At 73.0% G+C, this 110992-nt stretch carries 102 protein-coding genes, 5 tRNA genes and 5 pseudogenes; 58 read left to right on the forward strand and 54 right to left on the reverse strand.

Annotated elements, in window-relative coordinates:
* Positions 1-241: 241 nt before the first annotated feature.
* The 9 genes from AB0D10_RS19535 to AB0D10_RS19575 all read right to left on the reverse strand — a co-directional run bounded on the left by AB0D10_RS19535 (position 242) and on the right by AB0D10_RS19575 (position 11500).
* The gene (locus tag AB0D10_RS19535; RefSeq protein ID WP_360257746.1) at positions 242-430 is read right to left on the reverse strand and encodes a DUF6126 family protein; all 189 of its coding nucleotides are present in this window, start codon (positions 428-430) and stop codon (positions 242-244) included.
* Positions 431-462: 32 nt separating this feature from the next.
* Complete coding sequence (locus tag AB0D10_RS19540) at positions 463-1098, reverse strand: XRE family transcriptional regulator (RefSeq protein WP_360257748.1); 636 nt, start codon at positions 1096-1098, stop codon at positions 463-465.
* Positions 1099-1220: 122 nt separating this feature from the next.
* On the reverse strand, positions 1221-2954 hold the full coding sequence (locus tag AB0D10_RS19545) for a pyruvate dehydrogenase (RefSeq protein ID WP_360257750.1): 1734 nt from the start codon (positions 2952-2954) through the stop codon (positions 1221-1223).
* A 203-nt stretch (positions 2955-3157) separates the two neighbouring features.
* Positions 3158-5563, reverse strand: coding sequence for a glycosyl hydrolase family 65 protein (locus AB0D10_RS19550; RefSeq protein WP_360257752.1), 2406 nt, complete (start codon positions 5561-5563; stop codon positions 3158-3160).
* A 150-nt stretch (positions 5564-5713) separates the two neighbouring features.
* Positions 5714-6460, reverse strand: a complete 747-nt coding sequence (locus tag AB0D10_RS19555; RefSeq protein ID WP_360257754.1) for a beta-phosphoglucomutase family hydrolase — start codon at positions 6458-6460, stop codon at positions 5714-5716.
* Between the two features lie 97 nt (positions 6461-6557).
* A complete protein-coding gene (locus AB0D10_RS19560) occupies positions 6558-7358 on the reverse strand; it encodes a VOC family protein (RefSeq protein WP_360257756.1) in 801 nt (266 codons plus the stop codon).
* 264 nt (positions 7359-7622) lie between these two features.
* A complete protein-coding gene (locus AB0D10_RS19565) occupies positions 7623-8180 on the reverse strand; it encodes an SRPBCC domain-containing protein (RefSeq protein ID WP_360257758.1) in 558 nt (185 codons plus the stop codon).
* 170 nt (positions 8181-8350) lie between these two features.
* Positions 8351-10108, reverse strand: coding sequence for an LCP family protein (locus tag AB0D10_RS19570; protein ID WP_360257761.1), 1758 nt, complete (start codon positions 10106-10108; stop codon positions 8351-8353).
* A gap of 405 nt (positions 10109-10513) precedes the next feature.
* Positions 10514-11500: a helix-turn-helix transcriptional regulator gene (locus AB0D10_RS19575; protein WP_360257764.1), complete on the reverse strand. Its 987-nt coding sequence runs from the start codon at positions 11498-11500 to the stop codon at positions 10514-10516.
* A gap of 366 nt (positions 11501-11866) precedes the next feature.
* Between AB0D10_RS19575 and AB0D10_RS19580 the strand changes: the two genes are divergently transcribed.
* From AB0D10_RS19580 to AB0D10_RS19590, 3 genes are all read left to right on the forward strand, one after another.
* The gene (locus tag AB0D10_RS19580; protein ID WP_360257766.1) at positions 11867-12094 is read left to right on the forward strand and encodes a hypothetical protein; all 228 of its coding nucleotides are present in this window, start codon (positions 11867-11869) and stop codon (positions 12092-12094) included.
* Between the two features lie 319 nt (positions 12095-12413).
* The gene (locus AB0D10_RS19585; RefSeq protein ID WP_360257769.1) at positions 12414-13283 is read left to right on the forward strand and encodes a hypothetical protein; all 870 of its coding nucleotides are present in this window, start codon (positions 12414-12416) and stop codon (positions 13281-13283) included.
* Entirely contained in the window at positions 13217-13945 is a 729-nt protein-coding gene (locus tag AB0D10_RS19590) for a VOC family protein (RefSeq protein ID WP_360257771.1), read from the forward strand. Before AB0D10_RS19585 ends, AB0D10_RS19590 begins: the two co-directional genes overlap by 67 nt.
* Positions 13946-14121: 176 nt before the next feature.
* Here AB0D10_RS19590 and AB0D10_RS19595 read toward each other — a convergent pair whose 3' ends face one another.
* Complete coding sequence (locus AB0D10_RS19595) at positions 14122-16617, reverse strand: AAA family ATPase (protein WP_360257774.1); 2496 nt, start codon at positions 16615-16617, stop codon at positions 14122-14124.
* 238 nt (positions 16618-16855) lie between these two features.
* Between AB0D10_RS19595 and AB0D10_RS19600 the strand changes: the two genes are divergently transcribed.
* Genes AB0D10_RS19600 through AB0D10_RS19630 form a run of 7 tightly spaced genes read left to right on the forward strand, consistent with a single transcriptional unit; the run spans position 16856 to position 27517 of the window.
* Positions 16856-19132 carry a TOMM precursor leader peptide-binding protein gene (locus AB0D10_RS19600; protein WP_360257776.1) on the forward strand — a complete coding sequence of 759 codons (2277 nt, stop codon included), beginning with the start codon at positions 16856-16858 and terminating at the stop codon, positions 19130-19132.
* A gap of 21 nt (positions 19133-19153) precedes the next feature.
* Positions 19154-20698: a SagB family peptide dehydrogenase gene (locus tag AB0D10_RS19605; RefSeq protein WP_360257779.1), complete on the forward strand. Its 1545-nt coding sequence runs from the start codon at positions 19154-19156 to the stop codon at positions 20696-20698.
* Positions 20695-21507: an HlyD family efflux transporter periplasmic adaptor subunit gene (locus AB0D10_RS19610; protein ID WP_360257781.1), complete on the forward strand. Its 813-nt coding sequence runs from the start codon at positions 20695-20697 to the stop codon at positions 21505-21507. Before AB0D10_RS19605 ends, AB0D10_RS19610 begins: the two co-directional genes overlap by 4 nt.
* Positions 21508-21518: 11 nt before the next feature.
* Positions 21519-23804 carry an NHLP family bacteriocin export ABC transporter peptidase/permease/ATPase subunit gene (locus AB0D10_RS19615; RefSeq protein WP_360257783.1) on the forward strand — a complete coding sequence of 762 codons (2286 nt, stop codon included), beginning with the start codon at positions 21519-21521 and terminating at the stop codon, positions 23802-23804.
* On the forward strand, positions 23801-26773 hold the full coding sequence (locus AB0D10_RS19620) for an NHLP bacteriocin export ABC transporter permease/ATPase subunit (protein WP_360257785.1): 2973 nt from the start codon (positions 23801-23803) through the stop codon (positions 26771-26773). Before AB0D10_RS19615 ends, AB0D10_RS19620 begins: the two co-directional genes overlap by 4 nt.
* Before the next feature lie 34 nt (positions 26774-26807).
* Positions 26808-27158, forward strand: a complete 351-nt coding sequence (locus AB0D10_RS19625) for a YciI family protein (protein WP_360257787.1) — start codon at positions 26808-26810, stop codon at positions 27156-27158.
* A 5-nt stretch (positions 27159-27163) separates the two neighbouring features.
* Positions 27164-27517, forward strand: coding sequence for a YciI family protein (locus AB0D10_RS19630; RefSeq protein ID WP_360257789.1), 354 nt, complete (start codon positions 27164-27166; stop codon positions 27515-27517).
* 42 nt (positions 27518-27559) lie between these two features.
* On the opposite strand, the gene AB0D10_RS19635 is transcribed toward AB0D10_RS19630, so the two are convergent.
* Complete coding sequence (locus AB0D10_RS19635; protein WP_360257792.1) at positions 27560-27760, reverse strand: DUF397 domain-containing protein; 201 nt, start codon at positions 27758-27760, stop codon at positions 27560-27562.
* Positions 27753-28691 (reverse strand): helix-turn-helix transcriptional regulator, encoded by a 939-nt coding sequence (locus AB0D10_RS19640; protein ID WP_360257794.1) that lies wholly within the window; start codon positions 28689-28691, stop codon positions 27753-27755. The genes AB0D10_RS19635 and AB0D10_RS19640 overlap by 8 nt, the downstream gene beginning before the upstream one ends.
* Positions 28692-28914: 223 nt before the next feature.
* Between AB0D10_RS19640 and AB0D10_RS19645 the strand changes: the two genes are divergently transcribed.
* The 10 genes from AB0D10_RS19645 (at position 28915) to AB0D10_RS19690 (ending at position 35170) form a co-directional block, all read left to right on the forward strand.
* The gene (locus AB0D10_RS19645; protein WP_360257797.1) at positions 28915-29277 is read left to right on the forward strand and encodes an ATP-binding protein; all 363 of its coding nucleotides are present in this window, start codon (positions 28915-28917) and stop codon (positions 29275-29277) included.
* Entirely contained in the window at positions 29274-29525 is a 252-nt protein-coding gene (locus tag AB0D10_RS19650; RefSeq protein ID WP_360257800.1) for a hypothetical protein, read from the forward strand. Before AB0D10_RS19645 ends, AB0D10_RS19650 begins: the two co-directional genes overlap by 4 nt.
* A 187-nt stretch (positions 29526-29712) precedes the next feature.
* Positions 29713-29946, forward strand: a complete 234-nt coding sequence (locus tag AB0D10_RS19655; protein ID WP_360257802.1) for a hypothetical protein — start codon at positions 29713-29715, stop codon at positions 29944-29946.
* Positions 29927-30451: a DUF6879 family protein gene (locus tag AB0D10_RS19660; protein ID WP_360257804.1), complete on the forward strand. Its 525-nt coding sequence runs from the start codon at positions 29927-29929 to the stop codon at positions 30449-30451. The genes AB0D10_RS19655 and AB0D10_RS19660 overlap by 20 nt, the downstream gene beginning before the upstream one ends.
* A gap of 30 nt (positions 30452-30481) precedes the next feature.
* A complete protein-coding gene (locus AB0D10_RS19665) occupies positions 30482-31330 on the forward strand; it encodes a helix-turn-helix transcriptional regulator (protein WP_360257806.1) in 849 nt (282 codons plus the stop codon).
* Between the two features lie 399 nt (positions 31331-31729).
* Positions 31730-32149: a hypothetical protein gene (locus AB0D10_RS19670; RefSeq protein WP_360257808.1), complete on the forward strand. Its 420-nt coding sequence runs from the start codon at positions 31730-31732 to the stop codon at positions 32147-32149.
* 89 nt (positions 32150-32238) lie between these two features.
* Positions 32239-32802, forward strand: coding sequence for a hypothetical protein (locus tag AB0D10_RS19675; protein WP_360257810.1), 564 nt, complete (start codon positions 32239-32241; stop codon positions 32800-32802).
* On the forward strand, positions 32766-33611 hold the full coding sequence (locus AB0D10_RS19680; protein ID WP_360257813.1) for a hypothetical protein: 846 nt from the start codon (positions 32766-32768) through the stop codon (positions 33609-33611). The genes AB0D10_RS19675 and AB0D10_RS19680 overlap by 37 nt, the downstream gene beginning before the upstream one ends.
* The gene (locus tag AB0D10_RS19685) at positions 33608-34162 is read left to right on the forward strand and encodes a GNAT family N-acetyltransferase (protein WP_360257815.1); all 555 of its coding nucleotides are present in this window, start codon (positions 33608-33610) and stop codon (positions 34160-34162) included. Before AB0D10_RS19680 ends, AB0D10_RS19685 begins: the two co-directional genes overlap by 4 nt.
* A 288-nt stretch (positions 34163-34450) precedes the next feature.
* On the forward strand, positions 34451-35170 hold the full coding sequence (locus AB0D10_RS19690; RefSeq protein ID WP_360257818.1) for a G1 family glutamic endopeptidase: 720 nt from the start codon (positions 34451-34453) through the stop codon (positions 35168-35170).
* A 98-nt stretch (positions 35171-35268) separates the two neighbouring features.
* Here the strand turns inward: AB0D10_RS19690 and AB0D10_RS19695 are convergent, their stop codons facing one another.
* From AB0D10_RS19695 to AB0D10_RS19735, 9 genes are all read right to left on the reverse strand, one after another.
* Positions 35269-35910, reverse strand: coding sequence for a hypothetical protein (locus AB0D10_RS19695; RefSeq protein ID WP_360257820.1), 642 nt, complete (start codon positions 35908-35910; stop codon positions 35269-35271).
* Positions 35907-36494, reverse strand: coding sequence for an RNA polymerase sigma factor (locus tag AB0D10_RS19700; RefSeq protein ID WP_360257823.1), 588 nt, complete (start codon positions 36492-36494; stop codon positions 35907-35909). Before AB0D10_RS19700 ends, AB0D10_RS19695 begins: the two co-directional genes overlap by 4 nt.
* Before the next feature lie 279 nt (positions 36495-36773).
* Positions 36774-37547: an alpha/beta hydrolase gene (locus AB0D10_RS19705; RefSeq protein ID WP_360257825.1), complete on the reverse strand. Its 774-nt coding sequence runs from the start codon at positions 37545-37547 to the stop codon at positions 36774-36776.
* Positions 37540-38529, reverse strand: a complete 990-nt coding sequence (locus AB0D10_RS19710) for a Rieske 2Fe-2S domain-containing protein (protein WP_360257827.1) — start codon at positions 38527-38529, stop codon at positions 37540-37542. Before AB0D10_RS19710 ends, AB0D10_RS19705 begins: the two co-directional genes overlap by 8 nt.
* An 11-nt stretch (positions 38530-38540) precedes the next feature.
* Positions 38541-39770: an NAD(P)/FAD-dependent oxidoreductase gene (locus AB0D10_RS19715; protein WP_360257829.1), complete on the reverse strand. Its 1230-nt coding sequence runs from the start codon at positions 39768-39770 to the stop codon at positions 38541-38543.
* Positions 39767-40960: a cytochrome P450 gene (locus AB0D10_RS19720; RefSeq protein ID WP_360257831.1), complete on the reverse strand. Its 1194-nt coding sequence runs from the start codon at positions 40958-40960 to the stop codon at positions 39767-39769. Before AB0D10_RS19720 ends, AB0D10_RS19715 begins: the two co-directional genes overlap by 4 nt.
* A 19-nt stretch (positions 40961-40979) precedes the next feature.
* The gene (locus AB0D10_RS19725; protein WP_360257833.1) at positions 40980-41858 is read right to left on the reverse strand and encodes an ABC transporter permease; all 879 of its coding nucleotides are present in this window, start codon (positions 41856-41858) and stop codon (positions 40980-40982) included.
* Complete coding sequence (locus AB0D10_RS19730; protein WP_360257835.1) at positions 41855-42850, reverse strand: ABC transporter ATP-binding protein; 996 nt, start codon at positions 42848-42850, stop codon at positions 41855-41857. Before AB0D10_RS19730 ends, AB0D10_RS19725 begins: the two co-directional genes overlap by 4 nt.
* A gap of 93 nt (positions 42851-42943) precedes the next feature.
* A complete protein-coding gene (locus AB0D10_RS19735) occupies positions 42944-43312 on the reverse strand; it encodes a hypothetical protein (RefSeq protein WP_350526397.1) in 369 nt (122 codons plus the stop codon).
* Positions 43313-43677: 365 nt separating this feature from the next.
* Between AB0D10_RS19735 and AB0D10_RS19740 the strand changes: the two genes are divergently transcribed.
* The 3 genes from AB0D10_RS19740 (at position 43678) to AB0D10_RS19750 (ending at position 46123) form a co-directional block, all read left to right on the forward strand.
* Complete coding sequence (locus AB0D10_RS19740) at positions 43678-44961, forward strand: cytochrome P450 (protein ID WP_360257837.1); 1284 nt, start codon at positions 43678-43680, stop codon at positions 44959-44961.
* Positions 44958-45863, forward strand: coding sequence for a class I SAM-dependent methyltransferase (locus AB0D10_RS19745; RefSeq protein ID WP_360257839.1), 906 nt, complete (start codon positions 44958-44960; stop codon positions 45861-45863). The genes AB0D10_RS19740 and AB0D10_RS19745 overlap by 4 nt, the downstream gene beginning before the upstream one ends.
* Positions 45864-45937: 74 nt before the next feature.
* Complete coding sequence (locus tag AB0D10_RS19750; protein WP_030245889.1) at positions 45938-46123, forward strand: hypothetical protein; 186 nt, start codon at positions 45938-45940, stop codon at positions 46121-46123.
* 197 nt (positions 46124-46320) lie between these two features.
* Here the strand turns inward: AB0D10_RS19750 and AB0D10_RS19755 are convergent, their stop codons facing one another.
* Complete coding sequence (locus AB0D10_RS19755) at positions 46321-48327, reverse strand: carbamoyltransferase C-terminal domain-containing protein (protein ID WP_360257841.1); 2007 nt, start codon at positions 48325-48327, stop codon at positions 46321-46323.
* A 390-nt stretch (positions 48328-48717) separates the two neighbouring features.
* Between AB0D10_RS19755 and AB0D10_RS19760 the strand changes: the two genes are divergently transcribed.
* Entirely contained in the window at positions 48718-49293 is a 576-nt protein-coding gene (locus AB0D10_RS19760; RefSeq protein WP_360257843.1) for a TetR/AcrR family transcriptional regulator, read from the forward strand.
* A gap of 174 nt (positions 49294-49467) precedes the next feature.
* Positions 49468-50967, forward strand: coding sequence for an MFS transporter (locus tag AB0D10_RS19765; protein ID WP_360257846.1), 1500 nt, complete (start codon positions 49468-49470; stop codon positions 50965-50967).
* Positions 50968-51008: 41 nt separating this feature from the next.
* On the opposite strand, the gene AB0D10_RS19770 is transcribed toward AB0D10_RS19765, so the two are convergent.
* Positions 51009-52829 carry an ATP-binding protein gene (locus tag AB0D10_RS19770; RefSeq protein WP_360257848.1) on the reverse strand — a complete coding sequence of 607 codons (1821 nt, stop codon included), beginning with the start codon at positions 52827-52829 and terminating at the stop codon, positions 51009-51011.
* Between the two features lie 210 nt (positions 52830-53039).
* On the opposite strand from AB0D10_RS19770, the gene AB0D10_RS19775 reads away from it, so the two are divergent.
* A complete protein-coding gene (locus AB0D10_RS19775) occupies positions 53040-53279 on the forward strand; it encodes a hypothetical protein (protein ID WP_360257850.1) in 240 nt (79 codons plus the stop codon).
* A 99-nt stretch (positions 53280-53378) separates the two neighbouring features.
* On the opposite strand, the gene AB0D10_RS19780 is transcribed toward AB0D10_RS19775, so the two are convergent.
* Positions 53379-53451, reverse strand: a tRNA-Lys gene (locus AB0D10_RS19780).
* A gap of 47 nt (positions 53452-53498) precedes the next feature.
* Complete coding sequence (locus AB0D10_RS19785; RefSeq protein ID WP_360257852.1) at positions 53499-54254, reverse strand: nucleotidyltransferase domain-containing protein; 756 nt, start codon at positions 54252-54254, stop codon at positions 53499-53501.
* A 127-nt stretch (positions 54255-54381) separates the two neighbouring features.
* Between AB0D10_RS19785 and AB0D10_RS19790 the strand changes: the two genes are divergently transcribed.
* From AB0D10_RS19790 to AB0D10_RS19800, 3 genes are all read left to right on the forward strand, one after another.
* Positions 54382-55650 (forward strand): crosslink repair DNA glycosylase YcaQ family protein, encoded by a 1269-nt coding sequence (locus tag AB0D10_RS19790; protein ID WP_360257854.1) that lies wholly within the window; start codon positions 54382-54384, stop codon positions 55648-55650.
* Between the two features lie 10 nt (positions 55651-55660).
* Positions 55661-56422: an SDR family oxidoreductase gene (locus AB0D10_RS19795; protein ID WP_360257856.1), complete on the forward strand. Its 762-nt coding sequence runs from the start codon at positions 55661-55663 to the stop codon at positions 56420-56422.
* Between the two features lie 111 nt (positions 56423-56533).
* Complete coding sequence (locus tag AB0D10_RS19800; RefSeq protein ID WP_360257858.1) at positions 56534-57229, forward strand: tyrosine-protein phosphatase; 696 nt, start codon at positions 56534-56536, stop codon at positions 57227-57229.
* Positions 57230-57295: 66 nt separating this feature from the next.
* Here the strand turns inward: AB0D10_RS19800 and AB0D10_RS19805 are convergent, their stop codons facing one another.
* Both AB0D10_RS19805 and AB0D10_RS19810 read right to left on the reverse strand, forming a co-directional pair.
* The gene (locus AB0D10_RS19805) at positions 57296-57745 is read right to left on the reverse strand and encodes an RICIN domain-containing protein (RefSeq protein ID WP_360257861.1); all 450 of its coding nucleotides are present in this window, start codon (positions 57743-57745) and stop codon (positions 57296-57298) included.
* Positions 57738-58922 (reverse strand): low temperature requirement protein A, encoded by a 1185-nt coding sequence (locus AB0D10_RS19810; RefSeq protein ID WP_360257863.1) that lies wholly within the window; start codon positions 58920-58922, stop codon positions 57738-57740. Before AB0D10_RS19810 ends, AB0D10_RS19805 begins: the two co-directional genes overlap by 8 nt.
* Positions 58923-58998: 76 nt before the next feature.
* Here AB0D10_RS19810 and AB0D10_RS19815 point away from each other — a divergent pair, with 76 nt between their 5' ends.
* Both AB0D10_RS19815 and AB0D10_RS19820 read left to right on the forward strand, forming a co-directional pair.
* Entirely contained in the window at positions 58999-60093 is a 1095-nt protein-coding gene (locus tag AB0D10_RS19815) for a hypothetical protein (protein WP_360257866.1), read from the forward strand.
* 92 nt (positions 60094-60185) lie between these two features.
* A complete protein-coding gene (locus tag AB0D10_RS19820; protein ID WP_360257868.1) occupies positions 60186-60533 on the forward strand; it encodes a hypothetical protein in 348 nt (115 codons plus the stop codon).
* 91 nt (positions 60534-60624) lie between these two features.
* Here AB0D10_RS19820 and AB0D10_RS19825 read toward each other — a convergent pair whose 3' ends face one another.
* The 6 genes from AB0D10_RS19825 to crcB (AB0D10_RS19850) all read right to left on the reverse strand — a co-directional run bounded on the left by AB0D10_RS19825 (position 60625) and on the right by crcB (AB0D10_RS19850) (position 66225).
* Entirely contained in the window at positions 60625-61458 is an 834-nt protein-coding gene (locus AB0D10_RS19825) for a TIGR02452 family protein (protein WP_360257870.1), read from the reverse strand.
* A gap of 186 nt (positions 61459-61644) precedes the next feature.
* Positions 61645-63921: a DEAD/DEAH box helicase gene (locus tag AB0D10_RS19830; protein ID WP_360257872.1), complete on the reverse strand. Its 2277-nt coding sequence runs from the start codon at positions 63919-63921 to the stop codon at positions 61645-61647.
* 195 nt (positions 63922-64116) lie between these two features.
* Entirely contained in the window at positions 64117-64770 is a 654-nt protein-coding gene (locus AB0D10_RS19835; RefSeq protein ID WP_360257874.1) for a hypothetical protein, read from the reverse strand.
* Between the two features lie 200 nt (positions 64771-64970).
* A complete protein-coding gene (gene crcB, locus AB0D10_RS19840; RefSeq protein ID WP_360257876.1) occupies positions 64971-65345 on the reverse strand; it encodes a fluoride efflux transporter CrcB in 375 nt (124 codons plus the stop codon).
* Positions 65342-65716, reverse strand: a complete 375-nt coding sequence (locus AB0D10_RS19845; RefSeq protein WP_360257879.1) for a DUF190 domain-containing protein — start codon at positions 65714-65716, stop codon at positions 65342-65344. Before AB0D10_RS19845 ends, crcB (AB0D10_RS19840) begins: the two co-directional genes overlap by 4 nt.
* Positions 65713-66225, reverse strand: a complete 513-nt coding sequence (gene crcB, locus AB0D10_RS19850; RefSeq protein WP_360257881.1) for a fluoride efflux transporter CrcB — start codon at positions 66223-66225, stop codon at positions 65713-65715. Before crcB (AB0D10_RS19850) ends, AB0D10_RS19845 begins: the two co-directional genes overlap by 4 nt.
* Before the next feature lie 70 nt (positions 66226-66295).
* Between crcB (AB0D10_RS19850) and AB0D10_RS19855 the strand changes: the two genes are divergently transcribed.
* The 8 genes from AB0D10_RS19855 to AB0D10_RS19890 all read left to right on the forward strand — a co-directional run bounded on the left by AB0D10_RS19855 (position 66296) and on the right by AB0D10_RS19890 (position 69452).
* The gene (locus AB0D10_RS19855; protein ID WP_360257883.1) at positions 66296-66637 is read left to right on the forward strand and encodes a metallopeptidase family protein; all 342 of its coding nucleotides are present in this window, start codon (positions 66296-66298) and stop codon (positions 66635-66637) included.
* Between the two features lie 134 nt (positions 66638-66771).
* Positions 66772-66844, forward strand: a tRNA-Glu gene (locus tag AB0D10_RS19860).
* A 71-nt stretch (positions 66845-66915) separates the two neighbouring features.
* A tRNA-Asp gene (locus AB0D10_RS19865) sits at positions 66916-66989 on the forward strand.
* Between the two features lie 27 nt (positions 66990-67016).
* Positions 67017-67090: transfer RNA gene (locus tag AB0D10_RS19870), tRNA-Phe, on the forward strand.
* A 219-nt stretch (positions 67091-67309) separates the two neighbouring features.
* Positions 67310-67855, forward strand: coding sequence for a Uma2 family endonuclease (locus AB0D10_RS19875; protein ID WP_360257886.1), 546 nt, complete (start codon positions 67310-67312; stop codon positions 67853-67855).
* Positions 67856-68210: 355 nt separating this feature from the next.
* Positions 68211-68627 carry a prevent-host-death protein gene (locus tag AB0D10_RS19880; RefSeq protein ID WP_360257888.1) on the forward strand — a complete coding sequence of 139 codons (417 nt, stop codon included), beginning with the start codon at positions 68211-68213 and terminating at the stop codon, positions 68625-68627.
* Positions 68624-69049, forward strand: coding sequence for a cytotoxic translational repressor of toxin-antitoxin stability system (locus AB0D10_RS19885; RefSeq protein ID WP_360257890.1), 426 nt, complete (start codon positions 68624-68626; stop codon positions 69047-69049). The genes AB0D10_RS19880 and AB0D10_RS19885 overlap by 4 nt, the downstream gene beginning before the upstream one ends.
* A 70-nt stretch (positions 69050-69119) precedes the next feature.
* On the forward strand, positions 69120-69452 hold the full coding sequence (locus AB0D10_RS19890; protein ID WP_360257892.1) for a hypothetical protein: 333 nt from the start codon (positions 69120-69122) through the stop codon (positions 69450-69452).
* A gap of 408 nt (positions 69453-69860) precedes the next feature.
* Here AB0D10_RS19890 and AB0D10_RS19895 read toward each other — a convergent pair whose 3' ends face one another.
* A complete protein-coding gene (locus tag AB0D10_RS19895) occupies positions 69861-70064 on the reverse strand; it encodes a cold-shock protein (RefSeq protein WP_350636871.1) in 204 nt (67 codons plus the stop codon).
* Between the two features lie 373 nt (positions 70065-70437).
* On the opposite strand from AB0D10_RS19895, the gene AB0D10_RS19900 reads away from it, so the two are divergent.
* Both AB0D10_RS19900 and AB0D10_RS19905 read left to right on the forward strand, forming a co-directional pair.
* Positions 70438-70662: a hypothetical protein gene (locus AB0D10_RS19900; protein WP_360257895.1), complete on the forward strand. Its 225-nt coding sequence runs from the start codon at positions 70438-70440 to the stop codon at positions 70660-70662.
* Between the two features lie 179 nt (positions 70663-70841).
* The gene (locus AB0D10_RS19905; RefSeq protein WP_360257897.1) at positions 70842-71327 is read left to right on the forward strand and encodes a DUF3995 domain-containing protein; all 486 of its coding nucleotides are present in this window, start codon (positions 70842-70844) and stop codon (positions 71325-71327) included.
* Here AB0D10_RS19905 and AB0D10_RS19910 read toward each other — a convergent pair.
* Together AB0D10_RS19910 and AB0D10_RS19915 are read right to left on the reverse strand one after the other, a co-directional pair.
* On the reverse strand, positions 71281-72396 hold the full coding sequence (locus AB0D10_RS19910; RefSeq protein ID WP_360257899.1) for an alpha/beta fold hydrolase: 1116 nt from the start codon (positions 72394-72396) through the stop codon (positions 71281-71283). The genes AB0D10_RS19905 and AB0D10_RS19910 overlap by 47 nt on opposite strands.
* Positions 72397-72547: 151 nt before the next feature.
* A complete protein-coding gene (locus AB0D10_RS19915) occupies positions 72548-73468 on the reverse strand; it encodes a zinc-binding dehydrogenase (RefSeq protein ID WP_360257901.1) in 921 nt (306 codons plus the stop codon).
* A 182-nt stretch (positions 73469-73650) separates the two neighbouring features.
* Here AB0D10_RS19915 and AB0D10_RS19920 point away from each other — a divergent pair, with 182 nt between their 5' ends.
* Positions 73651-74610: a LysR family transcriptional regulator gene (locus AB0D10_RS19920; protein WP_360257903.1), complete on the forward strand. Its 960-nt coding sequence runs from the start codon at positions 73651-73653 to the stop codon at positions 74608-74610.
* A 172-nt stretch (positions 74611-74782) separates the two neighbouring features.
* Here AB0D10_RS19920 and AB0D10_RS19925 read toward each other — a convergent pair whose 3' ends face one another.
* Both AB0D10_RS19925 and AB0D10_RS19930 read right to left on the reverse strand, forming a co-directional pair.
* Complete coding sequence (locus AB0D10_RS19925) at positions 74783-75712, reverse strand: hypothetical protein (RefSeq protein ID WP_360257905.1); 930 nt, start codon at positions 75710-75712, stop codon at positions 74783-74785.
* The gene (locus tag AB0D10_RS19930; RefSeq protein WP_360257908.1) at positions 75709-76227 is read right to left on the reverse strand and encodes a SigE family RNA polymerase sigma factor; all 519 of its coding nucleotides are present in this window, start codon (positions 76225-76227) and stop codon (positions 75709-75711) included. The genes AB0D10_RS19925 and AB0D10_RS19930 overlap by 4 nt, the downstream gene beginning before the upstream one ends.
* 141 nt (positions 76228-76368) lie before the next feature.
* Here AB0D10_RS19930 and hrpA point away from each other — a divergent pair, with 141 nt between their 5' ends.
* The gene (gene hrpA / locus AB0D10_RS19935; protein WP_360257911.1) at positions 76369-80352 is read left to right on the forward strand and encodes an ATP-dependent RNA helicase HrpA; all 3984 of its coding nucleotides are present in this window, start codon (positions 76369-76371) and stop codon (positions 80350-80352) included.
* A gap of 188 nt (positions 80353-80540) precedes the next feature.
* Positions 80541-80614 (forward strand) — tRNA-Asp (locus tag AB0D10_RS19940).
* 358 nt (positions 80615-80972) lie between these two features.
* On the opposite strand, the gene bldC is transcribed toward AB0D10_RS19940, so the two are convergent.
* On the reverse strand, positions 80973-81179 hold the full coding sequence (gene bldC / locus AB0D10_RS19945) for a developmental transcriptional regulator BldC (protein ID WP_014137253.1): 207 nt from the start codon (positions 81177-81179) through the stop codon (positions 80973-80975).
* A gap of 487 nt (positions 81180-81666) precedes the next feature.
* On the reverse strand, positions 81667-82584 hold the full coding sequence (locus AB0D10_RS19950) for a hypothetical protein (protein WP_360257913.1): 918 nt from the start codon (positions 82582-82584) through the stop codon (positions 81667-81669).
* A 249-nt stretch (positions 82585-82833) separates the two neighbouring features.
* On the opposite strand from AB0D10_RS19950, the gene AB0D10_RS19955 reads away from it, so the two are divergent.
* Positions 82834-83949, forward strand: a complete 1116-nt coding sequence (locus AB0D10_RS19955; RefSeq protein WP_360257974.1) for a Glu/Leu/Phe/Val dehydrogenase dimerization domain-containing protein — start codon at positions 82834-82836, stop codon at positions 83947-83949.
* 385 nt (positions 83950-84334) lie between these two features.
* Positions 84335-84592, forward strand: coding sequence for a DUF3073 domain-containing protein (locus AB0D10_RS19960; RefSeq protein ID WP_360257915.1), 258 nt, complete (start codon positions 84335-84337; stop codon positions 84590-84592).
* A 189-nt stretch (positions 84593-84781) separates the two neighbouring features.
* Here AB0D10_RS19960 and purM read toward each other — a convergent pair whose 3' ends face one another.
* The 3 genes from purM to AB0D10_RS19975 form a co-directional block, all read right to left on the reverse strand.
* A complete protein-coding gene (gene purM, locus AB0D10_RS19965) occupies positions 84782-85867 on the reverse strand; it encodes a phosphoribosylformylglycinamidine cyclo-ligase (RefSeq protein WP_360257917.1) in 1086 nt (361 codons plus the stop codon).
* Between the two features lie 111 nt (positions 85868-85978).
* Complete coding sequence (gene purF, locus AB0D10_RS19970; RefSeq protein WP_360257920.1) at positions 85979-87562, reverse strand: amidophosphoribosyltransferase; 1584 nt, start codon at positions 87560-87562, stop codon at positions 85979-85981.
* A 242-nt stretch (positions 87563-87804) separates the two neighbouring features.
* Positions 87805-88650 carry a diacylglycerol kinase family protein gene (locus tag AB0D10_RS19975; protein ID WP_360257922.1) on the reverse strand — a complete coding sequence of 282 codons (846 nt, stop codon included), beginning with the start codon at positions 88648-88650 and terminating at the stop codon, positions 87805-87807.
* A 126-nt stretch (positions 88651-88776) separates the two neighbouring features.
* Here AB0D10_RS19975 and AB0D10_RS19980 point away from each other — a divergent pair, with 126 nt between their 5' ends.
* Both AB0D10_RS19980 and AB0D10_RS19985 read left to right on the forward strand, forming a co-directional pair.
* Positions 88777-90060, forward strand: a complete 1284-nt coding sequence (locus AB0D10_RS19980; protein ID WP_360257925.1) for an adenylosuccinate synthase — start codon at positions 88777-88779, stop codon at positions 90058-90060.
* 139 nt (positions 90061-90199) lie between these two features.
* Positions 90200-90802 (forward strand): GNAT family protein, encoded by a 603-nt coding sequence (locus AB0D10_RS19985; protein ID WP_360257927.1) that lies wholly within the window; start codon positions 90200-90202, stop codon positions 90800-90802.
* Between the two features lie 7 nt (positions 90803-90809).
* Here the strand turns inward: AB0D10_RS19985 and AB0D10_RS19990 are convergent, their stop codons facing one another.
* Entirely contained in the window at positions 90810-92999 is a 2190-nt protein-coding gene (locus AB0D10_RS19990; RefSeq protein WP_360257930.1) for a protein kinase, read from the reverse strand.
* 612 nt (positions 93000-93611) lie between these two features.
* On the opposite strand from AB0D10_RS19990, the gene AB0D10_RS19995 reads away from it, so the two are divergent.
* The 4 genes and pseudogenes from AB0D10_RS19995 to AB0D10_RS20010 all read left to right on the forward strand — a co-directional run.
* Complete coding sequence (locus AB0D10_RS19995; RefSeq protein WP_360257933.1) at positions 93612-94460, forward strand: helix-turn-helix transcriptional regulator; 849 nt, start codon at positions 93612-93614, stop codon at positions 94458-94460.
* Entirely contained in the window at positions 94457-94657 is a 201-nt protein-coding gene (locus AB0D10_RS20000) for a DUF397 domain-containing protein (RefSeq protein ID WP_360257935.1), read from the forward strand. Before AB0D10_RS19995 ends, AB0D10_RS20000 begins: the two co-directional genes overlap by 4 nt.
* A 115-nt stretch (positions 94658-94772) precedes the next feature.
* On the forward strand, positions 94773-96506 hold the full coding sequence (gene metG / locus AB0D10_RS20005) for a methionine--tRNA ligase (RefSeq protein WP_360257937.1): 1734 nt from the start codon (positions 94773-94775) through the stop codon (positions 96504-96506).
* A gap of 124 nt (positions 96507-96630) precedes the next feature.
* Positions 96631-96786: pseudogene (locus tag AB0D10_RS20010) on the forward strand (DNA-binding response regulator); the annotation flags it as partial.
* 4 nt (positions 96787-96790) lie between these two features.
* Here the strand turns inward: AB0D10_RS20010 and cutA are convergent.
* The 4 genes and pseudogenes from cutA to AB0D10_RS20030 form a co-directional block, all read right to left on the reverse strand.
* Complete coding sequence (gene cutA, locus AB0D10_RS20015; RefSeq protein WP_360257940.1) at positions 96791-97120, reverse strand: divalent-cation tolerance protein CutA; 330 nt, start codon at positions 97118-97120, stop codon at positions 96791-96793.
* A 52-nt stretch (positions 97121-97172) separates the two neighbouring features.
* A complete protein-coding gene (locus tag AB0D10_RS20020) occupies positions 97173-98123 on the reverse strand; it encodes a class I SAM-dependent methyltransferase (protein WP_360257942.1) in 951 nt (316 codons plus the stop codon).
* A gap of 73 nt (positions 98124-98196) precedes the next feature.
* Positions 98197-98625 (reverse strand): annotated as a pseudogene (locus tag AB0D10_RS20025) (FAD-dependent oxidoreductase); the annotation flags it as partial.
* A gap of 96 nt (positions 98626-98721) precedes the next feature.
* Positions 98722-99696 (reverse strand): hypothetical protein, encoded by a 975-nt coding sequence (locus tag AB0D10_RS20030; RefSeq protein WP_360257944.1) that lies wholly within the window; start codon positions 99694-99696, stop codon positions 98722-98724.
* A 105-nt stretch (positions 99697-99801) separates the two neighbouring features.
* On the opposite strand from AB0D10_RS20030, the pseudogene AB0D10_RS20035 reads away from it, so the two are divergent.
* Positions 99802-100200 (forward strand): annotated as a pseudogene (locus AB0D10_RS20035) (aldo/keto reductase); the annotation flags it as partial.
* An 83-nt stretch (positions 100201-100283) separates the two neighbouring features.
* On the opposite strand, the gene AB0D10_RS20040 reads toward AB0D10_RS20035, so the two are convergent.
* Entirely contained in the window at positions 100284-100853 is a 570-nt protein-coding gene (locus tag AB0D10_RS20040; protein WP_360257946.1) for a GNAT family N-acetyltransferase, read from the reverse strand.
* A gap of 23 nt (positions 100854-100876) precedes the next feature.
* Positions 100877-101395: pseudogene (locus tag AB0D10_RS20045) on the reverse strand (NAD(P)-dependent oxidoreductase); the annotation flags it as partial.
* On the opposite strand from AB0D10_RS20045, the gene AB0D10_RS20050 reads away from it, so the two are divergent.
* A complete protein-coding gene (locus AB0D10_RS20050) occupies positions 101391-101702 on the forward strand; it encodes a helix-turn-helix domain-containing protein (RefSeq protein WP_360257949.1) in 312 nt (103 codons plus the stop codon). The pseudogene AB0D10_RS20045 and the gene AB0D10_RS20050 sit on opposite strands and share 5 nt — an antisense overlap.
* 29 nt (positions 101703-101731) lie before the next feature.
* On the opposite strand, the gene AB0D10_RS20055 is transcribed toward AB0D10_RS20050, so the two are convergent.
* Together AB0D10_RS20055 and AB0D10_RS20060 are read right to left on the reverse strand one after the other, a co-directional pair.
* Entirely contained in the window at positions 101732-102154 is a 423-nt protein-coding gene (locus AB0D10_RS20055) for a DUF350 domain-containing protein (protein WP_360257952.1), read from the reverse strand.
* Positions 102155-102291: 137 nt separating this feature from the next.
* Positions 102292-102780: an LURP-one-related family protein gene (locus tag AB0D10_RS20060; RefSeq protein WP_360257955.1), complete on the reverse strand. Its 489-nt coding sequence runs from the start codon at positions 102778-102780 to the stop codon at positions 102292-102294.
* Positions 102781-102909: 129 nt separating this feature from the next.
* On the opposite strand from AB0D10_RS20060, the pseudogene AB0D10_RS20065 reads away from it, so the two are divergent.
* Positions 102910-103401: pseudogene (locus AB0D10_RS20065) on the forward strand (GNAT family N-acetyltransferase); the annotation flags it as partial.
* A 315-nt stretch (positions 103402-103716) separates the two neighbouring features.
* Entirely contained in the window at positions 103717-105540 is a 1824-nt protein-coding gene (locus tag AB0D10_RS20070) for an NHL domain-containing thioredoxin family protein (protein WP_360257958.1), read from the forward strand.
* A 68-nt stretch (positions 105541-105608) separates the two neighbouring features.
* Here AB0D10_RS20070 and AB0D10_RS20075 read toward each other — a convergent pair whose 3' ends face one another.
* On the reverse strand, positions 105609-106916 hold the full coding sequence (locus tag AB0D10_RS20075; RefSeq protein ID WP_360257960.1) for a M18 family aminopeptidase: 1308 nt from the start codon (positions 106914-106916) through the stop codon (positions 105609-105611).
* Between the two features lie 263 nt (positions 106917-107179).
* Complete coding sequence (locus AB0D10_RS20080; RefSeq protein WP_360257963.1) at positions 107180-109009, reverse strand: acyl-CoA dehydrogenase; 1830 nt, start codon at positions 109007-109009, stop codon at positions 107180-107182.
* Between the two features lie 282 nt (positions 109010-109291).
* Between AB0D10_RS20080 and AB0D10_RS20085 the strand changes: the two genes are divergently transcribed.
* A complete protein-coding gene (locus AB0D10_RS20085) occupies positions 109292-109726 on the forward strand; it encodes an SseB family protein (RefSeq protein ID WP_189913561.1) in 435 nt (144 codons plus the stop codon).
* A 201-nt stretch (positions 109727-109927) separates the two neighbouring features.
* Positions 109928-110887, forward strand: coding sequence for a pirin family protein (locus tag AB0D10_RS20090; RefSeq protein ID WP_360257965.1), 960 nt, complete (start codon positions 109928-109930; stop codon positions 110885-110887).
* Positions 110888-110992 lie beyond the last annotated feature (105 nt).

A 110992-nucleotide genomic window follows, 5' to 3' on the forward strand; every position in this document is an offset into this window, starting at 1 on the left:
GGACGGCGCAGACTGCTGCGAACTGCTGCGCAGGGCTTGAGGGGCGCAGAGGAGAGGGAGCGACGCGAGCCCACCGTGAACCGCTGCGCAACGCTTGACGCCCGGGTCGGAGAGGACCCACCGCGAACCGCCGCGCGGGGGCTGGGCGGGCACCGGCGGGACGGGCACGCGGAGCACGGGTGGCCGGGAAGGGTTCCGCCCGCCTCCTTCGGGGGTGGAGGCGGGCGGAAGGCGGGGCCGGCTACTTGTTGCGGCTGCCGAGTTCGAACAGCAGCATGATGAAGCCGGCGAAGGCGTGGATGCCGGCGGTGTAGATGACCAGCCGGAGGTAGACCCGCTTGTTGGCCCACTTGCCGGCGTCCATGGTCTTCGGGCCGGTGGCGGTGTCGGCGGCACCGGCCGGGCTGACGGTGGTGGCGGGGTCGGCCATGGGGATCTCCTCCAGGGTGTTCTGACGGCAGATCAGTGGGTGGCGGCGGGGCCGCCGCCGAGGCAGAGTTCGCCGCCGGGGCTCTGCAGCAGGGTGTGGACGAAGAGCAGTTCGACGCCGGTGTCGGATTCGGCGGCGATGCAGTGCGGGGTGAGCGAGTCGTAGTGGGCGGAGTCGCCCACGCCGAGGCGGTGGACCTGGTCGCCGAGGGTGAGCCGGAGTTCGCCGCGCAGGATGTACAGCCACTCCTCGCCCGGGTGGACCCGGACGACCGCGTCCTGCACGCCCGGCGGGACGTGCACCCGCAGGGCCTGCATGGCGCGCCCGGGGGCGCCGGCCCGTCGGTAGCCCCAGCCTCCGGCCCGGCCGGGCTCGATGGCGCCGCCGCGGACCACCGGGTCCGGTTCGGCCGCGGTCTCGCCGAGCAGGCCGGACACCGAGGTGCCGTACGCGCGGGCGAGGCCGAGCAGGACGGGCAGCGAGGGCTGCCGCCTGCCGGTCTCCAGCCGGGACAGATACGCTGGGGAGAGTCCGACCCGTCCGGCGGCGACCTCCAGGGTGAGGCGGCTGCTGAGCCGGTGCTCGCGGAGGCGGGCGGCGAGGCCGACGACCTCCTGGTCGTCGAGCCGGTCGCCTGCGGCGGGGGCGCCGGTGGAGCTGCTGGTCATGTGTCCAGTGGACACCCGGCGTGCCGCAGTGGCAAGAAATTTGCCTCAGAGGCAAAGGGGTGGGCTGGACCCCGGCGGCCCGGTCGCGCGCCCCACGGCCGCGGCGGTCACGACCACGGGTCTCACGGCCGCGGGATGTTGCGCAGGTTGCTCCGCGCCAGGTCGATCATGCGGCCGACGCCACCCGAGAGCACGGTCCGCCCGGCCGCCAGCGCGAAGCCCTTCAGCTGGGCGGCGGTGATGTGCGGCGGGATGGACAGCGCGTTGGGGTCGGTGACCACGTCCACCAGGGCGGGACCCGGACGTTCCAGGGCCTCGGTGAGCACCTCCCGTACCCGCGCCGGTTCGGTGACCCGCTTGGCCGGGATCCCCATGGCCCGGGCGATCCCCGCGTAGTCCACGTCCCCGTTGTCGGTCTCCGCCTCCGGGTAGCCGGAGACCAGCATCTCCAGCTTGATCATGCCGAGTGCGCCGTTGTTGAAGACGACGGTCTTCACCGGCAGCCGGTGCTTGGCGACCGTGAGCAGTTCCCCGAGGAGCATGGCGATGCCACCGTCGCCGGCCATCGCGATCACCTGGCGTCCGGGGTTGGCGAGCTGGGCGCCGATGGCGTGCGGGAGGGCGTTGGCCATCGAGCCGTGGAGGAAGGAGCCGATCACCCGGCGGTGGCCGTTGGGCTGCAGGTAGCGGGCGGCCCAGACGTTGTTCATGCCGGTGTCGACGGTGAACACCGCGTCCTGGGCGGCGACGTCGTCGAGGACGGCGGCGACGTACTCGGGGTGGATCGGCAGGTGCTTCTCGATGTCGCGGGTGTAGACGCCGACGACGTCCTCCAGGGCGCGGCAGTGCTTGCGCAGCATGCCGTCGAGGAAGGCCCGGTCGCGTTTGGCGTCCAGCAGCGGCAGGACGGCCCGCAGGGTGGCGGCGACGTCGCCGTGGACGGCCAGGTCGAGCGCGGTGCGGCGGCCGAGCCGGGTGGCGTCGTGGTCGACCTGGACGGTGTGCAGCTGCGGCAGGAACGAGTCGTACGGGAAGTCGGTGCCGAGCAGCAGCACCAGGTCGGCGGAGTGCAGCGCCTCGTGGCACGCGCCGTAGCCGAGCAGGCCGCTCATCCCCACGTCGTACGGGTTGTCGTACTGGATCCACTCCTTGCCGCGCAGGGAGTGGCCGACCGGCGCGTTCAGGGCCTGCGCCGCCTCCATCACCTCGGCGTGCGCACCGCGCACCCCTGCGCCGCAGAACAGCACGACCTTGCGAGCCGCGTTGAGCAGCCGGGCCAGTTCCTGCACCTGGGACCACGGCGGTGCGGCGACGGCCTGTTCGGTGAGGAAGTGGCTGGTGCCGGTGGGCCCGGCGGCGGGCAGCGCGGCGACGTCCCCGGGGAAGGCGAGCACCGAGACGCCGTGCGAGCCGAGGGCGTGCTGGACGGCGATCCGCAGCAGCCGGGGCAGCTGAGCGGGGGTGGAGAGCATCTCGCACCAGTTGCTGCAGTCGGTGAACACCCGCTCGGGGTGGGTCTCCTGGAAGAAGCCGGTGCCGATCTGGCCGGACGGGATGTGCGAGGCCAGGGCGAGGACGGGCAGGCCGCTGCGCTGGGCGTCGTAGAGGCCCTGCACGAGGTGGGTGTTGCCGGGGCCGCAGGAGCCGGCGCAGACGGCGAGCCGGCCGGTGAGTTCGGCCTCGGCGGCGGCCGCGAAGGCGCCGGCCTCCTCGTTGCGCACGTGCACCCAGCCGATGCCCTCGGCCCGGCGGATCGCGTCGACGACGGGGTTGAGGCTGTCGCCGACGACACCGTAGACCCGTTCGACCCCGGCCTGCCGGAGCACCTCCACCATCTGTTCGGCCACGCTCGCCACGGGTGCCCTCCTCCGGTCGCCACGGGACACCTGCACCCTCCGACGAGGGCGGGGAGCGGCGCAGCCGGGGTGGGCCGGACGGGTGAGGGCACGGGTGGGATGTGGGCACGGGTGGGGTGTGCGGGTGGGCCGGACGGGTGAGGGCACGGCGCCGGTACGGGTGCGGGCCCGCGCCACGGCCGGCGCGGGCCCGCACCCGGCCACTACTCCGCCGCGAGGTGGTCCTGCTGGCCCAGCTTGCCCGCGGCCAGGCCCGCCTGCGCGTGGCGGCGGGCGGGTTCGCGGCCCGGGGGTTGGCCGAAGCGCTCCTGGGCGGGCGGGGCGGTGGTGGGCAGCGTGACCGGCGCACCGGCCTTGACCTGGACCGCCTCGCCGTCGTGCCGCAGGTGGATGACCTCGCCGCGGCGCAGCGTGTACGTCGTCGAATCGTGGGTGATCCGGACACCGAGCAGGTGGCCGCGCACCAGCAGCGAGAAGCTCAGCCCCATCAGGCCGGACGGCAGCCGGGGGCGGAAGGACAGCGTCTCGCTCTGGTCGCGCAGCCCGCCGAAACCGGCCACCAGGGCGATGCAGGCCCCGGCCAGCGACGCCATGTGCAGGCCGTCGCGGGTGTTGCCGCCGAGGTCGTGCAGGTCCATCAGGGCGGCTTCGGCGGTGTAGTCGTACGCGAGGTCGAGCTGGCCGACCTCGGCGGCGATGACCGCCTGGGTGCAGGCGGAGAGCGAGGAGTCACGGACGGTCAGCCGCTCGTAGTAGGCGAAGTTGCGGGCCTTCTGTTCGTCGGTGAAGGCGTCGCCGCGGACCTGCATGGCGAGCACCAGGTCGGCCTGCTTGACCACCTGCTTGCGGTACAGGTCGAAGTAGGGGAAGTGCAGCAGCAGCGGGTACTTCTCGGGCGAGGTGTTCTCGAAGTCCCAGACCTGGTGGTCGGTGAAGCCGTCGGCCTGCGGGTGGACGCCGAGGTCCTCGTCGTACGGGATGAACATCGCGGCGGCCGCGTCCCGCCAGGCGGCGGTCTCCTCGGTGTCGACGCCGAGGGCGGCGGCCTCGGCCGGGTGGCGGACGGCGGCCTCGGCGGCGGCCCGCAGGTTCGACTGCGCCATCAGATTGGTGAAGACGTTGTTGTCGGCGATCGCGCTGTACTCGTCGGGCCCGGTGACGCCCTCGATCCGGAAGTTCCCGGCGACGTCGTGGTGGCCGAGCGAACGCCACATCCGGGCGGTCTCCACGAGGAGTTCGAGGCCGTACTCGCGCTCGAACTCGTCGTCCGCGGTGGCCCGGACGTAGCGGGCGACCGCGGCGGCGATGTCGGCGCCGATGTGGAAGGCCGCCGTCCCGGCCGGCCAGTACCCGGAGCACTCCTCGCCGCGGATCGTCCGCCACGGGAACACCGCGCCGGACAGGCCGAGTTGGGCCGCCCGCTCACGGGCCAGCGGGAGCGTGGTGTGCCGCCAGCGCAGGGCCTGGTTGACGGCGCCGGGCAAGCAGTAGGTGAGCACCGGCAGGACGAAGGTCTCGGTGTCCCAGAAGCTGTGCCCGTCGTAGCCGGGGCCGGTCAGCCCCTTGGCGGGGATGGCCCGCTCCTCGCTGCGGGCGCCGGCCTGCAGGACGTGGAAGACGGCGAACCGGACGGCCTGCTGGAGTTCGACGTCGCCCTCCACCTCGATGTCGCTGGTCGCCCAGAACTCCCGCAGGAACTGAGCCTGTTCGGCGACCAGCCCGGCCCAGCCGGTGTACCGGGCGGCGGTCAGCGCGGCCTCCACCTGGTCCCGGACCGCGGGCAGCGAGCGGGTGCCGGACCAGCCGTAGGCCATGAACTTGGTCAGCCGCAGCCGCTCTCCGGGCTCCAGCACGGTGGTGACACTGATCCGGCAGTGGTCCGCCTCCGCCTCGGCGACGGTGTCGGATTTCTCCGGACCCTCGATGATGTGGTCCATGCCGGCCGCGACCCGGATGCCGCTGTACCGGGTGCGGTGCACCAGGACGGCCTTGGTGCCGCCAGCGTGGTGCACCTCCGGCTGCAGCGGCGCCTCCAGGACGGCCGCGGCGCGCGGGTCGCCCTCGGGACCGCCCGGCAGCTGCTCGTTGGCGACCAGCTCGGACTGCAGCACGATCCGCACCGGACCGTCCACCGCCTCGACGATGTACTCGACGGCGGCGACGGCGCGCTGGGTGAGCGAGACCAGCCGGGAGGAACGCACCCGGATGGTCCGCCCGGCCGGGGACGTCCATTCGGCCTCCCGGTGCAGCAGACCCTCACGGAAGTCCAACCAGCGCTTGTGGCTGACGAGTTCGCCGTAGCGCAGGTCGAAGGGCTCGTCATCCACCAACAGTCGGATGATCTTGCCGTTGGTCACGTTGATGACGCTCTGGCTGGACTCCGGGTAGCCGTAGCCGCCCTCGCCGTACGGCAGCGGGCGCAGCTCGAAGACGCCGTTCAGGTAGGTGCCGGGCAGGCCGTGCGGCTCGCCCTCGTCCAGGTTGGCACGCAGCCCGATGTGCCCGTTGGAGAGCGCGAAGACGGACTCGGCGCGGGCCAGCGCGGCCAGGTCCAGGCCCTGCTCGGTGATCTGCCAGGGGTCGATCGTGAAGTTGTCCGACGGACTCATGCGCCCACCTCGCACCGCTCGGCAGGGGCATTCGCCCACACGCACCCCACGACGACTCCCTCGCTGCGCTCGCTCATGCGCCCACCTCGCACCGCTCGGCAGGGGCATTCGCCCACACGCACCCCACGACGACTCCCTCGCTGCGCTCGCTCATGTCTGCTCTCCCAGGAGCTCGGAAAGGTCGTCGACGACCACGGTGGCGCCGTCGCGGTGCAGTTCGGCGGCCTGGCCGGTGCGGTTGACCCCGACCACCGCGCCGAAGCCCCCGGCCCTGCCGGAGGCGACGCCGGCGAGCGCGTCCTCGAAGACGGCAGCGTGCGCGGGTTCGACGCCGAGTGTGCGGGCGGCGTACAGGTAGGTGTCGGGGGCGGGCTTGCCGGGCAGGCCCTCGGCCTTGGCGACGTTGCCGTCCACGATCACGTCGAACAGGTCCTCGATGCCCGCCGCCCGTAGCACGTCGCGGCAGTTGGCGCTGGAGGAGACCACCGCGCTGGGCAGTCCGGCGGCGCGCAGCCGGTGCACGTAGGCGACCGAGCCCTCGTAGGGCTGGACGCCCTGCTCGCGGATCATCCGCAGCACGATGTCGTTCTTGGCCCGGCTGACTCCTTGGACGGTACGGGAGTTGGGCGGGTCGTCGGGGGTGCCCTCGGGCAGTTCGACGGCCCGGCTGCGCAGGAACGCCCGGGTGCCGTCGAGGCGCGGGCGGCCGTCCACGTAGGTGTCGTAGTCGATGACGGCGTCGAAGGGGACGAACGGCCCGCCGGTGCGGGCGGCTTCGGCGCGCAGGAAGGCGTCGAAGGTGTCCTTCCAGGCCGCTGCGTGCACCTTCGCGGTCTGAGTGAGCACCCCGTCGAGGTCGAAGAGGAAAGCGCGGATGTCGTCCGGTAGCCCCAGCATGGGTGCAGTCTTACCCGGGAACGGGGGGGAAGCCGCCCATTCCCGGCGGCGCGTCGCGGGAGGGGCGGCTTCCGGTTTTCCGGCCGTGCCGGGGCCGCTACGGGGAGTCGGGCATCTGGGCGTCGGGGGCCTGGATGACCGCGAAGACGGCGCCCTGCGGGTCCCGGACCACGGCCATCCGGCCGGCCTGCATGTCGAACGGCGGCTGGACCACCGAGCCGCCCGCCTTGACCAGGGCGTCGACCGTGGAGTCGGTGTCGTCCACCGAGAAGTAGCTCATCCAGTGCGAGGGGGTGCCCGGCGCCAGGTATCCGGGGATGGCCTGCATGCCGCCCACCGTGCGGTCGGCGACGTTGAACGAGAAGTAGCCGTCCATGCCCTGGATGGTGGCCGGGCGCAGCCCGAGCGCCGGCTGGTAGAAGCGGCCGGCCGCGTCGGTGTCGGCGGTGTTGAGTTCGTTCCAGACCAGCGCGCCGGGTTCGTTGACGACGCCCGCGCCGATGAAGTCCATGGCCTGCCAGACGCCGAACACCGCCCCGGTGGGGTCGGCGGCGACCAGCATCCGGCCGATCGTGCCGACGTCCATCGGCTCGTAGAGGATGGTGCCGCCGGCCGCGGTGATCGCGCGGTTGCTCTCGTCGGCGTCGTCCGACGCGAGGTAGGTGGTCCAGGCGACGGGCGGCGCCGGCTGGCCCTCGGGCACGACCTGTCCCATGATCCCGGCGACCGGCCGGTCGTTGAGCGTGCACACGGCGTAGCCGCCGAACTCGGCCGAGCCGACCTCGCCCTGCCAGCCGAAGAGGTCGCGGTAGAAGTCCAGCGCGGCCTGCTGGTCGCTCGCCATCAGGTCGATCCAGCAGGGGGTGCCGGGCTGGTACGGATCGGTGACTACGGGCATTGCGGGGCCTCCCGGAGGCGGTGATGACCGGCGGTCGTGGGGGCGGGGCCGGGCGCGGTGGGAACGGGCGGTCCGGCCGTCGGGGGCGGGCGGGGTCCGGCCCGGCCGGTGCGACGGCGGTACACCGCCACCTTCGGCCCGCCGGCGCGATCCCGCCACCGGACGGCGCCGGCGGGTGCCCGGGGCGGGCCGCCTTCGCGGGCGGCTCCACGGGGCGGGTGCACGAGCCGGAAGCGGCTGCACGAAGCGGCTGCGCGGGGCGGCCTACGGGGCGTCGTGGCGCAGGGCGGTGACGAAGTACGGCTGGACCTTGCCGCTCTGCGCGTAGTCCTTGAGCCGGACCAGCAGTTCGGCCCAGGTGCCGGCCACCGCCGGGATGCCCTCCTCGCTGCCCGGCTGCCAGCCGCCGTGCCGGAACAGCAGCCGGGTGTGGTCGGACGCGCCCGACTGTTCGGCCTGTCCCGGCCGCTCGGACACATCGGGCTGCTCGGCCTGTCCGGGCCGGGCGGAGGCGCCGGGCCGGGCGGAGGCGCCGGGCCGGGCGGAGGCGCCGGGCCGGGCGGCGAGGTCCCAGCTGATCCAGGTGCCGGCCCAGTGCGGCGGGAAGGCCCCGGCGTTGGTCCACACCACCCGGTCCTGGTCGGCCCGCTCCACGCGCAGCCGGAACGGCTCGGGGATGTCGGGGAAGTCGAACAGCAGGACGTCGGCCTCCCGGTCCACGGCGGTGGTCCACCAGGCGGTCAGCCCGTCGTGCGTGGTGAGCGCGGCGAGGACGACGGCCCGGGGCGCGGCGATGTCGAACTGCAGGGCGATCTCGGGCATGGGGTCCGCCTTTCGCTGCCGTGCCGGTCCCCTCCCGGAGCCGCGCGGGCCCCGTGGCCGGTGGGCGGGGGCCGCGCACCGGCCACGGACCCACCATGGCACGACCCCCGGGCCCACGCGCCCGGAGGGGCGCCGGCCCGGGGGTCGTCCCCGCTGTCCGGTGGGTGCGGTCAGCCGCCGCTGCCGTACGTGGTGTTGGCGCAGATGTCGTCGTCCGCCGAGCGGGCGTCGTTGGTGACGGTGGTGGGCAGCGGCTGCGGGGGCGTCTGGACGCCCGGGGTGGCGCCGGCCGTCCCGGAGGGCGTGCCGAGGCCGGTGGCCGCCGCGAAGTCCTGGCCGACGATCACCGAGATGCCCCGCGAGCTGCCGGAGGCGAGCTCGGCTCCGGGGAACAGCGCGGCGATCTTCTCGGCGTTCGCCTTCTGCCCGGAGCCGTACTCGATCGTGGTGGCCTTGTACTTGGTGCTCGCCGCCTGGCCGGCCGTGGTGGCGCCGAACTTGGCGGCCTTGAGCTGCTCGGTGCCCTTGCCGGCGAGGCCGTTGACGGTGGTCCCGTTGTAGACCGCCACCTTGATCGCGGCGTTGGAGGCGTCCCCGGCCGGGGCGGCCGGGGTGGTGGGCGCGGGCTGCTGCGGGGCGGGGCTGGTGCCGCTGCCACCGCCGTCCGGCTGCTGGCCGGTGGCGTTCTGGCCGTCGATGGTCTGGTCGGCCTTGAGGGTCTCCCAGAGCTTGTTGGCGTCCGGCTGGATCAGGTCGATGTTGGAGTCCTGGGTGCGGTAACGCCAGGGCGCCGTCACGAACTTGAGGTCGTGCATGTCGATGTTCTTCAGCGACAGGCCGAAGGAGAGCAGCTTGTCGGCGGAGTCGAGGCCCGGGTCGACGGTCAGCGACTTGGTGGCGGCGTCGGCGAGCGGCAGGAGGGTGGTGGGGCTCAGCCCCTCCTTCTTGATCTTGCTGATGAGGGAACTCATGAAGGCCTGCTGGCGCTTCATCCGGCCGATGTCGGAGCCGTCGCCGATGCCGTGGCGCAGGCGCACGTAGTCGAGGGCCTTCTGGCCGTCCACGGTCTGCTTGCCCTGCGGGAGGACGACCGCGCCCTTCTTCTTCAGGTTGGGGTTGATGTCCCCCTCGTAGACCGGCTGCGGGAGGCAGATGTCCACGCCGTTGACGGCCTTGGTCATCGCGGCGAAGCCGTTGAAGTCGACCACCATGGTGTGGTCGACCCGGATGCCGGTCACCTTCTCCACGGTGTTCTGGGTGCAGGCCGGGTTCCCGTCGTCGCTGCCGCCGGTCGAGAAGGCCGCGTTGAACAGGTCGGTGTTGCCGCCCTTGGTCCACTTGCCGTTGGGCAGCTTGCAGGACGGCAGCTGGACCATCGTGTTGCGCGGGATCGAGATGCCCACGGCGTGCTTGTGGTCGGCGTAGACGTGCAGCAGGATCGTGGTGTCCGAGCGGGCGCCGCCGTCCTCGCCGCCGCCGAGGTCGGCGTTGTTCTTGCCGCGGCTGTCGGACCCGATCAGCAGGATGTTGACCGGCTTGTTGCCGTCGGCGTCGGCCTTGGCCTCGGGCGGGCGGTCCGCGGCTATCGCGTCGGCGTCGAAGGACTTGATGTTGGCGTTCAGCTTGAAGTAGATCGCGCCGCCCGCGCCGGCGATCAGCACCAGCACGCCCGCCGCCGACCAGGCGACGATCTTCTTCACGTTCTTCTTCGGTTTGGCGTTCTTGCGCGCCGCCGCCCGGCCGCCGGGCCCGGAGTCCGCCTTGTCGCCGCCGCGGCCGCCCTTGCCCTGGGCAGCGGCACGGCGGGCCTCGGCCCGTCCGCCGGAGCGCGGGGACGGCACGGCGCCGCCGCTCCCGGTGCCCTCGGTCGTGAGCGCACCGGACTCGTCCTCGCTCCGAGCCGGGCCCTCGCCCCACTGACCTGACATGCGCGTACCTTTCACCGACGGAAGCGACGCCCCGGACGATCTGGCGCACCGCACACAGAGAGACGGCCCCAACCGTTCCCAGGTTGCACATACGACCGTCGGCACAACCGACGATCGTGGCTTCCGATCATATTTAGGCCCGACACGGTCACGGACCTCCGGTGGGCAGGCAAACCCGTCGGCACCCGGGCATCCACCAGGCAGAACACCCGAAACCACCCTATTCCGGCGTGACTTACGCCACTCCGACGGTCCACCCGGAGCGGTGCGGGGCCGCACGCCTTGGGCGGGCCGGAGGCGGAGCCGGACGGACGGCCCGCGGAGCCGGGCGGACGGCGGGCCCGGGAGCCCACGGACGGCAGGCCCGGGAGCCGGAGCAACGCCCGGACCCGGCCGGCGGCAGCCTCAGAGCCAGCCGCGGCGGCCGGCCAGCAGACCGGCCTCGAAGCGGCTGCGGGCGCCCAGGCGGTCCATGAGGTCGGCCATCATCCGGCGCACCGTGCGCAGGGAGAGGCCGAGGTGCTTGCCCGCCGCCTCGTCGGTGTAGCCCTGGCCGAGCAGGCGGAGCAACTCCTGCTCCTGGCGGGTCAGCCCCTGCTCGTCGCGCTCGCGCGGGGCGCCGAAGGGGGTCGCGTCGGCCCAGGTCTGCTCGAACAGGGAGAGCAGGGCGGTGATCACTCCGGGCGAGGAGATCTGCACCGCGCCCTTGCGGGTGTTGGCCGGGTCGATCGGGACGAGGGCGACCCGCCGGTCGATGACCATCATCCGCAGCGGCAGCGCGGGCACCGTCCGCACCGCGCAGCCCAGCCCGGTCAGCCACTCGGCGTGCCGCACGGTGGCCCGGTCCTTGCGGACGCTGTCCAGGTAGACCGTCCGCATCGCCACACCGCGGGCGAGCAGTTCCTCGTTGCCCGGGCGGCTGGCCTGGAGCGAGGCCGCGGACTGGGCTCCCCCGGGGTTGAAGGTGAGCAGTTCGGCGGAGACCGAGCGGACCAGCTCGTCCAGCCGGGCCTGCACCGTGGCCAGCCCGATCAGCCGCTCCAGCTGGCTGTCCTCGCGGGCCGACTCGTCCCGGTACTCGGCGAGCAGGTTGGTGATCGCGGCCTGGCGCCGCTCGAACTCCTCCTGGGCGCGCTGCTGGACGGACTCGTAGTGGCGCAGCAGGGCGGGCAGTCCGACCCTGGGGTCGACCGGCCGCAGGCCGCCCGGGAGCTCGTCCGGGAGTTCCTCGGAGGGCCGGAGCAGCCGCAGGTCGGCGAGCTGGTCGAGCGCGCCGCGGACCTTCGCCTCGGTCAGGCCGAGCTTTCCCGCGAGGCCCTTGGCATCGAGGTGATGATCCGTCAGCATTAACCTGTAGACCGCCTGTGCGGCGTCGTCGATCCCGTCCAACATCGGCGCACCACCCCCGCAGTCCGTCCCTCGACCGGCAACTTCGACCGGACGAGTTGCCGCCTGATCATGCCAGGGCGGGCGGACCGGGACAACCGTCCGGAGCCTCCCGTTCCACCCCCCGCTTCGACCGGAAGCGGAAAGGTAATGGAATGGCAATGGCACCATCGTGCCATACCGATCTTCCTGCCGCCCCGAACGCCTTCCGGTCCCCCTCCGCGTGCAGCAGACTTTCGGTTGTCGGGGAGCGGCGAGCTCCCCGGCCGGGCCCGCCGATGACCGCGGACCGCCCTCACCGGCGGTCGACCGCCGCGGCTGCGGAATTGCCCGGCACCCGCTTCCGAAACAGCGCTCGTCCTGGGGGATTCCATGCTTTCCTGCCGTAAGTACGCCTGTACCGCCGCCGCCGCGATCGTCCTGGTCTGCGGCGCCCTGGCCGGGGCCGCGCAGGCCGCGACCGGCCACCCGTCGACCTCCGGCCCGGCCCCCCGCGCCACGGTGTCGACCACGCCGGGCGACCCCACCGACCCGGTGGTCGCCACCCCGAAGCCCAAGGACCCGGGCATCAACAACCCGGGTGACTGGCGCTGGGAGTGACCGGCGACGCCATCGGCACCGACCGGACATGACGCCCGCCCACCGGATCCGGACCGCCGGGCAGCCCGGCCGGACGGTGGCGGGCCGCCGGCGCGGACACCCGGGTGCCGGACCGGGCGGGGGCCCGGCACCCACCGCGCCACCGCCCGCCCGGGACGTTCGCCGCACCGCCGACGGGCCCCGCCCGGCCTCCGCGCGCCCCGCCGGGCGGCCACGGCCGGACGAACTCCGGGCCCGGTCGGGCGAACTCCGGACGCCCTCACAAATTGAATGTGCAACGAACCCGTCAGGAGCGACAGTGCCGGTTATCGAGCCGATTGTGCTGAACTTCTTCGGCATCGAGGTCGGACTCGTCCGGGCCGACCGCGACGAGATCTCGTTCCATTTCGGTCCGCACCTCACAGGAATGTCCCAGGATCCCGACCAGCTCCGGGTGGAATTCTCCGGATCTGCCGGAAAGGGCGCCCCGGACGATTTCCTGGTCCGCCGCAGCGACGGCACACCGCTGCTGCGCCGCGCCTTCCGGGGCTGGGGCAACGTGCCGCCTGCCGTACCGCCGTTCGCCGCCTTGCAGGACCGGTTCTGTCTGGCCCCTGCCGTGGTGCTGGCCAAGGGCGGCGCCACCGTCGCGCTGCTCGGCGGTCCGTACTCGGAGCAGGCGAACGTGGGCGCCGCGCTGGCGCAGCGCTCCTGGGAGTTCGTCTCCGGCCGGCTCCTGGTGCTGGACCGCCGCACCGGGCACGTGCTGCCCTACCTCGCCCCGCTGGAGGCGCGCGGGCCCGCCGCGGCCTGGCTGCGCGGCGCCGGGCTGCCGGAGGGGATGTGGCGTACGGTCGCCTCGCCGATCGGCGGAGAGGTGCTGCTGGTCCGCCCGGAGTGCCTCGGCCCGGTCGTCCCCGTCCGGGCCCGGCTGGCGCCGCCCGCACTGGTCCGGCTGTGTCGCAGTGCCGATGAGGAAGTCCGGCTGGCACCATGGGAGTTCACGACCCAGACCTGGCCGGCCGGATCAGCCGGCCTGCTCGCCGGGGCGCCGACCCACTGCCTGCACCTGCCCGGTGTGGGCGGGGCGGAGGAAGCGGCGGGCCTGATCGACCACGCAATGACCAAGGAGAAGGACGAGTCGTGCCTCGACGTACCCGCTATGCCATCGGTGCACCGTGCTGGGCTGACTGCATCACTCCCGATCTGAACGGCAGCCGGGACTTCTACTCGACGCTGTTCGGCTGGGAGTTCGTCGCCGAGTCACCGGACTACCAACTGGCCCTGCTCGGCGGGGAGATCATCGGGGGCTTCGGCGCCGCACCGGCCGGGCTGCCGCCGAGGGCGGTGTGGAACATCTACCTGGCGACCAAGGACGCGGACCACAGCTGCGCGCAGGTCGGCCGGCACGGCGGCCGGGTGGTGATGCCGCCGGTGCCGGTCGGGGCGAACGGACGGCTCTTCCTCGCCGTCGACCCCTCGGGCGTCACGGTCGGTTTCTGGGAGGGCAGCCGTGCCGAGGGCGTGGTGCTCTCCGACGAGCCCGGCGCGATCTCCGGCCACGAGCTGCGGGTGCCGCTCGCCGCCACCGCCGAGTCCTTCTACGGGGCGCTCTTCGGCTACCGGCTCACCGCGGACGGCGAGTTCGAGCTCGACGGGACCGGACAGGCCCGGGTGGTGGAGAGCGACCAGGGCCGCCCGCAGTGGCTGCCCCACCTCGGCGCCCTCGACCCGACGGACACCGTGCGCCGGGCCGTGGAGCTGGGCGCGCGCCTGGTCCGCCCGGGCCGCGAGGAGCCTGCGGTGCTGCGGGACCCGTGGGGCGCCGAGTTCGGCGTCGTCGCGGCGCCCGCGGGCGGCGGCGGAGCCTGACGGCAGGGCCCGACCGGGGGGATCGGGTCCTGCCGTCACGGCGTCACGGCGTCACGGCATCACAGCGTCCTGCCGTCACGGGTCCTGGCATCACCGTGTCCTGCCGGTCGGCGTCACGGCGCCCTGGCGTCACCACGTCCCGGCGGGGCCGCGCCCGTGCGCCCGGCGCCCCGCCGTCACAGCGCCTTGACGGCCGAGGCCAGTTCGGGCCGCCCCTTGATGGCCAGCTTGCGGTAGATCCGGCCCAGGTGGGTGTCGACCGTGCGCTTGCTGAGGCAGAGCCGCTCGGCGACCTCCAGGTTGCTCAGCCCCTGCAGCACCAGTTCGGTGACCCGGCGCTCGCTGGGGGTCAGCCGGACCGGTCCGGCGTCGCGGGTGCCGATGGCCGGGCCGCGGTCCTCGGCCGGGCGGGGGCGGGCGTCGCCGCCCGGGAGCGGGTCGGCGGCGATGGTGCGGGCGGCGGCCGGCTCGCCGAGCGCCTGGTAGGTCTGCGCGGCGTGCGAACGCCACGGCACGCAGGCCGGGTTGGCGATGCCGCGGGCGGCCAGTTGGTGGCCGCACTCCAGGAAGAGCCGCAGTGCCTGCTGGTGGTCGCCGTGGTGGGCGGCGAGCAGGCCGCGGGCCTCCAGCACCGCCGCGCGCAGCAGCGGGTGCGCCTCGGCCGGCAGGTCGACCGCGGCGAGGTCCGTGCCGTCCACCGGCAGGCCCCGGCGCAGCCGGGCCCGGACTGCCAGTGCCCGGGCGGCGCCGGCGAGTTCGTCCGCCCGGACCCGGGCGGCCAGGTCGGCGGCGTGTTCGGCGTCGGCGAGGGCGGCGTCCAGCCGACCCTGGCGGTGGGCGATGTCGGAGCGGGCGAGCAGGGCGAGGGCCAGTTCGCCGCGGTGGTTCCAGCGCTGGGCGGAGCGGACCGCCCGGCCGGCCCAGGCGGCGGCCTCGTCGAGCCGTCCGGTCCAGGCGTAGGCCATCGCCGCGCCGAGCACCTCGACGCCGGCCTCGGCGGGGGAGACCCCGCGCACGCTGCGGGCCGCGAGCCGGACGGCGGTCCGGGGCTGGCCGGCGGCGGCGGCCAGCGCGGCGAGGGCGCCGAGCAGGTCGGGGGCGGCGGTCGCGGAGCCGTCGGCGCGCAGCGCGGCGACGGCTTGCCGCAGGGCGGTGCGCCGGCCGGCCAGCAGGGCCTGGGCGGCGAGCGGCAGCAGGAGGTCCGCGGGCGGCCCGGCGGTGGCGGCGAGGGCGTGGGCGGCTTCGGTGAAGGGGACCGCCGCGGCGCCGGAGGAGCCGAGCGCCAGCACGGGGCCGGCGAACGGCCGCAGCAGCCGGGCCCGTTCGACCGGGTCGGCGACGGCGGCCAGGCCGGTGGCGCAGCGGGCGGCGGCGGCGACGTCCCGGTGGAGTTCGACGGTACCGAGCTGTCCGGTCAGCGAGCGGACCGCGTCCGGGTCGGTGGTGTCGGCGAGCGCGCGCTGCAGGTAGCGGGCGGCGTCGTCCCAGTGGCCGTCGGCGGCGGCTTCCCGGGCGGCGGTCCGGAGCACCGGGACGGCCCAGTCGAGGCCGGTGGTGCCGCAGGACATCAGGTGTTCGGCGATGCGGCCGGCCGGGGCGCCGAGCCGGTCCAGCAGGGCTGCGGCCCGTTCGTGCAGGGCGACCAGGATCCGCGGGTCGGTGCGGGCCAGCACGGCGGTGCGGACCAGCTCGTGCCGGAAGGTCTCCGGCGGCCCGGGTTCGATCAGGTCGGTGCGGCGCAGCGCTTCGCGGGCCTCGTCGGCGAGCAGGTCGCCCTGACCGGCGAGCAGGGCGGCGGTGGCGAGGTCGGCGTCGGCGCCGAGGACGGCGAGGCCGGTGAGCAGGTCGGCGGCCCGGGGGTGGCTCTGCCGCAGCCAGCTGAGCGTGGTGTCGGCGAGGGTGCCGGCGCCGATCCGGCGCACGGTGTCGAGGTCGGGCGAGCCGGGTGAGACCCGGGCGGCGACGAGCCGGGCGGTCAGTTCCTCCAGCACCAGCGGGTTGCCCCGGGAGAGGTTGTGGCAGACGGCGGCGAGCTCGGGGTCGACCGGGGCGTCGAACTCCTCGGCGACCCGTTCGGCCACGCAGCTGTCGCAGAGCGGTACGGGGGTGACGGTCCGGGCGTGGCCGAGCGCGCCGAGTTCGGCGGCCAGCGGGTCGGCGGCCTCGTCGGCGGTGGTGGCGAGCAGGGCGACCGGCAGGCCGTCGAGCCGGCGGGCCAGGTAGGAGAACCACTGCCGGGACTCCTCGTCGGCGAGGTGGAGGTCGTCCACGGCCATCACGACGGGGGTTCGGGAGGTCAGCGAACGGGCTGCGTGGAAAAGGCTGTTGAGCACCCGTTCGCGCCCGTTGCCGGGGCTTTCCGGACCTTCCGGTATCGCTTCGGCGAGAAATTCCCCGGCGGGGAATTCCGCGCCTTGCGCGCCATTGCTTGACATGCGCATGATGGGATCGAAGAGCTGGCGCACCACCCCGTACGGAAAGTCCCGCTCGTTGTCGTGACATCGGGCCCGGAGCACCACCGCCTCACCCGGCATCCGGGCCAGCGCGGCCCGCAGCAGCGCACTCTTGCCGATCCCCCGCGGGCCCCTGACCAGCACCACTGCGGGCCGGCCCGCACCCGCCCCGGCCACCGCCCGGGCCAGTCCGGCCAGCTCCTGTTCACGGTGCAGCAAAACTCCAGTCGGCAACGCAACCCCCCGTAAGCACCCTCGCGGACACACCAGTATCGCCACCCCCACCGGACTGTCAACGCTCGGGACGAATACGTACGGCCCTACGTACCGGCGCCGCGGAATACGCAATTCCACACGATGCGTATATCCGCCGGCCCGCCGAATATGCAGTATGTACAGCTGTTTTGACGGCGTGTTCAATATTCACAACGGACTTGTGGACACAGGGGGATGACTTATGGAGCGACCGCGGCTCAAGGCCCATTTCCTCACCGAGACGGTGGGCGAAAAGGTCTTCCTGCTCGGAGAGGGTCAGGACTACCTCGTCCCGGGGGCCGCTGCGGTGCGCCTCCTGCCCTACCTGGACGGACGGCGCACCGTCGCCGAGATCCTCCAGGAGCTGGGCGGCACCGTGCCGCTCGGCCAGGCGCTGACCGCGCTGCGCCGCTACGAGGCGGCCGGCCACCTCGCCGAGGGCCGGCCCGACCTGCCCGACCACGTGCTCGCGTACTGGGACGCCCAGGGCGTCGACCCGGCCGTCGCGCTGGAGGCCGGACGGGCCACCGAACTGCTGGTGCTGGCCCTCGGCTCCGCCGACGCCGCGCCCCTGGTGGACGCGCTCACCGCGACCGGCCTGCGGGCCCGCCCGGTGACCGAGGACCAGGCCGTCGCCGGCGGCGCCGACACCCTGGTGATCGCGCTGACCGACGACTACCTCGACCGTGCGTTGGAGCGGCTGAACACCGCCCGCCTCGCCGACGGCCGCCCCTGGCTGCTCGCCAAGCCCACCGGCACCGCCCCCTGGCTCGGCCCGCTGCTGCGCCCCGGCGAGACCGGCTGCTGGACGTGTCTCGCGCAGCGCATCAGCGGCAACCGCCAGGTCGAGCGCTACCTCGCCGGCAAGCGCGGCGGGACCGTACCGTTCCACCCGCTGCGCGCCGCCATCCCGGCCGGACCGGCGATGGCCGCCCAGCTGCTGGCCACCGAGACCGCCCGCATCCTCGCCGACGAGTGCTGCTCGGCGCTGTCCGGGACGATGGTCAGCCTCGACCTCAACACCCTGCAGACCACCGAGCACAGCCTGGTCCGCCAGCCGCAGTGCCCGAGCTGCGGCGACCCGGCACTGCTCACCGAGCGCAGCCCCAAGGTCGTCCTGCAGCCCAGCCCCGCCCGGCACACCACCGACGGCGGCTACCGGGTCCAGGCCCCGCAGTTCACCTACGACCGGCTGAAGCACCACATCAGCCCGCACCTGGGCGCGATCACCCGGCTCGGCGCGCACGAGGACACCGGCAACGGCATCACCTTCAGCTTCACCGCCGGCCACAACTTCGCCATGGTCAACGACAACATGGACCTGCTGCGCCGCAACATGCGCGGCCAGAGCGGCGGCAAGGGCCGGTCCGAGATCCAGGCGAAGGTCAGCGCGGTCTGCGAGGCCATCGAGCGCTACTCGGCGGTCTGGCGCGGCGAGGAGCCCGTGGTGCGCGCCGCCTACCGCGACCTCGACCCGGCCGTCGCCGTCCACATGGACGCCCTGCTGCAGTTCTCCGACGAGCAGTTCGCCGGCCGCGCCGCATGGAACGCCGACCCCAACCACCGGCTGCACCTGGTGCCCGACCCGTTCCCGACCGACGTCGAACTGGACTGGACGCGCGCCTGGTCGCTCACCCACGACGCCGAACGGCTCGTCCCCTCCGGCTACGCCTGGTACGGCCACCCCGACCTGCAGCAGCACTTCTACTGCGTCGGCGACTCCAACGGCTGCGCCAGCGGCAACACCCTGGAGGAGGCGATCCTCCAGGGCTTCTGCGAGGTCGTCGAGCGCGACGCCGTCGCCCTGTGGTGGTACAACCGGCTCGCCCAGCCCGAGTTCGACCTCGACTCGCTGAACGACCCGTACGTCGACACCATGCGTGCCTTCTACGCCTCGGTCGACCGCGAGCTGTGGGTCCTGGACATCACCTCCGACCTCGGCGTGCCGGTGTTCGCCGCGATCTCGCGGCGCAAGCACGCGGTCGAGGACATCATGGTCGGCTTCGGCGCCCACCCGGACCCGCGGATCGCCGCGATCCGCGCGCTCACCGAGGTCAACCAGTTCCTCCCGTTCGTCGACCGCCGGGACGAGGAGGGCAACACCCTCTACCGCACCGACGACCTGGAGACCCTGGAGTGGTGCCGGACCGCGACCGTCGCCGGCGAGCCCTGGCTGCTGCCCGACCGCGACACCCCCGCCAGCACCCTCGCCGACTTCGCCCCGCTCGTCGGTGACGACCTGGCCGGGCACGTCCGGGACTGCGTGGAACGCGCCGCCAAGGCCGGCGTCGAGGTCATCGTGCTCGACCAGAGCCGCCCCGACCTCGACCTCAGCGTGGTCAAGGTGATCGCCCCCGGCATGCGCCACTTCTGGCGCCGCCTCGCCCCCGGCCGGCTGTACGACGTCCCGGTGCGCCAGGGCCGGCTCGCCGCGCCGCACACCGAGGAGCAGCTCAACCCGAAGAACGTCTTCTTCTAGGAACGGCCGGGTGCTGACACCATGACCACCGCACTGACCACCGCCGCGACCACCGCCGTGCCCACCGCGCCGGACGGGATCCACCTGCCCGCGACCGCCCGTACGGTCCGCCGACTGCGGCTGCGCCCCGACGGCACGCTCGCGCCGCTCGGCCCCCGAGCCGTCCGGCTCACCGCGCCCGTCGGCGCGCTGAACCTGAACGACCTCGCGCCCGGCGCCCTGGAGGCCGTGGCCGCACTGGCCGCCGGCGAGCAGACCGAGGAGGAACTGGCCGCCCTGGTCGCGGCCCGGGACGGCGACGCCGGACTGCTGCGCTGGCAGCTCACCCGCCGCCGGCTCGGCACCACCGGGCTGCTGGAGCACTCCGTCCACCTGGTCACCGACACCGCCGACGAGCCGCTGGCCCGGCTGCGGCCGGTCGGCCGGGGCGCCGCCGAACCGGGACCGACGCCCGACCCGACCGGGCAGGTGAAGCTGTCCCGCTTCGCCTCCGCCTCGGCCGAGGACGGCGCCCTGCTGGTCCGCGCCCCGGGCAGCCCGCTGGCCGTCCAGCTGACCTCCCGGGCGGCCGGGCTGCTGGCCGCGCTGGCCGGCTGGACCAGCCCCGCCGCGCTCGCCCAGCTGCCCGGCGGTCTGCCGCTGGACGCCGTCCGGCAGACCCTGCGGCTGTTCGCCGCGGCCGGCCTGCTGGCGTACGGCTCCCCCGGCGCCGAGCCGGAGGCCGAGGAGCAGCGCCTCGCCCAGTGGCAGGCCGCCGACCTCGCGTTCCACTCCCGCACCCGCCGGCCGACCACCGTCGCCGGGTACGGCGGCACCTACCGGTTCGGCGACCGGTTCGCCCCCGAGCCGGCCTCGCCCGCGCCGTTCCCCGGCGAGAAGGTCGCTCTGCCCGTCCCCGACCTGGGCGAACTCGCCCGCGCGGACCGGCCGTTCACCGAGGTGCTGGAGCAGCGCCGCTCGGTGCGCGACCACGACGACCAGGACCCGATCACCGTCGAACGGCTCGGCGAACTGCTCTGGCGCTCCGTGCGCCGGCGGCAGACCTTCACCGGCGGCGACGGCCAGGAGCTGGCCGACCGGCCGTACCCGAGCGGCGGCGCGGTCCACGAGCTGGAGGTGTACCCGCTGGTCACCTCCTGCGCCGGGCTCAAGCCGGGCCTGTGGCACTACGCGACCGACCGGCACGAGCTGGAACTGGTCAGCGAGCCCAACCCGGCCACCGCCCAACTCGTCTCCGGCGCCCGCGAGTCGAGCCTGATGAAGGCCGACCCGCAGGTGGTGCTGCTGGTCACCGCGCGCTTCGGCCGGGTGATGTGGAAGTACGAGACGGTCGCCTACCCGCTGATCCTCAAGCACGTCGGCGCGCTCTACCAGACCCTCTACCTGGTCGGCACCGCGATGGACCTCGCGGTCTGCGGCCTCGGCGGCGGCGACGCCGCCGACTTCGCCGCGGCCAGCGGCATCGACTACTTCACCGAGGGCACCGTCGGTGAACTCGTGATCGGCAGCCGGCCCCCGACCCTGCGCCAGGACGTCGGCGTCCCGCGGAGAGAAGCCAGACGATGAAGTTCCGTTTCAAGGCGCTGCAGCGGATGCGCGAGCCGGACGAGCTGGACTCGCCCACCCTGCTCGCCGCGCCCCGGGGCTGGATCGCCCTGTTCGTCGTGATGATCACCATGGCCGCGGCACTGCTGTGGACCTTCGCCGGGACCATCCCGATCACCGTAGACGCCCCCGGCCTGCTCACCCGCCCGCACGGCACCGCGATGATCCAGAGCCCGTTCGGCGGGATGGTCCGCACCGTCCTGGCCCAGCCCTCCGACCAGGTGCGGCAGGGGCAGTCGGTGGTCCGCGTCGAGGACACCGAGGGCCACAGCCGGGAGATCACCAGCCCGTTCGGCGGGCGGGTGGTCGGCCTGTCCGTCACCGACGGACAGGTGGTCTCGCCCGGCTCCCCGGTCGCCTCGGTCGAACGCGCCGACGGCCCGCAGGACCGCATGGTCGCGATGGTCTTCGTGCCCGCGACCCGCACCGTCGGACTGGAGCCCGGCGACCAGGTGGACCTCAACGTCTCCACCACCCCGGCCGGCGCCTTCGGCCTGCTGCGCGGCACCGTCAGCTCGGTCAGCCCGTACGCGCTGACCCGGGAGGCGGTCTCCGGCCTGGTCGGCGGGGACCTCGCCGCCCAGCGCTACCTGGGCAAGGACGCGCCCCGACTGGTGGTGATCGACCTGACCGCCGACCCGGACACGCCGACCGGCTACGCCTGGACCTCGCAGAGCGGCCCGCCGAACCCGCTGGGCACCCAGGTCGCCGTCACCGCGACCATCAACGTGGGCAAGCAGACCCCGTTCAACCTGATCCTCGGCCGCTGAGGGGGGCTCCGATGACAGCCACGATCCCGGAGACCACCCGGACCACCGACCCGGCACCCGGACCGGGCGGGAAGGCCGGGAAGAAGAACCGCCGCGGCCGCCCCACCCGGGCGGCCGCGCCGCGGCGCTGGCGGCACGCCGTACCGACCGTCCTGCAGATGGAGTCGGTCGAGTGCGGCGCCGCCAGCCTCGCCATGATCCTCGCCCACCACGGCCGCTGGGTGCCGCTGGAGGACCTGCGCGGCGTCTGCGGCGTCTCCCGCGACGGCGCCCGCGCCTCCACCCTGCTCAACGCCGCCCGGACGTACGGGCTCACGGCGCGCGGCTACCAGACCGAGGCCGAGAAGCTCCGCGACCTCGACGGCCCGGTGATCATCTTCTGGGCCTTCCAGCACTTCATGGTCGTCGAGGGCGTCCGCACCCGGTACGGACGCACCGTCGTCGCGGTCAACGACCCGGCCAGCGGCCCGCGCCTGATGGAGTGGGACGAGTTCGACTCCGGCTTCACCGGGATCGTGCTCTCCTTCGAGAAGGGCCCCGGCTTCGAACCCGGCGGCGACCGCGGCGGCATCACCCGCGCCCTGCTGGAACGCCGGCTGCCCACCGGACGCGCCATGCCGCTCGTGCTGCTCGCCAGCCTGCTGCTGGTGCTCCCCGGCATCGCGATCCCCGCCTACACCCGGGTGTTCATCGACCGGGTCCTCACCGGCAGCGGGAGCGGCTACCTCCTCCCCCTGCTGGCCGCCATGACCGCCACCGCCGTGGTCGTCTTCGTGCTGACCTCCGTCCAACGGCACTACCTGCTGCGGATCGAGATCCGGATGGGGATGGTCAGCTCCGCCCGGTTCTTCCGGCACCTGCTGCGGCTGCCCGTCGACTTCTTCCTGCAGCGCCGCCCCGCCGAGGTCGCCAAACGGGTGTCCGGCAACGACGTGGTCGCCGAGATCCTCTCCCGCGACCTCGCGCTCACCGTCATCAACCTCGGCCTGGTGCTGTTCTACGCGGCCGTGCTGATCCGCTACGACATCCTGCTCGGCGTGGTCGGCGTCGGCATGGCCCTGCTCAACATCGTCGTGCTGCAGGCCGTCGCCCGCTCCCGCACCGACGCCGTCGCCGCCCTGCGCACCGACCGCGGCAACCTCACCGCGACCACCTTCACCACCCTCTCGCTGATCGAGACGGTCAAGGCCACCGGCGCCGAACCCGACGCGTTCAGCCGCTGGGCCGGCTTCCTCGCCAAGGTCGTCACCGCCAAGCAGAAACTGGGCATCCCGAGCGCCGTGCTCACCGTGGTGCCGCCGATGCTGGCTGCCCTCAACAGCGGACTGATCCTGCTGGTCGGCGGGCAGCGGGTGGTGGACGGCGCGATGAGCGTCGGCATCCTGGTCTCCTTCCAGACCCTGCTCGCCGCGCTCAGCCGCCCCGTCACCCAGCTCACCAACCTCGGCGGGCGCCTGCAGGACGTCACCGCCGACATCAAGCGGCTGTACGACGTCGAGCGCTACCCCGTCGCGGCCGCCTTCGCCACGCCGGAACCGGAGGCCGGGCCCAAACTGGACGGCACCCTGGAGTTCGAGCACGTCCGCTTCGGCTACAGCCCGCTGTCCGACCCGATCATCAAGGACCTCAGCCTCACCGTGGTCCCCGGCCGCCGGATCGCCGTGGTCGGCGGCTCCGGCAGCGGCAAGTCCACCCTCGGCCGGCTGCTGACCGGCCTCTACACCCCGTGGTCGGGCCGGATCCTGCTCGACGGGCGGCCCCGCGAGGAACTGTCCCGCACCGTCCTGGCCTCCTCCCTGGCCTACGTCGACCAGGACATCTCGCTGTTCGAGGGCACCGTCCGGGACAACCTCACGCTGTGGAACGACGACGTCCCCGACGAGGCGGTCACCGCCGCCCTGCACGACGCCGCCGTCTTCGACACCGTGATGACCAGGCCCGGCGGCATCCACAGCGCCGTCCTGGAGGGCGGGCGCAACTTCAGCGGCGGCCAGCGCCAACGCCTCGAACTGGCCCGTGCGCTGGCCACCGAGCCGACCCTGCTGGTGCTGGACGAGGCCACCAGCGCGCTCGACCCGGAGACCGAGCGGGTGATCATGGACAACCTGCGCCGCCGCGGCTGCGCCTGCCTGATCATCGCGCACCGGCTCTCCACCGTCCGCGACGCCGACGAGATCATCGTGCTCCAGGAGGGCGAGATCGTCGAACGAGGCACCCACGACGAGCTGTTGACACTCGGCGGGCACTACAGCGCGCTCATCGAGTCCGCGCGCCGCGAGGAGGAGGACCAACTGTGAGTGTTGCCCTGGAGGCCTTCTCCCCCTTCTTCACCGACGCCGCCGAGCCGGTCGAACCGCTCGCCGACCGCTACCTCGTCCTGGACGACCCCGGGCGGATGCTGCTGGTCCACTCGGGCGCCGTCGACCTGTTCGCCGTCAGCCTCGACTCCGGTGCCCCGCAGGGACGTTGGCACTTCCTCTGCCGGATCGAGGCGGGCACCCTGGTGCCCGGCGCGGCCACCGGACCGGGGCGCGGCATCGGCATCGTCGCCCGCCCCGTGCTCGGCGCCGAACTCTCCTACCTCGCCACCACCTGGGTCGAAGGGCTCTCCGCCCGCGGCCGCGAGTGCGGCACCGCCGCCGGCGCCGCCGTCCGTGCCCTGCCCGAAGGCGAACAGCAGCAGGCCGCCGACCAGTTCCTGGCCGGCCTCGCCCGCGGCCTGACCGCCCTGGCCGGGGCCCTGCGCGACACCCTGCCGCCGCGCGAGTTCACCCCGCTCGACCCGGCCGGGCCGACCGCCCTCAAGCGAGGCCAGGCACTGCGCTCGGTCGACGGCCTGCAGTGGGTCCGGGTCGAGGAGGGCACCGTCGAAGCACCCGGCGGCGCCGCGGGCGAACTCGCCGAGGGCACCGAACTCTGCCTCACCGAGAGGGACTGGCTGGTCGCCACCGGCGCCGCCACCGTCCGGGCCCGCTCCCCGCGCCAACTGCTCGACGAGGGCGGCCTCTGGGAACGCCTCGCCACCCACTGCGGCCGGCTGCTGGACACCGTCGACCGCCGCATCGGCACCCGCCGCGACAGCGAGACCGAACTGATCGCCGCCCGCCGCGAACGCGACGCCGGCACCCTCGCCGAATCCGCCCGCGGCTTCGAGACCATCCTGCGCGACACCGCCTCCCGGCTGCGGATCGGCGACGCCACCGGCGACGACCCCACCCTGGCCGCCGCCCGGCTCGTCGCCTCCCACGAGGGCTACACCGTCACCGCCCCCGTCTCCGGCAACGGGCACGACCGCCGGCTCGACCGGCTGCAGGCCATCGCCATGGCCTCCGGCGTCCGCACCCGCTCCGTCCGCCTCGACGGCCGGTGGTGGCGCCACGACCTCGGCGCGATGATCGGCTACCGCAAGGCCGGCGCCCCCGTCGCCCTGCTGCCGCTAGGCGACGGCTCCGGCGGCGGCTACGTCCTCGCCGAGGGCGGCAAGGTCACCCCGCTCACCCCGAAGCTCGCCGCCGAACTGCAGAACAAGGCCACCGTGCTGTATCGGCCGCTGCCCGCGGCCGTCCGCACCGTCGGCGGCCTGCTCCGGTTCGGCCTGCGCAACAACCGGCGCGACCTGTGGATGTTCACCGGCATGGCCGCGCTGGTCGCCCTGATCGGCCTGCTCGTCCCCGTGATGACCGGCGAGGTCCTCGGCACCTTCGTGGCGCACGCCCAGCGCAACCTGATCACCGAGGGCGCCCTGGTCGTGATCGGCTCCGCGATGGCCGTCGCCGCACTGTCCATCGTGCAGAACATCGCCGTGCTGCGGATCGAGAGCCGCTCCACCGCCGCCATGCAGGTCGGCGTCTGGACCAGACTGCTGTCCCTGCCCGCGCCGTTCTTCGCCAACTACTCCACCGGCGAACTCGGCACCACCGTGCTCGGCGTCAGCGCCGCCCAGGAGACCCTGTCCGGGATGATGACCACGGCGACCCTCGGGCTGCTGACCGGTCTGGCCAACCTGGTGCTCGTCTTCTTCTACGACCTGCGGCTGGCCGGCCTCGCCACCGCCCTCGTCCTGATCGGCGCCGGCTTCGCCCTCGTCGCCGGGCGGGTGGAGGTCCGCTGGCAGCGCCGGCTCTACGCGCACGAGCAGACCATGTCCGCCCGGGTCTTCCAACTGCTCACCGCCATACCCAAGTTGCGGGTCACCGCGGCCGAGGACCGGGTCTTCGGGGTGTGGGCCGCCGAGTTCGGCAAGGGCCGCGGCCTCGCCGCCTCCTCCCGCCGGGTCCAGAACGCGGTCACCACCTTCAACGCCGGCTTCCCGCTGGTCTGCTCCGTCATCGTCTTCGGGGTGATCGCCGGCCCGCTCGGCGGCAGCGTGCCGATCCCGGTCTTCCTCTCCTTCTTCACCGCCTTCAACCTGCTGATCGCCTCCAGCCTGCAGTTCACCTCCGCCGCGGTCACCGCCATGGGTGTGGTGCCGATGCTGGAACGGCTGCGGCCGATCCTGGAGGAGAAGCCCGAGGTCGACGACAGCAAGGCCGACCCGGGCGACCTCTCCGGACGGCTCGGCCTCAGCCACGTCACCTTCCGCTACGGCCAGGACGGCCCGCCCGCCCTCCAGGACGTCACCCTGACCATCGAACCCGGCGAGTTCGTCGCCGTCGTCGGCCCGTCCGGCAGCGGCAAGTCCACGGTGCTGAGGCTGCTGCTCGGCTTCGAACGGCCCGAGGCCGGCACCGTCCTCTACGACGGCCAGGACCTGGGCGAGCTGGAGGTCTCCGCGGTACGCCGGCAGTGCGGCGTCGTCCTTCAGCACGGCGCGCTGCTGGCCGGCGACATCAAGGCCAACATCGTCGGCTCCACCAACCACACCCTCGACGACGCCTGGGCGGCCGCCGAGATGGCCGGCATCGACAAGGACATCGCGGCCCTGCCGATGGGCATGAACACCGTGCTCTCCGAAGGCACCAGCACCCTCAGCGGCGGCCAGCGGCAACGGCTCATGATCGCCCGCGCCCTGGTCTCCCGGCCCCGCATCGTCTTCTTCGACGAGGCGACGAGTGCGCTCGACAACCCGACCCAGCGACTGGTCACCGAATCCACCCGTCGGCTCAACGCCACCCGCGTCGTCATCGCCCACCGGCTGTCGACGGTCGCCGAAGCCGACCGGATCATCGTGATGGACCAGGGCCGGGTGGTGCAGCAGGGGCGGTACGAGGAACTGCTCGCCGACCGGGACGGGCTGTTCGCCCGGCTCGCCAGCCGCCAGATGTAGTCCGTCCGTTGTTCGTGGGTTCCGGGGAGGGGACATGGAGTACGCGCTGCTGGTCTTCGGACAGGAGACGGACTGGGACCGGATGACGCCCGGGGAACGCGAGGCCCGCTTCACCGCCAACCGCGCCTTCGGACGCGAACTGGCCGAGGCCGGCGTACGGATCGCCTACGGCGCGCGGCTGGCCCGGCCGGCCGCCGCCGAGGGCGAGGCCCGGGCGGAAGACGGCGTCCTGGAGGTCGGCGGCCTCTGGGTGATCGACGTGCCCTCCGAACAGGAGGCGCTCGGCTGGGCGGCGAAACTGCCGGTCAGCGAATCGGGCCGGGTGGAGGTCCGTCGCTGCGACGGGCCACCGCGGACCAACCGGCCGGTGCGAACGGAGAACTGAGGATCATGGAATACACCCTGCTCATTCACGGCGACGAGCGGGTCTGGAACGGGCTGACCGAGGCGGAGGAGGCCGCACTCGACGCCGCGCACGCGAGATTCGGCCGGACGCTCGCCGAGGCGGGGATCGCCGTCCGCTACGGCGGCGGGCTGCACCGCAGCAGCAGCGCCCGGCTGGTGGTGCCGGGGGGCCCCACTGGGGCGCCGGTCTCCGACGGGCCGTACCGGGAAGGGCACGAACACCTGGGCGGGCTCTGGGTCATCGACGTCGCCGATGAGGCGGAGGCGGTGGCCTGGGCCCGCCGCATGCCCTCGGCACCGGGCGACCTCGTCGAGGTCCGCCCGGTCCGGGTGACCTGAGGATTTCGCCCCGTCGAGCACCCGCTCGACGGGGCGAAGTGCTCAGGCGCCGCCGATGAAGTGGTCGAACTCGCCGGCCTTCGCGCCCCGGAGGAAGGCGGCGAACTTGGCGGGCGAGGTGCGGACGATGACGTCGCCCTCGTCGGACTCGCGGAGTTCGATCAGCCCGTCGGAGGTACGGACCTCAACACATGCGTTGCTTGATCCGGAGTAGCTGGACTTCTGCCATTCGGGGCTACTCATGACTGCCCTCTATCTCCTTCTTGATCGATCGGATGAAGTGTCGCGAGTCATCTTCGGAGAGGGCTACGGATGACATCCGATCGAGGATCTCGCGGTAACTTTCCAGGTCAGATGGCACATCGAAGAGTGGACAACCGAAGCTGATGTCGATCTGCACAGTGTCCAGCTCGGGCACCGGGCCAGCAATATAGACGAAGTTCTCGCTGGGACCGGGCAGCGATTCGATCTTAAACGGCACGACTCGGACCGAGATGCCGGGGCTCTCGGAATGGTCGACGAGGGCGCCAAGTTGCTCGGCGAGCGCCGCCGGTCCGCTGAACTGCATGCGGAGCGCGGCTTCATGGATGAACGCCGTGTAAGGCGTGGCGCCATCCCGGACGACCTGCTGCCTCCGCAGGCGGAAGCCCAAGCGGAGATCGACATCGGCCTGCGGCAGTGGCGGGATGGCGCGCGCGAACACCGAAGCGGCGTAGGCCGGAGTCTGAAGCAACCCCGGCAGGAAGGTGATCGAGTAGGTGGAGATGCGCCGGGCATGGGCTTCGATCGCCGCCACATCGAGCAGGTCGGTGTTCAGGTTCGGGCTGTACTCCTCCCACCAGCCGGTCTCTCGCTCCCGGGTCATGTCAGCGAGCGCATCAATCAGCGGCTTGTTGCCGCACCCGCAGGCCGCCGCGATCTCACGCAGACGCGCCTCGGCCACAGCCGACTTCCCGTTCTCCATCTGACTCACCAGGGCAGCAGTCACCCCGAGCAGACGGGCGAGGTGGCTGCCGCCGAAGCCTGCTTGCTCTCTCATCCTCCGCAGTTCGGCCCCGAGGCGTCGCTGACGAAGGGTGGGGATTCGAAGGGCCATGGCGTCCTCTCTGCCGGTACAGAGGCCAGTGTGCCGCGCCGGGCGCTGGCGGATCCATCCGGGCTCGGCGGCGCGCATCCCTCGCTCGGAGGAACCCTCCCGCGTTCGAATTTAATTTAAGAGTCGATGCGCTATCGTCATCCTTGGCTCGATCCGACGGATCGTCAGCAATGCCTGCATCCCGGGCAGTAGGCGCCTGCTGCCCCGGCACCGAAGAGCAACCAGCCCTACTCCGGCCTGGCCTGGCTCACGGCGACGCCCGTCGTCTCCTCTCCCACACCACAGCCTCACGGAGGTTCCCGTGTGCACCCGTAACACCCCCTCGCTCACGCTCAGCCGGCAGGCCCTGCGGGACGTCCTGACCCGCAACGGCTGGCACCCCGAGACCATCTTCAACGCCGAACTCGCCCTGATGGAGCTCCTCGTGAACGCCTGGCGCCACGGCGACACCACGGCCCCCGTCGTCTGGTTCTCCCTCCTCGGCCACACGCTCCGCGTCACTGTCTCCGACGAGTCCGACGCCGTCCCCCAGCAGCGGACCTCGGCCGAGTTCGCCGAGACCGGCCGCGGCCTCCAGCTGGTGGAGGGCCTGACCCACCGCTGGGGCATCGACCCCCAGAAGCGCGGCAAGAGCGTCTGGTACGAGCTGGACTCCGCCGCGTGACCCGCCAACCCGTCGCCCCGGACGACCCGCGGATGCTCGACTACAGCGGGCCGCAGATCACGGCCCTCCTGGGCGAACTGCACCGACGCGGAATGCCGTACGGGCTCCTCTGGGGCTCCGCCTCGCCGGGCGAGTCCACCCTCGACGGGCGCATCCTCGTCGACTTCGGCAACGCCCCGGTCAGCACCATGCTCAACCTCCTCCACCTGCTCCGCGACCTGGACCGCAACGAGGCGTGGGCCCCGTAGAACGAGCAGCACTGAGACACGCGGAGGCCCTCGCCCACCCATGGCGAGGGCCTCGCGGGCACGCCCGACGGAGTGCAGGGAAGTGACGCCCGTGCCGCCCGTGCGCCGATGCGCCGTTGACGGCGTCAGCGGGCCGAGTTCAAGGTCGTCACAACTGAGCGCAACAGACGCATCAGCGGAGGTGGTCATGGAGCTACGATTCCTCGGCAAGGACCCGGAGTCGGGCGATCACGGATGCCCGTCCGTGTGGCTCGACGAGGAGCGCGGGGAGCTGGTGATCCAAGGCTGGAAGGCAGATCTGGCAACGGAGGCCGAGTGCCGGAAGGCCGGCCCCATCCCGGAGCACGAGGCCGTGGTCCGGATCCCCAAACGCATGATCCCGCTTCTCAGGGAGGCCCTTCGTGGCGCAGACGCTCTCTAGCTTCGCCGATCTGATCCGATCCGCGCAGCACTCCGCGGTGCACCTGGAGATGCGGGACTGGTACGCGGTCGAGAACGAGACCGACGGGTTCACCGCATGGCGTCAGGGCAAGAGGCTGGACCCCGAGAACCGGGACTCATGGTGGCGGCCGTGGCTGGACCTGGTGCAGGAAGTCACCCGCAAGGGCGTCGCGATTCGTCGCGCTAGGGTCGTCTCTGAACCGGTGAGCGAGTACATTCGCTTCGAGCATTCCGGGACCTTCACCAATATCGCGGCGGGTGAGGAGATTCGGTGGCTTCCCAGGCGTGGTGCGTCGGGAATCGCGCTCCCCGGGAACGACTGCTGGATCTTCGACGGTCGTGTCGTCCAGTTCAACGTCTTCGACGGCGACGGCCGGTGGGTCCACACTGATCAGACCGACGAGCCGGCGGTGGTGGCGCTTTGCGTCTCGGCCTTCGAGGCCGTGTGGGACGCCGGGGTCCCGCACCAGAAGTTCACCCTCTAGCGCCTACACCGGAAGCCGATCGGCCGGTTCATGCCCACCTCTCCGCTGTCCAGTGCGAAGGCCGCACGCGCAGAGATCGCCGCACGCCTGGACGCGATGAAGAGGGACGCGGGGCTCACCGGGGATGAACTGGCCGTCCGGTGCGGGTGGCACAAGTCGAAGTCATCGCGGATCGCGCGCGGTCTGACCGCGCCTTCGGATGCGGACATCCGTGCCTGGTGCGCCGTCTGCGGATCCGAGGACCAGGCCTCGGACCTCATCTCGGCTTCACGTTCCGCCGACTCGATGTACGTGCAGTGGCGGCAGATCCACCGCGACGGCATGCGACGGATCCACGAGAAGACCCTCCCGTTGTACCAACGAACACGGAACTTCCGGGTCTACGCATCCAACGTCGTGCCGGGAATGCTGCAGACAGCCGGGTACGCAACAGGGCTCCTTCGGTCGATCACCGACTTCCATGGGACGCCTGATGATGTCGACCAGGCCGTTCGAGCCAGGACCGGACGATCGGCCGTGATCCAGAACGCCGGCCAGCGGTTCGCGATCCTGGTCGAGGAAACGGTCCTGTACTACCGAGTGGCGGACGACGCGGCCATGGCCGGCCAGCTGGAACGCCTGTTGTCGGTCATGGCTCAGCCGAACGTCTCCTTCGGGATCATCCCGCGGGGCGTGCTCCGTACAGTGTGGCCGCTCGAAGCGTTCTACGCCTTCGACGACGAGCTGGTCGCGGTGGAGACCCTGACGGCCGAGATCAACATCTCCTCTCCCAGCGAGATCAGCACCTATCACCGGGCCTTCGTCGAACTGGCGAAGCTCGCCGTCCGAGGCGTGACGGCACGGACCTGCATCGCCAAGGCCATCGACTCGCTCGGGTGAACCGGTGCAACCGGGTGCAACTTCATCGACCGCACGGCCCTCGGCTCCCTACCGTCCTGCTGACGACATCTCATCAGGTGTGGGGAGCTGATCTCATGGCCGCCGGCGAATGCCCGGGATGTGCGTTCTTCGTCGATGCGAAGGCGCGCTACCCGGCCGACGAGTACCCCACCATCGGCCGGATGCTCGTCCGAACTCACGCACAGCACTTGGCTCACGGGGAGTGCCTGGCGCCCTCTCGCCCGGTCCTCACGCCGGAGGAGCACACCGGTGCCCCACTGGCCTCCGAGAAGCGGTAGCCGCAAGCCGACTTGCCGGGCCTCCTCCCGCCGGACCCGCACCCCTGCACTGCTGCTCGTCCGCTTCCGGGCGAGCAGGCCAACCCGATTGGAGAGTCCCATGAGCACCACCACCATCAGGCCCCGCACCGAGTTGGACGAGCTGGGCAAGTTCTTCACCATCGCCGCGCGTCGGAACGACGCTGGCCAGGCCGCGCCGGAGATGTTCTCCGGCGCCATCGACGCGGCGTGGCACACGCTCGTCGACGACCCGGCCGCGCACGAGACGTTCGCCGTCCAGCACGCCGGCCGCAGGCTGGCGCACGTCGAGAGCTCGGGCATCGGCTTCGTCTCCTGGGTGAGCGCGTACGAGGAGGCGTACGGTCCCCTGCCCGCGATCTGGTTCACGGACGCCGACGGCGCGGTCAACACCAAGGCCCTGGCCCGGTACCGCGAGACGGGCGAGGTCTGGGCCGAGTGGAACTGCTCGCCCGCGCCCGGCGACGGCGACGATCTGACCGCCACGGCAGCCCACCGGTGATCACCGCACCATCCGGCGGAGCGTCCCGGCCGACCGCCGGGGCGCTCCGCCTCATCGAGGCCCGGACCGACAATCCGACCACCGTGAACGTGAGCAACTACGTGGCCGCCATGCAACGGCACTGCCCGTTCCTCCAGCCGTCCACCGCGCGCGGTATGACCAGGTGGTCCGTCTACGAGATCGCGCCCGGCACGCACCGGTACGCCATCGAAGCGGAGCTGTTCCACGCGGGTGTGCAGGCCGCCGAGTGGATCCGGCCCCTGATGGCCCGGCCTTACGGTGCGCTTGCGTGCGAGAACGTGGTGCTGGTCGGGCAGTGCCCCGACGCCGGCCACCGCGAACTGATGGACTGGCCGCACTGGGCCTTGAAGCACCTCTTCGGTCCGGTCGGCGTGATGTTCGGCAAGTTCGCGAAGGGGGTTTCTGAAGTCAGCCGATCCGGGCACACCGTCCCGTCGGCACCCTTCTCGTTCCTCCCGGTGCGTGCGGCCGTCCGCCCCCTCGATCCGAAGTTCCTGACGGGCACACCCGACCTCGCGGCGGCAGTGGCCGGTGCCGTGGACGATGGCCGCGCCGTCTTCGAACACATCCCCTGCGAATGGAAGGCAGTACGCGAGTGGGCGAGTTCACTTCCGAGGCCGTCGAAGCGCTGAAGGCAGCGGAGGCCGTCTGCGGACCGGTCGCACTGGAGCAGATCAGCGACCGGCGGGGCTCGGCCGTCTGGAAGGCGACCGGGCCCCGGGGCATCGCGAGCATCAAACTCGGTACCGGGGAGGCCGCTGAGGTCACCGCTCGCGAGGCCTCCGTACTGGATCAGCTCCCCGGCTACACCGTGACCGCCGGCCGGTTCGACAACGGTGTCTGGCTCGTCACCCCGTGGCTGGTCGGGCCGTCGACGTGGCAGGTCTTCCGCCCCCTACGCAGGGGCGAAGGAGGGCGGGACGAGGCCCTGACCGCTGCGGTCGGGCTGTGCCGCGCCGTGGACGGCCTCCACGGCGCAGGGTGGGTGCACGGCGACCTCCAGCCCCAGCACGGCGTCCACGGCGGGGCCGGCACGGTCCGCCTCCTCGACTTCGCCTGGTCCCGGCAGGTCGGCACCACTCCGTGGACCGCGTTCCACGGCACGATGATCCACCTCACCGCCCCGGAGTTGGCGGCCCGCATCATCGCCGGCCCCCAGCCCGTCGACACGACACAGGCCTCCGACGTCTACGCCCTCGCCGGCGCCCTGTGGACCTGCGTCACGGGCAACTGGCCGCTTGACTACGAGGCCGCCGGACTCGGCCGGGGCACACCGGTGGAGGCGATTCGGGAAGCCATCGCCACCAGATCCCTCCGCCTGTCCAGCACGATGCCCTGGCCCGCTCTTCAGACCCACCTGCGGGACGCCCTGCTGTCCGAGCCCCCCGACCGGCCGACCGCTGCCGAACTGGCCGCCCTCGTGGAAGCGGTGAACGAGTGATCGAACTGCGAGAGCTGACCACTGCCGACACCGCAGCCCTCCAGCGGATCTACAGCCCGACATCGACCCGGTTCCTCGGACGGGGGCCGATGGACACTGCCGAAGCCCGCCGCGTCACGCACGACGCGGCGGCCTCGCCCACCCGGTCCCCGCGTACGGACTTCACCCTCGGCCTCGATCTCGACGGCGACCTGCTCGGGATCACACGGCTCCACCTGGACCGCCCCGCCGCCGCACTCAGTTACATCCTGCGCGCGGACGCCTGGGGGAAGGGCCACGCGACCGAGGCGGTTCGCAGGACTCTCGCCCTGGGCTTCGACCGCCTCGGGCTGCCCGAGATCCACGCCAGGCACCACCCGGACAACCCGGCCTCCGGCCGCGTCCTCCTCAAGGCAGGATTCGTCCCGACCGGCGAGCACGCCGGGTTCGTCACCTACGCCGTCCAGCCGGCCCGGACTGCCCACGGCTACAAGCCGTCCTGCCGGCGCTTCCCGAACGATCGCGGTGTGGTACCTCCCGATCGCCATGAAGTGGTGCTCGGAACCGCGTAACCCACGAACGGTCCGTACCAGAGCACACAGGCCCCTGCCTCTGGGCCCGCTTCCTGCGCGCAGGGAGCGGGCCCTACCCATGCGCGCCGTGGTGGAGGGCGCTACGGGCGGGGCAGCGAACGTCAAGTCCGTTACCCACCATGGTAATTCCTTCTTCAACCTTCGCGTCGCTCCCCTTGCTCGGCTCATGACAGGTCGGCAATCCTGCTCGTGCCACGCCACCACGGCCACCCCCACGGATCGAACCGGCGTGAGAGCCGCCTGCCCGTCCCCCACGAAGGAGCAAGCATGCGCAGTGTCCTCATACGCGTCGCCACCCTCGCGGCAGCTGCCGCCACCGTCGCCGCACCGGCCGTACCGACCACGGCGGCGGCCGCACAGGCGCTGTCGTTCCGCCCGCTGAGCTACAACACCAACGGCTACAACTGGGGCGGTTACGCCGCCCAGGGCAGCGGCTTCACCTCGGTCTCGGCGACCTGGACCGAGCCGCGCGCGACCTGCAACTCCACCAACGACCTGTACGCCCCCTGGGTCGGCATCGACGGGTACGGTTCCTCCACCGTCGAGCAGACCGGGGTGGCGACCGACTGCTCCTCGGGCAGCCCGGTCAACCAGGCCTGGTACGAGATGTACCCGGCGAACCCGGTCTACCTGAGCACCGGCTCGTACCCGGTGTCGGCCGGCGACTCCATCAGCGCCTCAGTGACCTATACCGGGAACAGCAAGTACACCCTCAAGCTGACCGACTCCACCCGCGGCTGGACGTACACCACCACCAAGACGTTGTCCGCACAGCGGACCAGCGCCGAGGTCATCATCGAGTCGCCGACCGGGTCCTACCCCAACTTCGGCACCCTGAGCTTCACTTCGGCCACGGTCAACGGCAAGTCGCTCGGCTCCTACGGCCCGGTCGCCCTCGACCCCAGCGCGAACGGCACCTACGAGGCCCGCACCAGCGGCCTGGGTTCCGGCGGCACCAGCTTCACCGACACCTACCTGCACCAGTAGCCGCACCGTACGCCGAAGCGGCCCGCTCCCCGGCACCGGGGAGCGGGCCGCCGGCGTTCGACCCCGACCCCGCCCGTGACGGACCGGGCCCGGGCGGTTCAGCCCACGCCGATTCCGCTCTGGGAGAGGGGGAAGCAGCCGGGGGTCTCCTTGGTCAGCGAGATGTCCACGTTCCCGACGGTGCCCGGGTGGAGCGCGCCCTCGGGCGCCGTGTTGACCAGCAGCAGCTTCTCGCCGGGCGGGATCGCGGCGGGGTGCAGGATCGTGATCCGGCCGTTCTTGGGGTCCATCGACGTCACCGACTCCAGTCGGCTGCCGTCGGTGGTGACGCGGGTGTGGCAGTCGGCCGATGCCGTCATGACCAGTGCGGGCACACCCACCGAGCGCAGGGCCTCCTGGAGCCCGGACCAGTCGGCGCCGATCAGCTGGAAGGAGACGGTGCCGTCCGTGTTGGGGGCCACCGTGTAGGAGGCGGTGGTGAGCCGCACCGCCGTCGAACCGCCGTCGGCCGCCTGGGAGGCCGTGACACCGGGTTGCGAGGCGGGGGCCCCACCGGTGGCGCCGCCGTGCGGCACCAGGACGACCGCGGTGACGGCGGCGGCCAGCCCGAGGCCGGTCGTCACCAGCTTGCGGGTGTGGCGCGGCCGGACCCGGACCGGGGCGCCCGCGGCGGGAAGGTCGGCGGCACGGGCGGCGAGTTCGGCGCCGAGCTGCTGCTGGAAGTGCAGGGGCGTGTTCACGAGGCGGCCTCCAGGAGGGCGTTCACGGACGTACTGGCGGTGCCGGCCTGCGGGACGGCCTTCTGCAGTGCCTTGCGGGCCCGGTGCAGCCGCACCCGGGCGGTGGCCGCGCTGATGCCCAGGACCTTGGCGGCCTCGCGGACGGCGAGCCCGTCGACGGCCACCAGGTCCAGCACCGCGCGCAGCGGCTCGGACAGGGCGGCGTGCCTGCCCGCCAGCCCGCGGGCCTCGCGGGCTGCGTCGATGCGTCCTTCGATCGCGGACACGTCCTGGTCGTCCAGCATCCGCTGGCCGGCGATCCTGGCCACCGCGTCGAGCTCGCGGACGCTGCCGCGGAAGTGGGCGGCCAGGACGTTGCGGGAGATGCCGTACAGCCAGGCGACGGGCGCGCCGCGGCGGGCGTCGTAGCGGTCGGCCTGCTCCAGTGCCGTCAGGAAGATGTCGGCCGTCAGATCGGCGGCCAGGTGCACGCTGTCGGTGCGGCGGGTGACGAAACCGAGCACGGTGTCGAACTGCTGCTGGTAGAACACGGCGAACGCCGCCGGGTCTCGCGAGGGTGGTGCTATCGGGTGCTCCGCTGACACGGATGACTCCTTGGGACGACGAGCACTTCCTTACGTCTCTACTTGGCTCGCACGATCCGAAGCGTTACACGCGCGTCTCCGCTGCGTGGCCGCGCCTCGGCGCCGACGGCCGGAGCGCGGCCCGTCCGCCCCACGACCGCCCGGGGGGACCGGCCCGGCGGGTCCGCCGGCGGGAACGACGACGGCGCCCTCGCCCTGGAGGCGGGGGCGCCGGTGGCGCCGGGGGCGTGCTGCTGTCCGCGGGTGGCCGCACCCCTGCCAGGGAGGGCGTGGCGCCTGTCAGGCCAGGTGGGCGGCGAGCAGCGGGGCGCACTCCTCCGGGCGTTCGAGGAGGGGGAGGTGGCCGGTCTCCCGCAGGGTCTCCAGGCGGCAGTCGGGGACGGTGTCGCGGAGCAGTTCGGCGTTGCGGGTGAAGGCGGGCATGTCCTCGTCGCCGAGCAGGACCAGCGTCCGGGCGGTGATGCGGCGCAGGTCGTCCGAGGTGTGCCGGTGGGCGGTGAGGGCGTCCATGGCGCGGTTGCCGAGTTCGGCCCAGGTGTGGCGCGCGACCACGGACCTGAGCGAGGCACGCAGGGCGGGGTGGCGTTCGGTGCCGGTGAAGATGTCGGGCGGGGACTGCATCCAGAGGTCAGCCAGCTGCTCGCCGGGGCCGGCGAAGCGGTGGAGCATCTGCAACTGCCGGTAGCGGACCCGCGCGGAGTCCTCGTTGGGAGTGCCGGCGAGGGTGGGGGCGGCGAGGACGAGACGGTCGAGCAACGACGGCTCCTGGACGGCGAGTTGCAGCGCCGACATGGAACCGAAGGAGAGTGCGACGGCCCGCCGGGCACCGGTCTCCTTCGCGACCTCGGCCAGTTGCCGGGCCAGGGACGGGAGGGTCAGTCCCGGGGGGATCGGGGCGGAGCCGCCGTGGCCGGGCAGGTCGACGCCGATGTGGGTCCAGCCGGGGAGGCGGTCCCACAGGGGCTGCCAGGTGGTGGAGTCCATGGTGTAGCCGTGGAGCCAGAGCACGGCCGGGCCTTCGCCCTGGCGGTGCAGGTGAAGGGCCTCAGGCACGCTCGCCTCCGGTGAAGTCGGCGCAGAACCGCCGGAAGGCGAGCACCGGCTCGTCGCGGGCGTCGTAGCGCGGCGTCACGGCGTGGTCGAGGTGCTCCCAGACCACCTTGTCCTCGGCGAGCGCCTTCTCGCTGCCGCCGAGCAGAGCCGGCAGCGCGGCCCGCTGGTTCTCCCGGACGCCGATGGCGACCCGGGCGATGCAGCCGCCGTCCTCCGTCGGCACGGAGCCGGTGACGATCACCTGCCGCTCCGCCTCCGGGCCGAACTCGGTGACGACGACGTTGGGGCTGAACGCCTGGGCGTGGAACCGCGGTTTGAAGTCCCAGCGGACCCGGCCGGTGCGGACGGCCTCCCAGCGGATCTCCTCCAGCGTGCGGGCGTCCTGCCAGGGGGAGGTCTGCATCAGGAACTCGCCCTCGATGACGAGTTCGCCGTGTTCGCCGTCGCGCGCGGTCATGCCGCGGGTGCCGGGGACGCCGTGCACGGCCTTGAAGTGGTCGGGGTCGAAGGCGTTCTCGACGACGTACTCGGACGGTACGGCGACGGGCAGGCTGACGGCGGCGACCAGCGGGTAGTCGCCTTCCCAGCCCTTCACCGCCTGCTCGAAGCCGCGGTCGCCTTCAAGGTCGCCGTCGCGGTCTCCGTCGCGGTCTCCGCCGCAGTTGCCGTCGGGGTCGTCGGAGAGCCGGACGAACAGCGCGTCGCCCCATTCCAGTACCCGGTGTTCGGCGACCGACCAGTGCTTGGAGGGGTCGCCGAGGCCGATCCGCTTGCCGTGGAAGGGGCAGACCAGGCAGTCGCCCTCGCGCCGGGCGCCGTAGCCGAGGTGGGCGCCGCGGTGCGGGCAGGAGGCGTCCAGGACGCGGATCCGATCGCCCTCGCGGACGGCGATCAGGCGGCGCGGGCCGACGGCCAACGGGGTGATCTCGTCGGTCAGTTCGGAGTGGAAGGCCAGCAGGTACCAGCCGTGGTGCACGGTCATCGGTCTCACGTTCATCGAGTTGCCAGGGCCTTGAGGACGTGTTCGGCGGCGCGCTCCCCGCTGGCCAGGGCGCCCTGCACCCAGGGCAGCCGCTCGCCGGTCACGGTCGCCTCGCCGGCGAAGAAGAGCGTGTCGTCCACCGGGCGGGCCCACTGCCGGGCGGCGTCCTCCAGCCCGGCCCGGGGTGCGGTGAACGCCCCTGCGGCGTACGGGTCCCGGCCCCAGTCGGCGACGGCGAGGTCCACCACGGCGGCATCGGACGTCCAGGGCAGTGCGGCGGCCAGCAGGGCGGCCAGGGCCGTGGGGTCGGCGGCGGCCGCGCGCAGGTGGGCGGCGGCGTCGGCCTTGGCGACGACCAGCGCCTCGGGGCGGCCGGCGGTGCAGCGGACGAAGCCGGTGCGGCCGTCCACGTCGAAGACGATCGTCGTGTCGGGGGCGGGCCGGTCCAGGGTCACCACGGCGCAGCAGCCGTCCCCGGCGGGGAGGCGGGCTGCGGCGGCGAGCTTGGCCGCGGGCAGTCCGGCGATCGCACCGGCGGCGAGGACGGCGGGCGGGACGGTGAGCACCAGGGCGCGCGCGGTGGCCGTCCCGGCGTCGGTCCGTACGGTGACTCGGCCGGGCTGGTGCGCCAGCTCCCGGACGGGTTCGCCGAGCCGCACCGCGAGCCCCGAGGCCAGTCGCTCGGGCAGCCGGGCGAAGCCGCCGGCGATGGCGAACTCGCCCTCGCCGACGTCGTCCCGGCGGTGTGCCTCGGCGACGCCGGCGGCGCTGAGTCCGTCCGGGTCGGCGGCCCAGTTCTGCCGGAACCACTCGGTGGCGGCCGCGGCTTCGGGGCCGGTGCTGCCCTGGGCGCGCAGCCAGGTGCCGACGGACAGGCCGGTGACGCCGGGTGCGCGCTGCAGCATGGCTTCCAGCTGCCAGGGGGCGCGTCGGCCGAAGCCGAGCGCGCCCATCTCCCGGTTGGTGCCGTCCTCGACGATGCGGGCGGTGACGCGGCGCGGTACGGCGGTGGTGCGCCCGGGGCCGACCAGCTCGTGCACGGGGTTGTGCTCCCCGTGCACGACCTGGGCGCCGAGTTCCAGCGGCGGGCCGCCGTCGGCGGGGTGGAAGGTGCGGATCCGGCCACCGAGCCGGTCCCGGGCCTCGTAGACGACGACGGTGAGGCCTTCCCGGTGCAGCAGCCGGGCGCAGTTCAGGCCGGACGCGCCGGCGCCGACCACGATGACGTCGTACGCGCTCACCGTCCACCTCCGAGGTCGACCGGGAACGCCCGCAGGCGGCGCGGCACCAGGCACTGGTCCCAGTCCGGGGCGCCGGCCGGGCCGCGCAGGTCCGGGAAGCGGCGGAGCAGGCGCGGCAGCAGCAGGGCGGCGGTCTGCTTGACCAGCGGGGCGGCGAGGCAGAAGTGCGGGCCGCCGCCGAAGCCCAGGTGGGGGTTGGGGCTGCGGTCGAGGCGCAGTTCGTCCGGGTCGGCGAAGACGTCGGGGTCGCGGTTGGCGGCGGTGAGCACGGCGAGCACCCGGGCGCCCGGCGGGAGCACGCCGCCGTCCAGTTCGACCCGGTCGGTGGTGACCCGGGCGGTGAACGGGATCGGTGCTTCCAGGCGCAGCAGTTCGTCGACCGCGAGGCGGGCGAGGTCCTCGTCGGCCCCCGCGAGCCGGGTGACCGCGGCGCGGTCGGGCAGCAGCAGGTGCAGGGCGTTGCCGATGAATTCGGCGAGGGGCTGCCAGCCGCCGATGACGGCCAGGTTGAGGATGCCGAGCATCTCGGCGCGGCTGAGCCGGTCGTCGGCGGCCAGCGCGGTCAGCGGCACCTCGGCGCCGGTGGCGGTGATCCGGGCGGTGTGCCCGTCGAGGTAGTGGGTGAGCGCTCCGGCGGCGCTGCGGCCGAGGGCGGCGCGGGCGGGCGGCACCATCGGGTCGAGGTTGACGGAGGCGGCCCGGGCGAGCGCCTCGAAGCGCTTCAGTTCGCCTGCGGGCAGGCCGAAGAGGTGGGCGTAGACGGCGGTGGCGAGCGGGCGGCCGATCTCGGCGACGGCGTCCACCGGGCGGTCGACGGGCAGCCGGTCGAGCAGCGCGTCCACGTCGGCGGCGAGGTGCGCGCCGAGCGGGCGGACGGCGGCCGGCCCCAGGAGCAGGGCCCCCGGGGCCCGGAGCCGATGGTGGTCGGGCGGGTCCGTGGTGAGCATGGACGGCGGCAGGGCGTCGTCGCGGGCACGCTCGCGCTGGCCCTGCGCGGCCGAGAAGCGCGGGTCGCGCAGGACGGTCGCGCAGTCGGCGTGCGCGGTGACCAACCAGAGCCGGGACGCGGTGTCGTGGTGCACCGGGCTGTTGGCCCTGAGCCACCGGTACGCCGGGTGCGGGTTCGCCCGCCCGGCAGGGGCGAACGGGTGGATCAGGTGGTCGGGCAGACGCACCGGTGCCGTCGTCATGGGTCCAGCTCCCAAGGTCTCAGCGGACCCGGGGCCCGCGCCAGCGGAAGGAGAAGGCGGTCAGCAGCAGTCCGGCCAGCGACCAGGCGGTGAGGACCATCGCGATGTGTCCCAGTTCCCAGTTCCCGGCCGGTTCCACGACGGTGAAGGAGTCCGGCAGGAAGACCGAGCGGAAGCCCTGGGCCATCCACTTGACCGGGAAGAACGCGGCCACCGTCTGCATCCAGGCAGGGAGTTGGCCGAACGGGAAGAACACGCCGGAGATGAACTGGAGCACCATGAAGACCGGGGTGACGATCGCCGCGGCCGACCGGCTGTTGGGGATCAGTGCCGAGTAGGCGGCGCCGGCCATCGCGCAGGCGACGGTGCCGAGGGCGAGGTCCCAGCCGAGGGTGAACCAGCGTTCGGGGGTGCTGGGCAGTGGCAGCCCGAACAGGGCCAGCGCGATGCCGATCAGCAGCACGGTCTCCAGCGCGGTGGTGACGATGACCCGCACCAGCTTGCCCACGAAGTAGGCGGACTTGGGCATCGGGGTCATGGCCAGGCGGCGGACCGTGCCGGTGTCCCGCTCGATCGCGATGTTGATCGCGAGGCCGGAGAAGGCGGTGCTCATCACGCCGGCGGCGATGATGCCGGCCATGAACACCAGCTTGACGTCGGTGTCGGTGCCGGCGACCTTGCCCGAGAAGATCGAGCCGAAGACGACCAGCAGGATCACCGGGAACATCAGGGTGAAGACCAGCGACTGCTTGTTCCGGAAGAACGCCCACAGTTCGACCTTGGAGCGGGCCGCGCCGGCCCGCCAGATGCCGGGCAGCCGGCCGGCGCGCCGGGGTGTCGCGGCGGCGTGGCCCCCGGTGCCCGGGGCGGTGGTCGCGGTCGGTTGGGTGAGGGTCATCGCTTGCCCGCCTCGGGGGTGATGCTCTGGGTGGTGTCGGTGCCGCGGTCCGTGCCGTCGGCGTGCTCCCGGATGAGGTCCAGGTACACGTCCTCCAGGGTCGGCCGGTGTACCCGCAGTTCGGGCAGTTCACCGACGCCTGCCTGGTGCGCCCACGGGACCAGCGCCGCGAGCAGCGCGGTCGGGGCGTACGTGGCGATCCGCAGGACGCCGTCCACGCCCACCGGGGCCGGTTCGGCCCCGGGTGGCAGCGGCGGCAGCGTGCGGCCGGCCAGCTCCGGCGGAATCCGGAAGGAGACCGTGGTCGGAGTCTGCGAGCGGCCGCCGAACTCGGCCAGCGGCCCGCACTGGACCACTCGGCCGGCGACGATCACCGCGGCGCGCTGGGCCAGCGCCTCGGCCTCGTCCAGGTAGTGCGTGGTGAGCACGGTGGTGCGACCGCGCTCGGAGAAGTAGCGGACCAGGTCCCAGGCCTCCCGGCGAGCCACCGGGTCCAACCCGGTGGTGGGTTCGTCGAGGAAGATCAGGTCCGGGTCGCCGACGATGCCCACCGCGACGTCGAGCCGGCGGGCCTGGCCTCCGGAGAGGTCCGCGCTCTGCTTCTTCTCGTGCTTGGCCAGTCCGACCATGTCGATGACCTGGCCGACCGGCAGGGGGTTCGGGTAGAACGCGGCGAAGTGCTCGACCACCTCGCGCACGGTCAGGTCCGAGTAGGCGCCGGTGGTCTGCGGGACCACCCCGATCCTGGCGCGCCACTCGCGCCGGTCCTCGGCTGGGTCACAGCCGAGGACCCGCACGTCACCGCCGGTTCGCTGGCGGACGCCCTCCAGGATTTCGACGGTCGTCGTCTTGCCCGCGCCGTTCGGCCCGAGCAGGGCGAAGACCTCACCCTGGTGGATGTCCAGATCCAGACCCTGGACCGCGTGCCAGTCGCCGTAACTCTTGCGCAGGCCGCGGACTGAGACGGGGTGTTCCCCGACGGCAGTCGCCACTGTGGATCGCTCCTCTGTGGGGTGTTCAGGCCGACCTGGCACTCAGGTCGACCGGCCGGGCGCTCTGCCCGGCGGGCGGGTTTCCCGGCTGGATCAGGTGCAGCAGCAGCACGGGCAGCAGCAGGAGTTGCCGCCGGCCGCGATGTCCGACAGGTCGCCCTCGCTGAGCTCGGCGGTGTCGATCTGCGGGGTCTCCGGGATGTGGAACTCGTAGCGGCCGGTGGCCAGACCGATCTCGAAGAGCTCGACCTGAACCTCCAGGTTGCCCTCCTGCTCGCCCTCGGCGGCGGTCGAGACGATGACGATCTCGGCGTCGGCCGGGAGCTCCAGGCCGGCCTCCGCGAGGGCGGCGCGGGCGTCGGTCCGCAGGCGGGCCGCGTACTCCTCGCTCGACCAGGCGCTGATCAGGGCACGGGTGTAGCCGTTGACGAACTCGGCCCGCTTCCTCTGGTCCAAAGCCATGTGACTTTTCCTTTTCTCGGTTTCCGGTGGTGCCGGCGGCGCCTGGCGCTCGGTGCTTCCCGGCGCTGCCTGCAAATGAAGAATGACACGGCCGCAATCGGCCGCCAAGACTTCATTTCCGGTGCCCGGACTAAGTATTGAGCACGTGCGGCAGGTGCGGTAGATTTCAGCCGTCACGCGCCCATGAATACGTATCAGAATACGCATCGGAATACGTATCCGAATACGTACCGGGAATTGCCGGATACGCATTCCGGAGCCCAGTACGCATTCCTGGGTCCCGGGTAAGCATCGAGAGGAAAACGGGGGTGGTCCGCACCGTGCCTACGCACACCGTCCCGCCAGGTCCTGCCGAGGACGTCGACATGGCGCAGATGAGGGAGTCGCCGCTCGACTTCATCACCGGCCTGGCCCGCCGCTACGGCGACATCACCCGCCACCGCGCGGACGGCGACACCGTCTACCTGCTCAACCGGCCCGAGTACGCCAAGCACGTACTCAAGGACAACGGCGCCAACTACACCAAGGAGGGCACCCCGGACGACGCCATGCTGCGCCCGCTGCTCGGCAACGGGCTGCTGACCAGCAACGGCGCCGACTGGGCCCGCCAGCGGCACCTGACCGCCCCGGCCTTCCGCCCCACCGCCGTCCGCACCTTCGACACGATCGTCACCGACGCCACCACCGCCATGCTGGAGCGCTGGCGCCCGTCGGTGGCCTCCGGCGCCCCGGTGGAGGTCGACGAGCAACTCACCGCGCTCACCCTGGGCATCCTCACCCACGCCATCCTCGGCGCCGACATCGACGGCATCGGCGAGGGTTTCGCCCGCGCGGTGGACGCCGTCAACCGCTGCATCGGCCACTACGTGCCCGACCCCGACCCGGACCCGGCCGACACCGCGCGCCGGTTCACCGACTTCGGCCGGGCCCGGGTCTTCCTCAACACCGTCACCCGCACCCTGATCGCCTCCCGCCGCGCGGGCGGCAGCGGCGGCGGCGCCGGCGGCAACCTGCTGGACACCATGATGTCCACCGACCACCTGGTCTCCGACGAGGACCTGCGCGACCAGGTGCTGACCATCGTGATGGCCGGCCACGAGACCACCGCCAAGTCCCTGACCTGGACGCTCTACCTGCTCGACCGCCACCCCGAGGAACTGGCCAAGGTCCGCGAGGAGGTCGACCGCGTCCTCGGCGGCCGCCCGCCGACCGCCGCCGACCTCCAGGACCTGCCGGCCTGCCGCCGGGCGATCCAGGAGGCGATGCGGCTCTACCCGCCGGTCTGGCTGATCTCCCGCCGGGCCGCCGGCCCCGACACCATCGGCGGGTACCACGTCGAGCCCGGCACCCTGGTGTGCGTCAGCCAGTGGGTGCTGCACCGCCACCCCGACCACTGGGACGCCCCGGACGCGTACCGTCCGGACCGCTTCGACGGCGCCGCCCTCCCCAGCCACCTCTACCTGCCGTTCGGCGGCGGCGACCGGATCTGCGTCGGCCAGCACTTCGCGATGCTGGAGGCCGTCCTGGTGCTCGCCACGCTGCTGCAGTCGGTCCGGCTGGAACTGGTCGAGGGCTTCCCGGTGGAGCCCGAGGCCCTGGTCACCCTCCGCCCGAAGCACGGCATGACGATGATCGCGAGGCCCCGATGACCACCGCCCCCGCCCGCCCCGTCGGCGGCTCCACCGCCCCCATCCGCCCCGTCGGCGGCTCCTACGACCCGGCCCGCACCACCGGCGGCGGTCTGACCGCCGAACTCGACCGGCTGGAGACGCAGGCCGCGCTCTCCTTCCCCGAGGAACTGCGCATCCTGCGCGAACTCGGGATCGACGCCGGCACCGCCCAGGGACCTGCCACCGTCCTCGAACTCGGCGCCGGCCCGGGCGCGGTGACCCGTCGGCTGCGCGCCGCGCTGCCCGCCGGCACCGCCCTGATCGCCGTCGACATCGACGGCGAACTGCTCGCCCACGCGGCCGGCCCCGGCGTCACCCTGCTGGTCGCGGACGGCGCCGACCTCCCGCTGCCGGACGCCGGCGTGGACTTCGTCCTGCTCCGCTACGTCCTCCAGCACGTCCCCGACCCGACCGCCGTGCTGGCCGAGGTCCGTCGGGTGCTGAAGCCCGGCGGGCGGGTCGCCTGCACCGAGGTCGACTCCGCACTGTGGGGCGCCGCCGCGCCCTCGTACCCCGAACTCGCCGGGGTGCACGCCAAGATGGCCGCCGCCCAGCGCGCCGACGGCGGCGACCGGTCGATCGGCCGACGGCTGCCCCGGCTGCTGCGCGCGGCGGGCTTCGACGAGGTCGTGCTGCGCCCCTTCGCCACCACCAACGACGACCACCCGACCGACGCCTTCGCCCCGCAGCTCGGCCCGCAGCGCCTGGAGCCGCTGGTGTCCCGGGGCGTCCTCTCCCTGGCCGAACTCGCCCTCGCCGCGGACCGCTGGAACCGCTTCCGGTCGGACCCCGACGCCTGGGTGATGCTGCTCGGCCTCACCGCCGCCGCGACCGCACCCGCGGGCCGCGGACCGCAGGAAACCGCACCACCGCAGCACTGACAGCACAGCACCGGACCGGACAGCACCGGACCTCGCAGCACCGGACCGGACAGCGCAGCACCGAAAGGAAACCCATGCACCCCAAGGTCAAGATCTTCATCACCATCTTCTGCTACATCAGCGCCGTCGCCGGCCTGATCACCGCCGTGATGGACGCCAGCCACAAGCCCGCCCAGACCACCGACGCGGTCGTCGCCGGCGTGCTCGGCGTCGCCTTCCTGCTCGGCGGCCTCGCGCTGACCCGGAAGCCGCGCTACTGACGGTGGTGGCGACGCCCGGCGGCTTAGCAGCGACAACGGGTCGGGGGGTAAGGCTTCGAAAGCCTTACCCCCCGACCCGTTTCCGGCCCCTCACCCGTTCCCGGCACCGTCCGACGGCGTCCGGTGGCCTCGGTGGCGTCCGGCGCCGTCCGGACCCGCCGGTGCCGTCCGGCGCGCCCGGACCCGCCCGGTGCCGTCTAGCGCGACCGGCGCAGCGGGTTGATCACCCCGAAGGCCCCGGTCAGCGTGGACGGGTCGACGAAGGAACCGCCCGGCCCGTGGGTGCGCCGGAAGTTGTCGGCCAGCCCGCGGAACGACGGGTCCACCGTCGCCCGGTACGCGGCCAGCAGATTGACCCGCTCCGGCGTGGACAACTCCTGCTCGGCGCGCAGCTGGTGGCTGCGCGACAGGTGGTACATGCCCTCGACGGTGTACCCGGCGTCCAGCCAGCCCTGCCACAGCGCGTCGCGGTCCGCCTCCTGCCCGGCGAAGTACTCCAGGGCGCGCCCGCGCGGCTCGGCCGGCGCGGCCGTGGCGGGCACCGGTTCGGCCCGCAGCCCGACCCGCCGTCCGCACAGGTACAGCACCGGAACGCCCTTGCGGACACAGAAGTTGAGCGCTTCCGCGGCCTGGTCGACGACCGCCTCGGCCTTGTCGTTGAGCGAGGTGTTGCAGAGGATCGGCACCCCGGTCGCGGCCCGGAACGCGTCCAGCGCCCGGTGCAGCCGCGGGTTGGACTCGGCGGTGACGGTCTGGTGCCGGGCCGAGCCGTCCAGGTGCACGATCGCGGGCACCAGGTCCCGCACCTCCGGGCGGACCTGCACCGCCTCCAGCATGTACGGCGACTCGCGGTCCGAGGCGAACCACTCGCCCGCGTGCTCGGCCATCACCATCGGTGCGACCGGACGCCACCACTGGCGCCGCTTGTACTCGTTCAGCAGGTCCTTGACCTTCTGCGAGCGCGGGTCGCCGATCAGGCTGCGGTGGCCGAGCGCGCGCGGACCGAGCTCGGCCCGGCCGTCCACCCAGGCGATCACGCCGTCCGAGACGTCGGCGACGAACCGGTCCGGCTCGAAGTCCGTCACCGAGGCGATCCACGGCGCGAACTCGGCCAGCGCCTCCTCGACGTCCAGCACGTCCCGGCCGTAGTACGGCGAGACGATCCGCAGTCCGGACCGCTCCAGCGCACCGGCCCCGTACAGGCCGAGCAGGCCGAGGCCGATGCCCTGGCCGGAGTCGTTGGCGCACGGCGGGGTGACCAGGCTCTTGAAGCCGAACCGATCCATCAGCAGCGTGTTGGTGGGGCAGTTGAGCGCGTAGCCGCCGCTGGTCGACAGGTGGGTGTCCTCGGCGCGGATGCCGCCGACCTCCAGCAGCCGCTCCACGTTGCGGATCGCGACGCCCTCGCAGCAGCGCTGGACGACCTTCATCACCGCGCTGCGCAGATGGTCCTCACGGCTGAGCGAGTCGTCCAGCTCGGCGCCGGCCAGCTGCTCGTCGGCGGCGGCCACCACCGCGCGGACCAGGTCGTGCGCGGCCTTCCAGGGCTGGGTCGCGGCGCCGCCGAAGAAGGTGACGTCCGCGATCGCGGCCTCGACGTCGAACTCGATCGCCGTGGCGGAGGCGGAGGCCAGCGCCATCAGCGAGCCGGGCTCCAGGCCGAAGACCGTCTCGGCGGCGGTGTACAGCGGCCCGGGGGACTCCACCGGCTCGAAGGTGATCCGCCCCTGCTTCACCACGCAGCCGGCGTACCAGTAGGTGTTCGGACGGCTCTCCTGCGCGTAGTCGGGCAGCGCGTCGATCGCCAGACCGATGATCTGCCCGTCGCGGAACAGCGGGACGTCCCGCAGCACCCCGCTGAACAGGTGCGCCAGGCTGTGCAGCGGGAACTCCTCGGCCCCGGCGGGCTTGGGCACCGGCTGTGCCTTCGGCAGCCCCGGCGTGCCCCAGGTCGCCGTCACGTCATCGAGGGTGAGCCCCTCCTCCGCCAGCAGCGCCGACAGGAAGGCCTCGGCCCGGCCCTCGGTGTACAACGGCCAGAAGTGGTGCTTCTGCCCGCTGACCCGCTCCAGTTCCCACACCCGCACCAGTTCGACGTCCGCGCCGTCCCGGCGCCACAGCGCGACGTTCTGGTCGTGCCGCACCGAGAAGACCGCACCCGGCCCCGGCGGCGTGAGATAGGCGGAAAGGAAATGCTCGGCCACGGTTACCTCTTTTTCCTCGGTCTGCCAGGTTCTGTCAGGACGAGGTAATTCCGGCCCACTCGCGAGGGGATTTCCCGCACCCCGCCCAGGGCCGGCCGCCTGCCCCCGGCGCCAGCGACTACCCGGTCATTCGACCACGCCCGCCGAGACCCGGTACATACTGAAATCCCCGTTTACGCACGCCACCGGCCCCTCGCGTACGCATGCGCAGCGGGCCCCGGGCACAACGCAACGGGCCCCGGGCGCAGCGGGCCCCGGGCACAACGCAACGGGCCCCGGGCACAACGCAGCGGGCCCCGGGCGCAGCGCAGCGGGCCCCGGGCGCAGCGGGCGGGGTGTCCACCTGACGAAGTTTTTGACAGAGGTGACAACAACTGGCACGATGCCACCATGGCACGACCGAGGAAGTTCGACACCGAGGCCGCGATCGACGCGGCCATGAACACCTTCTGGACCAAGGGCTACACCGCGACCTCGACCGACGACCTGGCCGAGAGCACCGGCATGCTGCGCGGCAGCCTGTACAACGCCTTCGGCGGCAAGCGACAGCTGTTCGAACTGACCCTGCGCCACTACCGGGAGGGCGGCGCCGCCGGCGACCGCACCATGCCCGACGACCTGCCACCGCTGGAGCGGATCCGACAGCTGCTGCGCACCGGGGTCGACCGGACCGCGGCCGACCACCGCGGCTGCCTCGCGGTCAACACCGTCACCGAACTCGCGCTCCGCGAGCCCGAGTTGGCCGATCTGGCCCGACAGGCCTTCATCCCACTGGAAGCCCGGCTGACGGAGGCGGTCGACGCCGGCCGGCTCCGCGGTGAGATCCGCTCCGACCGGGCCCCCCAGGTGCTCGCCCGCCAGGTGATGGCCACCTTCCACGGCCTGCTGCTCCAGGCCAAGGCCGGCTTCGACCCCGAGTCGCTGCACGCGACCATCGACGCGGTCGTCGACGACCTGCGGCCCTGAGCCCCCGGCGTCCCGGCGCCCGGGCTCCCGCACCGCCGAACCCCCGAATCCCCGAACCGCTGACCCCCTGAACCCCTGAGCCCCTGCACTCCCGAGCCCCGTCGCCCGGGCCGCTCTTCACACCCACATTTTTGGCAGCATTGCCAATAAATCCATGCACCGGAGGCCGACCCCATGCCCGTCCCGCCCCGCCCGCGCCGCGCACCCCACCGGCCCCGCCGACCGCTCCTCCCCCGCCCGCCACTCCTGCCCGTCATCCTGGCGGCCTTCTTCATGTACGGCTTCGACGGCAACGTCGTGAACGTCGCCCTGCCCGCCATCCGCACCGACCTCGGCGCCGGCCAGGCCGCGCTGGAACTGGTCGTGGCCGGCTACGTGTTCAGCTACGCCACCGGGCTCGTCCTCGGCGGCCGGCTCGGCGACATCCTCGGCCACCGGCGGATGTTCCTGTCCGGCATGGCCGCCTTCACCGTGGCCTCCGGCCTGTGCGGACTGGCCCAGTCCCCCACCCAACTGGTGCTCGCCCGACTGCTCCAGGGCCTCACCGCCGCCGCGATGGTGCCCCAGGTGCTCGCCCTGATCACCACCGCCGTCCCCTCCCCGGGCCGGCCCCGCGCCCTGGCCTGGTTCGGCGTCACCGGCGGACTCAGCGGCGTCTGCGGTCAGCTGCTCGGCGGGGTGCTCCTCGACGGCGACCCCCTCGGCCTCGGCTGGCGCGCCGTCTTCCTGATCAACCTCCCGGTCGGCCTGGTCGTCCTCGCCGCCGCCACCGCCGTCCTGCCGCGCACCACCGCCGGCCGTCGCCCCGCCCTGGACGGCATCGGCATGCTCGCCGTCTCCGGCTCGCTGGCCCTGGCCCTCGTCCCGCTCGTCCTCGGCCGCGAGGCCGGCTGGCCGCTCTGGGCCTGGGCGATGCTCGCCGCCGCCGTCCCCGCCCTCCTGGCCACCCTGCGGTGGGAGCGCCGCCTCGCCGCCCGCGGCGGCCGGCCGGTGCTCGACCCGGACCTGCTCCGCAGCCGGGTCTTCCGGACCGGCCTGGCCGTCAACGCCGCCTTCATGGCCTTCTTCGCCGGCTTCGTCTTCGTCCTCAGCCTCACCGTGCAGACCGGCTTCGGCTACAGCCCGCTGCGCTCCGGACTGGTCTTCACGCCCATGGCCGTCCTCGCCATGGCCTCCTCGCTGACCGGCAGGCGCCTGCTGCCCCGCCACGGGCTCCGCGTCCCGGTCGCCGGCGGGGCGATCACCGCCCTGAGCCTGCTGCTGACCGCGCTCGCCCTGCAGACCGACGGCGCCCGGCACGCCCTCCCCTGGCTGCTGGCCACCATGGGCCTGATGGGCATCGGCAACGGCCTCGTCCTCCCCTCCCTGATCGGCGCCCCGATGGCCGGCATCGCCCCCGAGCGGGCCGGCACCGCCTCCGGCACCCTCTCCACCACCCAGCAGTTCGCGGCCGTCACCGGCGTCGCCGCCCTCGGCGGCACCTACTTCGCCGTCCTCGACCACCACACCCCCGCCACCGCCGCGGCCGCCGCCACCTGGTTCGCCCTCGTCGCCGTCCTCGCCGTGATCGCCCTCACGCTCCGGCTGTCCCGCGCCACCGCAGCGGCGGCCACGGCCACCGGCGCGGGCCCGGCACCGGCTCCCCGCGTCCCCGCCCTCGCCACGGACAGCTAGCCAGGTCCTGCCCGGGGCACCGACCCGGGGCACGCTCCCCGTCAGCCCCGCTCGGGCCACGGCAGCCAAGCGGCGGGCTCGGAACGCCAGGCGGGGACGGACGGCCAGGCGACGGACCCTCCGGTGTCAGGCGACCGTACGGCGCCGCCCGAGGGGGTGTCACCGGTGGACGGCCGCACCAGTGCGGCCGGAAGCGTCACCGAGGCCGTGGTCCCGCCGCGGGCGTTCGGCTTCAGCCGGACCCGGACGTCATGGCGGAAGGCGAGCCGGCTGATCACGAAGAGGCCCATGCGGCCGGGGACCGAGGCGTCCAACGGCGGCGGGTCGGCGAGTCGCTCGTTGATCTCGGCCCAGTCGTCGGAATGGACACCGATACCGACGTCGTGGATCTCGACCAGGACGCAGCCGTCCGGCAGCGCCCGGCCGGTGGCCTGGACGACGGTGTGCGGGCTGGAGAACACCGTGCCGTTCTCAAGCAGTTCGGCGAACAGGTGGAGGAGATCGTCGGCGGCACGGCCGACGACCTCGGCCGACGGCACGCCGACGACCTCGATGCGCGGGTACTGCTCCACCGCGCCCGCGGCACCGCGCAGCACGTCGACCAGCGGGACGGCGCGGGTCCGCCGAGGGCCCGGGTCCGCACCGGCGACGACCAGCAGGTTCTCGCAGCTGCGGCGCATCCGGGTCGCGAGATGGTCCAGCTCGAACAGCTGCGACAGCTGCCCCCGGTCCGGCTGCCGGCGCTCCAGGTCGTCGAGGAGAGACAGCTGGCGGCGGACCAGACCGCCGCTGCGACGGGCCAGACTGACGAGCATCGCGTTGGTGATGCCGACCAGGACGGCCTGCTGGGCGGCGAGGGCGGCGAGTTCACGGTGGAGCGTGTCGAAGCAACGGGCCAACCGCCCGACGTCGTCCCGCCCGTGCAGGCCGACGGACGGGACCGTCAGGCCGCCCGGCTCCCAGGGTCCGCCACCGGTGATCGTCCTCACCAGTTCCGGCAGGTGCGCGTCGGTGATCCTCTCGGCGGCCTCGCGGAGTTCCCGCAGGGCGGCAGGCGTCCGCAGGCGGCTCGCCCGCCGCCCTTCGTCCACGATCGCCTGTGCCTCGGCGTGGGCGGCCTTCCGCATGTCCTCGGCACCCTCCCGCGCCGCGCTCAGAAGACGGTCCGCCTCGGCGGTGCGCTCCTGGGCGACCCGGGTGGCCTCGGCTCGCGCTTGGTTCCCGTCGGCCCGTACGCCGTTCGCCAGTTGCCCCGCCTCCGCCAGCAGCCGGGCGCTCTTCTGCCCGGCCTCCGCCAGCATTCGGGCACCCTCCTGCCGGGCGTCCTCCACCAGCCGGGCGGCCTGCTGCCGGGCCTCCTCCAGGACGAACGCCGCCTCGGCCTCCGCCCGGGAGCGCAACTGGCGCGCCTGCTCCTCGGCCCCGTCGGTGGTGTCCCGCGCCGTCCGGGCCGCTGCCTCGACCAGGTGTTTGGTGGCGTTGCGGACGCGGCTCAGCGGGGACTGGACCTGCCGGTTGAGCGCCCGGAGGTCCACCCAGCGGCGGCGCCAGTGGTCGACCAGTTCCGGGTGCGCCCTGTGGCCGCGAGGCTTGCCCGCGTCCGCGGGCAGCGGGTTGCTGATCACGCGGACGAACTCCAGGAGGAAGTTCATCGAGGGCAGCCGCTTGCCGGTCAGGAGGTCGGTGATCCCCGCCTTGGTCAGCTTGAAGACGTCGGCCGCGCCGCAGATCTCGCCGTACGACGGAGCGCCGTGCTCGATGTGCAGCCGGTTCAGGTCGTCCACGAAGGCGGCGAGCCGCTCGTCGTACGCTGCGGCGACCGCGAGGTCGCCCGGGTCGGGCTCCACCGGTCCGTCTGCCACGGTTCTCCTTGCTGAGTTGTCCTCAGTTCGCTTCGGGGACAGCGTACTTCGAACATTCGTGGACGGCGTTGAACGTTCCTGAACGGCCGCCGACGGACGTGCCGTTCAGGAACGGCGCCCGACGTCCGAGCCCCCGACGTCCGCATACGGGAACCGGCGAGGTCGTACGCCTGCCTGGGCCCTCGCCGCAACCTCTGGTCAGCTCGGGGCATGACCGACAACGACCCCGCCCTCCCGGGCAGCGGCTCCACCGGGGCCGACGCCCCGCACTCCCCCGAACCGGACGCCGAGGCCACCGGTTCGGCGCGCCACCGGATGCTCGACCTGATCGCACTCGTCACCCTCCTGGTCATCGCGACGGGGGTCTACCTGACCGCCGGCAGCGGCGGCTTCTCGGTGATCACCGGCGCCGGTGTGGGCCTCTACAGCCTCTGGCGGGCCCGCCGCTGACCGCCCGCGCCGGCACGGGCGGCCCAGCCGGCCGCGCCGGGCAGGCCCGGGAAAACAGCAGCACCCCGGCCGGAGAACACGGCCGGGGTGCTGCGGAGGTGGGGCACCAGGGGCTCGAACCCTGAACCTACGGATTAAAAGTCCGCAGCTCTGCCAATTGAGCTAGTGCCCCGCGGCCCTCGGTCCCGGTGGTGCCTGGCGGGAAGGGCCACGGCGATCCTACCCGGTGGGGCCCAGGGCTCCGCCAGTGGATTGCGCGGGCGCGCCGGGGGTGTGCAGCGGTCCTTGAGGCGGGGTGTAGTGGGCGGCGCGGACGCGGCGGAGCCAGGCCTCGGCGGGGCGGGGGTCGGGGGCGGTGGGCAGGACGCCGGGGCCGGCCAGCCGGTCCGCGGCGTCGGCGAGCAGGCGCTCGGCGACGGCGGGGCGGTCGGCGATGCGTTCGCCGAGTTCACGGATCCGTTCGGGGTCGGGCAGCCGGATGAGGTTGCGGCCGGTCGCGTGCAGGCGGACGGCCTGCTCGACCAGCCGGACCAGGTGCCGGGCGTGCTTGGCGGCCCGGCGGCGGGTGGCCGGGTCGGTGGTGTCCCGGGTCAGCAGTTTGCGGAACTGCTGGTCGGCGTAGCCGAGATAGGCGTTCCGCACGGCCGGCGCACTGAGGAAGCTCGCGCGGATGCCGATCAGTTCCTCGCCGAGCGGGGTGCGGGTCTCGTACAGGTCGTCGGGCAGCCAGACGAGTTCGGAGGCGGTCGGGTTGCAGGTCAGCGCCAGCCGGCACCACTTGGCGGCCTCGTGCAGGGCGAGGTCGGGCTCGGTGCTGACGTGGGACTCGGCCGGGCGGTGCAGGCCGTGCAACTCCTCGGTGGGGACGGCGAACAGGCCCAGCCGGTCGACGTCGGAGCCGGCGTGGGCGAAGCCGTAGGCGGTGGATCCGACGATGCCGGAGAGCAGGACGGCGCCGGGCGTGGCTGCGGGCACGGGTGGTCTCCTCCCGGGAGGTGTCCGGACGGGCTGCGGAACGGGTACCGGCATCCTCGCCGGTGGGGGCCGCGCCGGGCGAGCGAATTCCGCTCCGGGGCCTGCCCGGCCGCCGACACTGGGCCCCATGGAGCACGATCCCCCCGTGGAAGCGGCGGCAGCCGTCGGCGTCGAGAAGCTGCGGGCCTGGTGGGCGCACCGGCAGTGGCTGGACCGCCCGCACCCCGGCGCGCCGGCCGCCGAGGTGCTGGCGGCCACCGGCTGGGCCCGTTCGGTGGGCGGCGCGGCTCCGTACCTGGGCCTGTTCGCCCGGGCCGGGCTGGGGCGGGCGGCGGTGGACGCGGCGGTGGCCCGGCTGGACGTGCACGAGCTGCCGTCCGCGCGGGGCTGTACGTACGTGCTGCCGGCCGCCGACTTCGCGCTCGGCCTGGCCGTGGGCGCGGCCGCGCCGGCGGGCGAACTGGCCGCGGCGGAGAAGCACCTGGGGGTCGGCCGGGACGAGGTGGAGAAGCTCTGCCTGGCCGTGGAGCGCGTGCTGTCGCCGGACGAACCGCTGGATCCGGCCACGATCCGGGAGGCGGTCGGCGACGCCGTCCGCCCGCTCGGCGAGGCGGGCCGCAAGCGCGGCCTCACCACGACCCTGCCGCTCGCCCTCGGCCTGATGCAGTCGCGCGGCCGGATCCGCCGGGTGCCCGTCAACGGCCGCCTGGACCAGCAGCGTTACGGTTACGTCGGCTGGGACCAGCCGGTCGCGGGGGACGCCGTCGACCTCGCCCGCCGCTACTTCTCCTGGGCCGGGCCGGCCACCCTCAAGCACTTCCGCTGGTTCTCCGGCTTCACCGCCGCCACCGCCCGACGGGCCGTCGCCGAGGCCGGCCCGGTCCCGGTCGCGCCCGGCTCGGAGTTCCTGCTCCCACCCGAACTCGCCGAGGAGTTCGCCGGGTTCACGACGCCCCGCACACCGCACTACACCCTGCTGGCCGGCATCGACGGCATCCACCTGCTGCACCGCGACCTGCCCCGGCTGCTCGACCCCGCCGACGCCGCCCGTCCGCTGCCCGCCGGCCGGGCCGGCCGCGCGTTCGGCAGCGAAGCCGACCCGCAGACCCACGTCGTGCTCGACCGCGGCCGGATCGTCGGGCTGTGGGAGTACGACACCGAACGGGCCGAGATCGTCCTGCTGCCCTTCGTCCCGCTCGACGACGCCCTGCGGGAGGCAGTGGCCCGCACCGAGGCGTTCGTCCGCGAGGAGCTCGGGGACGCCCGCGGTTTCAGCCTCGACTCGCCGAGGAGCCGCGCGCCGAAGGTCGCGGCGCTGCGGGCGGCCGCGACCGGCGGTACGGGCAGGACGGGCGGGACCGGAGGGACAGGCGTGCCGGGCCGGACGCGCGGGTAGCGTACGGACCATGTCGACCACCACCACCGACGAGGTCCTGATCGTCACCGGCGCCGGCCGCGGCATCGGTGCCGCCACCGCACTGCTGGCCGCCCGCCGCGGCCACCGGGTCTGCGTCAACTACCGTACGGACGAGGCCGCGGCGACCTCCGTCGTGGACGCGATCCGGGCCGAGGGCGGCACCGCCCTGGCCGTGCGCGCCGACGTCAGCCGGACCGCCGAGGTGGAGCGGCTGTTCGCCACCGTGGACACCGAACTCGGGCCGCTCACCGGCCTGGTGAACAACGCCGGCACCCTGGAGGGGCAGTGCCGGCTGGAGGAGATCGACGAGGACCGGCTGAACCGGATCTGGGCCGCCAACATCACCGGCCCGTTCCTGTGCGCGGCCCGGGCGGTCCGCCGGATGTCCACCCGGTACGGCGGCCGCGGCGGCGCCATCGTCAACGTCTCCTCGGCCGCCTCCCGGATCGGTTCGCCGAACGAGTACGTCGACTACGCGGCCGCCAAGGGCGCCGTGGACTCGATGACCCGCGGCCTCGCGCTGGAGGTCGCGGCCGAGGGGATCCGCGTCAACGCGGTACGGCCCGGGCTGATCCACACCGGCATCCACGCGCTCGGCGGCGAACCCGGCCGGGTCGACCGGGTCGCCCCCGGCCTGCCGATGCGGCGGGGCGGGCAGCCGGAGGAGGTCGCCGAGGCGATCCTCTTCCTGCTCTCCCCGGCCGCCTCCTACACCACGGGGGCGTTCCTGGAGGTCTCGGGCGGCCGCTGAGGGCCGATCCCGACCGGTCGGAGGGCCGGTTTCGGACAGCGTCGCCCCGCCACCGAACGGCCCCCTCCGGTTTCCTTCCGCACGCCTGCCCCCGCCCGTACGGTGGGGGCCATGACCGACGCCTTCATCGACATCCCCGGTGTGCGCAACTTCCGTGACGCGGGCGGCATCGGCGCCCTGCGCCGGGGCGTCCTCTACCGCTCGGGGTCCTTCCACACGCTCACCGAGGACGGCGCCCGGCGGCTCAAGGCCCTCGGCCTGCGGACGGTGATCGACCTGCGCAGCACGTTCGAGCTGGAGGTCTGGCCGGACCAGCGGCACGGCCTCGACCACGAGTCGCTCCACCTGCCGACCCTGCCCGCCGACCGCGGCGACATCGACCGGCCCTGGCCCGAGGACCAGGTCTCCCTCTACCCCTTCATGGCCGAGACGGCCGGCCCCTCGCTCGCCGCCGTCGTGCGCCGCATCGCCGCCCCGGAGTCGCTGGCCGTCGTCGTGCACTGCGCCGTCGGCAAGGACCGCACCGGCCTCACCATCGCCGTCCTGCAGTCCCTGCTGGGCGCCTCCGACGCCGACATCACGGCCGACTTCCTGCTCTCCAACATCGGCCTCGGCCTGGACAGGGGCCCCGTCCCGTACGTCGACGAGACAGGCGCCGAGCGCCTCTCCCGCCCCGTCGGCGCCGAACTGCTCGCCTCCTCACTCGCATGGATCCACACCCGCCACGACTCGGTCCCCGCCTACCTGCGGCACCACGGCGTCACCGAGGAGGAACTGGAAGCCGTCCGCGCCAACCTCTCCGCCTGACCGGCGGCAGGCCCGACCGACGCCGGACCAGACCGACGCCGCACCCGACCCCGGGGCCGGCGCCCGCTACCCCCGGCGCTCGAAGCGCCACCACTGAGTCGGCGCGTCGACGTCCTCCCACTGGTGGACGACGCCGTCCGGAGCGTCCGGCGCCGTCAGCGGCTTGCCGCTGACGAAGCTGGTGACGGTGTACGTCCCCGGGGCGTCGACGTGGGCCTCCAGCAGCCACTCCTGGGCGCCGAAGGCGTTGGCGCTCCACTGCTGGATCGGCACGCCGTCGTCCGGGGAGGCACCGGTGACGTCGAGGCGCTTGCCGCTGGCGGCGTTCTCGACGTGGAAGAGCGCGCCGCCGGGGTGGACGGCCGTGAGGTGCCAGAGCTGGGCCTCGGTGCCGTCCTCCGCGCCCAGGACGATCCGGGCACCGCTGCGCCGGGAGGCGTCGGCGACCTGGAGCAGCAGGCCGCTGCCGACGTTGCGGACGAGGTAGCTGCCGTCGGTGATCGCGGAGTCAGTCACGGTCGAAGTCTGCCACCGGGTACCGACAGGCCTCGTAGCCGAAGACCGCGGCCAGCACCGCCACCACCACGCCCACCTGGACCAGCGCGGACACCCGGGTGCCGAGCGGCACGGTGCCCGCGACGAAGAGCGCGCCGAGCAGCCGGGGCAGGTTGGGGCGCAGCCCGAAGAAGCCGCGCAGGGCGGTGTTGACCAGCAGGTAGAGGGAGGTCCCGCCGGCCAGTGCGGCGGCCTGCGCGAAGCCGGTCGCGGCGCCCGGGTGGCCGACCGCGGACTTGACCCCGGCGGCGAACAGCAGCACGCCGAGCAGCAGTCCGAAGTGGCCGAGGTAGTAGACGGAGACGGCCGCCCGGTTGCGGGCGGCGGAGGGCAGCGCGGCCATCCGGCGCTCGGCGCGGGCGTCGTCGTCGTGCCCGAAGTACGCCCACCAGAGCCCGACGCAGACGGTCAGGCCGAGCAGCGCCACGGCGATCAGCGCGGGCCCGGGGTCGGCGGTCCCGGCTCCGATGCCGATCGCGATCACCGACTCGCCGAAGGCGATGATCATGATCAGCCCGTGCCGTTCCACGAAGTGGTCGGCGCGCAGTCGGAACTCGGGCAGCCCGGCCACCCACGGGGTCACGAACTGCATCGCGAAGGCGACGGTCCAGAAGCCGAGTTGGACGGTTCCGGTGAGGTATCCACCGGTCACCACCAGGGTGCCGACGGCCAGGTTGCTCGCGCCCATCCGCAGCACCGCGGCGGGCGAGACCCCGGCGGCGACGAACATCCCGGTGTGCACGGCGACGACCACCAGGTACGCCCAGCCGAAGGCGGCGCCGCTGCCCTCGAAGGCGTGCGGGACGGACAGCGAGATCACCAGGAAGGCGCCCATCGCCAGCATCAGCAGCCCGCGCCTGCCGTGGGTGCGCGGCGGCATGGCGTTGGTCAGCCAGATGAAGGCGTCGTACATCCACCAGATCACGGCCAGCATCACCAGCACCTGGGCGAACCCGCCGGGCGTGAGGTGGTGGACCAGGCTCCCGGTGAGCTGGGTGACGGTGAAGACGAAGACGAGGTCGAGGAAGAGTTCGAGCGGCGCCACTTTCAGGGCCGGCTCGGCGGTCCCGGTGGCCTCGGCGGTCTCGACGGACCCGGGCGCACCAGGGGCACCGGGGGAATCAGGGGACGCGGTCACCGCGCGAGTATCCGTCACCCGGCCTTCTCCCGGGGGCGTTTCGCCCGGACCGGGGCCTCCGCCTATGCTGCGGCGAATGTCCTCCGAGCAGATGTCGTCGCACCGTCAGCAGCCCGCCTTCCCCGATGCCGTGGCCGACCTGGAGGCGGTGGTCGCCGCCGGGGACGACGAGCGCTTCGGCCCCGCCCTGGGCCGGGTCGGCGGGCTGTTCGGTTCGGCCGCCCCGGACGAACGGGTGGCGGCCGGCCCCCGGCTGGCCGCGCTGCTGCCGGACGCCCCGCCGTTCCCGCGCTCCCACCTGGCCATGGTGGTGGGCGCCTGCGTCGAGCACGGGGCCGACCCGGTCGCCTGCGCCGGCCCGGTGCTGGCCGGCCTGCGCGGGGCGCTGACCGGCACGGAGCTGCTGGTGCGGCGCTGGGCCGAGACCGGCGGCGGTCCGCTGCCGGACCCGGACGAGGACGATCCGGCCGCGGCGCACGAGCGGATCGCCGACCCGGCCCGGCTGGACGAGTGGCACGCGCACCTCGCCGTGGTCGGCTGGTGGACGCTGCAGCTGTGGCAGCAGGCGGCGTGGGCGGTGTACTCGCACGCCCCGGTCCGGGCCGAGGCCCGCGTCTCGGGCGTGACCGCCGCGCTGATGGAGCTGTTCGGCCGCTACGAGGGCGAGCAGCACGACTTCAAGGGCCTCGCCCATCTGGCGCTGATGCTGGACGACGAGCCACTGCTGGTGCTGGACCGGCCCACCGGCACCGGCTACCTGCTGCGGATGACCGGCCTGGGCGACACCTTCCAGCTGCACACCCTGCTCGCCGACGTGCTGATCGGCGGCGGCCACCTGCCCGGCGCCCCGCAGGACCCGGAGGTGGTGGCGCTGGCCCGCACGGCCTTCCTGGACGCCCGCCGGCCGATCGCGACCGGCGCCTTCAGCCTGGTCGCCCCGGACGGCTCCTGGCTGTGGAACGAGGGCACCCCGAGCGACGTCCCGGTCCTGGACGGCGTGCGCACCCTGGTGCTGGAGCCGCTGCCGTACGAGCGCAGCTGGTCGGCCGGGCGGTTCATCCAGGAGGTGCCGGGCGACCTCCGGCTGGAGCGGGTGCTCGACCCGGCGGAGGCGGCCCGCCTGCTCGCCGGGACCGTGCCGGGGCGGTCCACCGCGGAGGCGTTCCGCTGAGGCCCGGCTCCTCCGGCGGAGCCCCGGCGGGGTCGTCGGCCCGACCGGGTTAGGGTCGGAGGGCGATACAGCCCCGAGGAGTGGAGTCGACGATGACGAAGGTCCCGAACGCGCTCGTGGCCGCCGCGCCCGCCGCGCTGACCGCGGCGAGCGGTCTGGTCGGCGGTTACGGCGTGGCCCGCTGGAGCGGCCGGCGCGAGCTGGGCGGTGCGGTGCTGGCGGTAGCCGGCGCCGGGGCGGCCGCGCAGTGGCGCCGCAGTTCCGGCCCGGGCGCGGCGGCGGCGCTGACCGGCCTGTACGTGGCGGCGTTCGGCGGTTCGCACCCGCTGGCGAAGAAGATCGGTGCCTGGCCGTCGGTGTTCGCCGTCACCGCGGTGGTCGCGGCGGCCTCCACGGCGACGACGGCGCTGTCCGCCCGGCGGAACCGCCGGAGCCGCTAGCCCGCCGGACCCACCGGAAGCCCCGAAGGCCCCGGCCGGCACAAACCCACCCCGCCCGTCGAGCCGACCACCGGCCCGCCGGGGCGGGCCGCTACGGCCTGGTCTCCGCACCGAACCGGGTCTCGAACGCCGCGCGGTTCGCCGAGACCGGCGAACGGTCCCAGACCGCGAACACCACCCGGTCGAACGCTGCCCCGTAGCGGGCCAGCGCGGCCTCGAAGGCCTCGGCGACCTGCGCCGGGTCATTGCGGAACACCCCGCAGCCCCATGCGCCGAGCACCAGCGCGCGCACGTCGTGCCGGGCCGCCGCGGCGAGCACCCGCAGGGCCCGCTCGGCGAGCACGCCCCGGACGTCGGCACCGGCCGAACGCCGTTCCAGCTGGCCGGCGTTGGGCGCGGGCGAGGTCAGGAAGGTGACCGGGTAGGGCTGCGCGCTCAGGGCCCCGCGCAGGTCCCGGATCACCGGCACGCCGGGCGAGACGATCACCCGGTGGCTGTACCGGAGGTCGGTGGAGGCCCGGTGCGCCTCGTAGTAGTCCGGTGCCTGCAGCAGGCAGCTGTAGAGCAGCGCGCTGCGGCAGACGTCCTCCTCCTGGGCGCGGGCCCCGCGCAGGTACCCGCCGCCGGGGTTGCGCGCGGAGGCGAAGTTCAGCACCCCGACCCGGCCGGCACCGGCCTCGACCAGCCGCCGGGCGGCCTCGATGCTCCCCTCGGCCGTCACCTCGACCGGGCCGCGCGGCCCGGGCCCGGGCGGCCCCTCCGCCAGCAGCGCGTCCAGCGCCCGCGGCGCGTACGACACCGTGCCGGCCTGCGCCGCCGTCAGCTGCTCCCCCACCTGGACGAGTTCGCCCCCGGCTGCCCGGTAGTTCCCCCGCTCGGCGATCTCCTCGTTCACCCGTGCCACGTCATGCAGTCTGCTGCTCATGTCCGGGACGCTACGGGACTACCGCGGCCGCGCGCCACAGGTTATTCTCACTTCCAGAACAACACCTCGGGGGGCATGACGAGGTGTCGGGGGGTATCGGGGGAACGCGAAGGGCCCGCTCCGGGGGACGGAGCGGGCCCTTCGTACGTTCAGCCGGGCCGGCGGTCGACTACCGCCGGTGCGGCGTCAGTTCTTCCAGCGCGGCTTGCGGTCGTCGCGGTTGAAGCCGCCGGTGCGGTCGCCGCCGCGGTCACGGTCGAAACCGCCGCCGCTGCGGTTGAAGCCACCGCGGTCGGCCTGCGGACGGCCGCCGGAACGGTGGTCGTCGCGGCGCGAGAACGGACGGCTGCTGCTGCCGCCGCCGCGCTCGTCGCGGTCACGGCCGAAGGCCGGACGGTCGCCGAAGGAACGGGCCGGGCGGTCACCGAAGGAACGGCCGCCGCGGTCGTCACGGTCACGGTTGAAGCCACCGCGGTCGCCGCCACGGTCACGGTCGAAACCGCCCGAACGACGGTCGTCACGGTCACGGCCGGCGAAGCCACCGCGGTCACGGTTGAAGCCACCGCGGTCGCCGCCACGGTCACGGTCGAAACCGCCCGAACGACGGTCGTCACGGTCACGGCCGGCGAAGCCACCGCCCGAACGACGGTCGTCACGGTCACGGTTGAAGCCACCGCGGTCGCCGCCACGGTCACGGTCGAAACCGCCCGAACGACGGTCGTCACGGTCACGGTTGAAGCCACCGCGGTCGCCGCCGGAGCGACGGTCGTCACGGTCACGGTTGAAGCTTCCGCGGTCGCCGCCGGAGCGACGGTCGTCACGGTCCCGGTCACGGCCGAAGGCCGGACGCTCGGTACGCGCCTCGCGGTACGACGGGGCGCGCTCCTCGGTCTGCGGCGCGGCGGCGGCCTCGGCGGCGGCCGGAGCGGCCTCGGCCGACTCGCCGGCCTCCTCGGCGGCGACCGGCTCCTCGTCCACGATGCCCAGGTCGGCCCGCTCGCGCGCCGCACGGGCGGCCAGGCGGTCGGCCTCCTCGCGCAGCTCGGTGGCGCGGCGCTGCGCGCGCTCCAGCTGGCGGGTCATGTCGGCGAGCTCGCGCTCGGCGGCACCGGCGATGCCGGCCGCGCTCTCCGCCTGGACCTCGACCAGCGAGCGGGCGCCGGTGATCTTGGCGACCTCGGCGTCGAAGGCGTGGTCGAGCATGTGACGCGAGGCGTCGACGCCCGCGTCCTCCATCAGGCGGAACACGCCGCGGCGCTGGTGCGGCAGCACCAGGGTGACGACGGCGCCCGAGCGACCGGCCCGCGCGGTGCGGCCGGAGCGGTGCAGGTAGTCCTTGTGGTCACCGGCCGGGTCCACGTTCAGGACCAGGTCGATGCCGTCGACGTGGATGCCTCGGGCGGCGACGTCGGTCGCGACGACGACGTTGACGTAGCCGTCCTTGAAGTCGCCGAGGACGCGGGTACGGGCGCCCTGCGTCATGCCGCCGTGCAGGGCGTCGGCCTTCACACCGGCCTCGATCAGCTGCTCGGCGACGCGGTCGGCGCCCATCTGGGTGCGGACGAAGATGATCGTGCGGCCCTTGCGGGCGGCGATCGCGTTGGTGATCGGCGCCTTGTCCTTGGGCTTCACCACGAGGATGTGGTGGGTCATGGTGGTGACGGCGCCGGCCGACGGGTCGACCTCGTGGGTGACCGGGTTCTTCAGGTAGCGCTTGACCAGGGTGTCGATCTCGTTCTCCAGGGTGGCGGAGAACAGCAGGCGCTGGCCACCGTCCGGAACCTGGTCGAGGATCTCGGTGACCTCGGGCAGGAAGCCCATGTCGGCCATCTGGTCGGCCTCGTCGAGCACGACGGTGCGGACGTCGGCGAGCTTGGCGCTGCCGCGGTTCAGCAGGTCGCGCAGACGGCCGGGGGTGGCGACGAGGACGTCGACGCCGCGCTCCAGCGCGTAGATCTGGTTCGACATCGAGGTGCCGCCGCAGACCACCTTGAGCTTGAGGCCGAGCACCGAGCCGAACGGCTCCAGGGCGTCGGCCACCTGCATGGCCAGCTCACGGGTCGGGACAAGGATCAGGCCGCGCGGGTGCTTGGGCTTGGTGCGCTCGCCGTCGGCGAGGCGGGTCAGCAGCGGCAGGCCGAAGCTGAGGGTCTTGCCGGAGCCGGTGCGGCCACGGCCCAGCACGTCCTTGCCGGCCAGGGCGTCCGGGATGGTCGCGGCCTGGATCGGGAACGGGGTGGTGACGCCGCGCTTGGCGAGGGCGCGGACGACGTCGTCCGGCAGACCCAGGTCGCCGAAGGTGATGGTCGGCTCGGCGGCCGCCTCCTCGGTGGCCTCCACGGCCTCGGCGATCACCTCGTCCGAGGCGGTGTCGATGGTGTCGACGGTGTCGTTGGTGTCGGTGACATCGGCGGCGGCCTCGTTCGCGGGCATGGCGAAGCGGGCGTCGTCAACGAGAGACATGCAAAACCTTCCGGAAGTGGCACGCGCCAAAGTCCGGGGTTCTGTTTCACAACCGCCTCTATGCGGTCAGCCACGGATCGCCGGAACGCGCCAAGGGCGCCAGATGGGAATAGGGCGCCAGTCAAATGAATCAAACGAACGATCTACCACCATAGAGGACCCACACGATCTGAGGCAAATGCCCAGGCCAGATCCCTAGTGGACACCCGCGCGCGGGCTCGGCGCCGAGGAACCGGAGCTCCCCGAGGACGGCTCCGGAAGCGGCAGCACGGTCGCGGCGGGCGAACTGTGCTCCGGCTCCGGGGTGTTCGACGGGCGGCCGCTCGGACTGGCCGACGGGGTGCCCGCCGAGCCGCCGGACCGGCCCTCGCCGGTGCCGCCCGCCCCGCCGGAGCCCGTGGTGCCGCCGGAGCCGGTCGACGATCCACCGCCCGGGTGCGGCGCGGGGCTGGTGTTCACGCCGCCCGGCGAACCGCCGCCCGGCACGCCGTCGGGCCCCTGCGGCGCCGGCACCGGGACCACACCGGTCACCGTGCCGCCCGCGCCCGACGCGGCCTCACCCGGCGCCGGAGCCGTCGACCCGCCCGGCGCGTTCTCCGCCTGCAGGCCCCCCGGCCGCTCCGGGCGCCCCGAAGCGCCGCCCGGGTGCCCGGCCCCCGGCGAGGCCGACGCGGTGCCCGCCGCACCCGGCCTGCCCGCCGGACCGGCCTGCCCGACCGGCACCGCCCCGCCGTGCTTCTCCTCCGCCGCCGGCCCGACCGACATGCACCCGGTCAGCCCCAGCCCGGCCACCGTCAGCAGCGCCGCCGCCCGTACCGCGCGCGAGCGCAGGACCGCCGCGTTCCGCACCCGCGCCGTCCGCACTGCCCGAACCGCTCGTACCGCTCGTACCGCCCGAACCGCCCGCACCGAAGCCACCCAGGTCCCTCTCTACCGCCCCACCCGGGCCGCCCACTCGCGCGCGGCCGCTTTCGGTGCCCAACGCGCGCCCGGCCCGGCGGGACACGGGCAGGACGGCAGTTCGGCCCCGGCGCCGCCGGGGCGCCCCCTCAGCCCCAGAGCGCCGAGGCCAGCTCCGCCCCGGCGTACACCGCGGCCAGCCCGGCGGCCACGCTCCCCGCCGCGTTCGCCACCGCGTACCGCCCGGCGCCGGTCTCGGCCAGCCGCAGCGTCTCGTACGAGAAGGTCGAGTACGTGGTCAGCGCACCGCACAGGCCCGTCCCCAGCAGCAGCTGGACCTGCGAGGACGCCGCGCCCGCCGCCACCGCGCCGGTCACCGTCCCGAGGATCAGGCAGCCCACCACGTTCACCGTGAACGTCCCCCACGGGAACACCGAGTCGTGCCGGGACTGCACCGCCCGGTCGGTCAGGTACCGCAGCGGAGCGCCGACCACCGCGCCCGCCACCACCAGCAGCCAGTTCACTCCGCCGCCCCTCCCCCGCCCGGGCCCCCGGCCGGACCGCGCCCGGTGCAGGTCACCACCTCGCACCGGTCCAGCAGCACCAGCCCCTCCGCCACCAGCTCGTCCACCTGCGGCAGGAACGCCCGCACCCGCTCCTCCTCGTCCACGATCACCACCGCCACCGGCAGGTCCTCGCTCAGCGACAGCAGCCGCGTGGTGTGCACCAGCGACGACGCCCCGAACCCCTCGATCCCCCGGAACACGCTCGCCCCGGCCAGCCCCGCCGCCCGCGCCCGGTGCACGACCTCGCTGTACAGCGGGCGGTGGTGCCACCGGTCGCTCTCGCCGACCAGCACCGTCAGCCGCAGCGCCGGCCCGCCCAGCCGGGTCACCGCGCGGCCCCGCGGCGGACCGCGCGGTGGATCAGACGCCGGGTCAGCCCGGCCGCCGCCCACACCGCGACCAGCGCGCCCAGCAGCGTCAGCCCCAGGTACGCCAGCCCGGGCCCGAGCCGGCCCTCCTCCAGCAGCCGCCGGACGTCCACGGCGTAGGTCGAGAAGGTGGTGAACCCGCCCAGCACGCCGGTGCCGAAGAACGGGCGCACCAGCGGATGAGCCTGGCGCCCCTCGGTGATCACCACCAGGAACACCCCGATCACCGCACAGCCGACCACGTTGACCAGCAGCGTCGTCCACGGGAAGGCCGTCGGCCCGGTCTCCCAGCCGAGCCCGGCCGCGTACCGGGCCACCGCCCCGATCGCCCCGCCGACCGCGACCACCGCAACGGCCGGGCCCTGTCCGCGCAGCACCGGCGGCCGGTCCGGCAACCGCGCCGCGACCGGCGGCGCCGACCGGGGCGGGCCGTCCACCGTGTCGTCCAACGCGCCCTCCGAGGTCGTCATAGCCCCATCAAACACCGGCCTCCGCCACCTGGCACGCCGTCACCCGAGGCCCGACAATGATCCGGTGGAGATGACCCGGGAAGAGTTCGAGACGCTGGTCAGCGACGCGCTCGACCAGATCCCCCCGCAACTCGCGGCCATGATGGACAACGTCGCGGTCTTCGTCGAGGACGAACCCGACCCGGGCGACCCGGAACTCCTCGGCCTCTACGAGGGCACCCCGCTCACCGAACGCGGCGAGTGGTACGCGGGCGTCCTGCCCGACCGCATCCTGATCTACCGCGGCCCCACCCTCCGCCACTGCGAGACCCGCGAGCAGGTCGTCGAGGAGGTGCGCACCACCGTGATCCACGAGGTCGCCCACCACTTCGGCTTCGACGACCACGAGCTGGACGAGCTCGGCTGGTCCTGACCCCCGCCGGGGCCGCCCCGCCCCGGGTCCGGGTCCGGGCGCCCACTCGGCCGAAACCCGTTTTGGCGATCCGCCCGACATCCCATATGCTTCTCGACGTCCCCGAGCGCTGGAAACAGCGGGACAGGCCGCAAGCCCTCATCGTCTAGTGGCCCAGGACGCCGCCCTTTCAAGGCGGTAGCACGGGTTCGAATCCCGTTGGGGGCACGCAGTAACGGCAGTACGCAGGACCGTAGTAAAGTGCAGTGACGCAAGACCTTAGTGGTTCGCCACTACAAGGTCCCGTGGAGCAGTTGGTTAGCTCGCCACCCTGTCAAGGTGGAGGTCGCGGGTTCAAGTCCCGTCGGGATCGCTCGTCTCGCAGGAGACGGTGCAGTACGGCCAGGTAGCTCAGTTGGTACGAGCGTCCGCCTGAAAAGCGGAAGGTCGCCGGTTCGACCCCGGCCCTGGCCACATCGCCTGACCAGGCACGATGCCCTCGAAGCAGCTCGCTTCGGGGGCATTTTCGTGTTGTTTGACGCCAACGGCACAGCGGACGGTCAGTAATCCGGCTGAGCAGCCCCGGAGCATCCGAGGGACTTGGGCCCGGCCACTGAAACCCGTACGGGCGATGCCGGGCCCCGTCCGGACTACGCTGAGATGCTGTCCGGCACACCCCAGGAGGCACCGCGCATGAACCCGGAGCACTTCGCACTCCTCGAAGAGGCCCGCAGGAACCTGCCCGACGGATTCAAGGTGGAGCTGTCGGGCGACACCATCGTCATGATGGTCAGCCCCTCGGGCATCCATCAGCGGAACCTCCTCCTGGTCCGCCGCCAGTTCGACGCGCACGCCCCGTCGGAGCTGCTGCCGAGCGAGAACACCGACCTCGTTTCACCGAACGTGGGCAAGAGTCGCAACCCGGACCTGACATACCTTCCCGGCGAGGCGTTGGAGACGACTGACAATCAGGTCCCCTCCGAAGTCGCGGCCGTCGCCGTCGAACTGGTCTCCCCCTCCAACCCGGAGAACGACTGGGTCGGGAAGGTGCGCGACTACCCGCTGATGGGGATCCCGCTGTACCTGTTGATCGACGCCAGGCAGAAGACCGTCACGCTCTTCAGTCGCCCCGACAGCACGAAGTACCACCGCCGCGAGGACATCGAGTTCGGTGAGACGCTGCACATCCCCGAGCCGTTCGACTTCGACCTGATCACGACCGAACTGCTCCCGTACTGACTGCCGCCGGCGCGCAGAAGCCGCCGGTTGACGCCAGCGCTGACGCCAACCGGCATGGACGCTGGCACCCGAAAGCGCACTTCCACGTACGGCAAGGCCAGCCAGACCAGGGCATCTCGACGCCCCGGTTTGGCCTGAAAAGCGGAAGGTCGCCGGTTCGACCCCGGCCCTGGCCACATCGCCTGAGCAGGCACGATGCCCTCGAAGCAGCTCGCTTCGGGGGCATTTTTGCATTGTTTGACGCCAACGACACAGCGGACGGTCACCGCCGTCCTGGGGTCAGCGGTGAGTACGTGACGTACTTGACGTACTCAATGGCGCGCGCCACCCTGGTTCTCGGACGAGGAGGCTCCCCATGACAGCAGTCCACTACGAGAGCTACACCGAAGCCCGCACACACCTGAAGGACCTGCTCGACGCGGCAGGGCAAGGCCGGGTCGCGACCGTTCGCCGGGACACCGGGTACGCCGCGGTAGTCGACGCGGGGCGGCTGCGCCACGCGCTCACGCTGCTGTGTCCGTCCAAGGCCGAGGTGGTCGCAGAGGGCGGCGGCTGGTCGGTGTTCTTCCCTGGCCTCCCGGTCGCCGCGGACGGCAGCACGTTCGATGAGGCCATCGACGAGATGGTCGACGCGCTCCGCGAGTATGCGGAGGACTGGCAGGACCGACTCCTGGGCGCTCCGAACCACCGTGACAACTGGGGCCTGGTCCAGCTGATCGGCCTCAGCGACGACGCGCAGCTCCGCGACTGGCTGCTCGGAGTCGCGAGGTGACCTGGCCTCAGCCGACACGCGAACGACACGAGCAGTTCTGCAAGGTTGAAGGCTGGGACCGCGTACGTGACGCGCGTGGCCGCACCGGTACCCACCACATCACCTATGAGTTCGGGCTCCCCGATGGGCGGATCCTGCGTACTCGGGTATCGCATCCGGTCGACCGCACCGCGTACGGCGCGAGCATGTGGGCGCACATCCTCCGTGATCAGCTGGACGTGACGGAGGATGTCTTCTGGCCGTGCGTCCTGGACGGCACGCTTCCCGATCGAGGCGCGCCTGAACCACCACGCGAGGCACTTCCCGTAGATCTGGTCTACATGCTGATCAACCGCGTCGGACTCACCGAGGACCAGGTCGCCGAGCTGGACAAGGCCCAGGCGATCGCGCGACTCCAGCAGTTCTGGACCGAGGGCTACTGACTCAGGTTGCTGGATCGCCGCGTGGGGCCGCTGGTGTCTCTCGGCAGGCCTCCGCAAACGGGACGGACAGGTGTCAGCCCCGCAAGGCCCGGTCGTCGAGCCGGCGCAGCAGGCCGGGCAGGTGCCGGTGCTGGTCGCGAAGGGCGGCCAGTCGCTGCCGGAACTGAGGGCCGCGTCCGACGTGGTCACAGGCGTCACGGAGCTGGACCAGGAGGGCCACGGCGACGTCGTAGCGGGCCGCCTGCTTGCAGGCGACGTGGTTCTCGACCTCGTGCCAGATCGCTTCCTCGTCGGCAGCCAGGGTGGACAGCTTCGCCGCCCGAGCCTCCACTCGAACCTGCTCGGCGAGCTGCCGACGCTCAGCGACTCGCGCGTGCGCGGCATCCAGCAGTTCTGCGGCTGAGCGCGGTGCCGGAGCAGAAACTGCGGACTGCGGTGTGGGACACACTGTCCGAGTTCTTCGTCCTCGATGACCTTCCGGAGGACCGCCTCGGCCGCCTGCGCCGGGGCAACGACCGTGACGTGGCACGCCTGCTCACCGTGCTCACGGGCCTCGGCGCCGTCGAACTGACCGGTAACACCGTCGCATTCACCGCGGCCGGCCGTGAAGCCCTGGCCCGGCTTCGCGGGGAGCCGCGCCCTGGTGACCCGGTCCACGAACTCCGCATCCAGCTCAAGCAGGAGGTCGTTCTTCTCCGCCTCGGGAAGCGCGGCGATCAGCGGCGGCCCGGAAATGCCGAAAGGCCCGCACCGTGCGCTTGCGCGCGGTGCGGGCCCGGGCCGTCCGGCAGCTACCGGACGGCTGGACGCACTACAGCGGGCGAATGTTCTCCGCCTGCGGGCCCTTCTGGCCCTGCGTGACGTCGAACTCGACCTTCTGGCCCTCGAGCAGCTCACGGAAGCCACTGGCGTTGATGTTCGAGTAGTGGGCGAACACGTCCGGACCGCCACCCTCCTGCTCGATGAAGCCGAAGCCCTTTTCCGAGTTGAACCACTTCACGGTGCCGTTAGCCATAAAAACTATCCTTCGAATGGGACCTACGGAACTCACAGGTCGTGAGTTCCGCGTCGCCGCGACGATGACCCACCCGGGGAATGGCCGGGTAACAAAATGCGCCTGCGGTCGCAACCGGCAGGCGCACACAAAGTCCATGGGAACCGCAACTGCAACTACCACGACTGTAGCAGGGTCCGAACCCCAACGGGGGGGTTCTCCCTGGCCAGTTCACCGACGTGTCCCGGACCGGCGGGAGTGGAGGACGGCCACCGCTCCCGCGGCTCCCCCGCGCGCCGGGGTGCGCACCGGCCCCCGCGCCCTCCGGGGGTGATCCGGAAATATCCGGGGCCGAGCCGTCCGTTCCCCCGGAATCGGGCGCATACTGGCCGCAATGACGAATCCAGCCGCGCCCCGTCGCCACCTGCCCACCAGCCCCTTCCGCCAGGCTCCACCGCCGCCCCCGCCCAAGGAATTCGCCGTCGGGGACCGGGTCTCGCACGACGAGTTCGGTCTCGGCCGCGCCATCGGCGTCGAGGGCGACTCGGCCGTCCTGGTCGACTTCGGCTCCCGGACGGTGCGGATCACCGCCCCGTTCGCCAAGCTCTTCCGGCTCTGATCCCCGGCGCACCGGTCGCCCCGGACGCCGACGCCCCGTCGCTCTCCTGATCCTGTCCTGCCAGCCGTGGCCGTCCTGAACCCGCCCCGGCCCCGTCCGCCCCGGATCCCCCCGCAGGGGGAGGGAGTCCCGCCCCCGGGACGATCCGGCGGGGTGGCGCGGGGCGGAACCGTGGGGGCATGGAGACGACGAGGGACACGGGCTGGAACCGGGTGGCGGCGCGGGCCGGGTACGTGGCGGCGGGGTGGGCGGTGGCCTTCGCGCTGGTGCACGTGTACTGGCTGGCCGACGGGCGGCTCGGGCTGCCCGAGGGCCGGTCGGTGTGGAGCAACACGCCGCTGCTGGTGATCGACGTGATCGCGATCCCGCTCTGTGCGGTGGCCGCGGCGGTGGCGCTGGCGCCGGTGCGGCGCTGGGGCGGACGGGTGCCGGCCGGGCTGCTGACCGCCGCGCTGTGGGGCACCACGGCGCTGCTGGTGCTGCACGCCGCGCCGTCCGTGCCCGACTGGTTCGCCCTGGCCCTCGGCAGCCGGTCGCCTGCCGAGCTGGACGCGATGGCCCGGTTCGCGACCTTCGGCTACGAGCCGTTCTTCCTGGTCGGCGGGGTCCTCTTCGCCCTCACCTCGCTCGGACGCCGGGCCGGCCGCCGGCCAGCCGTGCGGTGAGCCAGTCGGCGGTGGCGGGGAGCCAGTCCGGCAGGGCGTTGCCGAGGAGGTGGTTGCCGTGCGGGACGAGGAGGAGTTCGGCGTCGGGGGCCCGCTCGGCCAGCGCGGTGGCGGGCGTGACGCCGGGGATCCGGTCCTCGCCGCCCTCGACCACCAGGAGCGGGACGGCGATCCGCGGCGCGAGGGCGGCGAGGTCCACCCGGTCGGCGAAGGCGCGGGCCTCCCGGTACCCGCCGCAGCGCTGCGCGAGGGTCGCGGTGACGAACGGGACCAGGCCGTCCCGGTCCAGCCGGTACGGGCCGCTGACCACCGCCGCAGCGCGCAGCCTCGGCTCGTGGGCGGCGGCCCCGGCCGCGTAGTAGCCCCCAAGGCTGAGGCCGATCACGGCGGTCCGGGCCGGGTCCAGGCCGTCCCGGCCGGCGAGGGCGTCGAGGGCGCGCCCGACGACCCGGTGGTACTCCGGCTCCGGCGCGCTGGTGGCGGCCAGGACGCCCTGCCCGGGCCCGTCGATCGCGAGGACGGCGACGCCCCGGGCCAGCAGGGCCTCGGCGACCGCGTGGAACTCCTCCTTGCCGGAGTCCATCCCCGGCACCACCACGACCACCGGCGCACCGTCGCCGGCCGCCCGGGCAGCGGAGGCCCCGGCCCCGCGCAGTGCGGCCGGGCGGCGCAGCCAGCCCGCGAAGCCCTCGCCCTCGACCCGCTCCGCGTCCGGGTCGAGCAGCGCCAGCGCCCGCCGCATCGCCTCGTCGGCCTCCTCGGCCGCCTCCGCCGCGGCGGTCCGGTCGGCGTGCGGGAGCAACCCGGCGAAGTGGAACCAGCGGGCGGCGTTGCAGTACCCCTCACCGGCGGTGACGGTACGGCCCTCGGCAGCCGCACGCTCCGCCGTCACCGCGTGCCGACGGCCGGCGGCGCGGCAGGCGGCCGGCCAGTCGTGCGGGGAGGTGAGCGCGGCGGTCACCCGGTCGTACTCGTAGGGGTCCAGGCCGGCGCCGTGGGCGCGCGGGCGGTTCTCGGCGACGAAGGCCGGCAACAGGCCGGGGGTGTCGAGGAACGACAGGTCGGTCACGGCGGGGCTTCCCTTTCGGGGCGGGTTCGCAGGAGCGGTTCACGAGGGCGGGGGTCACAGGAGCCGGATCGCGGGAGCCGGATCACAGGGGCCGGATCGCGCGGGCGGGATCGCCCGGAGCGGGTTCAGGAGACGGGTTCAGGAGACGGGTTCAGGAGACGGTCAGCACGGCCTTGCCGCGGATCCGGCGCTCGCGCAGGTCGGTGAGCACGGCGGCGGTCTCGTCCCAGGGTGCGACCCGGCCGAGTTCCGGGGTCAGCCGGCCCTCGGCCGCCAGGCGCACCAGGGTGGCCAGGTCCTCGCCGTCGGGGAGGTCGGAGTCGGCGTAGTGGAAGTGCCGGACGACCGCCGATTCCGGGCCCTTGAAGAAGTCGAAGAAGTCGAGCGTGACGGGCGTCCGGGAGGCCTGGCCGAACCAGATCAGGGTGCCGCGCCGGGCCAGCCGGGCCAGGGCGAGCGGCAACGCGGCGCCGCCGGTGGACTCCAGCACCAGGTCGTACGGTCCGCGCGCCCCGGCCACGTCGTGGACCACCTCGGCCGCCCCCAGCCCGAGCAGCCGCCGGCCGCGCTCCGGGGAGGCGGTGACCGCCGTCAGTTCGGCCCCGGCCGCGGCCGCCAGCTCGGTGACGTAGTGCCCCACGCCCCCGGAGGCCCCGGTCAGCAGCACCCGCCGCCCGGCCAGCGCCCCCGCCGTGCGGAGCAGCCGCAGCGCGGTGAGGCCCGCGAGCGGCAGCGCGGCGGCCCGTGCCGTGTCCAGGCCGTCGGGCAGTTCGGCGAGCGAGGACGCCGGGACGCACACGTACTCGGCCCACCCCCCGGCCGGCGGGTGCCCCACCACCCGCCGGCACACGGCGGGCCCCGACCCGTCGGCGGCGGCCTGCACCACCAGCCCGGCCACGTCCTTCCCTGGCCGCCACCCGGCCCGGGGCGCCTCCAGTTGGAAGGTCTCCCCCCGGTTCACCGAGAAGGCCTCCACCTTCACCAGTGCCTCCCCCGGTCCGGGCCGGGGCTGCTCCACCTCCGCGAACCGCACAGGTTCCGCCATCCGCCCCGTCGCCACCAGCGCCTTCATCCCCACTCCTCCGTCGGTCACACCCCCTCACCCCACCGCGCGCCGCCTCCACCGGTCCAACAACCGCCGGACGGTGACGACAACCGACGGTTGTGGGGTGCCCGCAGCCGGTCGGCCGCCCGGGGCCCGCCCACCCTCCGGGCGGACGGCGGGAGTTCGACGGCCGGCCCTAAGGTGCCCTGGTGGATCTGGATCTGACGCAGGTGCGGGCGTTCGTCGTCGCCGCCGAGGAGTTGCACTTCGGGCGGGCGGCCGGGCGGCTGGGGATCAGCCAGCAGGGGCTGTCGAAACGGGTGGCGCGGCTGGAGGCGGCGCTGGGGGTGCGGTTGCTGGAGCGGGACGCGCGCGGGGTGGCGCTGACCGGGGCCGGGCAGCGGTTCCTGGACCCGGCGCGGCGGGTGCTGGTGCAGGGGGAGCGGGCGGTGGCCGCCGTGGGGTGCGCCGCCCGGCCGCTGCGGATCGACGTGTGGGGGCACCTGTACGCGCCGATGCGGACGCTCGCGCAGGCGGTGGACGCGGCGCCGGGGCTGACGGTGGAGCCGGTGCCCGGCCGGGACCTGCCGTCGGTCGCGGCGGCGTTGCTGCGCGGGGAGTCGGACGCCGGGTTCGGCCGGGTGCATCCGCTGCCGGACGGCGGGGACACCGGGCTGACGCACCGGCTGGTCCGCCTGGAGCCGGTGGACGCACTGCTGAGCACCGGGCACCCACTGGCCGGCCGCGGGGTACTGAGCCCGGCGGAGCTGCGCGGCAGTGTGCTGCGCTACCCGGCGGCGGTGGACCGGCTGGACTTCCTCACCCGCTTCGCCACCCGGTTCGACGTCCCGCGGCGGGTCGGCTCGACCAATCTGGGCCTGGAGCACTTCCTGGACGAGGTCGGCGGCGACCCGTCCTGCTTCTCGCTCGTCCCGGCCGACACCCCGCTGCCCGACCGTCCGGGCGTGCGCACCGTGCCCCTGGCCGGTCCGACCCCGCTCTACGCCTGGTCGCTCCTCTGGCGGGAGGACGGGTCCACCGATCCGCACCCACGGCTCGACGAGCTGATCGGGGCGTTCGCCACGGAGGCGGCCCGCAGCCGGTGGCTGGAGTACGACCCCGTCCGCGACTGGCTCCCGGACGCGGACGAGGCCGCGCTCCACCCGTAGGACCGGCCGCGGACACCGCCGCCGGTCCGCCGGCCGGCACCTTCCGGTCCGTCACCGCCGGTCGCTACCGCCGATCCTTGACGGCCGGTCACGTCCGCGGGACCGGCCGGGCATGCCGGCCGGGTCCCGGCGACGGCGCGCACCTCCGACGGCCCGGGGGCGGGCGGACGGCTCAGGAACTGCGGAACCAGGTGGTGTCGGCGCCGAGCACCGAACCGTCCGCCGCATAGAGGGTGAAGGTCCTGGCGTCCGAGCCCGGCTTCTTCGCGAGGGCGAACCAGTGCGTCGGGGAATCGCCGACCGCGACCGGCACGGCCTCGGTGGAGCCGCCGGTCACCCAGGTGACCACGACCTTCGCGACCTGGGGCGCGACCCCGCAGATCAGCACGGGGGAGTCGCCCAGCTCCGCGCCCTTGAGGCCGAGCACCGTCCCGCCGCCGGAGAAGGGGGAGGGTGGCAGGGACACGGCGGTCGGCCCCCCGGGGACGACGGTCCGGTGCACGCTGTCGTCGACCTGCCGCGTGCCGTCCAGGGTGAGGTAGAGGTTCACCGCGTCCAGGTCGGCCCGCCACGCGCGGTCGACCTCGGCGTCCGTCGTCCTCGGCAGCTGCGGGATGGCCGCGTGCCGGTCCTCCCAGAGCAGTTCCTCCTGCCGGTGGGCGTCCTCCCTGGTGGGCGCGGCCGGCCACAGCGCGGCCCAGGCCTGCCAGCTGCGGCCGTCCACGGTGCCCTCCCCGACCCGGACCCGGACCGGGGTGAACGGATCCCGCGCGGGCGCGGTCGGGGTGGCCGCCGCGGACGAGGGGGCCGAGCCGGACGCGGAGACCGAGGCCGAGGCCGCCGCCACGGTCGAGACCGTCTGCCGGCCGCGCTCGCCGAGCACCGCCCCGCCGCCGACGACCGCCGTGACCAGGACGGCCGCCGCCGCGGCGGTCAGCAGCCGCCGGCGCCGCAGTCGCCGCCGCCCCCCGGCGACCAGCCGGTCGTACGGGACCGCACCGGTCTCGACGCTCCCGGCCAGGTCGCCGAGGGCCCGCGCGGCCACCGCCGCGCCGTCCCCGGCCGCGTCCGCCGGGCCCCCGGTGCTGGACTCGTTGCTCATCTTCCGCCTCCGATGCTGGTCAGTCCGTTGAGTGGGGAGGCCGCCCGGAGTTTGGCGAGGCCCTTGGACGCCTGGCTCTTCACCGTCCCGACCGAACAGCCCATGGCCGCGGCGGTCTGGGTCTCGGTGAGGTCCTCCCAGTAGCGCAGGACGACGGCCTGGCGCTGGCGCGGCGGCAGGGCGCCGAGCGCGGCGAGCAGCACGGCCCGGTCGTCCGGGTCGGTCCCGGCCGGTGCGGCCCGTTCCGGGAGGTCGTGCACCAGCTGTTCGGCCGGTCTGCGCCGGAACCGCCGGGCGTGCTCGTTGACCAGGATCCGGCGGACGTACGCGGGCGGGTCGTCCGCCGCGCGCACCCGGCCCCAGGCGACGTACGCGCGTTCCAGGGCCTGCTGGACCAGGTCCTCGGCGCCGTGCCGGTCCCCCGCGAGCAGGTACGCCGTCCTGAACAGCCGTGTCCACGCGCTGCCGGCGAACGTCCGGAACTCCTCGTCCCGCGCGGCCTTCTGGGCTCCCATGAGCACCTCCTCACCCCCCTGGAGCCCACGGCGGCCGCGGACCGTTGCCCGCCGTTCGCGATTCGCGGCCGGCGGCTGTGACACTGGAGGGGCTCGAAAACCGAGGTGCGCTCCGCCGCACCTCCTTGCGAACCTAGAGGGATGCCCGCAGTGAGTTCTCCCGCAGTCCAGTCCGCCCCCGCGCCCGCCGAGGGTCCCGGAATCGGTGAGCTGGCCGCCCGCCTGCCCGAACTGACCCTGCGCGACCAGGTGCGGATCGGACGCCGGCTGGAGGGGGCGCGCCGGGTCCGCAAGCCGGAGGCCCGGCAGAAGATCGCCGCCGAGATCGCCGCCGACATCGACCGCGCGGAGCTGCTGGTCGAGCAGCGCCGGGGCGCCGTCCCGCCGATCACGTACCCGGCCGAGCTCCCGGTCAGCCAGAAGAAGGACGAGATCCTGGCGGCGATCCGGGACCACCAGGTGGTGATCGTCGCGGGCGAGACCGGCTCCGGGAAGACGACCCAGATCCCGAAGATCTGTCTGGAGCTCGGCCGCGGCGTGCGCGGTCTGGTCGGCCACACCCAGCCGCGCCGGATCGCCGCCCGCACGGTGGCCGAGCGGGTCGCGGAGGAGCTGGACAGCCCGCTGGGCGAGGCGGTCGGCTGGAAGGTCCGGTTCACCGACCAGGTCGGCCAGGACACCCTGGTCAAGCTGATGACGGACGGCATCCTGCTCGCGGAGATCCAGACCGACCGCGAACTGCTCCAGTACGACACCCTGATCATCGACGAGGCGCACGAGCGCAGCCTCAACATCGACTTCATCCTCGGCTACGTCAAGCAGCTGCTCCCCCGCCGGCCCGACCTCAAGGTCGTGATCACCTCGGCGACCATCGACCCGGAGCGCTTCGCCCGGCACTTCGGCGACGCCCCGATCGTCGAGGTCTCCGGCCGGACGTACCCGGTGGAGGTCCGCTACCGCCCCGTCGTCGACGACGACGCCGAGGACGACGGCGACGAGGTCGACCGCGACCGGGACCAGGTCCAGGCGATCTGCGAGGCCGCCCAGGAGCTGCAGGCCGAGGGCCCCGGCGACATCCTGGTCTTCCTCTCCGGCGAGCGCGAGATCCGCGACACCGCCGACGCCCTCAACCGGCTGAAGCTGAGGAACACCGAGGTCCTGCCGCTGTACGCCCGGCTCAGCTCGGCCGAGCAGCACCGGGTCTTCCAGCGCTCCGGCAGCCGCCGGATCGTCCTGGCCACCAACGTGGCCGAGACCTCGCTCACCGTCCCCGGCATCAAGTACGTGATCGACCCGGGTACCGCCCGGATCTCCCGCTACAGCCACCGCACCAAGGTGCAGCGGCTGCCGATCGAGGCGGTCAGCCAGGCCAGCGCCAACCAGCGCAAGGGCCGCTGCGGCCGGACCTCGGACGGCATCTGCATCCGGCTGTACTCGGAGGAGGACTTCCTCTCCCGCCCCGAGTTCACCGACGCCGAGATCCTGCGCACCAACCTGGCCTCGGTGATCCTGCAGATGACCGCGGCCGGCCTCGGCGACATCGCCGCCTTCCCGTTCCTGGACCCGCCGGACTCGCGCAACATCAAGGACGGCGTGCACCTGCTGCAGGAGCTGGGCGCGCTGGACCCGGACGAGAAGGACCCGCGCAAACGCCTCACCCAGCTCGGCCGCAAGCTCGCCCAGCTCCCGGTGGACCCCCGGATGGCCCGGATGGTGCTGGAGGCGGACCGCAACGGCTGCGTCCGCGACGTCATGGTGATCGCCGCCGCGCTCTCCATCCAGGACCCGCGCGAGCGCCCCGCCGAGAAGCGCCAGGCCGCCGACGACCGGCACCGCCGGTTCACCTCGGAGACCTCGGACTTCCTCTCCTACCTGGCGATGTGGCGTTACGTCCGGGAGCAGCAGAGGGAGCTCTCCTCCTCGGCCTTCCGCCGGATGTGCAAGACCGAGTTCCTCAACTACCTGCGGATACGGGAGTGGCAGGACATCTACACCCAGCTGCGCACCGTGGCGAAGCAGTTGGGCGTGGCGATCGAGGAGCCCCACGCCGACGCCGAGCCGGACGCCGACCGGATCCACCAGTCCCTGCTGGCCGGCCTGCTCTCCCACATCGGCCTGTTCGACCCGGAGAAGCGTGAGTACGGCGGTGCCCGCGGCGCCCGCTTCGCGGTCTTCCCGGGCTCCGGCCTGTTCAAGAAGCCGCCGCGCTGGGTGATGTCGGCCGAGCTGGTGGAGACCTCCCGGCTCTGGGCCCGGATCAACGCCAAGATCGAGCCGGAGTGGGTCGAGCCGCTGGCCGGCCACCTGATCAAGCGCAGCTACAGCGAGCCGCACTGGGAGAAGAAGGCCGGCGCGGTGCTGGCGTACGAGAAGGTCACCCTCTACGGGATGCCCGTCGTCGCGCAGCGCAAGGTCAACTACGGGAAGATCGACCAGGAGCTCTGCCGCGAGCTGTTCATCCGCAACGCGCTGGTCGAGGGCGACTGGGAGACCCACCACCGGTTCTTCGCGGAGAACCGCAAGCTGCTCGGCGAGGTCGAGGAGCTGGAGAACCGGGCCCGCCGCCGGGACATCCTGGTGGACGACCAGACCCTGTTCGAGTTCTACGACGCCCGGCTGCCCGACGAGATCGTCTCCACCCGGCACTTCGACGCCTGGTGGAAGCAGGCCCGGCACGAGCAGCCGGACCTGCTGAACTTCGAGAAGTCGATGCTGATCAACGACGCCGCCGACGGCGTCACCGAGGCCGACTACCCGGACCACTGGCAGCAGGGCAAGCTGCGCTTCAAGCTGACCTACCAGTTCGAGCCGGGCAGCGACGCGGACGGCGTGACCGTGCACATCCCGCTGCCGGTGCTCAACCAGGTCACCGCGGAGGGCTTCGACTGGCAGATCCCCGGCCTGCGGGAGGAGCTGGTCACCGCGTACATCAAGTCGCTGCCGAAGGCGGTCCGGCGCAACTTCGTCCCGGCGCCGGACTTCGCCAAGGCGGCGCTGCGCGCGGTGAAGGACCGGCAGGAGCCGCTGCTCCCGGCCCTGGAGCACGCCCTGAAGCGGCTGACGGCCGTCACCGTGCCGCCGGAGGCCTGGGACGACGAGCGGGTGCCGGACCACCTCAAGGTGACCTTCCGGGTGGTGGACGGGCGCCGCAAGCTCGCCGAGTCCAAGGACCTGGAGGAGCTGCGGCTGAGGCTCAAGCCGAAGCTCAAGGAGACGCTGTCCTCGGCCGCGTCCGGCCAGGGCATCGAGCAGGGCGGGCTGACGGCCTGGCCGGAGTCCCTGCCGGTGCTGCAGCGCACCTTCGAGCAGCGTTCGCGCGGGCACTCGCTGCGCGCCTACCCGGCGCTGGTGGACGAGGGCGGCACGGTCGGCGTCAAGCTGTTCGACACCCCGGAGGCCCAGGCGCAGGCGATGTGGGAGGGCACCCGGCGGCTGCTGATGCTGACCACCACCTCCCCCGCCAAGTCGATCCAGGGCCGGCTGGGCAACCAGGCGAAGCTGGCGCTCTCGCACAGCCCGCACGGCTCGATCGCCGCCCTCTTCGAGGACGTCGTGTCCGCCGCGACGGACCGGCTGATGGCGCTGGCCGGCGGTCCGGCCTGGGACGGGGCGGCCTTCGGGACGCTGCACGACAAGGTCCGCGCGGACCTGTACGACCTGTCCGCGGACACCACGCTGAAGACGGCCACCGCGCTGATCGCCTTCCACAAGGCCTCGACCCGGCTCAAATCGGTGAGCAGCCCGGTGCTGCTGAACGCGGTGAACGACGTCCGGCTGCACCTGGCCTCGCTGGTGCACCCGGGCTTCGTGACGGCCACCGGCTGGCAGCGGCTGCCGGACCTCAAGCGCTACCTGCTGGCGGTGGACCGCCGTCTGGAGGCCCTGCCGAACCACCCGCAGCGGGACGCCCAGCAGCTGCTGAAGGTGCAGCAGGTCCAGCAGGAGTACGGGGAGCTGCTGGCGGCGGTGCCGGCCGGGCGGCAGCCGTCCGAGGAGGTGCGGGCGATCCGCTGGATGATCGAGGAGCTGCGGGTCAGCTTCTTCGCCCAGTCGCTGGGCACGCCGAGCCCGGTCTCGGAGAAGCGGATCATGAAGGCGATGGAGGCGGCGCGCGCGGCCCTCTGAGCCGGGCGGCCCCTCCGGCCCGGGGTGCCGCCGGTCCGGGGGTGCCGTGAGCTGCGGGTGCCGTGAGCTGCGGGTGCCGTGAGCTGCGGGTGGGCCTTCAGGAGCCAGTTCGACCTGGGGGCCCACCATGGGCTACAGTCTGTCTTGTTCGCAGCGCGGCAAGCGAGTGAACGAGATCAGAACAATCTGGTCCCGTGGAGCAGTTGGTTAGCTCGCCACCCTGTCAAGGTGGAGGTCGCGGGTTCAAGTCCCGTCGGGATCGCCGCAGTGCGAGAGGCCCGGAACCGTCAGGTTCCGGGCCTCTCGCTTTTTGTCGTCCACCCCCCTACCCGGACCAGGTCCGGACCACAAGTGACGGACCGCGTGACGGTCGTCACTCGCATCCCCCGGAGGTCGACCCCGGGACGGGTCTACGCGAACGCCACTAATTTAATATGTAAAATTGTACGGCTATTCACTGTAAATCCCCCCCACCCCACACGCATCAAATCGTTATCCGGAGTTCAGCATTCCGACCGGCCGGCCGGTACCGGGAGCCCGGAAGCGGAGACGACAAAGGGGCCGCTTACCGGACCCGGCGGAGTCCGGTAAGCGGCCCCTTTGAAAGAGCCTTTGGCCTATCAGGCCTCAGTGCGCTGAGCCGGAATCCCGGCCAGCAGAGCGCGCACCTCCGCCTCACGGTAACGGCGGTGACCGCCGAGCGTGCGAATGGACGTCAGCTTGCCGGCCTTGGCCCAGCGGGTGACCGTCTTCGGGTCCACGCGGAACATGGTGGCAACCTCTGCCGGCGTCAGCAGCGGCTCAGCATCAGGGGTACGAGCGGTCATGAGCGGCCTCCTCGGGAGAACCGAACCAGGGCGGTTCTATCCTTCAAATTCTGCACCTTGGCCCGCGATGCCCGAAATGGCATAGACGGGCCGAGTCGGTTATAGGACGAACGGCTTGTCCTGGTGTCTACAACTACACCATCCGTCCAGCCCTATCGACCAAACCGCCAAAATTGACCCCTCACGGGTTCAAGGCTGACGGATGGCGATGGACCACCCCATAACGGACAGTCACGCGTTGATGACGTCCGGTTACGAAGGGACCAGACCCTCCGTTTCCCCGCAAAGCACGCATCGACTCCAGAACCACCCAAAAGTGGGCACGCTCACGTGAAGTTGGGCTGGTTGTCCCATTTTTGCACATAGGGGTAAGTTCGCGTCAACGGTGAGTAGTGTCACGTTCGACAGCTATTGACCCGAACCAGGACCTTGGTCATCAGCGGCGCGGCCCCAAGGCCTCTCACAGTCATACACGGGCGGTCGGACGTCAGTTCGCGTACCGCAGCGCCAGCACCCGGCGCCACCGCGCCGTCAGTTCCCCGTACACGCGCAGCGCCTCCGCGGCGTCCCCCGCCCGCAGCGCCCGCAGCCCCTCCTCCAGCTCCCCCGCCGAACGGTCCGCCAGCAGCCGTTCCGGCCCCAGCAGATGCACCAGGCCCCCGTAGTCCAGTTCCACCAGCGAACGCGGGTGGAACTCCTCCAGCCAGCGTCCGATCCGCTCCGCCCCCCGGACCAGGTCACCGTCCGGCACCGCCTCGCGCAGCGCCCGGTAGGCCCGCGCCACCCGCCGGCGCGCCTGCGCCATCGGCACCAGGTAGAACAGCGCCGCCGGCCGGCCGTCCCCCTCCCCTCCTCCGGACGCTCCCGCGCCCGGCTCCGGCGACCCGCCGGGCACGAAGCAGCGGTCCTCGTCCCCGAACGGCAGGAACCAGCGCACCGGGACCTCCCACCGGCTGGTGAGGATCCACGGCCGGGCGTCCGGGTGCTCGGCCCGCCAGCGCTCCAGGTCCGCCTCCGCGGCCTCCCGGGCCGCCGGCGGCAGCGCGGTGTCCAGCAGCACCACCGGCGCGCCCGCCCGCAGCTCCTCCAGCGCCTGCCAGCTGCGCAGCCTGGTCGCCCACGGGCAGACGTACAGGACGCCGTCCACGACCCGCAGGTACGCCCGTCCGCTCTCCCGCTCGGGCAGCGCCCGGGGCGTCCGGGCGGCCAGCTCCGCGAGCGCCTCCCGCTGCTCCTCCAGGACCGCCGCCGCCACCGGTCGCGCCGCCTCCGCCGCGTCCGGACCGCGCTCCGCCGCGTAGGCCTGCCAGCGTGCCCGGTCGGGCTCCGGGTAGGCGGCCAGCGGCTCGTAGACCCGCAGGTGGGCGGCGTAGGGCGGCTGCACCGCAGTACGTACGACGGTCACGTCCTGCATGGTCGCACGCGCCGCGCGGGCCCGGGAGAGCGCGCCCCCGAACCGTTCGCGCCCGCACCGCGCACCCCCGTCCGTCTCACCCCTCGGACAACCGGCACAAGCTCGGACAAGAGGGCCGATCGGCGGCGCCCACCCGACTACGCTTCGCCCTAGGCGCCCGCACCACAGCAGCGGGCCTTCGATACTGGAGTCACCACAGTGACCGACGTACAGACCCCCGCCACGCACCCCGCACCCGGCGTGCTCAGCAGGATCTTCCGCACCGAGCAGGACGGCGCCCCCGGCGACGGCCACGAGCAGGTCGTCCTCTGCCACGACCGCAGCTCGGGCCTGAAGGCCATCATCGCCATCCACTCGACCGCCCTGGGCCCGGCCCTCGGCGGCACCCGCTTCTTCCCGTACGCCTCCGAGGAGGCGGCGCTGGAGGACGCGCTGAACCTCTCCCGCGGCATGTCCTACAAGAACGCGCTGGCCGGGCTCGACCTCGGCGGCGGCAAGGCCGTCATCATCGGCGACCCGAACAAGGACAAGAACGAGGCGATGCTCCGGGCCTACGGCCGCTTCGTCGAGTCCCTGCGCGGCCGCTACATCACCGCCTGCGACGTGGGCACCTACGTGCAGGACATGGACGTCATCGCGCGCGAGACCGACTTCGTGACCGGTCGCTCGCCCGAGCACGGCGGCGCCGGCGACTCGTCCATCCTGACCGCCTTCGGCGTCTTCCAGGGCATGCGCGCCTCCGCCCAGGCCCGCTGGGGCCAGCCGACGCTGCGCGGCAAGCGGGTCGGCGTCGCGGGCGTCGGCAAGGTCGGCCACTACCTGGTCGGCCACCTGGTCGCGGACGGCGCCACCGTCGTCGTCACCGACCCCTTCGAGGCCGCCGTCAACCGCGTGCGCGCCGCCCACCCCGAGGTCGAGGTCGTCGCCGACACCGCCGCCCTGCTCCAGGCCAAGCTGGACGTCTACGCCCCCTGCGCCCTCGGCGGCGCGCTGACCGACCCGGTCGTCGCGGCGCTGGGCGAGTTCGGCACCTCGATCGTCTGCGGCGCGGCCAACAACCAGCTGGCCCACCCGGGCGTCGAGAAGGACCTCGCCGACCGCGGCATCCTCTACGCCCCGGACTACCTGGTGAACTCCGGCGGCGTCATCCAGGTCGCCGACGAGATCGAGGGCTTCAACTTCGAGCGGGCCAAGAACAAGGCCACCAAGATCTTCGACACCACGCTGGAGATCTTCACCCGGGCCGCCACCGACGGCATCCCGCCGGCGGTCGCCGCCGACCGCCTGGCCGAGAAGCGGATGCGCGAGATCAGCGCGCTGCGCACGGTCCTGCTCCCGGGCGCCCGCCGCAGCTGATCCGGCCGCCGGACCGGACCCCGGACGCGCGGGGGGCTGCCACCGCGGCCCCCCGCGCATCACGATGTGGAACCGGATTCTCACTTCTCCGCCCGAACGGGTGATCCGAGGTCCCCCTAGGGGGGATAATCAGTCCTGGAACGACGGACCCCAGACACCTCCGGACAGCGCGAAAATCGCCGCAAAACCTCCCTTGACCTGGAAAGACCCGGTCTCGGGTGCAGTCGGTGCGCGCCACGTCACACCGACGACGTACCGTCCAGCGGCGGAAACAGGTACCGTTAATGCTCCAAGGGACGGCTTCTCCCATTCGGGCAGGCCGGTCCTGATCATGAACACGTGTCAGACTCGGGGCCGTGAGCCCCATCGTTGAGGGGGTCGACCCATGGGGCGCGGCCGGGCCAAGGCCAAGCAGACGAAGGTCGCCCGCGAGCTGAAGTACAACAGCGGCGGGTTCGACGCTAACCGTCTGTCCAACGAGCTGGGCGTATCGCCGTCCACCTCTCCGATCGAGCCGGAGCCGATCGAAGAGGAGGAGGACGACGACCCGTACGCGGAGTACGCCGCCCGCTACGCCGACCTCGACGACGAGGACGACAACGAGCCGGGCACCGGGGCCTCGCAGGCCTCCCGCCGCTCGTAACAGCAGCTCCACCGGACCGGTCCGGGCGCCCAGGGCGCCGGGCCGGTCTTCGGCGTTCCCGCGGACCGGGCGGCCGGGCGGGCCCCGCCCCTGGTCGCAGGGGTGCGGGCCGCCGGAGGCGGGCGGGCGGACGACGGCACAGGGCCCCGCCGGCAGTGCCGACGGGGCCCTGTGGTCTCCCGGTCCGGATCAGACCGTCCGGAAGCCCTCGTAGGCGTTGTAGAGGGCCGCGCCGCCCTCGTGCTCGTCGGTGCGCTCGACGATGTCGCCGAGCAGCCAGGCCTCGACGCCGCGGTCCTCCAGGATCGACAACACGGCGTCCACCGAGTGCGGCGGAACGACCGCGACCATGCCGACACCCATGTTGAGCGTCTTCTCGATCTCCAGGGTGGCCACGTTGCCGACCTCGGCGACGGTCCGGAAGACCGGCAGCGGGGTCCAGGTGCCGCGGTCCAGGCGGGCGTGCAGGCCGTCCGGGACGACCCGGGCCAGGTTGGCCGCCAGGCCGCCGCCGGTGACGTGCGAGAAGGCGTGGACCTCGGTCGCGCGGGTGAGCGCCAGGCAGTCCAGCGAGTAGATCCGGGTCGGCTCCAGCAGTTCCTCGCCGAGGGTGCGGCCGAACTCCTCGACCTTGCGGTCGAGCTTCCAGCCGGCCTCGTTCAGCAGCACGTGGCGGACCAGCGAGTAGCCGTTGGAGTGCAGGCCGGAGGCGGCCATCGCGATCACCACGTCGCCGGCCCGGACCCGGTCCGCACCGAGCAGCGCGTCGGCCTCGACGATACCGGTGCCGGCGCCCGCCACGTCGTACTCGTCCGGGCCCAGCAGGCCCGGGTGCTCGGCGGTCTCGCCGCCGACCAGGGCGCAGCCGGCGAGCGCGCAGCCCTCGGCGATGCCCTTGACGATCGCGGCGACCCGCTCCGGGACGACCTTGCCGACGCAGATGTAGTCGGTCATGAACAGCGGCTCGGCGCCGCACACCACGAGGTCGTCGACGACCATGCCGACCAGGTCGTGGCCGATGGTGTCGTGCTTGTCCATGGCGGCCGCGATGGCCACCTTGGTCCCCACGCCGTCGGTGGCCGAGGCCAGCAGCGGCCGCTCGTAGTTCTTGAAGGCGGACGCGTCGAAGAGGCCGGCGAAGCCGCCGAGACCGCCGACCACCTCGGGGCGGTTGGCCTTCTTCACCCACTGCTTCATGAGCTCGACGGCGCGGTCGCCCGCCTCGATGTCGACACCGGCGGCGGCGTAGGTGGCGCCGTTCTGGTTGGAGGTCACTGCGTGCGGCCCTTTCGGGTCAGGTGGGGTGGTTCGGATCGGCTGGGTCGGGCTGCGGGGGGGGTGGAACGGCGGTGGGGTCCCGGTTCGCGGGACCCCACCGTGGGAGCGCTACGGGCGGCGCAGCGCGTCGGCCGCGCCCGCCCCGCCGAGCAGCGACTGGACGCCGTCCGGGTCGCTGCCGCTGGTCGGCTTGCCGCGGACGGCCGGCTGCTGCCGGCCGCCCTTGATCTCGGCCTCCAGCAGCAGCTTGCCGAGCAGCGCCGGGTCCGGCAGCTCCATCGGGTACTCGCCGTCGAAGCAGGCCCGGCAGAGCTTGTCCTTGGGCTGCGTGGTGGCCTCGATCATGCCGTCGATCGAGATGTAGGAGAGCGAGTCGGCACCGAGGGTGCGGCCGATCTCCTCGATGGTCATGCCGTTGGCGATCAGCTCCGCGCGGGTGGCGAAGTCGATCCCGAAGAAGCAGGGCCACTTCACCGGCGGGGAGGAGATCCGGATGTGCACCTCGGCGGCTCCGGCCTCGCGCAGCATCTTCACCAGCGCGCGCTGGGTGTTGCCGCGCACGATCGAGTCGTCCACGACCACCAGGCGCTTGCCGGCGATGACCTCGCGCAGCGGGTTGAGCTTGAGCCGGATGCCGAGCTGGCGGATGGTCTGGCTGGGCTGGATGAAGGTGCGGCCCACGTAGGCGTTCTTCACCAGGCCGGAGCCGTAGGGGATGCCGCTGGCCTCGGCGTACCCGATCGCGGCGGGGGTGCCGGACTCGGGCGTCGCTATCACCAGGTCGGCCTCGACCGGGGCCTCCTTCGCCAGGCGGCGGCCCATCTCCACGCGGGAGAGGTGGACGTTGCGACCGGCGATGCTGGTGTCGGGGCGGGCCAGGTAGACGTATTCGAACACGCAGCCCTTGGGCTTCGCCTCGGCGAAGCGGGAGCTGCGCATGCCGTTCTCGTCGATGGCGATGAGCTCGCCGGGCTCGACCTCGCGGATGAAGGAGGCGCCGCAGATGTCGAGCGCCGCCGTCTCGGAGGCGACCACCCAGCCGCGCTCCAGCCGGCCGAGGACCAGCGGGCGGATGCCCTGCGGGTCGCGGGCCGCGTAGAGGGTGTGCTCGTCCATGAAGACGAGCGAGAACGCGCCCTTGACCTTGGGCAGGACGACCTTGGCCGTCTCCTCGATGGAGAGGTCCGGGTGGCCGGCGAGCAGCGCCGTCACCAGGTCGGTGTCGTTGGTCGCGGCGGTCCGGCCGGAGCGCGAGACGTGCTCCTCGCCGGGCAGTTCGGCGACCATGGCCGCCAGTTCGGCGGTGTTCACCAGGTTTCCGTTGTGCCCGAGGGCCAGCGAACCGTGCACGGTCGCCCGGAAAGTCGGCTGGGCGTTCTCCCATACCGAGGAACCGGTGGTCGAGTAGCGGGCGTGTCCGACGGCGATATGCCCGTGCAACGACCCCAGGGAGGCCTCGTCGAAGACCTGGGAGACGAGTCCCATGTCCTTGAAGACGAGAATCTGGGAGCCGTTGCTCACTGCGATGCCCGCGGATTCCTGACCGCGGTGCTGCAGGGCGTAAAGGCCGAAGAACGTGAGCTTGGCGACCTCCTCGCCGGGAGCCCAGACACCGAAGACGCCGCAAGCGTCCTGGGGGCCTTTCTCACCGGGAAGAAGATCGTGGTTGAGTCTTCCGTCACCACGTGGCACGCCTTCGAGTCTAGGGCAGTTGCCACGGGCTTCCGGAACCCGGGATGCCGGGATTGTCGGACAGCCGGTGAGTAACGCGCGTAGACAAAACCCCTTACGGGCTGGGGATTTCGGCTCGCCGGAATTCCGCCGGGCGGCGGTTGGCCTTGTGGTTCGCGCCTGTTGGGGAGTTCCGTGTGCGGAACGGAGCGGGTCGGGGCGCGGCCGAACGTGAGCCTGCTCACCCGGCGTTCACGCCGGCTTCACGCGGCCGGCAGCAGCAGGCCCCAGGAGCCCGGGTGCACCGTCCAGGTCCGGGCGCGGACCGGACCGACCGGGTGGCCGTCCGCCTCGTAGCCGAAGCCGCGGCCGACCACCGAGACGCTCGCCGCCCGGGCCCGCACCAGGGCACCCGAGGCCCGGACGACGATCTCCATCTCGCCCGTCCCGTCCGAGGCGCCGGACGGCAGGGTGACCTGGACCAGCCGGACCGGCCGGTGGACGTCCGCGAGCAGCCGGCCGTCGGCCTCGACCCGGACCCGGGGGCTGTGGTCGGCCCCGTCCGGAGCGAGTGCGTTCGCCTGCTCGGCCGCAGCCAGTTTCGCCCATAGCGAACGCCAGCCACTAGTACGGCCCACGGTCCGGCGCCCGCCCCCACCGGTGATCCGCACCCCGCCCAGCGCCACTCCGCCGCCGTCGTCCACCAACAGGTCCAGCCGGCGCGGCGCGCCCGACAGCACCGCCCGCGCGGCCCGGACCGGCTCCCCCGGCACGCCGAGTGCGCGGGCCGCCGCCAGCTCCTCCGCACGGCCGACCGGAACCATCCCCACCGGTTCCGTGCCCAGCTCACGCTGCCGGTGCAGCGCCTGCAGCACCCGCTGCAGGGCGAGGTCGGAACCGATCACTACCGGTCGCCGCCGACCCCGGTGCGAAAGCACCCGGTCGAGTTCGGAAGGGCTCTCCGGATAGACCACCTTCACGTCCGCGCCCCCGCAGAGCACGTCCTTCGCGATCCGCACCGACTCGCCGTCGGTCTGCCGGGCCACCGGGTCGAGGAGCAGCAGGAGCGGCTCGGGGCCGCCGGTTGCAGGCGTGGACAGGGACGACACGACCGGTCCTTCCTCAGGTAATCTCTCGGTGCAAGAGCCCCTTGCGCCATTGCGCCAGGGGCTTCGTCTATCTCGGGGCAGACTGCGGCCTACGCAGGATGCCCCAACCGGAAGGGGTGTACGCCTGTGCCGGCACTCGTGCTCGTTGGCGCTCAGTGGGGGGACGAGGGCAAGGGGAAGGCCACCGACCTCCTCGGCGGCTCCGTCGACTACGTCGTCCGCTACCAGGGCGGCAACAACGCCGGTCACACGGTGGTCATCGGCGACCAGAAGTACGCCCTGCACCTGCTCCCCTCCGGCATCCTCAGCCCGAACGTCACGCCGGTGATCGGCAACGGCGTCGTGATCGACCCGGCCGTGCTGCTCTCCGAGCTGGCCGGCCTGAACGAGCGCGGCATCGACACCTCCAAGCTGCTGGTCTCGGGCAACGCCCACCTGATCACGCCGTACCACCGCACCCTGGACAAGGTCACCGAGCGCTTCCTCGGCAAGCGCCGGATCGGCACCACCGGCCGCGGTATCGGCCCGACCTACGCGGACAAGATCAACCGCGTCGGCATCCGGGTCCAGGACCTGTTCGACGAGTCGATCCTGCGCCAGAAGATCGAGGCGGCGCTGCACGACAAGAACCAGGTCCTGGTCAAGCTGTACAACCGCCGCACCATCCCGGCCGACCTGGTGGTCGAGGAGTACCTGGGCTACGCGGAGAAGATCAAGCCCTTCCTCGCCGACACCACCCTCGTCCTGGACGAGGCGCTGAAGGCGGACAAGGTCGTCCTGCTGGAGGGTGGCCAGGGCACCCTGCTCGACGTCGACCACGGCACGTACCCCTTCGTGACCTCGTCGAACCCGACCGCGGGCGGTGCCTGCACCGGCGCCGGCATCGGCCCCACCAAGATCGACCGGGTCATCGGCATCCTCAAGGCCTACACCACCCGTGTCGGCTCCGGCCCGTTCCCGACCGAGCTGCTCGACGCGGACGGCGAGGCGCTGCGCCGGATCGGCGGCGAGCGCGGTGTCACCACCGGCCGTGACCGCCGCTGCGGCTGGTTCGACGCCGTCATCGCGCGCTACGCGACCCGGGTCAACGGCCTCACCGACTTCTTCCTCACCAAGCTGGACGTGCTGACCGGCTGGGAGCAGATCCCGGTCTGCGTCGCCTACGAGATCGACGGCAAGCGGGTCGAGGAACTCCCCTACAACCAGTCGGACTTCCACCACGCCAAGCCGATCTACGAGACGCTGCCGGGCTGGACCGAGGACATCAGCAAGGCCAAGTCCTTCGCCGACCTGCCGAAGAACGCCCAGGCGTACGTGAAGGCGCTGGAGGAGATGTCGGGCGCGCCGATCTCGGCCATCGGCGTCGGCCCGGGCCGCGACGAGACGATCCAGATCAACTCGTTCATCTGAGCCCGACCGGCCGGAGGCCGGGCGTATCGAAGGCCCCGTGGGACCCGTCCCGCGGGGCCTTCGCGCTGCCCGGGATCGACAGTTTGAACTAGTGCAAATATCTATTGCATCTAGTGCAGAGCGCCGCTACGTTCGGGGCATGACCGCGAAGCTGCCCACGCCCGTCACCCTCACCGGCCGCCACATCCGCCTGGAGCCGCTGGAACGCCGCCACCTCGCCGGCCTCTGGGACTCCATCGGCCACGACCCCGAGGTCTGGCGCTGGGTCCCCGTCCGCGTGCCCGCCACCGAGGAGGACCTGGGCGCGCTGCTCGACGTCCGCCTCGCCGAGGCCGCGGGCGGGGAGTCGGTGTACTTCGCCGCCGTCGACCTCGCGAGCGGCACGGCGGTCGGCGTCACCGGCTACCACGACTTCAGCGCCGAGAACGAGTACCTGGAGATCGGCGGCACCTGGTACGCCCGCTCGGTGTGGCGCACGGCCGTCAACACCGAGGCCAAGCTGCTGCTGCTCACCCACGCCTTCGAGGAACTGGGCATGGGCCGCGTCTTCTGGAAGACCGACGCCCTCAACGAGCGTTCGCGCACCGCGATCCGGCGCCTCGGCGCGCAGTTCGAGGGCGTCCACCGCCGCGACCGGCTCCGCCCCGACGGCACCTGGCGGGACAGCGCCTACTTCGCGATGCTCACCGACGAGTGGCCGGCCGCCAAGTCCCGCCTGGCGGAGCGGCTGGCGCGGGGCTGACGCCCGCTCAGCCGACGGGCAGGGCGGACACCGTGTCCCTGATCCAGACGAACACCAGCTTGCCGTCGGTGCTCAGCCGGCAGCCGAGGGCCTCGCCTCCGGGCTGGTACGCCGGGTCGGTGAAGGTCCACCTGAGGTGCCCGGTGGCCGCGTCGAGGGCGTGGACGCAGGGCACCGCGTGCGGCTCCCGCGAGACCTCGCCGGGGACGAAGACGGTGCCGCCGGCCCGCACCGGCGGCTGCGAGACGGACGGGTCGCCGGGCAGCGGGCAGGTCCAGCGGACCTTCCCGGTCTCCGCGTCGACGGCGGAGAACGAGCGGGCGCCGAGGCTCAGGTACAGCGAGCCGTCGGCCACCGCGAAGTCGCCGATCCGCCCGGCCCGCGGGTCGACGCGCCACACCTGCCGACCGTCCTCCAGCCCGACCGCCTGCAGGCCCGTGCCGTCCACCGCGCAGTAGGCCCGCCGGTCGTCGCACCGGACCGGCCGGGGCGTCGAACTCCCGGTCCCCGCCCGCCACATCCGCCCGCCCGAACCGTCGGCGCGACGGGCGACCACGTCGTTCCCGTTGTCGAGGTGCAGCAGGACGCCGCCGCCGACCGCCCCGGGCGAGTCCAGGTCGGAGGAGTTCGGGTCCTCCTGGAACCACTCCCGGCCGGACAGGTCCCGGCCCGTGCACAGGATCCCGACGATGGTGGCGCCCTCGCCGTCGACCGGGGCGACGGAGACCTTGAGGTAGAGCCTCCGGTCGGTCGCCGCCAGCAGCGACTCGAACGCGACCCTCCTGCCGGCCCCCATCAGGTCGGCCGCGGCATCGCTCGCCGAACCGTCCGCGAGCGCCAACCGGCGCAGCGTGCCGGACAGTTCGTAGAGGTCACTGCCGCCCACCAGGTACGACGTGTTCCCGGCGCCCTTGTTCTCCCAGCGGCCCTCGCCGGTGGCAGCGTCCACCGCGAGCAGGGTGTCCGCGTGGAGCAGCACCAGGTCGTCGACCACCAGACCCGGGCGCGGGCCCGCGTCGGTGCCCTCGGTGGCGACGGTCCACACCGGCTCGGGCGGGGCCCCCGTCCCGCCGCGCGGGGAGTCCGGGCGGGTCAGGGCCCAGGTCGCGGCGCCGGCCGCGGCGGTGACGGCCAAGGCGCCGCCGGACAGCAGCAGCCGGCGCCGGGAGAGCACGCCCGGACGGGAACCGGCCCCCTCCTGCGGCACCGGCGGCACCGGCCGCACCGAGGGGTCCGAGGGGTCCGTCACGTCCACCCGGGTGCGGTTGCGCGCGATCGTCGGGGCCTCGGACGGCCCCCCGCCGACACGGAGCGGCGCCTCCAGGTTCATCACCGTCGCCGCGTGGCGGGCCAGCCCGGCCGCCACCGGGGCGGGGAGCCACTCGGCGTCGGCGGCCCCGACGGAGAGCAGAGCCCGCAGGTCCGCCGGGAGCGGGCGCCGCGCCGGATCCTTGCGCAGGCACTGCTCGACGACCTCGCGCAGCGCGGGCGGCACGTCGGCCAGGTCGGGCTCCTCGTGCACCACCTTGTAGATCTGGGCGGCGACACCCGCGGCGCTCTCGAAGGGTCCGTGCCCGGTCACCGCGAAGACCAGGACCGAGGCGAGCGAGAAGACGTCGCCGGGGGCTCCGGTCGGCAGCCCGCCGGCCTGCTCGGGGGACATGAACCCGGGGGAGCCGATCAGCCCACCGGTCCTGGTCAGGTCGTCGTCGTCGAGTGCCCGGGCGATGCCGAAGTCGATCACCCGCGGGCCGTCGGCGGTGAGCAGGACGTTGGACGGCTTGAGGTCGCGGTGGACCAGGCCGGCGCCGTGGATCGCCTCCAGCGCCTCGGCCAGCCGGGCGCCGAGCGCACGCGCCGAGGGCTCCGGCAGCGGGCCGTGCTCGTGGACGGTCCGGGACAACGGCGGGCCGGGCACGTACGCGGTGGCGAGCCAGGGGGCGGGGCCGTCCGGGTCGGCGTCGACCACCGGCGCGGTGTGCACGGCGTCCACCGCCCGCGCCGCGGCCACCTCGCGACGGAACCGGCTCCGGAACACCGTGTCCCGGGCGAGTTCGGAGCGGACCACCTTGACCGCGACGGTGCGTCCGCCGGCCGAGCGGGCGAGGTACACCTCCCCCATGCCGCCCTCCCCGAGCCGGGCGAAGAGCCGGTACGGGCCGACGGCCTCCGGGTCGGTGTCGTGCAGTGGCTCCATCGCGTCCCCCCGGCGAGCGTCCACCGGCGGAGGCGCCGGCGTCGCCGGTGATCGTACGGGAGCGCGCGGCCGTCCGACGGGGGGTGGGTGTCACCGCCCCCGCCGGCCACCGCCGGCCCGGGAACGGGCCGTCATTTCCGCTCGCCGCCCGCGGAATGGCCCGCCGCGATCCCCCGCTTCGCCGGGCGGGGTTCGCGGGGCTGGAGGGTCACCAGCCAAACCAGCCAGCCGACGAACAGGACGGCCAGGAGGAGTACGGACAATGCGGCGACGAGAAGCCCATTCACCGGGACGCGGAAATGCAGCGGGAAGGACGGGGACGGTGGGGAAGACGGAGAGGCGAGGGAAGGGGCATGGCTGTCTCCGGTCGGTGATGTCGGGCGCCGTGACCATGCATCTGGTGTGTATTTACGGCTGATTGAGGACTGTTTAGGCGGCAACAAGTCAGCGAGTGACACGGACGACCATAGGGTCAGGGTGCCAGAGTTGCTACCGAGCGGGAGAACGTTCACTCCATCGTGGGGTATCCCCCATTTTGGTAGCTAGGGCCCTGTATGCACGGCACACTTCACCGGAAGCATCGACCGCAGCCGCGATCCGGAGAAGAGAGTCATGCCACCCCGCTTGTCGCCGACCGTGCGCCAGCAGCGCCTCGGAATCGAGTTGCGCAGGATGCGCGAACGCGTGGGCGTGACGCCCAAGACCCTGGCCGTCACCATCGGCACCGACCTGCCCAAGATCTCCCAGATGGAGAACGGGAAGTCGGGCATCAGCGCGGACCGACTGCGGACCTGGGCGCGCAGCTGCGGCTGCGAGGACGGCCCGTACCTCGACGCGCTGCTCGCCATGACGCAGGACCGGCGCAAGTACTGGTGGGACAGCTACCGGGGCCGGCTGCCGAACGCGATCATCGACATCGCGGAGATGGAACACCACGCGGCGTCCCTGTCCATCCTGAACAGCACCTTCATCCCCGGCCTGTTGCAGACCCCGGCGTACGCCGCCGCGGTGTTCGAGCGCCTCCCCCCGCAGTACCGGCAGGAGGCCGAGGTCCGGAAGGCATTCCGGATTCGGCGCCAGCAGATCTTCGTCGACCACCCGAAGCCGTACAGCGCATTCCTGCACGAGTCCGCGCTGCGCATGCAGTTCGGCGGTCCGGAAGTGCTCCGCGAGCAGTTGCGGAGCCTGGTGGAGAATTCCGAGCGGCCCGGGGTGGAGATCCGGGTGATCCCGTTCAGCGTGCCCACCTACACGGGGTCCGGGGAGAGCCTCTACCTCGCCCGCGGGCCGGTCCCGGAGCTCGACACCGTCCAGATCGACCTCTCCCACGGTCCGAAGTTCGTGCACTCCGACGCGGAATTGGACTCCTACCGACGGATCAAGGAGAAGACCGCGGCGATCGCGCTCGGGCCGGACGAGTCCCGGGACTTCATCCGGACCTTACTGAAAGACTTCTCATGAGCATCTGGCGCAAGGCCTCGGCCAGCGGAGAGAGCACCGACTGCGTCGAGGTCAGAGCGGCGGGCGGGCTGGTGGAGATCCGCGAGTCGGACCGCCCCGAGGTGATCGTGCAGACCACGCCGCGCAAGTGGGCCGCCTTCGTCCGGGGAGTGAAGGCCGGGGAGTTCGACCGGTACGGCGACCTCACCCGGCCCTGACGACGGCCGTCCGGACCGGCGGCGGCGGTAGGCTTGGCAGCCCACAGTGGACCCCTGCGCCTGGCACAGCACTCCGGGTGGGGTGCGCGTGCGGGAGAAATCGGAGCACCCGAGGATGGCTCGGCACCTGATCACCAGCGCCCTCCCCTACATCAACGGGATCAAGCACCTGGGCAACATGGTCGGGTCCATGCTCCCGGCGGACGTCTACTCCCGCTACCTGCGGCAGCGCGGCCACGAGGTGCTGTACATCTGCGCCACCGACGAGCACGGCACCCCCGCCGAACTGGCCGCCCAGGAGGCCGGACTGCCCGTCGCCGAGTTCTGCGCCCGGGCGCACGACGCCCAGAAGGCGGTGTACGACGGCTTCGGGCTCTCCTTCGACCACTTCGGCCGCAGCTCCTCGCCGCAGAACCGGGAGATCACCCAGGAGATCGCCCGCGAACTGCAGCGCAACGGCTTCATCGAGGAGCGCGCCATCCGCCAGGTGTACTCCAACACCGACGGACGCTTCCTGCCCGACCGCTACATCGTCGGCACCTGCCCGCACTGCGGCTACGACAAGGCCCGCGGCGACCAGTGCGAGAACTGCACCCGGGTGCTCGACCCCACCGACCTGCTGGAGCCGCGCTCGGCGATCAGCGGCAGCTCCGACCTGGAGGTCCGCGAGACCAGGCACCTGTTCCTGCTCCAGTCCGAGCTGACCGAGGAGGTCGAGGACTGGATCGCCGCGCACGCCGACTCGTGGCCGGTGCTGGCCTCCTCGATCGCCCGCAAGTGGCTGACCGAAGGCCTGCAGGACCGCGCGATCACCCGCGACCTGGAGTGGGGCGTCCCGGTGCCGGCCGACGTCTGGCCCGAACTGGCCGCCGAGGGCAAGGTGTTCTACGTCTGGTTCGACGCCCCGATCGAGTACATCGGCGCCACCAAGGAGTGGGCGGACGCGGCCCCGGCCGGACAGCTGCGGGACTGGAAGTCCTGGTGGTACGAGGCCGACGGGACCGTCCGCTACACCGAGTTCATGGCCAAGGACAACGTCCCGTTCCACACCGTGATGTTCCCGGCGACGATCCTCGGCTCGCGCCGCCCCTGGAAGAAGGTCGACTACGTCAAGGCCTTCAACTGGCTGACGTACTACGGCGGGAAGTTCTCCACCAGCCAGAAGCGCGGCATCTTCACCGACGTCGCCCTGGACCTGCTGCCGGCCGACTACTGGCGCTACTTCCTGATGGCGCACGCGCCCGAGTCGGACGACTCCAGCTTCACCTGGGACCTCTTCGCCTCGGTCGTCAACAAGGACCTCGCCGACACCCTCGGCAACTTCGTCAACCGGGTGCTGTCCTTCAGCCGCAAGCGCTTCGGCGACGACGTCCCCGGCGGCCACCCGGCGGGCGAGGCCGAACAGCGCCTCGGCGAGCAGGTCGCCGGGCTGCTCGCCGAGTACGAGGCCCAGCTGGAAGCCCTCAGCTTCCGCAAGGCCGCGCAGGCGCTGCGCGCGCTGTGGAGCGCGGGCAACGCGTACCTGGACGAGAAGGCGCCCTGGCTGCAGGTGAAGACCGACCCGGAGGCGGCGGCGCTCACCCTGCGGACGGCGATGAACCTGATCCACCTGTACGCGGTGGTGTCCGAGCCGTTCATCCCGACCGCCGCGGCGGCGATGCGCGGAGCCTTCGCGCTGCCCGCGGACTCGCCGGCGGCCACCCGCCGCTGGGTGGACCCGGAGGAGGCCCGGGCGCTGGACCTGGTGCCGGCCGGAACGGCGTTCACGGTGCCGCCGGTGCTGTTCGCCAAGATCACGGACGAGGACCTGGCCGCCTGGACCGCGCGCTTCGGCGGCTCCGAGGGCTGAGGCCGGCAGCGGGTCCGCAGGGCCGGGGCCGGGCGGCTCGGGACCGGAAGCCGGCAGCGGGGCCCGGAGGCGATCCTCCGGGCCCCGCCGCCGTCCGGTGCGGTTCGGCCGAGCAGGTCCAGCGCGCCCGGACGTGGCGATCGCCGAGCAGATGGTGATCGCCGAGCAGGCGGTGAAGAAGCACACCGCCGACATCTTCCTCAAGCTCGACCTGCCACCCTCCGAGGAGGACCACCGCCGGGTGCTCGCCGTCCCCGCCTTCCTGGCGGTCGCGCCCTGATCCGCTACCGGGCCGTCTCCTCCGCCACCCAGTCCAGGTAGCCCGGGCTGCCGGCCACCACCGGCACGGCGATCACCTCGGGCGTCTCGTACGGGTGCAGCCCGGCGACGAACGCGACCAGCCGGTCCGCGAGTTCGGCACGGGTCTTGAGGTCGATCCGCCACTCCTCGGCGTCCTGCACCTCGCCCTCCCACCAGTACACCGACCGCACGGGGTACACCTGGGCGCAGGCCGCCAGCCGCTCCCGCACCACGGCGGACGCCAGGGCCCGGGCCTGCTCCTCGCTCTCGTGCGTGGTGGTCACCACGACGAAGCGCTGCTCGCTCGCTGTCATGGCCCGACGGTATCCCCGGAGATGCCGGTCCGGTCTCCGTCGCCCCCGCTCCTCAGGACTTGCGGGCCGTGTGGACGGTCATCGCGGAGAGGTAGAAGGCGTCCGGGCGGTGGAGGATGCCGGTGGGGGCCTCCTCGTCGAGGAGGGCCTCCAGGGTGCTCCGGTCCTCCGGCGGGAGGCTGTCCGCGAGCTGGTCGTGCAGCCGGCCGAGCTGGGTGCGCAGGTACTCGCGGGTGCGGCGGTCGAGCGGGGCGGGGCGGTCGACCAGGAAGGTGCGGGTGCCGCTCGGGGTCAGGCCGGCGCGCTCCAGCATGGCCGGCCAGTCCTCGACCTCCTCGGTGCTGCCGGGCAGTTCGGCCCGCATGGTGCTGAACCCGTCCTCGTGGGCCGCGTCCAGCCGGGACTGGAAACCGGGGCGGCCGAGGCCGAAGTCGCGGGGCAGGTAGCGCGCGGGCAGACCGCGTTCGGCGACGGCGAGCAGACCGCCCGGCCGCAGCACCCCGGCGAGCGAGGTCAGCGCGGCCTGCTGGTCGCCCAGGTGGTGGATCGCATTGCCGGACCAGACCAGGTCGGCCTCGCCGAGCTTGTCGAACTCGGCTGGCAGGTCCGCCTGCTGGGTGCCGAGCCGGGCACCGGAGCGGGTGCGGGCGCGCTCCAGCAGGGCGGCCGACTGATCGACGGCCACCACCTCGGCCGCCGGGAAGGCCTCCGCCAGCAGTCCGGCGATCACCCCGGGCCCGCTGCCGACGTCCAGGACCCTCCTCACGCCGCCTGTCCCCTCCGGCCCCTGCAGACCCTGGTCGTACAGGTCGGACAGCCACCGCGCGGCCTCGGTGACGGCGGCGGCGCGCAGGTCGGCCTCGTGCTCCAGGTGCGCGGCGAGCGCGTCCCAGTCGAAGTCGGCGGCGGGGACGTGCCCGTGCCCGTGACCGTGCCGGTGGCCGTTGCCGTTGCCGTGGGCGTTGCCGTGGGCGTTGCCGTGCTGGTGGTGCTGAGAGGTCATGTCCGTTCTCTCCGTTCGTGGTTGACGAAAGCTTCCCCGCTCATGCGGGCACCGCGGCGCCGAACGCGCGGTGGGCGGCGACCGCCCGGCGCGCGGGCAGCACCGGGCCGCCGGCCAGGTGCACCGCGAAGCGCGGCCCGGCGGCACCGGCGACTTCGGCGACTTCGGCGGCCTCGACGTGCTCGACACCGCCGACGTGCTCGACGTGCTCGACCCGGGCGTCGATCAGGTCGACCCCGTACCGGGCGACCTCCTCCCGCCCGACCGCCGGCAACGCCGCCGGGGGCATGCCGTCCCGGCTCAGGTAGCCGTGCATGTGGGCGGCGGGGGCGTTGCGCGGCTCACCCGCATCCACCACCGCGACCCGGCGCCGGGCCCGGCCCAGCACCAGTGCGGCGTTCAGCCCCGCCGCGCCGGCACCGACCACCACCACGTCGTAGCACCCGTCCGGCCTCGTCACCGTCGTCCCGGTCGTCACCGTCGTCCCGGTCGTCTCGCGCATGGCGCTCACCTCCACCGCCAGGCTGCGGCCGACCTCACCGGTACGGCAAGCTTTGTTGCCACCCCAGCAAACAGGCGGCTTCCCGGACCACCGGGCTCAGCCCCCGGTGCGCCGCCAGTACGAGCGGGCCGCCAGCGCCAGCGCCACCCCGTACCCGGCGAAGGCGCAGATCCCGACCCAGGCCACCTGCAGCGTCTGCCCGGGCGTGGCGATGTCCCCGTGCCGGATCCCGACCACCCCCGCGCTGCACAACCCCAGGTAGCCGAGCCCGACCAGCCCGTACGGCGCCAGCGTCGCCGCGCCCAGCAGCGCCGGGGTGAGCGGCAGCCAACGCGGCACGCGGTGGCCGCGCAGTGGCAGGGTCCAGCGCGGGAAGACCTGCCCCCACGGCCGCACCAGCCCCCAGAGCAGGAACACCCCGGCCGCCGCCAGCAACACCGTGCCGTCCAGCCCCCAGGACTCCAGCGTCAGCCAGAGCCCGGAGGAGCCGTTGCGCACGTACGCGTCGTACATCTCGGCGCCGGTGATCCCGGCGAAGGTGCCGCCGAGCGCCCAGACCAGCTTCATCACCACGTACGGCAGGAAGGCCAGCGTCCCCGCCCAGGCCGTGAGCTGGATCGGCGCCGGGGCCGCCGACGGGGCCGGGACCGGCCCGCCCGCGGCACCGCCCGGCCGCCGGCTCCGGGCGGTCCCGGCCAGCAGCAGCGCACCGGACGCGGCCAGGGCGCGGTTCACCGCGTCCGGGACGCTGTCCACGCCCTGCCCGAACACCAGCGTCGTCACGTCCATCAGCAGGCTGAAGGCCGACACCACGGCCAGCCCGCACAGCAGCCACAACAACCGCCCGAGCCACCGCGACCGCCACGCCCCCGCCCCCGCCTCCTCCCGCTGCCGCACCGCCGCCCACCCGGCCCCGGCCGCCCCCAGCCCCACCCCGACGGCCACCCACCCGAGCCAGGCGACACCGAACAGCGCCGTTCCCCCCGACGCACACGCCAGCCCGAACCCGGCGTAGCCGACACCCCACCCGACCACCGCCCGGCCGTCCCGCACCCACCCGTGCTTCACCATGGCCCCAGGCTTCCCGGCGCCGCCCGCCACGGCCTCCGCCCCCACGACGATCCGGCTCCCCCACCCGGGGGATCCCGGAGGCCGAGGACGCTCCGGGGCCCGTTACGCAAGGGCCGCCCGGTGGACCTCACCCAGGGCCGCCCCGCCCTCAACCCGGGCCGTTTCGACCCGGCCCTGCCCACCACGGCCGCCAAGCTGGAGGCCGTCGAGGCTCTCACCGCCCTCGCCGAGGAACTCGGCCGCACCCTGCCCGAACTGGCCCTGGCCTTCCCGCAGGCCCACCCGGCGGTCACCTCGGTGATCATCGGCCCGCGCACCGCGGAGCAGCTCGAATCCGCCCTCAAGGCCGCTGACCTGGTCCTGGACGACGCCCTCCTCGACCGCGTCGACGCCATCGTCCCGCCCGGCACCGACCTCTACCGGGCGGACGGTGTCCGGCAGCCCCCGTCCCTCACCACCCCCGCCCTCCGCCGCCGGCCCGCCGCCGCCCGACCCGCTGCCTGACCCGCCTGCCCCGGGAGCGCCCGGCCCGCCCGACCGACCACCGGGGCCAGGCGGGCGGGGTACCGGTCCCGGCCTCCGGGGCCCTATCCCCTCGGGGCGGCGAAGCAGTGGACGGTGACCGTGCGGCCGGAGGGCCACTGCTGGTCGCCGCTGCCGAGATGGGTCCAGCCGAGGCGGCGGTACAGGGCGACGGCCGCGGTGTCGACGGCGAGGACGTCGAGGACGGGGTGCAGGCCGAGCGCCCGCGCGTGCGTCACGGCGCAGGCGAGGAGCCGGGCGCCGATGTGGTGGCCGCGCGCGCCGGGGGCCACGTAGAGGCGGCCGATCACGGCGGTGAGCTCCGGGCGGCCCCCGGTGCGGCGGCTCCACAGGGCGGGGGCGAGGTCACCCCGGGCGCTGCGGGCGAGACCGACGTGACCGGCGAGCCGGCCGTCCGACTCGGCGATCCAGGCGGCCAGCAGACCGTCCGGGGTGAGCCAGGCGGCGGGGCGGTCGGGCCAGTCGGCGGGGTAGCGGTCGGTGCTGTGGACCGCACCCAGCACCCGGACGCAGTCGGCGAGGTCGTCGGCGCGACGCGGTCTGACCAGCACTCCGGTCCCGGACTGCCGTGGGTCGGACGCGACGACGTCGGCGCGTTCTTCAAGGTCTGCCATGCCGGTACGTTACCGGCCGGCCCTCACCGTCGCAGCAGGTCGACGACCCCGGTCAGGTCCTCGTCGCCACTGCCGATCTCCAGTCGGCGCTCCATCAACCGGAAGTAGGGGTCGAGCAGTTCGGTGCTCACTCCGTGCTCCTCGGCGGTGCGCAGCAGCGTGGCCCGGCCCGCCACCTGCATCGCCAGGTTGGACACCACGCCGCCGGTGTAGTCGCCGCTCTCCAGCTGCTCCGCGGTCCTGGCCACCGAGCCGGACATCGCGGTGAGCCACCTCGCCAGCAGCGGCGCGAGGTCGCCCGGTGCGACGGCTTCGCCGCGGACCAGCGCGAAAGCGTGCGCGACACCGGCGAACATGCCGTACATGGCGCTGAGCAGCGCCACGTCGTGCAGGGCCGCGTACCCGGCGTCCGCGCCGACGTACCGGGTGCCGGCGGGCACGGCGAGGGCCGTCCGGTGCTCCTCGAACAGCTCGGAGGAGCCGCTGTAGAAGACGTACGGTCCGGCCGACGGGACGCCGATCATCGGCGGGACGGCCATGATCGACGCCGCGCTGGACGTGATCGGCGGCAAGTGGAAGGTGTCGATCCTCTGGGCCCTGGGCGAGCGCCCCGACTGCCGCTTCGGCGAGCTGCGCCGGCTGCTGCCGGGGATCACCGAGAAGGTGCTGGCCGCGCACCTGTGCGAGATGGAGGCGCACGGCATCGTGCACCGCGAGGCGTACGACGAGGTGCCGCCCCGGGTCGAGTACGCGCTGACCGAGGCGGGGCGCCGCCTCGGCACGGCGCTGGCGCCGCTGGGGGACTGGGGGTGGGAGCACGTCCTGGGCCGGGCGCCGCACCCGGCCTGACGCGGCCCGCCCGGCGCCCGGGCGCGCCGCTACGCGATCGCGGCCGACACCACCGCCGCCACCGCGATGTTGCAGCTGGCCGACACCCACACCGCCGGGTGCGGCTCCGGCTCGACCAGGATCGCGCCGAGCTTGCCGGGCGTCAGCAGGTCCACCAGCCAGAACGCGACGGCCATCAGCACCAGCCCGAGCAGCCCGTAGCAGGCCGTCGAGACCAGGCCCTTCCCGAAGTCGGCGTAGGTGTACATGATCGCGGTGAAGACGATGCCACCGATGCCGAGCAGCGCGGAGCTGAGCAGGACCGCGGCGTTGCGGTTGCGCTCGACCCAGATCTGGTGGCCGAGCCTGCCGGGTGTCAGCAGGTCGACCAGGCCGATGCCGAGGAGCAGCAGCACCACCCCGAGGGCACCGTAGGCCGCTGCCGCGCCGAGCCCGTGCAGGATGTCGTTCATCGTGGTTCCAGCCCCCGGTCCGCTCTCGCCGTACGTCCCCGGCCGGCCGGGGATCCCTCGACCGACCGGGTCAAGGGTTGGCAAAAGATACCCCACGTGGGTGAGAGGCGGACCGGGGATCCGGGAACCGGGGACGGTCAGTCCTCCTCGTGCGCCAGGTGGTCGACGCAGGCCGCGACGGCCAGCAGCAGGCCGGTGTCCGCGCCGTCGGCGATCTCCACCCCGTAGGTGTCCCGGATCCGGAACCACTTGCGGCTGATCCGGGCCAGCTCGTCGCCGTGCTCGTTCTCGATCCGGTAGTCCTTGTCGATCAGGTTGCCGTGGATCTTCAGCTCGCCGCCGGAGGCCAGGTCCACCAGGTACTTGTCGCGGAACGGGGTGAAGAGCTTCTCCCGGACGGTCGCGATCACCTCGCCGTCGGCGTCCTCGATCTTCATCGCGTCGCGGACGGTGAGCATCTTCTCCTTCACCACCGCGACCACCCGGTCCTGCGCGTCCCTCAGCTCGAAGGTGTGCCGAAGCCGCAGCACCTTGCCGTCCACCAGGTACGCCTTGTGGCCCCGGTCGTCCTCGATCCAGTAGTCGTCGCCGACCGCGAACAGCTTCTCCCTGACCAGATACCGCACCGCGGGACCTCCTCCGTGTTGACGTCGTCCCATTCGACCCCGATCCCCCGCCCGTCGAAAAGCACCGCCACGAAGCACCCGCGGGAAATACCGTCGCCCGGCACCCCGGTGATCGCCTTCAATACCGCCATGCGCCCCGACCCCACCACCGCCCCGCTGCACAGCGAGCGCCTCGACCTGCTGCCGATCGCCCCCGAGCACGCCGGGGAACTGACCGCCGCACTCGCCGACCCGGCCCTGCACGCCTTCACCGGCGGCCGCCCGGCCACGGCGGAGGAGATGCGCGCCCGCTGCGCCCGACTCGCCGCCGGCTCCCCCGACCCGGCCGAACGCTGGGGCAACTGGGTCCTGCGGCTGCGCGCCGACGGCGCCCTGATCGGCTACGTGCAGGCCACCGTCGGCCCGGACGAGGCCGAACTCGCCTGGGTGGTCGGGACCCCCTGGCAGCGCCGCGGCCTGGCCACCGAAGCCGCCCGCGCCCTGCTCGCCCACCTCACCGCCGCCGGCACCACCACCGCCGTCGCCCACATCCACCCCGACCACCGCGCCTCCGCCAGGGTCGCCACCACCCTCGGCCTGCGCCCGACCGCCCGCACCCAGGACGGCGAGACCCGCTGGCAGGCCGACCTCACCCGCCCCGACCTCTTCCCGAACGTGGGCGGTCTGACGGCCGAGCGCGCCGCCCACCTGACCGGCCTGGTCGAGGAGTGCCGCCCGGTCCTCGCCGACCGGGGCATGGCCGCGGTGCAGTGGCTGCTGGTCGAGCGCGGGACGGCGATGATCCCCGCGATCATGGCCACCAAGGCCCTGCTCGGCTGGGAGGGCACCTCGCTCGCCACCGCCCGGGAGGTCGTCGAGCTGAGCGAGGCCCGCCGCCCGAAGTTCTGAACCGTCACGCCCGGAATGCGGACACCGGGCGTGCGGTTTCATTGGGGCATGGCATCTCGTGCACGTGTCCGCGCCCCTGAACTGGTCGGCGCCGGTGGATGGCTCAACACCGGCGGCAAGAACCTGACCCTTGCCGACCTCCGAGGTCGCATTTTGGTACTGGACTTCTGGACCTTCTGCTGCATCAACTGTCTCCACGTCCTGGACGAGCTGCGGGAGCTGGAGGAGAAGCACCGCGACACCGTGGTGATCGTCGGGGTGCACTCGCCGAAGTTCGTGCACGAGGCCGACCACCAGGCCGTGGTGGACGCCGTCGCCCGCTACGAGGTGCACCACCCGGTGCTGGACGACCCGGAGCTGGCCACCTGGAAGCAGTACGCGGTCCGGGCCTGGCCGACGCTGGTGGTGATCGACCCGGAGGGGTACGTGGTCGCCCAGCACGCCGGTGAGGGCCACGCCCACGCGATCGCCCGCCTGGTCGAGGAGCTGGAGGCGGAGCACGCCTCGAAGGGCACGCTGCGCCGCGGCGACGGCCCGTACGTGGCGCCGGAGCCGACCGCGGGGGACCTCAAGTTCCCAGGCAAGGCGGTGCGGCTGCCGAACGGCCACTTCCTGGTCGCCGACTCCGGCCACCACTCGCTGGTCGAGCTGGCCGAGGACGGCGAGACGGTGGTGCGCCGGATCGGTGACGGGCAGCGCGGCCTGGTGGACGGCACCAGCCCCCGGTTCAGCGAGCCGCAGGGCCTGGCGCTGCTGCCGGAGGGTTCGGCGTACGACGTGGTCGTCGCCGACACCGTCAACCACGCCCTGCGCGGCCTGCGGCTGGCCGACGGCAGTGTGACCACCCTGGCCGGCACCGGCCGGCAGTGGTGGCAGGGCTCGGCGACCGCGGGCCCGGCCCGCGAGGTGGACCTGTCCTCGCCGTGGGACGTCGCCTGGTTCGACGGCCGGGTGTGGATCGCGATGGCGGGCGTGCACCAGCTCTGGGCGTACGACCCGGCGGCCGACACGGTCGGGGTCGCGGCCGGCACCACCAACGAGGGCCTGGTCGACGGGCCCGCCGCCGAGGCCTGGTTCGCCCAGCCGTCCGGTCTCGCGGTCTCCGCGGACGGCGGGAAGCTCTGGGTCGCCGACTCCGAGACCTCCGCGCTGCGCTGGGTTTCACGTGAAACGGGAACGGTCGAAACCGCCGTCGGCACCGGCCTGTTCGACTTCGGCCACCGTGACGGCGCGGCCGACCAGGCCCTGCTCCAACACCCGCTGGGCGTCACCGTGCTGCCGGACGGCTCGGTTGCCGTCAGTGACACCTACAACCACGCGCTGCGCCGCTACGACCCGGCGACCGGCCGGGTCAGCACGCTGGCCACCGACCTGCGCGAGCCCTCCGGCGCGGTGCTGGTGGACGGCGACATCGTGGTGGTCGAGTCGGCCCGGCACCGGCTGACCAGGCTGCGGCTGCCGGAGGAGGCGGTGCGGGTGGAGTCGGTGGCGCACCGCACCCGGCGCGCGGCCACCGAGGTCGCGCCGGGCGCCTTCCGGCTGGACGTGGTCTTCTCGGCGCCGAGCGGCCAGAAGCTGGACGAGCGCTACGGCCCGTCCACCCGGCTGCTGGTCAGCTCGACCCCGCCGGAGCTGCTGGTCTCCGGCGCGGGCGCGGACAGCGACCTCTCCCGCGAGCTGGTGCTCTCCGACGAGGTCGCCGAGGGCGTGCTGCACGTCTCGGCGATGGCGGCGTCCTGCGACGACGACCCGGAGATCGAGTACCCGGCCTGCCACGTGCACCAGCAGGACTGGGGCGTGCCGGTGAAGCTGGTCGCCGACGGCGCCCGCCGCCTCCCGCTGGTCCTGGCCGGCATGGAGCAGCCCTCGTAGGCCCGCGGACGACGACGGGGCCCGGCGGACGATCGGTCGTCCGCCGGGCCCCGTCGTACCGGAGGGGCTCAGCCCTCCAGGAAGGCCTTGATCGCGCTCGCCAGCAGGTACGGGTCCTCCGCCCCGCACAGCTCGCGCGCCGAGTGCATGGAGAGCGCCGCGATGCCGCAGTCCACCGTCTTGATGCCGAGGCGCGCCGCCGTGATCGGGCCGATCGTCGTCCCGCAGGGCATGGCGTTGTTGGAGACGAAGGTCTGCCACGGCACGCCGGCCTTCTCGCAGGCGGACGCGAACACGGCCCGGCCGACGCCGTCGGTCGCGTAGCGGTTGTTGACGTTGACCTTGAGGATCGGCCCGCCGTTCGGCATCGGGTGGTGGCCCGGCTCGTGTCGTTCGCTGTAGTTCGGGTGGACGGCGTGGCCCATGTCCGAGGAGAGGCAGACGGTGCCGGCCAGTGCCCGGGCACGGTCCTCCGGGTTGCCGCCGCGCGAGTGGATCGAACGGTCCAGGACGTTGCCGAGCAGCGGGCTCTGCGCGCCGGTGTCGGACTCGCTGCCGGTCTCCTCGTGGTCAAAGGCGGCCATCACCGGGATGTACGGCAGTCCGGTGGCGCCGTCGGCCGTGGCGACGGCGGCGAGCGCGGCGGTGGCCGCGTGCACCGAGAGCAGGTTGTCCAGGCGGGGGCCGGCCAGCAGTTCGCGGTCCCGGCCCAGGTAGGAGGCGGGCTGGACGTCGTGCGTCATCAGGTCCCAGCCGACCACGTCGTCGGCGGCCAGGCCGGCCCGCTCGGCGACGTAGCCGATCAGCGCGCCCTCGTCGACCGGGCCGAGGCCCCAGATCGGGGTGAGGTGGCGCTGCTTGTCGAGCTTCATGCCCTCGTTGACCTGGCGGTCCAGGTGGATGGCGAGCTGGGGCACGCGCAGCAGCGGCTCGTCCAACTGGACGAGCCGGGCGGTGCCGTCCCTGAGGGCGAGTCTGCCGGAGATGCCGAGGTCCCGGTCCAGCCAGGTGTTCAGCGGGACGCCGCCGTAGATCTCCACGGCGACCTGGCGCCAGCCGGCCGAGCCGGTGTCCGGCAGCGGCTTGACCCGCAGGTTGGGCGAGTCGGTGTGGGTGCCGACGATGCGGAACGGGGTCTCGGGGCCCGCTCCCTCCGGCAGGTACCAGGCGATCAGCGCGCCGCCGCGGATCAGGTAGCGCCCGCCGGCGGCGCCGTCCCAGGCGTCCGTCTCGGCGACCTGCCGGAAGCCCGCCTTCTCCAGCCGCTCCGCGGCGCTCGCGACCGCGTGGTACGGGGACGGCGAGGTGCCGAGGAACGCGATCAGGTCGTCGCTGTGCGTCCGGTCGAAGAATGCCTGGCGGGCGGCGGTCGACATACTGCTCCTGGGTCGAGGGAGGGCCGAAACCGGATGGGGAGTCGGCTTCGCACCTTGAGCATATGCCCGTACACGGACAGGGCATTCGGAACATCCGGGCCCGGACGGGACCGTGGACGGGACCGTGGACGACCCCGCGGCGCGACCCGCGGGGCTGCCGTGGCCGGGGGATCTCCGGTCGGCCCGGGGAACACCGAAGGGCCCGGTGGCAGCCGGGCCCTTCGGTGTGAGGGTGTGTCAGGCGGTCGGAAGGGTCGGGGGCCTTAGAAGGCCTCCTCCGCCAGGTCCATGATCTCGTTGTCGATGCCCTCGGCGATCAGGCGCTGCGGCGCGACGGTCGGCAGGACGTTCTTGGCGAAGAAGCGGGCCGCCGCGACCTTGCCCTGGTAGAAGGGGACGTCCTTCTCGGAGGCGCCGGCCTCCAGCTTGGCCAGGGCCACCGCGGCCTGACGCAGCAGCAGCCAGCCGACCACGACGTCACCGGAGACCATCAGCAGGCGGGTGGTGTTGAGGCCCACCTTGTACATGTTCTTGACGTCCTGCTCGACCGAGGTCAGGTCGGCGAGCAGCTTGCCGACGATGGCCTCCAGGTCGCCCGCGGCCTTGGCGAGCAGCTCGCGCTCGGTGGCGAGGGCGTCGCCGCCGGCGGCGGAGCCGAGGAACTTCTGGATCTGCTCGGACAGCGCGGTGAGGGCCTGGCCGCCGTCCTTGACGATCTTGCGGAAGAAGAAGTCCTGGCCCTGGATCGCGGTGGTGCCCTCGTACAGGGTGTCGATCTTGGCGTCGCGGATGTACTGCTCGATCGGGTACTCCTGCAGGTAGCCGGAGCCACCGAAGGTCTGCAGGGACTGGGCGAGCTGCTCGTAGGACTTCTCCGAACCGTAGCCCTTGACGATCGGCAGGAGCAGGTCGTTCAGGCGCTCGGAGGCCTCGTCGTGCTCGCCGCGCAGCTTGGCCGCCATCATGTCGTCCTGGGTGGACGCGGTGAACAGGACCAGTGCGCGCATGCCCTCGGCGTAGGCCTTCTGGGTCAGCAGCGAGCGGCGCACGTCCGGGTGGTGGGTGATGGTGACGCGCGGGGCGGTCTTGTCCAGGAACTGCGAGATGTCGGCGCCCTGCACGCGCTCCTTGGCGTACTCCAGGGCGTTCAGGTAGCCGGTGGAGAGGGTGGCGATGGCCTTCGTGCCGACCATCATGCGGGCGAACTCGATGATCTTGAACATCTGGCGGATGCCGTCGACCTTCTCGCCGAGCAGCCAGCCCTTGGCGGGGTGCTTGGCGCCGAAGGTCATCTCGCAGGTGTTCGAGGCCTTGAGGCCCATCTTGTGCTCGACGTTGGTGGCGTAGACGCCGTTGCGCTCGCCGAGCTCGCCGGTCTCCCAGTCGAAGTCGAACTTCGGGACGATGAAGAGGCCCAGGCCCTTGGTGCCCGGCTTGCCGCCCTCGGGGCGGGCCAGCACCATGTGGATGATGTTCTCGGACATGTCGTGCTCGCCCGAGGTGATGAAGCGCTTCACGCCCTCGATGTGCCAGGAGCCGTCCTCCTGCTGGATCGCCTTGGTGCGGCCGGCGCCCACGTCGGAGCCCGCGTCGGGCTCGGTGAGGACCATGGTGGAGCCCCACAGGCGGTCGGTCATCCGCTTGGCGACCTCGAGCTGCTCCTCGGTGCCCTCCTCGGCGATGACGCCGGCGAAGGCCGGGCCGGAGGAGTACATCCAGATGGCCGGGTTCGAGCCCAGGATCTGCTCGGCGAAGGCCCAGATCAGCGAGTTCGGGGTGACCTGGCCGCCGATCGACTCCGGGATGCCCAGGCGCCACCACTCGGCGTCCATGAAGGTCTGGTAGCTCTTCTTGAAGGTGGCCGGGATCGGCGCGGTGTTGGTCTCGGGGTCGAAGACCGGCGGGTTGCGGTCGGTGTCGGTGAAGGACGCGGCGAGGTCGTTCTCGGCCAGGCGCGCGATCTCGCTCAGGATGTTCTTCGCGGTCTCGACGTCCATGTCCGCGAAGGGTCCGGTGCCGTAGACCTGCTCGCGGCCGAACACCTCGAAGAGGTTGAACTCCACGTCGCGCAGGTTGGACTTGTAGTGACCCATGGCCGTTTTCTCCGGTTCGTCGCTTCCGGGAGACCGCCGCGGTCCGGCGTCCCGTACCCACCAGTAGGCATCATGATGCTACCCAGCGGTAACTTGGGCAAGCCCTCGACGGTGAATCCGCTATGAACGTGGTCACGTCCCACAGTCCGGGCGACCACTCCTTGTCAGGATCTGCGCCAGCGCGGGCGGGTGCGCTCCCGCTAGCCTGTCCGTGTGTACGGATATGACCAGAACGCATACCCGGGGGATCCCTACCAGCAGCAGGCGGGGCCGCAGCCGGGCATGAACGGCATGCCCGGACCGGACGCCTACGGCGCGCAGTCGCAGGCGAACCAGCAGTCGCTCTACCCCGAGCCCTCCCCGCCGTCGCTGGCGGACGCCGTCCGGGCGTTCACCACCGGCTCGATGGCCGTCGAGGACTTCCAGGCCATCTTCATCACCTCGAAGGTGCACTGCCCGCGCGGCGAACGCCCCGGCTTCCTCGCGCTGCACAACACCCCGACGCCGGTGATCCCGATGTTCAGCTCGCTCAAGGAGCTGCGCCGCTACGCCGGCAAGGACTCCAAGCACTTCACCGTCACCGGCGCCGAGGTCCTGGACCTGCTGCCGACCGGCTACGGCTTCGCGCTGGACATGGAGGGCGAGCACCGGATGGTGTTCGACGCCAAGGCCGTCGAGCAGATGGTCGACTTCACCATGCGCCGCATGTACGGCTGACGCCCAGCCGACGCTCGGCGGCCCGCCGAGCCCGGCAGGCCGCCCCGCGGTGCGGAGAGCCCCCGCCTGCCCCATCCTGGGGAGGGACGGAGCCCCGCGCCCCTCTCCAACCACATAGTTCAACTTTCAACTTGCTTGTTGTTGAGAATTGAACTAATCTCGTGCACGTAGGCCGAAGAACCCCCCTCGAAGGAGGCCGACATGCCCGCCGTGACCGTCGACAACCCACTGACCCTCCCGCGCGTCACCACGCCGGACGCCGCCGTCACGAGCGCCCGGCCGGTCCGGACCGTGGTCACCGCCCCCGAGGGCTACGAGGGCGAGGGCTTCCCCGTCCGCCGCGCCTTCGCCAAGATCGACACCAAGTACCTCGACCCGTTCATCATGATGGACCAGATGGGTGAGGTGGACTACGCGGCCGGCGAGCCCAAGGGCACCCCCTGGCACCCGCACCGCGGCTTCGAGACCGTCACCTACATCATCGACGGCACCTTCGTGCACCAGGACTCGCACGGCGGCGGCGGCGTCATCACCGACGGCGACACCCAGTGGATGACGGCCGGCTCCGGCCTGCTGCACATCGAGACCCCGCCGGAGTCGCTGGTGCAGTCCGGCGGCCTCTTCCACGGCCTCCAGCTGTGGGTGAACCTGCCCGCCTCGGACAAGATGATCGCCCCGAAGTACCAGGACATCCGCGGCGGCAGCGTCAAGCTCCTCAGCACCGAGGACGGCGGCGCCCTGCTGCGGGTGATCGCCGGCGAGCTGGACGGCCACCAGGGGCCCGGGGCCACCCACACCCCGATCACCATGATCCACGCCTCGATCAGCCCGGGCGCCCAAATCACCCTGCCCTGGCGGTCCGACTTCAACGCCCTGGCCTACGGCCTGGCGGGCAAGGGCTCGGCCGGCCAGGAGCGCCGCCCGTTCGGCATGGGCCAGGCGGTCCTGTTCGGCGACGGCGACTCGATCACCATCCGGGCCGACGAGAGCCAGGACTCCCGGAACGCCAACTTCGAGGTCGTGCTGCTCGGCGGGCTGCCCATCCGCGAGCCGGTCGCCTGGTACGGACCGTTCGTGATGAACAGCCACCGTGAACTCCAGCAGGCCATGGAGGACTTCCAGGCCGGCCGGCTGGGCACCGTCCCGGCCTCCGGCAAGTAGCTCCGGGCCGCCGACACGGCGGGGCGGCCGCAGGCACCGGTCTGCGGCCGCCCCGCCGGTCCGTGGTCACCCCGCCGGTCCGTGGTCACCCCGCCGGTCCGTGGT

The organism is Kitasatospora sp. NPDC048545 (genome assembly GCF_040651155.1).
GTDB lineage: Bacteria > Actinomycetota > Actinomycetes > Streptomycetales > Streptomycetaceae > Kitasatospora.

Excerpts from the sequence above, each read along its gene's own strand:
- AB0D10_RS20075 (WP_360257960.1), bottom strand. The coding sequence starts at position 106,916 with ATGTCGACCGCCGCCCGCCAGGCATTCTTCGACCGGACGCACAGCGAC.
- AB0D10_RS19930 (WP_360257908.1), bottom strand. The coding sequence starts at position 76,227 with ATGGGAGCCCAGAAGGCCGCGCGGGACGAGGAGTTCCGGACGTTCGCC.
- AB0D10_RS19915 (WP_360257901.1), bottom strand. The coding sequence starts at position 73,468 with ATGAAGGCGCTGGTGGCGACGGGGCGGATGGCGGAACCTGTGCGGTTC.
- AB0D10_RS19720 (WP_360257831.1), bottom strand. The coding sequence starts at position 40,960 with ATGACGACGGCACCGGTGCGTCTGCCCGACCACCTGATCCACCCGTTC.
- AB0D10_RS19725 (WP_360257833.1), bottom strand. The coding sequence starts at position 41,858 with ATGACCCTCACCCAACCGACCGCGACCACCGCCCCGGGCACCGGGGGC.
- AB0D10_RS20020 (WP_360257942.1), bottom strand. The coding sequence starts at position 98,123 with ATGACCTCTCAGCACCACCAGCACGGCAACGCCCACGGCAACGCCCAC.
- crcB (WP_360257881.1), bottom strand. The coding sequence starts at position 66,225 with ATGACGACCTCGGAGGGCGCGTTGGACGACACGGTGGACGGCCCGCCC.
- AB0D10_RS19875 (WP_360257886.1), top strand. The coding sequence starts at position 67,310 with ATGAACCCGGAGCACTTCGCACTCCTCGAAGAGGCCCGCAGGAACCTG.
- AB0D10_RS19615 (WP_360257783.1), top strand. The coding sequence starts at position 21,519 with ATGACAGCCACGATCCCGGAGACCACCCGGACCACCGACCCGGCACCC.
- bldC (WP_014137253.1), bottom strand. The coding sequence starts at position 81,179 with ATGACCGCTCGTACCCCTGATGCTGAGCCGCTGCTGACGCCGGCAGAG.
- AB0D10_RS20030 (WP_360257944.1), bottom strand. The coding sequence starts at position 99,696 with ATGGTGAAGCACGGGTGGGTGCGGGACGGCCGGGCGGTGGTCGGGTGG.
- AB0D10_RS19635 (WP_360257792.1), bottom strand. The coding sequence starts at position 27,760 with ATGAGTAGCCCCGAATGGCAGAAGTCCAGCTACTCCGGATCAAGCAAC.
- AB0D10_RS19565 (WP_360257758.1), bottom strand. The coding sequence starts at position 8,180 with ATGCCCGAGATCGCCCTGCAGTTCGACATCGCCGCGCCCCGGGCCGTC.
- AB0D10_RS19900 (WP_360257895.1), top strand. The coding sequence starts at position 70,438 with ATGACGAATCCAGCCGCGCCCCGTCGCCACCTGCCCACCAGCCCCTTC.
- AB0D10_RS19985 (WP_360257927.1), top strand. The coding sequence starts at position 90,200 with ATGACCGCGAAGCTGCCCACGCCCGTCACCCTCACCGGCCGCCACATC.
- AB0D10_RS19735 (WP_350526397.1), bottom strand. The coding sequence starts at position 43,312 with ATGGCTTTGGACCAGAGGAAGCGGGCCGAGTTCGTCAACGGCTACACC.
- AB0D10_RS19670 (WP_360257808.1), top strand. The coding sequence starts at position 31,730 with ATGAGCACCACCACCATCAGGCCCCGCACCGAGTTGGACGAGCTGGGC.
- AB0D10_RS19925 (WP_360257905.1), bottom strand. The coding sequence starts at position 75,712 with ATGAGCAACGAGTCCAGCACCGGGGGCCCGGCGGACGCGGCCGGGGAC.
- AB0D10_RS19750 (WP_030245889.1), top strand. The coding sequence starts at position 45,938 with ATGCACCCCAAGGTCAAGATCTTCATCACCATCTTCTGCTACATCAGC.
- AB0D10_RS19960 (WP_360257915.1), top strand. The coding sequence starts at position 84,335 with ATGGGGCGCGGCCGGGCCAAGGCCAAGCAGACGAAGGTCGCCCGCGAG.
- AB0D10_RS19640 (WP_360257794.1), bottom strand. The coding sequence starts at position 28,691 with ATGCGCGCCGCCGAGCCCGGATGGATCCGCCAGCGCCCGGCGCGGCAC.
- AB0D10_RS20040 (WP_360257946.1), bottom strand. The coding sequence starts at position 100,853 with ATGGCAGACCTTGAAGAACGCGCCGACGTCGTCGCGTCCGACCCACGG.
- AB0D10_RS19570 (WP_360257761.1), bottom strand. The coding sequence starts at position 10,108 with ATGTCAGGTCAGTGGGGCGAGGGCCCGGCTCGGAGCGAGGACGAGTCC.
- AB0D10_RS20000 (WP_360257935.1), top strand. The coding sequence starts at position 94,457 with ATGAGCATCTGGCGCAAGGCCTCGGCCAGCGGAGAGAGCACCGACTGC.
- AB0D10_RS19625 (WP_360257787.1), top strand. The coding sequence starts at position 26,808 with ATGGAGTACGCGCTGCTGGTCTTCGGACAGGAGACGGACTGGGACCGG.
- AB0D10_RS19745 (WP_360257839.1), top strand. The coding sequence starts at position 44,958 with ATGACCACCGCCCCCGCCCGCCCCGTCGGCGGCTCCACCGCCCCCATC.
- AB0D10_RS19610 (WP_360257781.1), top strand. The coding sequence starts at position 20,695 with ATGAAGTTCCGTTTCAAGGCGCTGCAGCGGATGCGCGAGCCGGACGAG.
- AB0D10_RS19550 (WP_360257752.1), bottom strand. The coding sequence starts at position 5,563 with ATGAGTCCGTCGGACAACTTCACGATCGACCCCTGGCAGATCACCGAG.
- AB0D10_RS19540 (WP_360257748.1), bottom strand. The coding sequence starts at position 1,098 with ATGACCAGCAGCTCCACCGGCGCCCCCGCCGCAGGCGACCGGCTCGAC.
- AB0D10_RS19710 (WP_360257827.1), bottom strand. The coding sequence starts at position 38,529 with ATGACCGTGCACCACGGCTGGTACCTGCTGGCCTTCCACTCCGAACTG.
- AB0D10_RS19560 (WP_360257756.1), bottom strand. The coding sequence starts at position 7,358 with ATGCCCGTAGTCACCGATCCGTACCAGCCCGGCACCCCCTGCTGGATC.
- AB0D10_RS19580 (WP_360257766.1), top strand. The coding sequence starts at position 11,867 with ATGCTTTCCTGCCGTAAGTACGCCTGTACCGCCGCCGCCGCGATCGTC.
- AB0D10_RS19555 (WP_360257754.1), bottom strand. The coding sequence starts at position 6,460 with ATGCTGGGGCTACCGGACGACATCCGCGCTTTCCTCTTCGACCTCGAC.
- AB0D10_RS20050 (WP_360257949.1), top strand. The coding sequence starts at position 101,391 with ATGATCGACGCCGCGCTGGACGTGATCGGCGGCAAGTGGAAGGTGTCG.
- AB0D10_RS20055 (WP_360257952.1), bottom strand. The coding sequence starts at position 102,154 with ATGAACGACATCCTGCACGGGCTCGGCGCGGCAGCGGCCTACGGTGCC.
- AB0D10_RS19535 (WP_360257746.1), bottom strand. The coding sequence starts at position 430 with ATGGCCGACCCCGCCACCACCGTCAGCCCGGCCGGTGCCGCCGACACC.
- AB0D10_RS19655 (WP_360257802.1), top strand. The coding sequence starts at position 29,713 with ATGGAGCTACGATTCCTCGGCAAGGACCCGGAGTCGGGCGATCACGGA.
- AB0D10_RS19830 (WP_360257872.1), bottom strand. The coding sequence starts at position 63,921 with ATGTCTCTCGTTGACGACGCCCGCTTCGCCATGCCCGCGAACGAGGCC.
- AB0D10_RS19995 (WP_360257933.1), top strand. The coding sequence starts at position 93,612 with ATGCCACCCCGCTTGTCGCCGACCGTGCGCCAGCAGCGCCTCGGAATC.
- AB0D10_RS19895 (WP_350636871.1), bottom strand. The coding sequence starts at position 70,064 with ATGGCTAACGGCACCGTGAAGTGGTTCAACTCGGAAAAGGGCTTCGGC.
- AB0D10_RS19855 (WP_360257883.1), top strand. The coding sequence starts at position 66,296 with ATGACCCGGGAAGAGTTCGAGACGCTGGTCAGCGACGCGCTCGACCAG.
- AB0D10_RS19800 (WP_360257858.1), top strand. The coding sequence starts at position 56,534 with ATGACCGACGCCTTCATCGACATCCCCGGTGTGCGCAACTTCCGTGAC.
- metG (WP_360257937.1), top strand. The coding sequence starts at position 94,773 with ATGGCTCGGCACCTGATCACCAGCGCCCTCCCCTACATCAACGGGATC.
- AB0D10_RS19905 (WP_360257897.1), top strand. The coding sequence starts at position 70,842 with ATGGAGACGACGAGGGACACGGGCTGGAACCGGGTGGCGGCGCGGGCC.
- AB0D10_RS19990 (WP_360257930.1), bottom strand. The coding sequence starts at position 92,999 with ATGGAGCCACTGCACGACACCGACCCGGAGGCCGTCGGCCCGTACCGG.
- AB0D10_RS19740 (WP_360257837.1), top strand. The coding sequence starts at position 43,678 with ATGGCGCAGATGAGGGAGTCGCCGCTCGACTTCATCACCGGCCTGGCC.
- AB0D10_RS20070 (WP_360257958.1), top strand. The coding sequence starts at position 103,717 with ATGGCATCTCGTGCACGTGTCCGCGCCCCTGAACTGGTCGGCGCCGGT.
- AB0D10_RS19765 (WP_360257846.1), top strand. The coding sequence starts at position 49,468 with ATGCCCGTCCCGCCCCGCCCGCGCCGCGCACCCCACCGGCCCCGCCGA.
- AB0D10_RS20090 (WP_360257965.1), top strand. The coding sequence starts at position 109,928 with ATGCCCGCCGTGACCGTCGACAACCCACTGACCCTCCCGCGCGTCACC.
- AB0D10_RS19605 (WP_360257779.1), top strand. The coding sequence starts at position 19,154 with ATGACCACCGCACTGACCACCGCCGCGACCACCGCCGTGCCCACCGCG.
- AB0D10_RS19630 (WP_360257789.1), top strand. The coding sequence starts at position 27,164 with ATGGAATACACCCTGCTCATTCACGGCGACGAGCGGGTCTGGAACGGG.
- AB0D10_RS19690 (WP_360257818.1), top strand. The coding sequence starts at position 34,451 with ATGCGCAGTGTCCTCATACGCGTCGCCACCCTCGCGGCAGCTGCCGCC.
- AB0D10_RS19760 (WP_360257843.1), top strand. The coding sequence starts at position 48,718 with ATGGCACGACCGAGGAAGTTCGACACCGAGGCCGCGATCGACGCGGCC.
- AB0D10_RS19575 (WP_360257764.1), bottom strand. The coding sequence starts at position 11,500 with ATGTTGGACGGGATCGACGACGCCGCACAGGCGGTCTACAGGTTAATG.
- AB0D10_RS20080 (WP_360257963.1), bottom strand. The coding sequence starts at position 109,009 with ATGGGTCACTACAAGTCCAACCTGCGCGACGTGGAGTTCAACCTCTTC.
- hrpA (WP_360257911.1), top strand. The coding sequence starts at position 76,369 with ATGCCCGCAGTGAGTTCTCCCGCAGTCCAGTCCGCCCCCGCGCCCGCC.
- AB0D10_RS19815 (WP_360257866.1), top strand. The coding sequence starts at position 58,999 with ATGTCCTCCGAGCAGATGTCGTCGCACCGTCAGCAGCCCGCCTTCCCC.
- AB0D10_RS19880 (WP_360257888.1), top strand. The coding sequence starts at position 68,211 with ATGACAGCAGTCCACTACGAGAGCTACACCGAAGCCCGCACACACCTG.
- AB0D10_RS19790 (WP_360257854.1), top strand. The coding sequence starts at position 54,382 with ATGGAGCACGATCCCCCCGTGGAAGCGGCGGCAGCCGTCGGCGTCGAG.
- cutA (WP_360257940.1), bottom strand. The coding sequence starts at position 97,120 with ATGACAGCGAGCGAGCAGCGCTTCGTCGTGGTGACCACCACGCACGAG.
- AB0D10_RS19820 (WP_360257868.1), top strand. The coding sequence starts at position 60,186 with ATGACGAAGGTCCCGAACGCGCTCGTGGCCGCCGCGCCCGCCGCGCTG.
- AB0D10_RS20085 (WP_189913561.1), top strand. The coding sequence starts at position 109,292 with ATGAACGGCATGCCCGGACCGGACGCCTACGGCGCGCAGTCGCAGGCG.
- AB0D10_RS19825 (WP_360257870.1), bottom strand. The coding sequence starts at position 61,458 with ATGAGCAGCAGACTGCATGACGTGGCACGGGTGAACGAGGAGATCGCC.
- AB0D10_RS19775 (WP_360257850.1), top strand. The coding sequence starts at position 53,040 with ATGACCGACAACGACCCCGCCCTCCCGGGCAGCGGCTCCACCGGGGCC.
- AB0D10_RS19600 (WP_360257776.1), top strand. The coding sequence starts at position 16,856 with ATGGAGCGACCGCGGCTCAAGGCCCATTTCCTCACCGAGACGGTGGGC.
- AB0D10_RS19665 (WP_360257806.1), top strand. The coding sequence starts at position 30,482 with ATGCCCACCTCTCCGCTGTCCAGTGCGAAGGCCGCACGCGCAGAGATC.
- AB0D10_RS19795 (WP_360257856.1), top strand. The coding sequence starts at position 55,661 with ATGTCGACCACCACCACCGACGAGGTCCTGATCGTCACCGGCGCCGGC.